Here is a 95,921-nt window from a genome sequence, read left to right as displayed (position 1 = left end):
CATGCAGCGAGGGTCGCAAGCCCAATGAAACAAGGGACATCAGTTCAACGATGGTTGAAAACAAAAGCTCACGTGGGTACTGCCGCTGACGGTGTTCTTCGAACACCTGATCGACCCATTCAGCAGGAACAGCCTGCTCCAATATCACTCTGGTCATGACACTGGCCGGTGCTTTTTTCTCAAACCGTGCTAGAACCTCTGCCCACATCGCTTTCGTCCACCCTGACTGGAGTTTTGCGGGATTTTATCAAAGACCTTGAAAGGGCTGGCCGTAAGGGCGAAACCCTAAGTCGCCGTTACCGCAGCAATGGATATACACACCGCCCACAAAACAAAAGCAGGCTACCAGACCGCCATCGCGAGCAGGCTCGCTCCCACAATGGATCGGTGTACGACCGGGAGAAATAGGTCGGCAATAAGACCGCCTTCGCGGGCAAGCCCGCTCCCACAGTTGGATCGGAGTACGACACAGGAGACAGGCCGGCTATAAGGCCGCCTCGCCAATGCTTTTGATTTTGGGGCCCCGTTAACCACGCTGGCCGAACGCAGGCATTGTGGAGTGGGCCCACGAAGCAATGCCGGAGTGAGGGCATGCCGAGCCCAGGCGAGGCACCAAGTGGTGGGGCAAGCCTTTTTTGCTTACTTTTTTTGGCGTCTGAAAAAAAAGTGAGTCGCCGTAAGGGCGAACCCCTAAGTCGCCGTTACCGCAGCAATGGATATACATACCGCCCACAGAACATAATCAGGCTACCAGACCGCCATCGCGAGCAGGCTCGCTTCCACAATGGATCGGTGTACGACCGGAAGAAATAGGTCGGCAATAAGACCGCCTTAGCGGGCAAGCCCGCTCCCACAGTTGGATCGGGGTAAAGCTGCGGAAATCAGGTTGGAGGTCAGGCCGCTTTCGCGAACAAGCCCGCACAATTGGATCGAAGCACAGCCTCGTAAAGCGGCCTATGCCCAAACCCAACGGTCCCCCTCACTTTTCGATATTTCCAACACCCCCACCCACAACGCTACTCTCCTGAAAACCTCACCACCCTCAAGGGATTTCATGGACCGGATCACCTTCAAACCTCTTCTACTTGCCATCGCCCTGATCAGCAGCGTCCCAACGGCCCAAGCCGCCACCACCTTGGTCTACTGCTCCGAAGCCAGCCCCGCCGGGTTCGACCCCAGCCAATACACCAGCGGCACCGACTTCGACGCCTCGGCCGAAACCGTCTTCAACCGCCTCACCCAATTCAAACGTGGCGGCACCGAAGTCGAACCGGGATTGGCCACGAGCTGGGACGTGTCCCCAGACGGCCTGGTCTACACCTTTCACCTGCGCGACGGCGTGAAATTCCACACCACCGACTACTTCACCCCAACCCGCGACTTCAACGCCGACGACGTGCTGTTCACTTTCCAGCGCCTGCTCGACCCGCAACACCCGTTCCGCCAGGCCTACCCCACCGAGTCGCCGTACTTCACCGACATGGGCCTGAACACCACGACCAAGAGCGTCGAAAAAGTCGACGAGCACACCGTGCGTTTCAACTTGAACAACGTCGACGCCGCCTTCGTGCAGAACCTGGCGATGAGTTTTGCCTCCGTGCAGTCCGCCGAATACGCGGCGCAGTTGCTGAAGGAAGGCAAGGCCGGCGACCTTAACCAGAAACCCATCGGCACCGGGCCGTTCGTGTTCAAGCGCTACCAGAAGGACTCGCAAATCCGCTACGCCGGCAACACCGCGTACTGGAAACCCGAGGACGTGAAGCTGGACAACCTGATTTTCTCCATCACCCCGGACGCCGCCGTGCGCCTGCAAAAGCTCAAGCGCGGTGAATGCCAGGTCAGCGGCTATCCGCGCCCGGTCGACATCGAATTGATCGAGCAGGACCCGAACCTGCAGGTGCTCAAGCAGCCCGGCTTCAACCTGGGCTTCCTCGCCTACAACGTGACGCACCCGCCGCTGGATCAGCTCAAGGTGCGCCAGGCGCTGGACATGGCCATCGACAAGCCGGCAATCATCAAGGCCGTGTACCAGAGCGCCGGGCAACTGGCGCAAAACGCCTTGCCGCCGGCGCAGTGGTCATTCGACCCGTCCATCCAGGACGCACCCCATGACGTGACCAAGGCCAAGGCGCTACTCACGGAGGCCGGGGTTGCGCCCGGTACCACCATCAATTTATGGGCGATGACGGTGCAGCGCGCGTCCAATCCCAATGCGCGAATGTCTGCGCAGATGATCCAGCAGGACTGGGCCAAGATCGGGATCAAGGCCAACATCGTCAGCTATGAATGGGGCGAGTACATCAAGCGCGCAAAAAATGGCGAGCACGACGCAATGATTTACGGCTGGACCGGCGACAACGGCGATCCGGACAACTGGCTGGGGGTGTTGTACAGCTGCGCGGCGGTCAAGGGCAGCAACTACGCCAAGTGGTGCGATCCGGCGTATGACCAGTTGATCCAGCAGGCCAAGGTCTCGACCGACCGCCAGCAACGGATCGATTTGTATCGACAAGCGCAGAAAATCCTCAAGCAACAGGTGCCCATCACCCCCATCGCCAACTCCACGGTCTTCCAACCGATAAACAGGCAAGTGGTGGATTTCAAACTCAGCCCGTTTGGCCTTACACCCTTCTACGGCGTGGGTTTGACGAAGTAACACCCGCGCCAAACCGGTGCGCCACCATTTTACGGCGCACCGGCAGAGGGCGCTTTTGACGCCAAAAAAACACCCGCAAACGATCAAATGCGTCAGAAGTTACACAGATGCGACATTAAGGTACGTTCGTGCCACTGTTTCGGACTTGTGACCGCTCTGGATCTTGCATTGGGTATGGGGCCTGCATAAGTATCCGCAGGACGACTCACGAGGTCGCCCTCAAATCCAAAAATGACAACAAATCATGAGGCCAACATGCTTAAACAAGCGGTCATTCCGTTTTTAGTCGGCGCGAGCTTATTAGCCAGCGCACCTTTCGCCCAAGCCGCGACTAACCTGGTGTTCTGCTCCGAAGGGAGCCCAGCCGGTTTTGACCCTGGTCAGTACACCACCGGAACCGACTTCGACGCCTCTGCAGAGACCATGTTCAACCGTCTGACCCAGTTCGAGCGCGGCGGCACCGCCGTGATTCCTGGCCTGGCGACCAAGTGGGATATTTCCGACGACGGCCTGACCTACACCTTCCATCTGCGCGAAGGCGTCAAGTTCCACACCACCCCGTATTTCAAGCCGACCCGCGAATTCAACGCCGACGATGTGCTGTTCACCTTCAATCGCATGATCAGCAAGGATGACCCGTTCCGTAAAGCGTACCCGACCGAATTCCCGTACTTCACCGACATGGGGATGGACACCAACATCACCAAGATCGATAAAGTCGACGACCACACCGTCAAGTTCACCCTCAAGGATGTCGACGCCGCGTTCATCCAGAACATGGCCATGAGCTTCGCCTCGATCCAGTCCGCCGAGTACGCCGCCCAGTTGCTCAAGGAAGGCAAGGCCGCCGACATCAACCAGAAACCGGTAGGCACCGGTCCGTTCGTGTTCAAGAGCTACCAGAAAGACTCCAACATCCGCTACGTCGCCAACCAGCAGTACTGGGCGCCGGAACGGGTCAAGTTGAAGAACCTGATCTTCTCCATCAACACCGACGCCTCGGTACGGGTACAGAAGCTCAAGGCCAACGAATGCCAGGTCACCCTGCATCCGCGTCCGGCCGACGTGCCGGCCTTGAAGAACGACCCCAAGCTGCAACTGATCGAGAAGCCTGGATTCAACCTCGGCTACATCGCCTATAACACCCGTCACAAACCGTTCGATCAGGTCGAAGTGCGCCGGGCGCTGGACATGGCGGTGAACAAGCAAGGCATCCTCAACGCCGTGTACCAGGGTGCCGGGCAACTGGCGGTCAACGCCATGCCGCCGACCCAATGGTCCTACGACGACACGATCAAGGAGACCGCCTACAACCCGGAAAAGGCCAAGGAGTTGCTCAAGGCCGCCGGAGTCAAGGAAGGCACCGAAATCACCCTCTGGGCCATGCCCGTGCAACGCCCCTACAACCCCAACGCCAAGCTGATGGCCGAGATGCTCCAGGCCGACTGGGCGAAGATCGGCCTGAAGGTGCAGATCGTCAGCTACGAATGGGGCGAGTACATCAAGCGCACCAAGAACGGCGAGCACGACGTCAGCCTGATTGGCTGGACCGGCGACAACGGTGACCCGGACAACTGGCTGGGCACGCTGTACAGCTGCGACGCCATTGGTGGCAACAACTACTCCATGTGGTGCGACCAGGATTACGACAAGCTGATCAAGCAGGCCAAGGTCGTCACCGACCGCGACCAGCGCACCGTGCTCTACAAACAGGCGCAGCAGTTGCTCAAGCAGCAAGTGCCGATCACCCCTGTTGCCCACTCGACGGTCAACCAGCCGCTGAGTGCCAAAGTCGAGGGGTTCAAAGTCAGCCCCTTCGGTCGCAACGTATTCTCGGGCGTCAGCCTGAACCCATAACCGCTTAGCCGCGCAGCGAGGGCTCCCTTGGAGCCCTGACGCAGACGTCTTGCCGTAATTCGCCGATCAGGCTTTATGCAAACGTTTGCGATCTTTAAATGAGTTGTAAAAACCAATAGCCGTATCACCAAAAAAGACCGGCACTAAAAGAAAGAAAAGGAGCGTTACCCATGAAACTGAGCAGCACCGCGTTATTGGCCCTGGCCATCAGCAGCGTCACCGCGACGGCGTACGCAGAATCCCAGAGCCAGGCGGTCACCCCCGTGACCCTCAAGACCAGCAGTGAGCAAAGCGAAGCCAAGGGCTTTATCGAAGGTCAGTCCATCAGTGGCACCACTCGCAACTGGTACGCCAACGAACAATTCAAGCGTGGTGCGAAACTCACCTACCGCAAGAACGGCGAAGCACGCGAGACCGACCGCCGGATCAACTGGCTGCAAGGCACCATCATCAAGTACAACTCGGGCTTCACTGAAGGCACCGTCGGTTTCAGCACCGAACTGGCCGCCTACAACGCCATCGCCCTGGACCAGGACCGCAAGGACCTGGCATCCAACAACGGCGGCGCACCGACCACCCGTCCTGGCGCCGGTAACAACCGCACCCTGACCCGCGAAGGCGGCGACGCCGTTGGCCAGTGGAGCAAACTGGGCCTGGCGAACGTCAAGGCCCGCGTTTCGAACACCACCCTGACCGCCGGCCGCCAGAACTACAGCAGCCCGATGGTCGACGTCATCGGCAACCGTGCCCTGCCCTCCAGCTTCCAGGGTGTGAGCCTGCACAGCGAAGAGTTCGAGAACCTTGGCCTGGACATCGCCACGTTCGACCGCAACTCGCCACGTACCGAAGAAAGCCTGCGCAAGTTCCGCTCCGAATACGGCGACAGCAGCGTTGAAACCGATCACGTCAACACTGCGGGTATCACATACCAGCCTCTGGCCAGCCTGAAGACCAGCCTCTGGGCAACCCAGGCTGAAGACCTCTGGAACCAGTACTACTTCGGCGCCACCCACGAATTGGGCGACAGCTCGGTGCTGAGCCTGACCACCGGCCTGAACTACTACAAGACCGTGGACTCGGGCAAAAGCAAGCTGGGCGAGATCGACAACGACACCTACTCCCTGTCGTTCGGCCTGACCCACCAGGCCCACAGCCTGACGTTCTCGTACCAGGAAGTGAACGGTAACGAGTACTTCGACTACCTGCACGAAACCAACGGCATCTACCTGGCCAACTCCCTGCTGTCGGACTTCAACGGCCCGAACGAGAAATCCTTCCAGATCGCCTACGGCCTGAACATGGCCGAATACGGCGTGCCAGGCCTGAAGTTCAACATCTACCAAGCTCGCGGCTGGGGCATCGACGGTACTCACTACAACAGCACCGGCTACAGCGATGTGAAGGCCATGGACGGTGAGCACCATTACGAATACGGCATTGGCGCATCTTATGCGGTACAGAGCGGCCCACTGAAAGCCACCGCGATCCGTGCGACCTACACCGCACACCGCGCGAGCGAAAACCAGGCCGACGGCAGCCTCAACGAGTTCCGCCTGGTCACCACCATCCCGTTCAACATTCTCTAAACCTTCCACCGAACGGTCGACTCACAAGGTTGGCCGTTCGGTTTTTGCCATTTAACCGATTGCAGAGGATTGACGATGAACATGATCCCCCTACGCGCCGCCATCGCCGCTGCGCTGCTGAGTGTCGCCGTTGGCGCCACCGCCAAACCCCTGGTGGTTTGCACAGAAGCCAGCCCGGAAGGCTTCGACATGGTCCAGTACACGACTGCAGTCACAGGCGACGCGGTGTCCGAAACCATCTTCAATCGTCTGGTGGGCTTCAAGCCCGGCACTACCGAAGTGATTCCCTCGCTGGCAGATACCTGGGAAATCAGTGACGATGGCCTGACGTACACCTTCCACCTGCGCAAAGGCGTCAAGTTCCACACAACTGAATACTTCAAGCCGACCCGCGACATGAACGCCGACGACGTGGTCTGGAGTTTCCAGCGCCAACTGGACCCGAACCACCCGTGGCACAAACTGTCGAGCGTGGGCTTCCCGTACTTTGAAAGCATGGGTTTCAAGGAGCTGCTGAAGAATGTCGAGAAGGTCGACGAGTACACGGTCAAGTTCACTCTGACCCGCCGCGAAGCACCGTTCCTGGCCGACATCGCCATGGCCTTCTCTTCGATCTACCCGGCCGAATACGCCGACCAGTTGCTCAAGGCAGGCAAGGCCGGCGACCTCAACAGCAAGCCAGTCGGCACCGGCCCGTTCGTCTTCCAGCGCTACAACAAGGACGCCCAGGTGCGCTTCAAGGCCAACCCGGATTACTTCCGTGGCAAGCCGCCAGCCGATGCCTTGGTATTGGCCATCGCCACCGACAACAACGTGCGCATGCAAAAACTCAAGACCAACGAGTGCCAAATTGCGCTGTATCCGAAACCGGATGACATCCCCAGCATCAAGAAAGACCCGAACCTGAAGGTCGCCGAGCTGGATGCGATGACCGTTTCCTACACCGCCCTGAACACCAGCCACAAATACATGAGCGACGTGCGGGTGCGCAAAGCCATCGACCTGGCCTTCGACAAGGAAGCCTACGTCAACGCCCTGTTCGGCAAAGGCAACGCCACCGTGGCGGTCAACCCGTACCCACCGACCCTGCTGGGCTTCAATCACGAACTGAAGAACCCGACTCGCGATCTGGATAAAGCCCGCCAGTTGCTCAAGGAAGCCGGCGTACCGGAAGGCACCGTGTTCACCCTGTTCACCCGCAACGGCGGCGGCCCGACCAACCCCAACCCGATGCTCGGCGCACAAATGATGCAATCGGACCTGGCGAAAGTCGGGATCAAGGTCGATATACGCGTGATGGAATGGGGCGAAATGCTCAAGCGCGCGAAAAACGGCGAGCACGATATGGTGTCTGCCGGATGGGCGGGCGATAACGGCGACCCGGATAACTTCCTGACGCCTATGCTCAGTTGCGAAGCGGCCAAGAACGGCGAAAACTACGCGCGCTGGTGCAACGAGAAGTTCCAGGCGCTGATCGACCAGGCTCGCGCCACAGTGAACCCCGAGGAGCGCACCAAGCTCTATGAGCAAGCCCAGGTCATTTTCAACCAGGACCAACCGTGGATCAGCATGGCCCACACCCGCATGTTCACGGCAATGCGCAACAACGTAGAGGGCTACGTGATTAGCCCGCTCACCACCAACAACTTCGCCACTACCCAGGTGAAGTAGATAAGAAAACGCCCGGTCGCTCTTGACGCCAAGAGTGGCCGGGCACGCCTAACCGGCTGATGAGGTACACCTGAAGATGTTTAGTTTTATTGCCCGCCGATTGGGATTGTTGATCCCTACGTTCTTCGGCATCACCCTGCTGACCTTCGCGTTGATTCGCATGATCCCCGGCGACCCCGTGGAAGTGATGATGGGCGAACGTCGGGTCGATCCCGAAATGCATGCTCAGGCAATGGAACGCCTTGGCCTCAATAAACCGCTGTATGCCCAGTACTTGGACTACATCGGCAAACTGGCCCACGGTGATCTCGGCGAATCGCTGCGTACCCGTGAAAGTGTATGGAGCGAGTTCAGCTCCCTGTTTCCCGCGACCCTGGAACTGTCCATGGCCGCCCTGTTGTTCGCCGGTATCCTGGGACTGCTGGCCGGGGTGATCGCGGCACTCAAGCGAGGGTCCCTGTTCGACCATGGGGTGATGGGCATCTCCCTGGCGGGGTATTCGATGCCGATCTTCTGGTGGGGCCTGATCCTGATCATGTTCTTCTCGGTGTCCCTGGGCTGGACCCCGGTATCGGGGCGGATCGACCTGCTCTACGACATCGAGCCGAAAACCGGCTTCATGCTGATCGACACGCTGCTGGCCGATGAACCGGGCGCGTTCCTCGATGCCCTGCATCACCTGATCCTGCCGGCCATCGTACTGGGCACCATTCCGCTGGCGGTGATCGCCCGCATGACCCGCTCCTCGATGCTCGAAGTGCTGCGCGAGGACTATATCCGCACCGCCAAGGCCAAGGGCCTGTCGCCGTCGCGCGTGGTGTTCGTGCATGGCCTGCGCAACGCGCTGATCCCGGTGCTGACCGTGGTCGGCCTGCAAGTCGGCACCTTGCTGGCCGGTGCGGTCCTGACCGAAACGATCTTCTCCTGGCCAGGCATCGGCAAGTGGCTGATCGAAGCCATCGGCGCCCGGGATTATCCCGTGGTGCAGAACGGCATCCTGTTAATCGCCTGCCTGGTGATTCTGGTCAACTTCGTCGTGGACATCCTCTACGGCTTTGCCAACCCACGCATCCGTCATCAGCGCTGAGATCAAGACCATGAGTACTCCAACTACCGCGGTAGCAGTCGATCAAAGCCTGCTGTACCCGTCCCCGTACAAAGAATTCTGGCAGGCGTTTTCCCGCAACAAGGGCGCCGTGGCCGGGCTGTTGTTTATGATGCTGGTGGTGTTCTGCGCGCTCTTCGCGCCGTGGGTCGCACCCCATGACCCGAGCGAGCAATACCGCGACTTCCTGCTGACGCCGCCGGCCTGGCTCGAAGGCGGGCAGATGCAATTTTTGCTGGGCACCGACGAACTGGGCCGCGATCTGCTGTCGCGCCTGATCCAAGGCTCGCGCCTGTCGCTGCTGATCGGCTTGTCGTCGGTGGTGATGTCGCTGATCCCGGGCATCCTGCTGGGGCTGTTCGCCGGGTTCTTCCCGCGCATCCTCGGGCCGACCATCATGCGCCTGATGGACATCATGCTCGCCCTGCCTTCGCTGCTGCTGGCCGTGGCGATTGTCGCCATCCTCGGCCCTGGCCTGATCAACACCGTGATCGCCATCGCCATCGTCTCGCTGCCGTCCTACGTGCGCCTGACCCGCGCCGCCGTGATGGGCGAGCTGAACCGCGACTACGTGACCGCCGCGCGCCTGGCCGGTGCCGGCCTGCCGCGCCTGATGTTCATCACCGTGCTGCCCAACTGCATGGCGCCGCTGATCGTCCAGGCGACCCTGAGCTTTTCCTCGGCCATCCTCGACGCCGCCGCCCTGGGCTTCCTCGGCCTCGGCGTGCAGCCGCCCACCCCGGAGTGGGGCACCATGCTGGCCTCGGCCCGCGACTACATCGAACGCGCCTGGTGGGTAGTGAGCCTGCCTGGCCTGACCATTTTGCTCAGCGTGCTGGCAATCAACCTGATGGGCGACGGGCTGCGCGATGCGCTGGACCCGAAACTCAAGAATGCCGCCTGAGGAGATTCCCATGTCACTGCTAGAAATCAAGAATCTCAACGTCCGCTTCGGCGATGCCACCGCTGTGCCGGTGGTCGACGGCCTCGACCTGACCGTGGAAAAAGGCGAAGTCCTGGCCATTGTCGGCGAATCGGGCTCGGGTAAATCCGTGACCATGATGGCGCTGATGGGGCTGATCGAGCACCCCGGCATCGTCACCGCCGACGCGCTGAACTTCGACGGCAAGAACATGCTCAAGCTGAGCAATCGCCAGCGTCGGCAGATCGTCGGCAAGGACCTGGCGATGGTGTTCCAGGACCCGATGACCGCGCTCAACCCCAGCTACACCGTGGGTTTCCAGATAGAAGAAGTGCTGCGCCTGCATTTGAAGTTGTCCGGCAAGGCCGCCCGCAAGCGCGCCATCGAATTGCTGGAAAAAGTCGAGATCCCCGGCGCTTCCAGTCGCATGGACGCTTACCCGCATCAACTGTCCGGCGGCATGAGCCAGCGTGTGGCGATTGCCATGGCGATTGCCGGCGAGCCGAAGCTGCTGATCGCCGACGAACCGACCACCGCCCTGGACGTGACCATCCAGGCGCAGATCATGGACCTGCTGTTGGCCCTGCAAAAAGAGCAGGACATGGGCCTCGTGCTGATCACCCATGACCTGGCCGTGGTGGCTGAAACCGCCCAGCGCGTGTGCGTGATGTATGCCGGTCAAGCGGTCGAAGTGGGTCAGGTGCCCGAGCTGTTCGACATTCCGGCCCACCCGTACAGCGAAGCGTTGCTGGCGGCGATTCCGGAACACAGCATGGGCGCCGAGCGCCTGGCGACGTTGCCGGGCATCGTGCCCGGTCGCTATGACCGTCCACAGGGCTGCCTGCTGTCGCCGCGTTGCCCGTACGTGCGCGATAACTGCCGACAGGAGCGTCCTGCCCTCGATCCAAAATCCAACAGCCTCGCCCGCTGCTTCTACCCGTTGAACCAGGAGGTGGCGTGATGGCCGTCGTACTTACCGCCCGTGACCTGACCCGTCATTACGAAGTGTCCCGTGGCATGTTCAAGGGTCACGCGACCGTGCGCGCCCTCAATGGTGTGTCGTTCGAACTCGAAGCTGGCAAGACCCTGGCCGTGGTCGGTGAATCCGGTTGTGGCAAATCCACCCTGGCCCGAGCTCTGACGCTGATTGAAGAGCCGTCCTCCGGCTCCTTGAAAATCGCCGGCCAGGAAGTCGCCGGCGCCAACAAGGCCGAACGCAAGCAATTGCGCAAAGACGTGCAGATGGTCTTCCAGAGCCCTTACGCGTCCCTCAATCCACGGCAGAAAATCGGTGATCAACTGGGCGAGCCGTTGCTGATCAACACCAGCCTGTCGGCCACCGAGCGGCGCGAGAAAGTCCAGGCAATGATGAAGCAGGTGGGGTTGCGCCCCGAGCACTACCAGCGCTACCCGCACATGTTCTCCGGCGGCCAGCGCCAGCGCATCGCCCTGGCTCGGGCCATGATGCTGCAACCCAAGGTGCTGGTGGCGGACGAACCGACATCGGCGCTGGACGTGTCGATTCAGGCCCAGGTGCTGAACCTGTTCATGGATTTGCAGCAGGAGTTCAACACCGCCTACGTATTCATTTCCCACAACCTGGCGGTGGTGCAACACGTCGCTGACGACGTGATGGTCATGTACCTCGGTCGCCCGGTGGAAATGGGCCCCAACGAGTCCATCTACAGCCGCCCGCTGCACCCGTACACCCAGGCGCTGCTGTCGGCGACCCCGACCATCCACCCGGACCCGAACAAGCCGAAGATCAAGATCGTCGGCGAACTGCCCAACCCGCTCAACCCACCGTCCGGCTGCGCCTTCCACAAGCGCTGCCCGTACGCGACCGAGCGCTGCAAGACCGAAGAACCGGCCCTGCGCCCGCTCGATAACCGCCTGGTGGCGTGCCACTACGCCGAGCGGTTCCTCGACGGCGCGGCGTAAGACATAAGGCAAAAAGTCAGATAGAGCTCTTTGTGGTGAGGGGATTTATCCCCGTTGGGCTGCGAAGCAGCCCCTCTTTTGGGCCTGCTACGCAGTCCAGCGGGAGCAAGCTCCCTCGCCACTGGGTCATGTGTCAATTCCATTCCTGCGAACCAGCAGCCAAAAACTCGATCAGGTCTGGCTATCGCCTTCTTCATCCTCATCGCCATCCGGTGGGTCTACCGGTGAACCGTCGTCATCCTCGCCATCGTCTGGATCGCCCGCGTCTGCATCGGACGCAGCCAGCATCAATTCTCCGTGCGCCCCCGCCGCATTCGACGCGTGCGCCTCATGCTTATCACATTCGGCCCAGGCCGCCGTGGAACCGAGGGATAACACCACCAACACTTTCAGCAAAAACAGCATGCGCAAGAATATCTTCATAGCCGATTCCTTCTATCGCGGATGGAGCCAGGGACTCGCGGCGCTCAAGAGCCAATTCTTGAACAAACCGGCTCATCAAATAGGACGCTCCAATCCAGCCAGAAATGCCACTACCCGTCAGATCGGTTTTGAATAATGCTTATATCCAAACCCACTAGCCACCACATCCCTTGTTGAAGCTCTCCCCAAATGCAGTCCAACATAACACCCTGTGGGAGCGGGCTTGCGAAAACGGTATATCAGTCGACAACAATGTTGATTGACCGTCCGCTTTCGCGAGCAAGCCCGCTCCCACAAATTAAATCAAGGTGCTCACAAATGCAGCGCCAAACATAAGTCCCCTGTGGAGGTGCCCCCAAATGCAGCGCCCACATAACTCCCCCGTGGGAACGAGGTAGAAATAAAAAACCCCGCAGCTTTCGCAACGGGGTTTGGGGTGACACTCAACGCTTAATGATGCTCACGCGTCGCACGGAATTTCACATCCGGCCAGCGCTCTTCCATCAGCGCCAGGTTGACCCGGGTCGGGGCCAGGTAGGTCAGGTGACCGCCACCGTCCATCGCCAGGTTTTCCACGGCCTTGTTGGAAAATTCCTCGAGTTTCTTCTTGTCGCCGCAATCGACCCAACGGGCGGAGTACACGGTGATCGGCTCGTAGGAGCACTCGACCTTGTATTCCTCTTTCAAGCGGCTGGCGACCACGTCGAACTGCAGCACACCGACGGCACCGAGGATGATGTCGTTGCTGCGGGTCGGGAAGAACACCTGGGTGGCGCCCTCTTCGGCCAATTGCTGCAAACCTTGGCGCAGTTGTTTGGATTTGAGCGGATCTTTCAAGCGCACGCGACGGAACAGTTCCGGGGCGAAGTGCGGGATGCCGGTAAAGCCCAGGGCTTCGCCTTCGGTGAAGGTGTCGCCGATCTGGATAGTGCCGTGGTTGTGCAGGCCGATGATGTCACCGGCGAAGGCTTCTTCCAGTTGCTCGCGTTCCGAGGAGAAGAAGGTCAGGGCGTCGCCGATGCGCACGTCCTTGCCGGTGCGCACGTGGCGCATCTTCATGCCTTTTTCGTATTTGCCGGAGCAGATGCGCATGAAGGCGATACGGTCGCGGTGCTTGGGGTCCATGTTCGCCTGGATCTTGAAGACAAAACCCGAGAACTTTTCTTCCACCGGCTCCACGGTACGTTCGTTGGCAACACGAGCCAACGGGCGCGGGGCCCAATCGACCACGGCGTCGAGCACATGGTCCACGCCGAAGTTGCCCAACGCGGTACCGAAGAACACCGGAGTCAGTTGGCCGTCGAGGAACTCCTGCTGGTTGAACTCATGGCAGGCGCCCTGCACCAGCTCCAATTGGTCGACAAAGCGGTCGTACTCGTCACCCAGATGGGCGCGGGCCTCATCGGAATCGAGCTTCTCGATGATCTTGACTTCGGTGCGCTCATGCCCGTGACCGGCGGTATAGACAATGATGTAGTCGTCGGCCAGGTGGTACACGCCCTTGAAGTCGCGGTAGCAGCCGATCGGCCAGGTGATCGGCGCGGCCTTGATCTTCAGGACCGCTTCGATCTCGTCAAGCAGTTCGATCGGGTCGCGGATGTCGCGGTCGAGTTTGTTGATGAAGCTGACAATCGGCGTGTCCCGCAAACGGCAGACGTCCATCAGCGCGATGGTCCGTGGCTCGACGCCCTTACCACCGTCGAGAACCATCAATGCCGAGTCCACCGCGGTCAGGGTGCGGTAAGTGTCTTCGGAGAAGTCTTCGTGGCCCGGGGTGTCGAGCAGGTTGATCATGTGATCGCGATACGGGAACTGCATGACCGACGTGGTAATCGAGATACCCCGTTGTTTTTCCATTTCCATCCAGTCGGAGGTGGCATGGCGGTCGGACTTGCGAGATTTCACCGTGCCGGCGACCGCAATCGCCTTGCCCATCAGCAAGAGCTTCTCGGTGATGGTGGTCTTACCGGCATCGGGGTGGGAAATAATGGCGAAAGTGCGGCGTTTCGCGACTTCGGCGGCCTGTTTGGTCATGGGAAATCGCCTGGCAGGTGATTCAAAAAAGGGCGGCGATTATAGCCCAACTTGTGCCAGGAACCGAACCGTTGAGCACATCCAGGGTGGCCAAATGCTGCCTGATAGGGGAACCTTTTACGACGTGGAGGCGTCCACCCCCCTGATGCGAATACCTGTCAGGGTCTGGAAAATCAGCAAGTTAGCCTGACGGGGCTGCGCTCATGGCTCGATCTGCGTGCCGTTTAACGGCATTGAAAAGAGCTGCTTCTCGCGAACGTTTTCCCGGCAACCCGTGATGGTTTGCCGCCCGGGAAAGCGTGCGCCGACTAAAAAGACAAAGGAGTCCGCCTGTGGCTATCCGCTATGGCAAAGGGCTTATCGGGGGTGCGGTCGTCGTCGCCCTCCTGGCCCTGTTGGTCCACTGGATCGGCATCGATACGATCCAACGTTACCGCGACGACCTGCTGTTTTACCTGCAAGCGCACCTGATGCTTGTCATCGTTTCCATGCTCGCAGCCCTGATCGTGGGCATCCCGGCCGGCATCGCCCTCAGCCGCCCCGGCATGGTCGGGCGCGCCGAACGCTTCATGCAAGTGTTCAACATCGGCAATACCGTGCCGCCTCTGGCCGTATTGGCCATCGCCCTGGGCATCCTCGGCATCGGCAGCGGGCCGGCCATCTTTGCCCTGTTCCTCGCCTCGCTGTTGCCCATCGTGCGCAACACCTACGAAGGTTTGAAAAACGTCCAGGGCTCTCTCAAGGAAGCCGCCGTCGGCATTGGCATGACCCCGCGCCAGGTGCTGTGGAAAGTCGAGCTGCCCAACGCCGTTCCCATCATTGTCGGTGGCGTGCGCGTGGCCTTGGCGATCAACGTCGGAACCGCGCCGTTGGCCTTTTTGATCGGTGCCAACAGCCTCGGCAGCCTGATCTTCCCCGGCATTGCCTTGAACAACCAGCCGCAGCTGCTGCTCGGCGCAGCCTGCACCGCGCTGCTGGCATTGCTGCTCGACGGCCTGGTGACACTGGCCAGCCGCCTCTGGCTGGAACGCGGTCTGCGACCGTCATAAGCCAGGCTGGATAAAGGAATCGTTATGAAGAAGTTGAGTTTGATACTGGGCTGCGTCCTGCTGTTCGCTGGGTTCGCCCAAGCCGCTGAAAACCCCCTGATCCGCCTTGGCGCCCGGGTGTTCACCGAACAGACCTTGCTGGCGGAAATCACCGCGCAATACCTGCGCAGCAAGGGCTACGACGCGCAGATCACTGGCGGCCTGGGCAGCAACCTGGCCCGCAGTGCCCATGAAACCGGGCAACTGGACCTGCTCTGGGAATACACCGGCGTGTCGCTGGTGTCCTATAACCATGTCACCGAGAAACTCGACAGCGCCCAGTCCTACGCCCGGGTGAAAGAACTAGACGCGAAAAAAGGCCTGGTCTGGCTGACGCCGTCGAAATTCAGCAACACCTACGCCCTGGCCCTGCCGGAGAAAGTCGCGCAGAAATATCCGCAGATCAATTCCATCAGCCAGTTGAACGCGGTGCTGCAAGCCGAAGCCGATGACAATCACCTGGTGGCCCTGGACACCGAATTCGCCAACCGCTCCGACGGCCTGGCGGGCATGGTCAAGCAGTACGGCATGAACCTGACCCGCAAGAATATCCGGCAAATGGACGCCGGCCTGGTCTACACGGCCCTGCGCAACGCCCAGGTATTCGCCGGTCTGGTGTACACCACTGACGGCCGGCTGAACGCTTTCAAGTTGAAACTGCTGGAAGACGACAAGCATTACTTCCCCGACTACACCGCCGCGCCGGTGGTGCGCCAGGCGTTCCTCGACGCGCACCCGCAACTGGCCGCGCAGCTCAAGCCCCTGGCCGAGCTGTTCGATGACGAAACCATGCGTCAGCTCAATGCCCGCGTGGACGTCAATCATGAAAGCCCTTCCACCGTTGCCGCCGATTTCCTGCGCCAGCACTCCCTGCTCTCAACCCAATGACCTGGAGGAAAAGCCATGGATTTTCTTGACGCCTTTTCCCATCTGGACTGGCCGCTGGTGCTCCACCTGACCTGGCAGCACATCACCCTGGTGGGCATCGCCGTGACGCTGGCGATCGTGGCCGGCGTACCACTGGGTATCTTCATGACCCGTTTTCCAGCGCTTGCCGGCCCGCTGCAGGCCAGCGCCACGGTGCTGCTGACGATTCCGTCGATAGCACTGTTCGGCCTGTTGTTGCCGTTCTATTCCAAGTTCGGCCAGGGCCTGGGCCCGATGCCGGCGATTACCGCCGTGTTCCTTTATTCCCTGCTGCCGATCATGCGAAACACCTACCTGGCCCTGACCGGCGTCGAGCCGGGCATCCGTGAAGCCGCACGCGGCATCGGCATGACCTTCGGCCAGCGCCTGCGCATGGTCGAGCTGCCTATCGCCGTGCCGGTGATCCTGGCCGGCGTGCGCACCGCCGTGGTCATGAACATCGGCGTCATGACCATCGCTGCCACCATCGGTGCCGGTGGCCTGGGCGTGCTCATCCTCGCTTCCATCAGCCGCAGCGACATGTCGATGCTGATCGTCGGCGCCGTGCTGGTCAGCCTCCTGGCCATTGCCGCCGACCTGCTTCTGCAATGGCTGCAACGCTCGCTGACCCCAAAAGGACTCCTCAAATGATCGAACTTCAAAACCTCAGCAAAACCTTCAAGAGCAACGGCAAAGACGTCAAGGCCGTGGACTCGGTGAACCTGACCGTCAACGAAGGCGAAATCTGCGTGTTCCTCGGGCCGTCGGGCTGCGGCAAGAGCACCACGCTGAAGATGATCAATCGCCTGATCCCGCCGACCTCGGGCAAGGTCTTGATCAATGGCGAGGACACCACCGGCCTGGACGAAGTGACCCTGCGCCGCAACATTGGCTACGTGATCCAGCAGATCGGCCTGTTCCCGAACATGACCATCGAGGAGAACATCACCGTCGTGCCGCGCCTGCTGGGTTGGGACAAGCAGAAATGCCACGACCGCGCCCGCGAGCTGATGAGCATGATCAAGCTCGAACCCAAGCAGTATCTGCATCGCTACCCCCGTGAATTGTCGGGCGGCCAGCAGCAACGGATCGGCGTGATCCGTGCGTTGGCGGCCGATGCGCCGCTGTTGTTGATGGACGAACCCTTTGGTGCGGTGGACCCGATCAACCGCGAGATGATCCAGAACGAGTTCTTCGAGATGCAACGGGCGCTGAACAAGACCGTGATCATGGTCAGCCATGACATCGACGAAGCCATCAAGTTGGGAGACAAGATTGCAATCTTCCGCGCCGGCAAGCTGATCCAGTGCGACCACCCGGACACGCTGCTGGCGCATCCGGCGGATGAGTTCGTCAGCAACTTCGTCGGCCAGGACAGCACGCTCAAGCGCTTGCTGCTGGTCAAGGCCGAAGACGCGGCAGACAACGCCCCGTCGGTCAGCCCCGAAACGCCGGTGGCCGAAGCACTGGAACTGATGGACGAACATGACCGTCGCTACGTGGTGGTCACCTGCGCCGAGAACAAGGCCCTGGGTTACGTGCGCCGTCGCGACCTGTACCGCCAGACCGGCACCTGCGCGCAATTCCTGCGTGAGTTCAACGCCACCGCGGCCTACGACGAACACCTGCGGATCCTGCTGTCGCGCATGTACGAATTCAACCGCTCGTGGCTGCCGGTGATGGACGCCGAGCGGGTGTTCCTCGGCGAGGTGACCCAGGAATCGATTGCCGAGTACCTGAGCTCCGGTAAGTCTCGGGGCGGCAAGACCAGTATTGTCTCGCCGGCCGACGCAGCCTCTGCCTGACTTCTGATAGCTCCCGCACTCTGGAAGGTAGCCTGGGACCTGTGGCCAGGGAGCTTGCTCCCGCTGAGGCGCGAAGCGGCCCCAAAAAGCGATGAGCGCTTCGCACTCAAGCGGGAGCAAGCTCCCTCGCCACAAAGGCAAAAGCCACATTGAGCAGCCTGAAAAACCGATCCAATTGAACATCAACCTGTCACACCGGTCGGTTACATCATGAGCTGTCGCGGGCCGCACGACGGAAGTGTGCAAAAACGCGACATTTTTAGTTGATCTCAGGCCCCTCACGCCCTACAGTTCGCGCCGAACGTCCATGCTGGAAACGATCCATCCGGCTCAAGTACTGACGACGAGACAGCAAGGCCAAGGGAATCACGCATCCCGTGGCCTTTTTGCTTTCGGCGACATGCCTTGGGAAGTAGGCGAACCAAAGTGGGGATACGGAGGACGTTCACGGGGGCTGCTTGCCCTCACACCCATTGATCCTGATGTTTGCCAGTAGGAGTCCCAAGTATGTCGATCCAGGTCGAAGATTATTTCGCGCGCGAAACCTTCCAGAAAATGAAAGCGTTCGCCGACAAGCAGGAAACCCCGTTCGTGGTGATCGACACCGCGATGATCTCCCAGGCCTACGACGACCTGCGCGCCGGTTTCGAATTCGCCAAGGTCTACTACGCAGTCAAGGCCAACCCGGCGGTGGAAATCATCGACCTGCTCAAGGACAAAGGCTCGAACTTCGACATCGCCTCGATCTATGAGCTGGACAAGGTCATGAGCCGCGGCGTGGGCCCGGACCAGATCAGCTATGGCAACACCATCAAGAAATCCCGGGACATCCGCTACTTCTACGAAAAAGGCGTGCGCCTGTACGCCACCGACTCCGAAGCCGACCTGCGCAACATCGCCAAGGCCGCGCCGGGCTCGAAAGTCTACGTGCGCATCCTCACCGAAGGCTCGACCACGGCTGACTGGCCGTTGTCGCGCAAGTTCGGCTGCCAGACCGACATGGCCATGGACCTGCTGATCCTGGCCCGCGACCTGGGCCTGGTGCCGTACGGCATTTCCTTCCACGTCGGTTCGCAACAGCGCGATATCAGCGTCTGGGATGCGGCGATCGCCAAGGTCAAGGTCATCTTCGAGCGCCTGAAAGAAGAAGACGGCATCGTCTTGAAGCTGATCAACATGGGGGGCGGCTTCCCGGCCAACTACATCACCCGCACCAACAGCCTGGAAACCTACGCCGAGGAAATCATCCGTTTCCTCAAGGAAGACTTCGGCGATGACTTGCCGGAAATCATCCTGGAGCCGGGCCGTTCGTTGATCGCCAACGCCGGCATCCTGGTCAGCGAAGTGGTACTGGTGGCACGCAAGTCCCGCACCGCCGTCGAGCGTTGGGTGTACACGGATGTGGGCAAGTTCTCCGGCCTGATCGAAACCATGGACGAAGCCATCAAATTCCCGATCTGGACCGAGAAGAAAGGCGAGATGGAAGAAGTGGTCATCGCCGGCCCTACCTGCGATAGCGCCGATATCATGTACGAAAACTACAAGTACGGTTTGCCGCTGAACCTGGCCATCGGTGACCGTCTGTACTGGTTGTCGACCGGTGCCTACACCACCAGCTACAGCGCGGTGGAGTTCAACGGTTTCCCGCCCCTGAAGTCTTACTACGTGTAATTCGCCACAGTGTGAAACCCGAAAGCCCGTGACCGATGTCACGGGCTTTTTTCATGGTTCCAATCGGTAAGACAGGGCGACCAGGGCACGCGCCATTCCGTCCAGTTCCCGCAGCGGATGAGCCAACTGCGCGAACGAAGTCTGCGCCCGCCGCAGGCTCTGCTGCCGGTCATTGACTTGGAGCTCGACCTTCATTTGCTCCAGGAAATAGCCCATGCGATGGCACACGTCGGCGATGTTGTTTCCCGCTGACGTTGCCCTCACATAAAGCGTGCGCAGCATCTCAAGATGCTCGCGGGCTTTTGCCCTGCGTTGCTGCTGCGAGTAATACGCGTCTGGATCGAATTGCATATTCGGCAGGCAGACCCGCCCCAGGGCGTAGTAAATCTCGATCTTCGAATCCGGCCCGTGACAGCTGCACAGCCTCAGCGTCAATGTGTCGATGAAGCGCACAAAAATGCTGTGGATCGTCTGGGAAACGTCCACGACCAGGGCCTTGAGCCGCGCCACCGCCGTCGCACATTCCTCCAGCCGCAGCACGAGGTTGCCGAGCAATTGCATCAGGTCTGACGTGCGATTGCTCCCCATCGGGCCAAAATTGACCGGCGTGAAACGCGAGGGATCAAGGTTGCCGAGGGATTGGCGAGTCGGCGTTTCCCGGGCCACCTGCTCGAACTCGCGGACAAAAATGGAGGTTTGCCCGACCAACTGGCGGCCCATCGCCCCCAGTGACGGCACGACTGCGACGATGGCCCGCCAGTTGTTTTTATTGGCTATCGCCGTCCGGGTCAGTGCCTGCCCATCCGGAGGTGCCAGCAGTAAGTGTCCGGAACGGCGGAAAACATCCGAGAACTGCTCGATCTCCTTCAAGGCATCCGGCAGACCGCTCAAAAAATCGATGTACTCTTTCAACGAAGAAAAATTCTTCTCGTCCAGCAAGAAGTCGAACATGTTCGATGCCTCATAACGGGCGACTGTCGGTCATTACGATGACAGCCCGACAGTCGCGTACTCCATGGTCAACAGCCCGACCGGCTATCCTTGCCCGGTGAAGCTCAAGCGATTGCCAATGGCAGGGACAGTGGCGTCAGGAATCCAATGAACTGCCGGGCCTGCTGGATGAAGTCGGCGCTGCGCTCGCTCTCTTCGAGGTACGCGTTGGCGTCCATCTGCCTGGCAAAGGCTCGATAGGCCGAGACCACGCCCTGGTATTCGCCCACATAACGGCGGCGCTCATCGTCGATGCCGTGGATGACCCGGATGAACTCGGCCTTGCCCTTGAGCGCCATGATCTCGTTGTTTTTCCCATCGATATCGCCATTCAGCGCCTCGATCTTCCCAACCAGCCTGTCTCGCTCGCGCACCAGATCGACGAACCGGACGCCTTCGCCGACTTGTACCAACGTTTTCTTGAGCTGCTCGATGGCTTGCATGACCAGTTGCACTTCAGGCGGGGCTACGCCGAGCTTCATCACCTGCTCCAGGTTCAGCACCAGATCGTTGCCAATCGCTTCGATGCCGACCTTGCTGAGCGACCCGATGGCCTCAGTGACTTGGCCACGCTCCTTCTGGCGTTCGACCCGTTCATCGTGCAATTGTCCGAGGCTGGCCTCGACGGCTTGACGCTGCTTATCGAGGTCGTCAATGAAGCCCAGGCTCAAGCGTCGATCGAACACATCGTGAATGACCGTCAACTGATCGCTTAGCCGGCGGGTGGCCTGTTGCGCCCATCGGCTTATGCCCGCCAGGACTTCAGCACGGTCAACCTTGATTTCCTCGATATTCTTTTCATCGAACGCGCTCGCCAGCTCTTTCTCCAATCCCTGTAGCTGACGAATCCGCCTATCGAGGACCATGCTCGCGCTTAACGCGGACTCGCTCAGCACATCGCAACTCTTGCCCACGCTGAGCACCAAGTCATCGAACCGCGCCCGCAGCTGCGGCAGGTAATTCCATTGAATGGACAGCGCACGGGCCTGGACTGCGCCGTCTCGCATCTGCCGGTTACTGTCGGCCATGACCTGGAGATCGACCTTGGGATAGTCGCTACGCAATGCGTAGGGTGCGAGGGTGAGCGCAGCGCGAGGTTGGATGCCATAAATACGCTCGTAGTCCCGGTCCGCGTCCTTGAATACCGCGATCAAGGCGTCTGCATCCTGTTCGATCTGCTTCCACGGTTGGGCGACTTGTCTGAAGGCCAGGATGAATCGCCTCAAAGTCAGGGCGTCATGAATGCCGGCAATCGCTTCCTGGGAGGTCGTGATGTAGAGATGCATGACGTTCCACACGTGCATCAGGTTCTGCGTCGCGATGTCGGCGTCGATGGCCACCAGCTCAAGCCCCTGCAAGTCGTGCTTGACGCGACTCAAGGAACCGAGGGTCTGGTTTCTGCTCCGGAGCGCTTCAATCGCTGCTTCCTGCTCCTGGTACAGTCGGTTTCTTTCGGCCCGGATGCTCTCGGCTTCCACCCCCAGGTAAATCGCCAGCGCCAGGCCGATCAGATTCAATCCGGCCGCAGCGCCGAGGGATTTTTCCACTGCCTTGGCGTACTCGTCGTTTTTTTCCTCGATGCGTAACGCCCGCTCTTCGACCTCACGCTTGAGCATCTCGACTTCGATGGGCAGCGCCGTATTGCCAATCAGGCTCAGGCGCAGCTTTATATCGGGAAGAATGTATTGACGAAGGTCATAACCAAAAAGATCGAGGCTGTCCTTGATGGATTTTACCCGCCGAAAGTTATCCTCGACCCTTTCGAAAATCCGGCCCAGATAATAACCCACCTCTTCGACAATGCCCGGCTCCAGCTCAATACCAGGAAATTTTATACCCAACTCCATTTCCAACTTTCTTAACTGCTCCAATGTCTGGATATTATATCGATCAAGTTCCCTGGTAGGCTGGACTTCGATATAGATCTCATCCATCGCCTTGCCGTAAAGGGTCATGTTCGCGGCGAAAAGTTTCAGCTGGCTACCGGTCAACATGATCGATTCGCGCAGGGGCGACCAGCGTTGCGCATGGTTGCGGGTGGCGCGGAAGGTCCTCAGGAAATCTTCATGGCGCAGGCCCGGGCCACCGCCGGCATCGTCACCGAAACTGAGGTAATCCCTAACGTCTCCAGGCGTATAAGGCAGGGCCAGGGCGGCGGCTTCATATTTTCTCAAATCGATGATCTGTTTCTTGGTCAGCAACAACCCTGTCCCACGGGACTCGCCTTCCTGCGCCGACGTCGAAGCGTTGGATAACGTCTTGGGCGCCAGTTGTGCAAAGCGGATGATGTCTTCAGTCGAGGCGCCTTCCAGTGCCTCATTCCAGACGGCTTGAGTATTCATAATTAATCCTTTAATTATTTAATTGCCAAACAGCGAGCCTCGTTGGCTCATTGGCATTTGAAAGTACGGTCAATGTACAGCTGAGCGAACACTAGACGATGAAGTTGGAGGAAGTCAAAGACCGAAAACAAAGCAAACATTAGCGGATAATACAAAGTTGGCGGGTAACTTAGTTTGACCCACGATAAATGTTTCGCCGAAGAATCATGTCGTCTCTCATTGACAGCGGCAATTTTGCGCACCGGGAAAGACCGAAAAACAGCGCCAGCGTCTGGACTGCAAGCCTTGCTTCTTCACCACGGAGGTATCCGTTAGCCAACTGGCACCGGGCAAAAGCCCCGCTCGCGCAACTGATCGGGATTTTTGTGTGTGTTTATGAATGCTTCTCGATAACACACGGCATAATGTGCGCCGTGATAAACAGCGAAGAATGAACAAGGCGAGCGACGTGTTGAAGAAAACCCTGTTCCAGTTGCACTGGTTCTTCGGCATCAGTGCCGGGTTGGTCCTGGCGTTGATGGGCATTACCGGGGCTGCGGTATCGTTCCAGGACGAGGTTCTACGAGCCTTGAACCCACAAGTGCTGACGGTTGAAAAACAACCGGCCGGCGTCCTGCCGCCCGCCGAGCTGGTGGAACAGATCGAGGCCGCTTCCGGTAAAACCGTCGCCATGCTCTGGGTCGAGACCGACAGCGGCAATGCCGCGCGGGTGATTTTCAGCGCGCCGCCCGGGGAAAAGCGTGGGGCCATGCGCTATTTCAATCCCTACAACGCCCAGTTCATGGGCGAGGTGGTGGGCCAGGACTTCTTCGGCCTGATGCTCAGGCTGCACCGGGTCCTGACCTTGGATGAAGTGGGTCGGCAGATCACCGGCGCGTGCACGCTGATCCTGGTGTTCTTCTGCCTGTCCGGGTTGTACCTGCGCTGGCCGCGCCAGTGGAAAAGCTGGCGCGCCTGGCTGACGCTCGACTGGGCGAAAAAAGGCCGCAGTTTCAATTGGGACCTGCACTCGGTGGCCGGGACCTGGTGCCTGGTGTTCTACCTGTTGGCGGCCCTGACCGGCCTGACTTGGTCCTATGAGTGGTACAACAAGGGCGTGACCCGCCTCTTGTCCGATTCGCCCAAGGAAGAACGCGTACGCAACCGCGGCCCCGCACCGCAAGGCCCGGCTCCGGTGGCTGATTATCGGGCCATGTGGAGCAGCATCTACAGCGCCGCCGGCCCGGACCTGTCCGCTTACAACGTGCGCATGCCGCCGGTGGCCGGGCAGCCGGCAACGGTGTTTTACCTGCTGAAAACCTCACCCCACGACCGAGCGCTGAACCAGATCAACCTCGACCCGGCCACGGGGGTCGTCAGCCGCCACAGCCGCTACAGTGACAAGAGCCTCAAGGCGCAATTGCTGACCAGCGTGTATGCCCTCCACGTCGGCAGCTTCTTCGGCCTGGTCGGGCGGATCCTGGTCACGGTTGCTGCATTGACCATGCCCCTGTTCTTCATCACCGGCTGGTTATTGTATTTGGACCGCCGTCGCAAAAAGCGCCAAGTGAAACAGGCACGCCAGCAACTCGCCGACAACCCGAGCGACGCCCCGACCTGGCTGATCGGCTTCGCCAGCCAGAGCGGTTTCGCCGAGCAACTGGCCTGGCAGACCGCCGGCCAGCTCCAGGCCGCCGGCTTGTCGGTGAACGTCCAGCCACTGGCTGGCGTCAGCGAACAAGACCTGTGCAACGCTACCCGCGCCCTGTTCGTCGTCAGTACGTTTGGCGACGGTGACGGGCCGGACAGCGCTCGCGGCTTCGAACGCAAGCTGCTGGGCCGCGCCGTGGGCCTGGAGCGTTTGCAGTATGCGGTGCTGGGCCTGGGCGACCGGCAGTATGAACATTTCTGCGGCTTCGCCCGGCGCCTGCATGCCTGGCTGACGGAACATGGCGGCAAGACCTTGTTCGCCCCGGTAGAAGTCGACAGCGGCGACCCTTACGCCTTGCGTCACTGGCAACAACAACTGGCCGAACTGACCGGCCAAGCGCCGATGGACACCTGGCAGGCGCCCAGCTTCGAGCACTGGACCCTGAGCCAGCGCACCCTGCTCAACCCTGAGAGCAGCGGCTCGGGCGTCTACCTGTTGGGCCTCACGGCTCCGGGCCCGAGCAGTTGGCTGGCCGGGGACCTGGTGGAAGTCCTGCCGCGTAATGACCTGTGGGCCATCGAGCATTTCCTCGACGGGCTCGGTCTCTCCGGCCACGCTCGCGTGCAAATCGATGGCCTGCCACAGAGTCTCGATCAGGCCCTGGCGACCCGCCAGTTGCCGGCAAACCGCGCCCATCTGGTCGGCCTGCATGCCCAGGCGCTGGTGGATGCGCTGGCACCGCTGGCGATACGCGAATATTCCATCGCCTCGATCCCGGCGGACGGCGTGCTGGAGCTGATCGTGCGCCAGGAACGCCATGCCGACGGCAGCCTGGGCACCGGTTCCGGCTGGCTCACCGAACATGCGCCACTGGGCAGCGCCATTACCCTGCGGGTGCGCCGCAACAGCAGTTTCCACCTGCCACCCCAGGGCGTGCCGATGATCCTTTTGGGCAACGGCACTGGCCTGGCCGGCCTGCGCAGCCTGCTCAAGGCGCGCGTCACCGAGGGCATGCAGCGCAACTGGCTGCTGTTTGGCGAGCGCAACCGTGAACACGATTTCCATTGCCGCGACGAACTGCAGGAATGGGTGACTTCAGGCGACCTGGAACGCCTGGACCTGGCCTTCTCCCGGGATCAGAAGCAGAAAGTCTACGTTCAAGACCGCCTGCTGCAATCGGCAGCGCTACTCAAGCAGTGGGTGGCCGACGGCGCGGTGATCTATGTCTGCGGCAGCTTGCAGGGCATGGCCTCAGGGGTAGATCACGTACTCAACAGCGTGCTGGGGCGTGAGGAAGTGGAGCGGCTGATCGAGCAGGGGCGGTATCGGCGGGATGTCTACTGACTACCTCAAATAATGCACAACACCCTGTGGGAGCGGGCTTGCCCGCGAAGACGTCCTGTCAGTCATACATTTATCAACTGACACACCGCTTTCGCGGGCAAGCCCGCTCCCACAGAAAATTTTCTGTGCTCCTTGGATCAAACCGGCTGTAACTTCTTCTCGAACACCGCCACGCCTTCCAGATCCCGCAGCACCACGCTCATCTCCCCGCTCGGCCCGTCGATATTCACCTCACCAAAGAACTGATACCCCGCAAACGGCGAGGTGTTCTGGGCCGGCGGCGCTTTCTGGAACACCACTTCGGGACCAAAGGTCTTGTCCAAGGCATTGGGGCCGAAGCTGCCAGCGTTCAACGGCCCGGCGACAAACTCCCAGAACGGTTCGAAGTCCTGGAACGCGGCCTGTTCTGGGTGATAGTGATGGGCCGCGCAATAATGCACATCGGCGGTGAGCCAGACGTAATTGCGCACCTGATGTTTGCGCAGGTAACCGAGCAATTCGGCGATTTCCATTTCACGGCCCTGGGCCGGGCCGGGATCACCGTTGGCGACCGCCTCCCAGCGCGGCACACCGGGGCTGACTTCACCATCGGGCACACCCAGGCCGATGGGCATGTCGGCGGCGATGACTTTCCACTGGGCGCGGGACTGCTTCAATTCGCGCTTGAGCCAATTCAACTGTTCACGCCCGAGGAAGGGTTTGGCCGCCCCCAGGTTGGCGTCGTTGGCTTCGCGATAGCTGCGCATGTCCAACACGAACACATCCAGCATCGGCCCGTAACTGAGCTTGCGATAGATCCGCCCGCCGCCATCGGCCTTCTGCAAACGCATCGGCGCATATTCCAGCCAGGCCTGCCGCGCACGCCCCACCAAGGTGTGGATATCCCGGGTCTGGTAGCGCTCGTCCAGTTGCTTGCCCGGCGACCAGTTGTTAACCACCTCATGGTCATCCCACTGCCAGATCTGCGGCACTTCGGCGTTGAAGCGCCGCAGGTTTTCGTCCATCAGGTTGTAGCGATAGTTGCCGCGATACTCGTCCAGGGTTTCGGCCACCTTGCTCTTGGCTTCGGTGGTGAGATTGCGCCAGATACGCCCGCCCTCGGTGGTGAGCTGCGCCGGCACCGGGCCGTCGGCATAGATGGTGTCACCGCTGTGGATGAAGAAGTCCGGCAGGCGCAAACGCATGGCTTCGTAGATGCGCATGCCGCCGATGTCCGGGTTGATACCAAAACCCTGGCCAACGGTATCGCCACTCCAGACGAAACGGATGTTGCGCTTGAACTGCGGCACACTGCGCAGATGGCCTAGCCAGGGTTCGCTGGCAACGCCGCTTTGGGCGTCTTCGAAATGCACACGGTAGAAAATCGCCTGGTCAGGCGGCAACCCGGTGAGTTCGACCCGGGCGGTGAAATCGCTACGGGTGTCGGCCACAGGCGAGACAAAGCGGCGGGGATTGCTGAATTGGCTACGGGTGTCCCACTCCACCACCATCCGCGCCGGGCGGTCGCTGCGGCTCCAGATCATCGCCCGGTCGCCCTGCAGGTCGCCGGACTGCACACCATCGGTGAGCACCGGTCGGTCCTTGACCGAGGCCATCACCGCCGGCGCCAGCCCCGGCAACAACAACCCCGCCCCCACGGCTTGCATCACACGACGACGGCCCAGGTCGAATTCGCTCATGGTGTTTCCCCCAAATGGAAAAACTTAAGCATGGCTGTGTGAAATGGGTGTGACAGGAATTTTATGAACACCAATAAACCAATGTGGGAGCGGGCTTGCTCGCGAAAGCAGTGTGTCAGGCGATTTTTTATCGACTGAAGCACCGCTTTCGAGCAAGCCCGCTCCCACAGGGGACCTTCATTGCTTCAACAAAGTGGTCAGGCTTTTGCTGGCTCCAACGCCATTTCTACCACCTCAGGACGCTTGAGCACTGCATAGGCCACCGCCGTTACCAGGCTGCCCGCGACGATTGCCAGCAAGTACAACAGCGCATGGTTGATCGCATTCGGAATCAGCATCACGAACAACCCGCCGTGGGGCGCCATGAGCTTGCAGCCGAAGTACATCGACAGCGCGCCGGTCAACGCACCGCCGGCGATGCTGGCCGGGATCACCCGCAATGGGTCCTTGGCGGCGAACGGGATCGCCCCTTCGGAGATGAAGCACAAGCCCAGCACCAGCGCCGCCTTACCGGCCTCGCGCTCGGTCTGGGCGAATTTGCGGCGGGCGATGAAGGTGGCGATGCCCAGGCCAATCGGCGGCACCATCCCGGCGGCCATGGTCGCGGCCATCGGTGCGTAACTCTGTGAAGCCAGCAGCCCCACCGAAAACGCATAGGCGGCCTTGTTGATCGGTCCGCCGAGGTCGACGCACATCATCGCCCCCAGCAGCACGCCCAACAGGATCGCATTGGTGGTACCCATGCTGTCGAGGAAGTGGGTCAGCGCTTCGAGCATGCCCGCCACCGGTTTGCCGACGATGTAGATCATCACCAGGCCAGTGACCAGGCTCGCCAACAGCGGGATGATCAGGATCGGCTTGAGCGCTTCCAGGCTCTGGGGCAAACGCGCGTAGCGATTGATCGCCTTGGCGACGTAACCGGCCAGGAAACCGGCGATGATCCCGCCGATAAACCCGGCGCCGAGGGTGCTCGCCAACATCCCGCCGATCATCCCCGGTGCCAGGCCCGGACGGTCGGCGATGGAGTAAGCGATGTAGCCAGCCAGCAGCGGCACCATCAATTTGAATGCCGTGTCGCCGCCAATCTGCATCAGCGCCGCCGCCAGCGTGCCGGGCTCCTTGAACGCGGTGATGCCGAACACGAACGACAAGGCGATCAACAAACCACCGGCCACCACCATCGGCAGCATGAACGACACGCCCGTCAGCAGGTGTTTGTAGACGCCGGTCTTTTCCGCCTTGGCCGGGCCGCTGGCGCCGCTCGATGCGCTTTCCTGCCGGCCTTCGACCAACGCCTTGTTCAGCGTGGCTTCGGCCTGTTTCAAGGCGATGCCCGTGCCGCAGCGGTAGATTTTCTTGCCGGCGAAGCGCTCGGTGGCGACTTCGATGTCGGTGGCAAGCAACACCACGTCAGCCTCGGCGATAGCCTCGGGGCTCAACGGATCCCGAGCCCCTACCGAGCCCTGGGTTTCCACTTGCAGGTGGTAGCCCAGTTTTTTCGCCGCCTGCTGCAACGCCTCGGCCGCCATGAACGTATGGGCAACGCCCGTGGGGCAGGCGGTGATGGCAACCAGGCGCGGCGCGCGCTCAGCCGCCGCAGGCACCGGCTCCAGTACATCCGCCTCGGCAAGCACCGTGGCTTCTACAGCGCCGCGACGCAGCAATGAATCAACGTCTTGCAGGGCCTGGGCCGGGGTGCTGCGAAACACACGCTTGCCGACAAACCGCGACAAGTCCAATGGGCCGCTGGCAACCAGCAGGATCCACTCGGCCGCGTCGAGGGTCGCCGCCGACAACTGACGTTCCGGATGGGCCGGGTCATGCACTTCGACACTGGTGCTCCAACCTTGGCGCTGGGCTGCCGCGTCCAGCAGGCGGGCGCACAACACACTGGTGACCATGCCATTCGGGCAGGCCGTCACAATGGCTAATTTCATTTTGCGAACCCTCTTATTGTTCTGTCAGGGGGCGCACGCGCACGCCCTGTTCAAGCGACGCCAGCAGTGCCGTGTCGTGGATGCCAAAGCCGATCTGCGTGACCGCCATGGCGGCGATGGCCGTGGCCGTGCGCAGGGTCTGCTCCGGAGTGTCGGCGCTGAGCAGGCCATGCAGCATGCCCGCCAACAGTGAATCCCCGGCACCCACGGTGCTGGCGACGCTGACCTTGGGCGGCGAGGCATGCAGCGCCGCACCGACGCTGAACCAGTTCACGCCATCGGCGCCGTGAGAAATCACCACATGCTCGATGCCTTGGGCGTGCAGGCGCTGCGCCGCTTGCGCCTGGGCCAACCCACTCACCACCTCGCAACCCAGCGCATCGGCCAGTTCCTCGGTGTTCGGCTTGATCAGCCAGGGCCCCGCCGCCAAGGCGACGCGCAAGGCTTCGCCACTGGTGTCGAGGGCCACGTTCAGGCCGAGCTGTTTCAAGCGCACGATCAACGCCTGCAACCACTGCGGGCTGACGCCCCGGGGCAAGCTGCCCGCCACCACTACCACGTCGTGGCCGGGGGCGATGTGTTCCAGTCGCTCCAGCAACGCGTGCTGCGCGGCTTCGTCGACGACCGGGCCCGGCCCGTTGAGGTCAGTTATACGTCCGTCCTGCTCGGCCAGCTTGATGTTGCTGCGGGTTTCCCCGGGCACACGGATAAAGGCGTCGATAAAACCACGCTGGGTAAACAGCGTCTCGAACGCCTGGGCATTGTCTTCCCCCAGGAAACCACTGACCGTCAACGTATGACCGAGGTCGGCCAGCACTTGGGCCACGTTCACGCCTTTGCCGGCGGCGTGGGTGTGCATGGCATCGCTGCGGTTGACCTGTCCCGGCTCCAGGCGCGCCAGTTCAACCGTGAGGTCGAGCGCCGGGTTGAGGGTCAGGGTAAGAATCTTCGCCATTACAGCGCCTCCACTAATGCGCGCACATCATCGGCGCTGCCCACGGCCAACGCCTCTTGGGCCAGGGTCTGTACTTGCGCCAGGCTCAGCTCGCGAACCCGCGCCTTGACTTCGGCAATGCTGCGCGCCGAAACGCTCAACTCGTCCACGCCCAGGCCCACCAGCACCGGCACCGCCAGTGGATCAGCCGCTAGCTCGCCGCATACGCCGACCCACTTGCCATGGGCATGGGCGGCACGCACGGTGATATCGATCAGTTGCAGCACCGCCGGATGCAAGCCATCGGCCTGGGCCGACAAGGTCGGGTGACCACGATCGATGGCCAGGGTGTATTGCGTCAGGTCGTTGGTGCCGACACTGAAGAAGTCGACTTCCTTGGCCAGCACCGGCGCGAGCAAGGCAGCGGACGGCACTTCGATCATGATCCCCAGTTGCAGGTCCGCCACAGGAATCTCCAGGCGCAGGCGTTCGGTCATGTCCCGGGCCTGACGCCACTCGTCAACGCTGCCGACCATGGGGAACATGATCCGCAGCGGACGGTTGTCCGCCGAGCGCAACAAGGCGCGCAACTGCGCTTCCATGACCTGCGGACGCTGCAAGGTCAGGCGAATGCCGCGCACGCCGAGGAACGGGTTCTCTTCTTTCGCGATCGGCCAGTACGGCAGCGGTTTGTCACCGCCGACATCGAGGGTGCGCACCACCAGCGGCCGGCCAGCCAGGCCATCGAGCACCTTGCGATATTCGGCTTCCTGGGTCGCTTCGTCCGGTGCCTGGGTGTGGGCCATGAAAATCAGCTCGGTGCGCAACAGACCGATGCCTTCGGCGCCCTGCTCCACCGCGCTGCCGACACCGGCGCTCTCGCCGATGTTGGCAAACACTTCCACGGCGTGACCGTCGCGGGTCAGCGCCGGCTGGTGGCGCTGTTCGGCAGCAACCTTGAGGCGCTGCTCGCGGGTGTCGCGTTCTTCCCTGGCCCGTTGCAGGGTAGCCGCGTCGGGGTCCACGTGCAGGCGACCGCGCTGGCCGTCCAGCAGCAAGGACGTGCCCGGCGCCAGCAACAGCACCGCTGGCCCAGCGCCCACCAGTGCCGGAATGCCCAAGGCTCGGGCAACGATCGCGCTGTGGGCAGTCGCGCCGCCGCGAGCGGTCAGGATACCCGCGACACGGGCCGGGTCCAGACGGGCGACGTCGGACGGGCCGACTTCGTCCATCACCAGGATGTAGGGTTGATCGGGTTCGTTCGGGGTTTCGACGCCGCACAATTGCGCCAGCACACGACGGCCCACGTCTCGCAGGTCGGCGGCACGTTCGGCGAGCAGTGCGTCCTGCAAGGCCTCCTGTTCTTTCGCGGCGGCTTCGATCACCCCCATCCAGGCCGCTTGCGCACTCTCTCCCAGCTTCAAGCGGGTGTCGACTTCGTCGGTCAGCTCCGGGTCGTCGAGCATTTCCTGGTGGGTGATGAAGATCTCGCGGATGGCCTTGGCCTTGGCGCGCTCGACCAGCCCTTCGATATCGCGGCGCACCTGGTTCAAAGCGTTTTGCAGGCGCTCGCGCTCGATGGCCGCCGACTCGCCGCGCAGCGGATAATCGATGGCTTGCAGCACCTGGATATGGGCCGGGCCGATGGCAATGCCCGGCGCCGCAGCGACGGCCTGGATCAGGCTGCCGGATTCGGGCGCCAGCATCACGGCAGCCACTTCGGCTATCGCGGGTTCTCGCGGCGTGCTCGGTGGCGGCAGCGGTTCGACTTCTTCGCCAAGGCCTTCTTCGATGGCTGCCAGCAATGCCGGCAGCGCGTCGTTGGCAATGCTCGGTTCGGCAATGAATTCCAGCACCTGGCCGCGCCGGGCGCCCAGGCTCAACAGTTTGCTCAAGCTCTTGACCGACACGGCGCTGTCCTGGCCGTCGACGATACGCACGCGGATCTCGCCATCGAAACTTTTCGCCAGCTGCGCGAGGATCTTCGCCGGCCGCGCGTGCAAGCCATGGGCATTGGCCAGGCCGATGCGGGCGCTGGGCCAGTCGGCGGGCAACTCACCACCGAGCACTTCCAACACCTTGCGGCTGCTGGTGGCGCGGCCCAGTTCGTGGCCACGACCTTCGATCAGCAGCGCGCAGAGCCTTTCCAGCAAGCTTTGGTGAGCCTCGCCAAGGCTGGCAAGGCAGAACAGGCCGCTCAGGGGTTGGCCCAAGTAGCGGATGGGTTTGTCCGGTGTGACGAACGCCAGTCCCGGACGCTTGACCGTCTGCTCGCTGTGCAGCCACCACAGGCCATCACCCAGGGGCAGCGCCTCGACTTGCTGCAAGACACCGGCAAAACCATTACTCACGCAATCGGCCTGGCGCAGCAGACGGGCGCCGCGCCAGACCAACTCTTCGAAGTCGTCAGCCGACACGCCAAGGCCAATCATCTGCGCATCCAGCGCCAGTTCCTGCGGCGCGCCTTGCAGCAGTTTCAACAGCGCTTCGGCGGAGCTGGCACGGCGCAGGGCCTGGCCCAGGTCAGTCTCGCCGAGGGCGCGGGTCAGCAATTGCAACAGGCGCAGGTGTTCGTCGGATTTGGCCGCGATGCCAATGGCCAGGTAAACGATCTGGCCATCGCCCCAATCCACACCTTCGGGAAATTGCAGCAGGCGTACGCCGGTTGAATACACCAGGTCGCGGGTTTGCGGGGTGCCGTGGGGGATGGCAATACCTTGGCCAAGAAAGGTCGAGCCCTGGGCTTCGCGGGCCTGCAAGCCGGCGAGATATCCCTCAGCTACCAAGCCATCGGCCACCAGTCTGTCAGCGAGCAATTGCAGCGCAGCGTCTTTATCCACAGCGGTTTGAGCCATGGATATCTGCTCTAGAGTGAGCTCGAGCATGCTTTCTCCTTCTTGGCGTCCGATTGGCGCCAGGTATTGTTTTGAATGAATCAGCTTAGCGTTGCAGGACAGCTTTTGGCGCTATCGCGGCAGAGAAGCCAAAAACCCTGCTAACCTTGAAAATACGCTTGCTGAAACGTTTAATCTAGAAAGAATGGCACGTTACTCGATAATCTCTCATCCTTGAAGTGCAACTTGTCGCCGGTGCTGGGCAGTGACGATCATCTTGAATCGGGTAGGATGGCCCTTATTGGCGGGACAGCCTCGAAAAAACAAGGAAAACCGGGTTGAAACTCAGTGATATTGCCCAACTGGCCGGTGTGTCGGTGACCACCGCCAGCTATGTCATCAACGGCAAGGCCGAACAGCAACGCATCAGCAGCGCCACCGTCGAACGGGTGCGAGCGGTGGTTGAGGAGCATGGCTTCACGCCCAATCCCCAGGCCGCCGGTTTGCGTAGCCGACACACGCGCACGCTGGGCTTCATTCTGCCGGACCTGGAAAACCCCAGCTACGCACGCATCGCCAAGCTGCTGGAGCAAGGGGCGCGGGCGCGGGGTTATCAGTTGCTGATCGCCAGCTCCGACGATGCACCCGACAGTGAGCGGCAATTGCTGCAATTGTTCCGTGCCCGGCGCTGCGATGCGTTGATCGTCGCCAGTTGCCTGCCGGCCGGGGACGACAGTTATCGCCAGTTGCAAGCCAAAGGCATCCCCATCATCGCCATCGACCGGGTGATGGAACCTGCGCATTTCTGTTCGGTGATCAGCGACGACCGCCAAGCCAGCCTGCAACTGACGCGCAGCCTGCTTGAGACGAACCCTCGGCAAATCGCCCTGATCAGCGCCCGCCCCGAGCTGAGCATCAGCCAGGAACGGACCGCAGGGTTTAACGAGGCGCTGGCCGGGTTCGACGGTCAGGTGCTGATCGAGCATGGTGAGTCGTTCAGTCGCGAATGCGGCCGCCAGTTGATGGATGAACTGCTTGCGCGCCTGGGGCACCTGCCCGATGCGCTGATCACGACCTCCTACGTTCTGCTGCAAGGGGTGTTCGACGCCCTCCACGATTTCCCGCTCAAGGCACGCCCGCTGCGCCTGGGCACGTTTGGTGACACGCAGTTGCTGGATTTCCTGCCGCTGCCGGTCAATGCCATGTCCCAGCAACATCAACTGATTGCCGATAAGGCCTTGGAACTGGCATTGGCGGCCATCGAAAACGATGTTTACCAACCTGGCGTGCAGGCCATCGAGCGGACCTTCAAGCAGCGCATTCATCAGGGCTGATTCAAGCATGGAGCTGATCGACACCCACACCCACCTGGACTTTCCCGACTTCGACGCAGACCGCCCGGCGCTGCTGGCTGAAAGCCGCGCCTCGGGCGTGCGGGAAATGGTGGTGCTTGGGGTGTATCGGGACAATTGGCAGCGGGTCTGGGAGCTGGTGCAAAGCGACCCCGACCTGTACGCCGCGCTGGGCCTGCACCCGGTGTATCTGGACCAGCATCGCCGCGAAGACATCGTGCAATTGCGCGAATGGCTGGCCCGCCTGGCCGGGCACCGGCAGCTGTGCGCGGTGGGGGAAATCGGCCTGGATTACTACATCGAAACCCTCGACCGTGAGCGCCAGCAGGCGCTGTTCGAGGCGCAATTAAATCTGGCTGCGGAGTTCGAACTGCCGGCGCTGATCCACGTGCGCCGCAGTCATGCGGCCGTAATCGCAACCCTCAAGCGCATTGGCCTGAAACGCACGGGCATCATCCACGCCTTCGCCGGCAGCTTTGAAGAGGCCCGCGAATACATCAAGCTCGGTTTCAAGCTCGGCCTGGGCGGCGCCGCGACCTGGCCCCAGGCCCTGCGCATGCACCGAGTGCTGGCAAAACTGCCATTGGACGCGGTGGTGTTGGAAACCGATTCGCCGGACATGGCACCGGCGATGTTCCCAGGGCAACGCAACAGTCCGGCGCACCTGCCGGCGATCTGCGAAGCACTGGCCCAGATCATGGCAGTGAGCCCTGGGCAATTGGCCGAGGCCAGCACCGCCAACGCCCGCGATTTGTTCAACTGGTGAAAAACCTGTGGGAGCGGGCTTGCTCGCGAAAGCGTTGTATCGGTCAACAAGAAGGTTGCCTGGCACTCCGCCTTCGCGAGCAAGCCCGCTCCCACATTCTGCTTTGCAGGGGCTAGATTAATCACACCCGAAACGCATTGATCAACTGCTTGAGCTGCACCACCTGGGCGGACAGTTCACGGCTGGCGTCTTCGGTCTGGTGCGCGCCTTCGGCGGTGCGTTCACCGGCGCGGTTGATCTCGACGATGTTCTGGTCGATGTCATGGGCCACGGCCGTCTGTTGTTCGACTGCGGCGGCGATCTGCTGATTCTGATCGACGATCATGCCGACCGCGCCGAGGATGTTGTCCAATGCCTGCTGAACCTTTTCCGATTGACTGACCGTGCCGCTGGCCATCTCATGGCTGGTGCCCATCGCCTTGACCGCAGCACCCACGCCGCCGTGCAGGCGGGAGATCATCGCTTCGATTTCCTCGGTCGATTGCTGGGTTCGCTTGGCCAGGGTCCGCACTTCATCGGCCACCACCGCAAAACCGCGCCCCTGTTCACCGGCCCGTGCTGCCTCGATGGCGGCATTCAGGGCCAGCAAGTTGGTCTGCTCGGCGATGCTCTTGATCACGTCCAATACACGGCTGATGGCCTGGCTGTCGGTCGCCAGTTGGTTGATCACCTGCACCGACTGATCGATCTCACTGGCCAAGCGGGCGATGCTGCCCTGCTGCGACTCCACCAGCCCACGCCCACTCAGGGTTTCATCGTTCACGCTGTGGGCGCTGCTGACCGCTGCGGCGGCACTGCGAGCAACCTCTTGGGCCGTGGCCGACATCTGGTTCATCGCCGTGGCCACCAGTTCGATCTGGCTGCGCTGCCCGGCGACGGCTTGGTTGCTCTGGGCCGATACCGTTTCCACCTGCCCGGCCTGGCGTTCGACTTCAGCGACAGTGCGGCCGACCTGTTCGATCAGGTCATGGATTTTCGCCACCGTGCCATTGAACACCTCGCCCAACTCGCCCAGTTCGTCCTTGCTGCGGGCCACGAAATTGACCGTCATGTCCCCGGCGGCCACTTTGTCCATCATCTCGCCCAAGTGTTGGAGCGTGGTGCGGGTCGAGGCGTAGAAACCGGCGTACAGGTAGAAAATCAGCAGGAACACCAACGCCAGCGCCACGGCCTGCAACACCATGTGGCTACGGTTCTGCTCCAGGCGATGCTGCAACTGCACGCCAAGAAACCCCTGTGTTGCCTCGTTCAGCCGATAGGTCTGTTCCATCAGGCCACTGACCTGCTCAAAGAATGCCGGCCAGGGCGCATCGAGCGTGTCGGCCATGACCACCTGTTCCTCGATCAGCTCAGAGGCTTTCTTCAAGGTGCTCTTGCTGCCGCCGGCGGGCTCGGCCAAGGCTTGTCCGGCCGCCTTGCTCGAGCCCAGGGCGTCTTGCAGCTTCAGGTCATATTCACCCTGGAGTTTCTCGATCTGCGCCAGTAGCTCATCGAACCGGGTACTCGACGCCGAATTGAGAAAACCCAGCCCCAAGGAAGAAGCCCCCAAGGCACGGCCTTCACCGAGGATCTGGGTGACCTTGGGGGTCATGCCGATAATCAGTTCGCTGAGCTGGCGGATATCGCTCTGATTGTCGCGGCTGAGCCCCGCCTGGCTGGCGATGATCTGGCTGAACATCTGTGCGCTGTTGAGCAGCTTGCCAATCAACGCGCTTTTGCTTTGCAAGGAGCTTTCGGCCTGCTGGGCCTTGAAGGCCGCGATCATCTCATCGCGCTTGGCATCGAAGGCGCTGGCCTGCTCAGGCTCGACCGCCACTGCGTTCATGCCTTGCAGGCGCGCCAGTACCTGCTGCTCGAGGGTGCCGATCTTCGCCTCTACGTCACCGGCCTTGCCCGACTGACCCAGGCTGGCGTTGATCTGCACCAGGTTGTTCAGGGTTTCCAGGTCTCGGCGCAAGGTCAGGCTGCTGCCCAGCAGGTCGAGACTCTGCAACTCCACTTGCGTGCCCTGGAATTCCCGATAGGAGTCGCGCACCAGAAAAAAATTGGTCACCAGCATCGGCAGCAGGAACAACACGCTGATCAGGCTGAACTTCATGCCGAAGCTCAGGCGATTCATCAGCGCGACGGCGGGCCAGAGCAAACTCTTCACAAGGAAGTCTCCCGGTAATGTTTTTATTGTTTTATGGGCGCGCAAAGACAGCACAAAGCCACTATTGGGGCGCTGTCCTTGTATAGCCTAAATTGGCCGGGAGATTTGTAACTTAAGGTTAACGAGAAGCGCGTTAATCGTTTTTTAGGCCAGCACCGTCCACAACGCAAACCCGGCATACCAGAGCACCGCCGCACGCAGCAGCAATTCCCAAAGTCGATCCAGGCTGTTGATGCCGTCCGGTCCCGCGACGGGCTTGGGAATCTCGCCAGCCACCAGGCCGACTTTGTCGATGAGGTCGGCGGCGCTGATGTTCCAGTTCAGCAGTTCATGCAGCATGACCCGGCTGACTGCCACGAAGTTGCCCACCAGGGCGAAGCTCGCCGCCAGCAACCGCACCGGCACCCAGTCGAAGGCATGGCGCAGTTGCGCGGCCCGCTCGGCAACGCCGGGGTTGTGGCTGTGCTCGGCGGCCAGTGCCAGCAATCGATAGCTCAAAGCCGCTACCGGCCCCAAGAGGAAGTACCAGAAGATAACCGCGAAAAAGCTCTGGTAGGCCTGCCACAGCAAATGCCCCTGGACCTCCTCCAATAACTGCTCACCGTCATCGGTTTCGATGTCGAGGTCGCGCTTGGCCACATGGGCAGCCGCTTGCAGGTCCTCTCGACGCCAGGCATCGCGAAACGGTCCCAGGTCGGCCAGCAGGTCGCCGCGTCCCAAACTGTAGATGACCACCACCAAGTGCACTGGCAATGCCAGCAGACCATACGCCACCGGCTCCAGCACCCAGAGCAGCAATGCCAAAAGTGCCACTGGCAGCAAGACCAGTACCACCAGCACCAGCCATGGACGGTTGACCCAACGCGGGCTCGCTTCAAGCTTGTTCAGTTCGCGCAGCCAACCACCGTCGCGCTGTACGCGCTGGCGCAGGGCCGAGAACTTCTCGATCCAGACCGCCAGGAGCAACACCAGAAAACTCATTGTCCTTCCTCTTCTGTCAGGGCCGCACGATAGCGCGCCCAGTCGAATGCCGGTCCCGGATCGGTCTTGCGCCCCGGTGCGATGTCGCTGTGCCCGCAAATACGCTCGACGGTGATCGCCTTGAACGCGGCTCGCAACTGCCGGGTCAGTGCCACCAGCGCGGTGTACTGCGCCTCGGTGAAGGGCAAATCATCGGTGCCCTCGAGTTCGATGCCTATGGAAAAATCATTACAGGTTTCCCGCCCCTCGAAACACGAGACGCCCGCGTGCCAGGCACGATCCAGACAGGAGACAAACTGGGTGACGGTGCCGTCACGCTCGATCAGAAAATGCGCAGAGACGCGCAGGTCGGCGATACCGGCAAAATAGGGATGTTCCGTGACATCCAGGCGATTCTGGAAAAATTCCTGCACCTTGCCCGTGGCGAATTGCGCCGGTGGCAGGCTGATGTTGTGGATCACCAGCAGGGAAATCTCGCCCTCGGGGCGCGCATTGAAGTTGGGTGACGGGCAATGACGCACGTTTTCGCACCAACCGCTCGCGGAGTCCAACTGCATACAGGTTCCTTCGATGACAACGCTGATGTCATCAGTATGCCGTGATCGGCCCGGGCTGCGCGATCACTTGCCGCGATTGAGTTGCCGCAGATTACCCAGTACTGACTCCAGCGCCCGATCGAACAACAGGGTGTCGTCCAGCAAACGCGCCGCGCCGCGACGAAACTCCAGGGCCAGGCTGGTGCGGCTGTGTTCCAGCACCTTGAGGCCGGTGCGGTTGACGAAGACGTATTTGCCGGTGGTCTCGATGATCGCCGCCAGCTTGCAACGCAGGTTGTTGTCCTCGTCTTCCTGGAATTCGACCCAGCTCCCCAGGCGCAGCTGGTCAACCTGAAGCAGGCCCACGTCATCGGCGGGCAATCGAACCGCGACGTTGTCCACCGGTGCCTTGTGGGGGGCGCGCAGGACGATTCGTTCCAGCACTTCGATCATGACCGGCGAATCGGACGATTGCGTTTGTTCCGGCGCCTGTCCCGTGCGCTCCAGCGACTGCACATGCAGGAGTTCCAGCTCGCTGAAGAATTCGCTGGTGGCAAACGGGTCGAACGCCGAACGGCTAAGCCCCTCACGCAGGGCCTTGAGCAGTTCCGGCACCATTGCCAGCAAACGCAGGCCCGCGTCGGGCTCATCGTGGGGCTGGACGCTCCAGATCAGTTGCTCCAGGGTCAGGACGTCGGCTTTCCACTCAGCCGAATCCTCGCCGTGCTTGAAGCAAGTCAGCAGCAGCACCTGGCTCCAGGCCTGCTGCACGAACTCCACGACCGCCTGCGGCAGTATTTTGCCCAGCATCAGTTGGTTCAGCGCCCCCTCGACCCGCTGACGCGCCAGCTCGGCCTTGGCCCGTCCTTCTTCGGCGTCACGGATGCGCTGTTCGAGCAGCTCACTGCGGCGGCGCTCGTCACTGGTGAACGCCAGGAAGTCGGCCAGCAGTTCGGAAAAAATGGCCGGGTCATCGACAAAGTCATTCAACAGACGCTGCACCACCTGTTCGATGCGCAAATAAAGACTGTCGCGCTGGTGATCGTCGCAATCGCCCCAGCCCATGGCCGCCGCGGCAATTTCATTGAGCAGTCGACGGGCCGGATGATTAGTGCGGCTGAAAAAGCTTTTGTCCTGCACAGCCACTTTGAGCATCGGGATCTGCAGGCGGCCAATCAAGGCCTTGAAGGAATCCGGCAGGTTATGGTCGTCGAGGATGAACTCGAACATCATCGAGATCAGGTTGATCACATCCTCATCGGCGTCCTCGACCACCCTAGACTTGCCGCTCCTGACGCTGACCCGGGTCAGCAATTGCTCAAGCTGGCCGCGCAGGTCGAATTCGTCGTGGACGGTTGGCGCCGGGACGTATTGCTGCAAATGGGAGAGCAGGCGAAGCAGGTCTCGCGTGGAGATCGGCTGGGCCGGTGCGCTGGGTTCCAGGGTCGGCGCCACGCTGCCACGCACGTGCATCAACAGTTTCTGCAACGCAGCAAACACCTCCTGCACGCTGTCATCGACCTCAGCAGCTCTGGGCTTGGCGACGATATCGGCTGGCGGTCTGGGGTTCTCTTCGGGACGGTCCGAGGCGCGCCGCGACGGTGAAAGCCTGAGTTCCGGCAAAATCCCGGTAGCGGCCAGCAACTGGTTGGCCTCGGCATAGAGCTGGTCGCACTCGCTGAGTACATAGCGCTCGAACAATTTGAGCAGGATCAGCTTGACCTTGATCCCTACCCCCAGGTTGCGCCCGGCCTGCAGGAATTTCTCACACAGCAGTGCCGGGCTCAGGGGATTGTGCTGGCTCGCCAATGGCCGTCCCAGCAACACCGTGAGCCGCGCCGTCAGTTGCTCCAGGGACGTGCCATCGCGCCTGAGCACGCGAGCGACCATGGCATCCACCGCCAGATGACGCTCCAGCTCGTCTTGAGTGGGTTGGGAGGGGATACCGGGAGACAGGACAGGCGCGAGGGTCGCCTGGGTGAGATCGTACTGGGCAAGGCTGACGAACGCCTCGAAAAACTGCTCGATGAACTCGCGCTCGATGCTCTTTCGCTTCAGGCGCAGGTCCCGCATGGCTTCGAAGAACAGGTTCTGTTCGACATCGTCGCGCGCCCGGTCGGCCATTTCGAACAAGGTGTCGTCGGCGTTATCGAACAACCCCTGCAAGCCCACGCGCAACTGCTGCGCGGCCTTGTCGCGAACCTGAAGCAGAATCACAGGCAGGCGGGCGAGCGGCGAACGATTCGCCTGATCGGTAGAAACCTTATGCAAAGGCACTACATTCCCGTCGTTGTGCATCCTGGCCTCCTGAAACGGTATTCTTCGGCTCGCGACGTCAAAGCTATGACGTCAATCGAAAGGCGGATTATCAAGTAAAAGAACCCTGTCGTGCCAGCAGACTCTGTGATCCAGCTCCAAATACGGCGCAATAAGTGACCGGGAAAAAGGAGAAATGTTGCGAGGATGCGACCAAATGCAGGTATCTGTTTATGCAGGCGAGCGTCAGCGCCTTGGGTTCGCTCGTGGCCTGGCCCTATAATCGGGCCACTTTGTTTGTGGAGCCCGTTATGCCGAATCTACGTCTCGCCGATCTGACCGCCGAAATCGAAGCCAACGTGCGCCGTGCGTTGCTGGAAGACATCGGCAGCGGCGACATCACCGCGCAACTGATCCCTGCCGAACGCCTGGCAAAGGCCACCATCATTACCCGCGATGCCGCGATCATCAGCGGCACGGCGTGGGTCGATGCCGTGTTCCGGCAACTGGATCCGCGCGTCGCGGTGCATTGGCAAGTGCGTGACGGCGAGCGGGTGAGCCCCGACCAGGCGTTATTCCACCTGGAAGGCCCGGCTCGCTCGCTGCTGACCGGCGAACGCAGTGCGCTGAATTTCCTGCAGATGCTCTCGGGCGTGGCCACGCGGGCCCGCTACCTGGCGGACTTTGTCGCCGGCACCCAGGTCAAGCTGCTGGACACCCGCAAGACCCTGCCTGGGTTGCGCCTGGCCCAGAAATACGCCGTCACCTGCGGCGGCTGCCATAACCACCGCATCGGCTTGTACGATGCGTTCCTGATCAAGGAAAACCATATCGCAGCCTGCGGCGGGATCGCCCAGGCCATCGCCGCCGCCCACAAGATCGCCCCCGGCAAGCCGGTGGAAGTCGAAGTGGAAAGCCTGGCGGAATTGAAAGAAGCGCTGGCAGCCAACGCCGACATCATCATGCTCGACGAACTGAGCCTGGACGATATGCGCGAAGCCGTGCGCCTGAATAGCGGCAAGGCGAAGCTGGAGGCCAGCGGCGGCATCAACGAAAGCACGTTGCGGCCAATAGCCGAGACCGGAGTGGACTACATCTCGATCGGTGCGATGACCAAGGATGTGAAGGCGGTGGACCTGTCGATGCGACTCAGTCTCTGAGCAGCGTCAAGCCCCAAGCTGCAAGCTTCAAGCCGCTCCGTGCTTGTCTTGCAGCTTGTAGCTTGTAGCTGCTCTTAAACTACAAGATTGTTCATCTCGCAGTACTCATCCCATTCCACACCCAACACCTCGGCCGCCTCTTTGTGCAACGCAAGGCGCTGCGCCTCGAATTCTTCAGGCGTGCTGGTGTACTTGAGCGTCAATTCCCAAGGCTGCAGCCCCTGGGCTTCGGCCTCATCTTCGAATGCCCATTGGATCTGGTCTTTTTGATCGTCGGCGGGCAAGTCCTTGATCTCTTCCAGCAACTGGGGTGCATCCAGTACGTATTTTTTCAGCGCTTCTTCGTGCCTGGCTTCTTGGGTCAATGCTTTAACGGTCATGGCGTTCTCGCTGATCTGGGGAATGGAAGATGGATCTGGATCATCAAGGATCTCTCTGACGCAGAAAACCGTGTGAAGCCCGGTTTACCTGGCCTTCAGAACCATTCGGGGATCATCTGAAAACTGCTGGGCGATGCACATGCAGGCACTGAATATAGGATGTTTTGCTGACGATTTACACGGCTCTTTACATCTATCCCACAAAAAAACATACGTAAAAGAAGCCGAGGCCCCGGGAACAACTGTCAGAACAACCAGTCATAGCGATGTGCCATATCAGCACTTCACAAGGAACCCAGTGATGCGCAGCTTTTCGAAACGTTCGTCGACCCGGCTTGCTACCGTGACCTTCCTTCTAGGCAACCTGACTTTGATCGGCGCTGCTCAAGCAGCTGTCGAAGTCATCTCCGACTTTCCGCTCTTTTCCGACACCATTCCTGCCCTTCGCTACTCAAATGACAAGTACACACTCGTCAACACCAACGTCAGTGTCACAGCGTTGGAAAAACTGCCAAAGGCCGTGGAGGATAATGCCTCCGAACTGGAAAACCAGAAGCGCACACTCAGCGATCAGGCACGCCTAATTGAGGAGTTCAAGCGCAATAGTGGTTCCAGCTCCTCCTCCAGCAGCAAGGAGATTGAGGATCTCAAGCGCACTGTCAAGGAACAGGAACGCGATCTGAACGACCTGGGCAAACAAGTGGAAGAACTCAAGCGCAACAGCGGCTCCAGTTCAAGCTCGAACAACAACGAGATTTCTTCCCTGAAACGGGAGCTCAGCGATCAGGATCGCGAGATGGATCAGCTCAAGCGTACGGTCGAAGAACTGAGCAGGAAGGTGAAATAACGAGGGAGATGGTGCCCGAGACAGGAATCGAACCTGCGACCTTCGCGTTACGAGTGCGCTGCTCTACCGGCTGAGCTACACGGGCGGTGGGCTAAACCTAGCACTGACCTTGGGGGCAGGCAACCTGCGGCACGGTGATTTCGTGCACACAGCAAAACGCCCCGAACCAGTCGGGGCGTTTGCTTGTACAACAGCTAAGCGAGGGGGTAATTAAACGCCCGATGCCTTGGCTGCTGCGACGTCCTTGATGGACAGCTTGATACGGCCGCGGTTGTCCACGTCCAGTACCAACACTTCCACTTCCTGGCCTTCCTTCAGGATGTCGGTCACTTTCTCGACACGAGCATCGCTCAGCATGGAGATGTGAACCAGACCATCCTTGCCTGGCAGGATGTTGACGAACGCACCGAAGTCGACGATGCGTTCAACCTTGCCGACGTAGATCTTGCCGATTTCGGCTTCTGCGGTGATGCCCAGGACGCGCTGGCGTGCTGCTTCTGCCGCTTCCTTGGTTTCGCCGAAGATCTTGATCGAACCGTCGTCTTCGATGTCGATCGAAGCCTTGGTTTCTTCGCAGATCGCACGGATGGTCGCGCCGCCTTTACCGATGACATCACGGATTTTGTCGGTGTCGATCTTCATCGCGATCATGGTCGGAGCGTTTTCCGACAGTTCGGTGCGAGACTGACCAATGATCTGGTTCATCTGGCCGAGGATGTTCAGGCGCGCTTCCAGGGCTTGGCCCAGGGCGATCTCCATGATTTCTTCGGTGATGCCCTTGATCTTGATGTCCATCTGCAGTGCGGTGACGCCTTTGGCGGTACCGGCCACTTTGAAGTCCATGTCGCCCAGGTGGTCTTCGTCACCCAGGATGTCGGTCAGGACGGCGAATTTCTCGCCTTCTTTCACCAGGCCCATGGCGATACCGGCAACCGGCGCCTTCATCGGCACACCGGCGTCCATCAGGGCCAGGGAAGCGCCGCAGACCGAAGCCATCGAGCTCGAACCGTTGGACTCGGTGATTTCCGATACCACGCGAATGGTGTATGGGAACACGTCAGCGGCCGGCAGCATGGCCTGGACCGAACGACGGGCCAGACGGCCGTGGCCGATTTCGCGGCGACCGGCGCCACCCATGCGGCCACACTCGCCCACCGAGAACGGAGGGAAGTTGTAGTGCAGCATGAACGGGTCTTTCTTTTCGCCTTCCAGGGTGTCCAGCAGTTGCGCGTCACGGGCGGTGCCCAGTGTTGCAACGACCAGCGCCTGGGTTTCGCCACGGGTGAACAAAGCCGAACCGTGGGTCTTTGGCAGGACGCCGACTTCGATGTTCAGCGGACGTACGGTGCGGGTGTCGCGACCGTCGATACGTGGCTTGCCGTTGACGATGTTTTCGCGAACGGTGCGGTATTCGATCTCGCCGAAAGCAGCTTTGACTTCAGCGGCAGATGGCTGGCCTTCTTCACCGGACAGCTTGGCAACGACCTGGTCTTTCAACTCACCCAGGCGTGCATAACGGTCGGCCTTGATGGTGATGGTGTAGGCCTGGGAGATCGCTTCGCCGAACTCGGCACGGATCGCGCCCAGCAGTGCGGTGGCTTCTGGCTGTGGAGCCCAGGTCCAGGTTGGCTTGGCAGCTTCGGCAGCCAGTTCTTTGACAGCGTTGATCACGACCTGGAACTCGTCGTGAGCAAACAGGACGGCGCCCAGCATCTGGTCTTCGGTCAGCTCTTTGGCTTCCGATTCAACCATCAATACGGCTTCCGAGGTACCGGCAACGACCATGTCCAGGCTCGAAGCTTTCAGTTGCTCGTAGGTCGGGTTCAGCAGGTAGCCGGTGCTTTCGTGGAACGCGACGCGGGCAGCGCCGATCGGGCCATCGAAAGGAATACCGGAGATTGCCAGCGCAGCCGAGGTACCGATCATCGCAGCGATGTCCGGATCGGTTTTCTTGCTGGTGGAAACGACGGTGCAGACAACCTGCACTTCGTTCATGAAACCTTCTGGAAACAGCGGACGGATCGGACGGTCGATCAGTCGGGAAGTCAGGGTTTCTTTCTCGGAAGGACGGCCTTCGCGCTTGAAGAAACCGCCAGGGATCTTACCGGCAGCGTAAGTCTTTTCCTGGTAGTGAACAGACAGAGGGAAGAAGCCCTTGCCTGGATCGGCTTGCTTGGCACCAACAACGGTCACCAATACGCTGACGTCGTCGTCAACGGTGACCAGCACTGCGCCGGAAGCCTGACGGGCGATACGGCCTGTCTCGAGGGTAACGGTCGATTGACCGAACTGGAATTTTTTAATGACCGGGTTCACGGTGTCCTACCTTCTTTGTGGCTCTTGGGGAACTTGTCTTCTTGCGAAATTCTTGGGCAATGTCGGGAATCGGCCCAACCCTTGTCCAGGGCAAAACGTGTATCCAGATAAAACTTGAGGCTGGGAGCCTGCCATGGGCCGGCGGGAATCCCACCGGCACACGGCAAACAACCAACCTCTAGCGCAATCGCTTATTAGCGACGCAGACCCAGGCGACCGATCAGAGTCTGATAACGACCCAGATCCTTGCCTTTCAGGTAGTCCAGCAGCTTACGGCGCTGGTTTACCATGCGGATCAGACCACGACGGGAGTGGTGATCTTTACCGTTGGCCTTGAAGTGACCTTGCAGCTTGTTGATGTTGTGGGTCAGCAGTGCAACTTGCACTTCTGGCGAACCAGTGTCACCAACAGCTTGCTGGTAGTCAGCTACGATTTGTGCTTTTTCTTGAACGTCGAGAGCCATGAGGCAATCCTTCTATCAGGAAACCACCCAGGGGCGGTTTCAACAGGCCAGGGACAAATCCCTGTATCTAAAAATGAGTAGTGACCATGCCTGTTAACAGCCACACTCGCCAACCTGCTGTTACGCAGGCTGGTTCCGGTCATTCTGACCGAATCAGTCGACGCGGCGCGATCCGCCCGTCTTCGCTCACTTCACCGATACCGATGAAGCGACCATTGTGATCCTGCACCCGTACCATGCCGAACTTCGGCGCATCCGGGGCGCGTACCGGCTGGCCGTTGAGCCAGTAGAACGCGCTGTGTTCCGAGAATTGCAGCAACGGCCAATCCAGCAATCCGCTGTCCGACGGCATCAGGAAACGGTCGACCGCTTCGTTGCCGCCTTCGGCGTGTACCGCTTCGAGTTCTTCCAGCGTGACCGTCTGGGCCAACGTGAAAGGCCCGGCCTGGGTCCGTCGCAATTGAGCCACGTACGCGCCACAGCCGAGCTGCTCGCCGATATCCTCCACCAGGGTCCGGATATAGGTGCCCTTGCTGCAATCTACGGCGAGCCGTGCAGTATTACCGTCAAAGGCCAGTAATTCCAAGCGCGCAATAGTAACAGAACGCGGTTCACGCTCCACTACTTCGCCTGCACGAGCCAACTTGTACAAGGGCTGGCCATCACGCTTGAGGGCAGAGTACATCGGCGGTATCTGGCTGATTTGCCCACGAAAACGCGGCAATACAGCCTCGACATCCGCCTGACCAACGGTCACCGGACGCTCCAGCAAAACCTCACCCTCGGCGTCCGCCGTGGTGGTGGTCTTGCCCAGTTGCGCCAGGGTTTCATAACCCTTGTCGGAATCGAGCAGGTATTGCGAGAACTTGGTCGCTTCGCCGAAGCACAACGGCAACACACCGGTGGCCAGCGGATCGAGGCTGCCGGTGTGACCGGCCTTTTCAGCGTTGAGCAGCCAGCGAACCTTCTGCAACGCCGCGTTGGAGGTGAATCCCAACGGTTTGTCGAGCAGGATGATACCGCTGACGTTACGACGGATACGTTTGACCTGAGCCACCGATTTACTCCTTGGTGTCTTCGGGTTCAGCCGCAACCGGGTGCTGGCTGTCTTCAGCCACGGCGCGCTCGATCAACGCCGACAGATGCGCTCCTCGCACGACGCTTTCGTCGTAATGGAAGTGCAGCTGTGGAACGCTGCGCAGCTTCATCTCACGGGCCAGCTGCATGCGCAGGAAGCCGGCAGCCGAATTGAGCACCTTGATGCTCTGGGCGATTTCCTCGGCGCTGTCCTGGCCCATCACGGTGATGAAGATCTTGGCGTGACCGACGTCACGACTGACTTCCACTGCGGTGATGGTGACCAAGCCGACGCGCGGGTCTTTGACTTCGCGACGGATCAGTTGGGCCAGCTCGCGCTGCATCTGATCGCCGATTCGTTGGGTACGGCTATATTCTTTTGCCATGTCTTGTTACCTGTTACTGCCCCACGGCGAAACCCGCAAGGTCTGAAAGCGGCAAACGCCCGGCCTGGCAAAAGCCAGACCGGGCGCTGCGTTTAGAGTCCGCCAGCCAGGCAGCGCATGTTCATGCAACTTCCCGACGCGGCTCTTGAAGTGCGCGAGTTAGAGGCTGCGAGCAACCTGAACCTTCTCGAAGACTTCGATCTTGTCGCCGACCTTGACGTCGTTGTAGCTCTTGACGCCAATACCGCATTCCATGCCGGCACGAACTTCGGAAGCGTCATCCTTGAAGCGACGCAGCGATTCCAGCTCGCCTTCGAAGATAACGATGTCTTCGCGCAGTACACGGATCGGACGGTTACGGTGAACAACACCTTCGATCACCATGCAACCGGCGATGGCACCGAACTTCGGCGAACGGAACACGTCGCGAACTTCGGCCACGCCCAGGATGTTCTCCCGCACGTCGCTGCCCAACATACCGGTCAAAGCTTTCTTGACGTCTTCGATGATGTCGTAGATCACGTTGTAGTAACGCATGTCCAGGCCTTCCTGCTCGACGATCTTGCGAGCGCCGGCATCGGCACGCACGTTGAAGCCGAACAGTACAGCGTTGGAAGCCAGTGCCAGGTTGGCGTCGGATTCGGTGATACCACCGACACCGCCACCGACCACGCGCACTTGCACTTCGTCGTTACCCAGGCCGTTCAAGGCGCCGTTCAACGCTTCGAGCGAACCACGGACGTCGGATTTGAGGACGATGTTGAGCGTCTTCTTCTCTTCCTGGCCCATGTTCTCGAAGATGTTTTCCAGCTTGCCGGCGTGAGCGCGAGCCAGTTTGACTTCGCGGAACTTGCCTTGACGGAACAGAGCCACTTCACGGGCTTTCTTCTCGTCAGCCACAACGCTCATCTCGTCGCCAGCGTCCGGGGTACCGTCCAGGCCGAGGATCTCGACCGGGATAGCCGGACCGGCTTCCTTGATTGGCTTGCCGTTCTCGTCGAGCATGGCACGCACACGGCCGTAGTTCGAACCGACCAGCACCATGTCGCCTTGACGCAGGGTACCGTCTTGAACCAGGACCGTTGCAACCGGGCCACGGCCTTTGTCGAGACGGGACTCAACAACCACACCACGGCCAGGAGCCGAAGGTGTAGCGGTCAACTCCAGAACCTCGGCTTGCAGCAGAACGGCTTCGAGCAGTTCGTCGACGCCGGTACCCATTTTCGCGGAGACCGGAACGAATGGAGTGTCGCCGCCCCACTCTTCGGAAGTCACGCCGTGAACCGACAATTCGCTACGGATGCGATCGAGGTCGGCACCCGGCTTGTCGATCTTGTTCACCGCAACCACCAGCGGCACGCCAGCTGCCTTGGCATGCTGGACCGCTTCGATGGTTTGCGGCATCACGCCGTCGTCCGCTGCGACCACCAGGATCACAATGTCGGTCGCCTTGGCACCACGGGCACGCATCGCGGTAAACGCGGCGTGACCCGGGGTGTCGAGGAACGTCACCATGCCGCGGTCGGTTTCAACGTGGTAGGCGCCGATGTGCTGGGTAATACCGCCAGCCTCACCTGCCGCAACCTTGGCACGACGGATATAATCGAGCAGGGAAGTTTTACCGTGGTCAACGTGGCCCATTACGGTCACGACCGGCGCACGGGAAACCGCCTCGCCTTCAAACTTCAGGGACTCGGCCAGGGAATCTTCCAGGGCCGTGTCGCTGACCAGGGTCACTTTGTGGCCCAGCTCTTCAGCAACCAGTTGGGCAGTTTCCTGATCCAGTACCTGGTTGATGGTGGCTGGCGTGCCCAGCTTGAACATGAACTTGATGATTTCAGCAGCCTTGACCGACATCTGCTGGGCCAGATCGCCCACAGTGATGGTCTCGCCGATCTTCACTTCACGCACGACCGGGCCGGTTGGGCTCTGGAAACCGTGAGCGTTGCGTTTCTTCAGCTTGGCCTTGCCACGACCGCCGCGACGGAAGCCATCGCTCTCTTCATCGGTAGTACGTGGCGCAACACGTGGTGCCGGCGCCTTTTCCTTGACCGAAGCACGATGAGGAGCGTTTTTGCGCTCGCCATCGCTGCTGCCACGACGGTTGTCGTCGGCACGTGGCTTATCGGGACGACGCTGTTCATCGCGTTTACGGGCATCAGCCACAGGTGCAGGCGCTGGCGCCTGGACCGGAGCGCTTTCGCGAACAGGCTCGGCCGCCGCGGCAGGTGCCGCAACAGCTTCGGCCGGAGCGGATGGCGCAGCAGCAGGCTGGCGACGCGCTTCTTCTTCGGCGCGACGCTTGGCTTCTTCTTCAGCCTTCTGACGTGCAGCATTTTCTACTGCGCGACGTTCTTCCAGTTCACGTTTGCGCTCGGCTTCGATTTCTTCCGGGCTGCGCTGTACGAAGACTTTCTTCTTGCGGACTTCAACGCTGATGCTCTTGCTACCGGCAACACGCAGGGTGCTGGTGGTTTTACGCTGCAGAGTGATCTTGCGTGGTTCTTCCACTTTCGCCTTGTGACTGCTCTTCAAGTGAGTCAGCAGGGACTGCTTCTCACTGTCGGTCACATGTTCCTCGGCGGCGGTGTGCGGCAGACCTGCCTCACGCATCTGCTGCAACAGGCGCTCTACCGGTGTTTTGACCTCATCGGCCAGTTGTTTCACCGTGACTTGCGTCATGCACTTCTCTCCTCAGGCCGCGCCTAATTACTCGAACCAGTGGGCTCGGGCGGCCATGATCAACTTGCCGGCACGATCATCGTCAATGCCGTCGATGTCGAGCAGGTCGTCAATAGACTGCTCGGCCAGGTCTTCGCGGGTAATTACGCCGCGCACCGCCAGTTCCATCGCCAAATCCTTGTCCATGCCCTCAAGCGAGAGCAGGTCTTCGGCCGGATGGGCGTCTGCCAGCTTTTCCTCAGTAGCGATGGCTTTGGTCAACAAACGATCCTTGGCCCGAGCGCGAAGCTCGTTGACGATTTCCTCGTCAAAGCCGTCGATGTTGAGCATTTCCTCCACCGGTACGTAGGCAATCTCTTCCAGGCTGGTAAAGCCTTCATCCACCAGCACCTGCGCCAGTTCTTCATCGACTTCAAGCTCTTCGATGAAGTTGCGCAGGATGTCGCCGGTTTCAGCTTGCTGCTTAGCCTGGATGTCCGATTCGGTCATCACGTTCAAGGTCCAACCAGTCAATTGGCTGGCCAGACGCACGTTCTGACCACCGCGACCAATGGCCTGAGCGAGATTGTCTGCGCCTACGGCGATGTCCATGGCATGGGCATCTTCGTCGACGATAATTGCCGCCACTTCAGCAGGCGACATGGCATTGATCACGAACTGAGCCGGGTTGTCGTCCCACAGGACGATGTCCACGCGCTCGCCGCCCAACTCGCCGGATACGGCCTGGACACGCGAACCACGCATGCCGATGCAGGCACCTTGCGGGTCGATGCGTTTGTCCTTGGAGCGGACCGCGATCTTGGCACGCGAACCCGGATCACGGGAGGCGGCCATTACTTCGATCAGGCCTTCAGCAATTTCCGGCACTTCGATGCGGAACAACTCGATCAGCATTTCCGGCGCGGTACGCGACAGGATCAGCTGCGGGCCGCGGTTCTCGGTGCGGATTTCCTTGAGCAGCGCACGCAGGCGCACGCCGACCCGGAAAGTTTCGCGGGAAATGATGTCTTCACGAGCCAGCAACGCTTCGGCGTTGTTGCCCAAGTCGACGATCACGTTGTCGCGGGTGACTTTTTTCACGGTGCCGGAGATGATTTCGCCCAGGCGCTCGCGATATGCGTCGACCACCTGTGCACGCTCGGCCTCTCGAACTTTCTGCACAATGACCTGCTTGGCAGTCTGTGCAGCGATGCGACCGAATTCGATGGACTCGATTTTCTCTTCGACTACGTCTCCAACCTTGGCGCCAGGATGCGTCTCTGCAACCTTGCTCGGCCAGGTTTCGATAGCCGGATCGTCCAGGTCGGCTTCCTCGACCACCGTCCAGCGACGGAAAGTCTCATAGGCACCCGTGTGACGATTGATTTCCACACGCAAATCAACTTCGTCTTCGAACCGCTTCTTGGTAGCAGTGGCCAGGGCCAGCTCCAGCGCTTCAAAAATAACGTTAGCCGGTACGCCCTTTTCATTGGATACCGACTCAACAACCAGCAGTACTTCTTTGCTCATCGTACGCCTCGCCTTTCGCAAGCCATTGGATCCGCGGGATCCGCAGTATCTGGCACGTATCAGTCAAAACTGGGAATAATGTTGGCCTTGTCGATCATATCGATCGGCAACAGGAACTCATGGTCATCTACCTGCACCACGACGTCCTGCTCTTCTACACCGCGCAGAAGGCCTTGAAAGTTGCGTCGACCTTCGAAGGGCGAGCGCAGCTTGATCTTCACTTGTTCACCGGCAAACGAAGCGAACTGTTCAAGGGTGAACAGAGGGCGTTCCATGCCAGGCGAGGAAACTTCAAGGGTGTATTCGGAGGTGATTGGATCTTCAACATCCAACACACCGCTGATCTGACGGCTGACGATGGCGCAATCGTCCACCAACACGCCGCCTTCCTTATCGATATAAACGCGCAACAGTGAGTGGCGACCTTGAGCCGAAAACTCAATACCCCAGCATTCATAGCCAAGGGCCACGACCACCGGGGCCAACAAGGCCTGCAACTGTTCTAGCTTGCTCGACACCTGAACCCCCTCGTGCATGTTTGTGCATGCTGTGCAAATAAAAAAAAATGGGCGAATCGCCCATCCCTGAAACGCCGTCGAACAGCGGCGTTATAAAGTGTCCAGCTAACAAAAAGCCCCTTGGAAGGGGCCCCTGAAACTGGTTGCGGGAGCCGGATTTGAACCGACGACCTTCGGGTTATGAGCCCGACGAGCTACCAGACTGCTCCATCCCGCGACAAAGCTGGGGCGGAAGTATACGACCGATCCATTACAGGGTCAATGTAACCCTTCCACCTACAAGAAAGCCCGCAATTGCGGGCTCTCCTGATAATTGGTACCGAGAAGGGGACTCGAACCCCTACACCCTATGGGCACAACCACCTCAAGGTTGCGTGTCTACCAATTCCACCACCTCGGCAATACAGCGTTTGAAACCTTCTTACTTCTGCTCTTGAGCTGGAGGCACGTCAGTCGCCGGGTTGGCCGACTTTTGCTCTTGAAGCACCGGGACATCATCAGAAGCCGGTTGTTGTTGCTTGGGCGCTTCCAGTACCGCTGGGTTTGGCAAACCTACTTGAGTCAGCTCATGAGCTTTCTCTTTAGCAAAGTAACCTAACCCTAAGCTGGTCATGAAGAAACCGGCGGCAAGTATAGCAGTAAACTTACTAAGAAAGGTAGAGGAACCTTGGCTTCCGAATACAGTATTTGAAGCACCTGCACCGAAAGACGCGCCAGCATCCGCACCTTTACCCTGCTGCAGCAATACGAGAGCAACTACGCCCAGTGCACCCAGCAGATGAAAAACGACTACGACTGTTTCCAGCATTTTTTCAGTTTCCCGCGGCGCGACAGATCGCACCGAACTCATCTGCATTCAGGGACGCTCCACCAATGAGCCCCCCATCGATATCCGGCATGCCGAACAGTTCGACCGCATTGGCCGCCTTCACGCTGCCGCCGTATAGAAGCCGCACACCTCGTGCCACTTCAGAATTCTCTGCCGCCAACTGTGCGCGAATGGCTGCGTGCACATCCTGCGCCTGTTGCGGCGAAGCAGTCAGCCCGGTGCCAATAGCCCAGACTGGCTCGTAAGCAATGACTGCCTTTGCAAAAGCACCGACACCCAGATTTTCAATGATGCTGCCCAACTGAGATCCGACAACCTCAAGGGTCTTTCCGGCTTCACGCTGCTCGAGGGTCTCCCCTACGCACAACACCGGAATCAGACCGCAGGCCTGAGCCGCGGCAAATTTGCGAACCCAGGCACTATCCTGCTCACGCATGATCAGGCGACGCTCGGAGTGCCCAACCAAAACCAGTGAACAACCTGCATCCACCAACTGACTCGGCGCAATCTCACCGGTCAATGCGCCTTGCATGGATTCCACCGCAGAGTTCTGCGCGCCGACCGAAATCGACTTGCCCTTCAAGCCATCAACCACTTGGTTGATATACAGGCAAGGCGGGAATACCGCGACATCAACACCGCTAGACAAGGCCAGATGACGAAGGCCTTTGATCAGCTCAGCGACGCTGGCGCGGGTACCGTGCATCTTCCAGTTACCAGCTACCATAGGGCGACGCATGCTGTACCTCGTCGGTCAAAGTGGGCGCAGATGTTACCCAACCGATTCATGACTGGCAAGCCGAATTCAGGCAGAAACTTCAGTAACAAGTTTTGCCAGCTCTTCGGCATAACCGCGAACTTGCACTTCATCCTCGCCTTCGACCATGACACGCACCAATGGCTCTGTGCCGGACTTGCGCAACAACACGCGCCCACGCCCCGCCATTGCCTGGGTCACACGTTCGCTGGCCTGCTTGACCGAGGCATGTTCGATCGGATTCGCACCGCCACCGAAACGCACATTGATCAGTACCTGCGGGCATTTGCGCAACGCTTGGCGAGACTGGGCGAGCCCTTCGTCGCGCGCCTTGAGCGCCATCAACACCTGCAAGGCGGCGATGATCGCATCTCCCGTGGTGGTATGGTCGAAGCACACGATGTGGCCGGAGTTCTCCCCGCCGACCACCCAGTTACGCTCCAGCAATTCCGAAATCACGTAGCGGTCACCGACGTTGGCCCGCACGAACGGGATATCCAGGTCCGCCAAGGCCAGCTCGAGCCCCAGATTACTCATCAACGTACCGACCACGCCACCCTGCAACTTGCCGCGTCCATGCAGGTCACGAGCAATGATGAAGAGCAATTCGTCACCATCGACGACCGTACCGGTGTGATCGACCATCAAAACCCGGTCGCCGTCGCCATCGAACGCGATCCCGAGATCGGCTTGCTCGGCCAATACCGCAGCCTGCAAAGCCTCAGTATGAGTGGAGCCACAATTGTGGTTGATGTTCAGGCCGTTAGGCTGGGCGGAAAGCACCACCACCTCAGCCCCCAATTCCCGAAACACGCTCGGCGCAACTTTATAGGTGGCCCCGTGGGCGCAATCGACGACGATCTTCAGGCCGGAGAAACTCGTGCCGGTCGGCACGCTGCCTTTGCAAAATTCAATGTAGCGACCCGACGCATCGTTGATCCGCGACACTTTACCGATCTTGCTCGACTCAACCACAGTCATCGGCGTATCCAGCAGCTCTTCAATCATCAGCTCGATGTCATCCGGCAGCTTGGTGCCCTGGCCGGAGAAGAACTTGATGCCGTTGTCATCATGGGGGTTGTGCGAGGCACTGATCACGATACCCGCCTGCCCCTGGAACGTACGCGTCAGGTAGGCGATAGCCGGCGTAGGCATCGGACCCAGCAACATCACATCGGCGCCCGCCGATGTCAGGCCGGCCTCAAGAGCCGATTCGAACATGTAGCCGGAAATTCGTGTGTCCTTACCGACCAGCACTTTGCAGGCGCCCATTTTGCGGAACGCCATGCCCGCCGCCCAGCCGAGCTTGAGCATGAAATCAGGTGTAATAGGGTATTCGCCGACCCGACCACGAATACCGTCGGTGCCAAAGTATTTCTTGCTCATAAGTGCTCCGTCATTCTTATTCGGCTGAATCCACAGCTGCGATCATCCGCACGACATCCATCGTTTCGGCTACATCATGCACGCGCAATATGCGCGCGCCTTTGGTAATGGCCAAGGCCGCGAGTGCAAGACCGCCGTACAGGCGCTCTCCCACCGGACGACCCAAGGCATTGCCTATCATGCTCTTTCGCGAGACCCCAACCAACAGGGGCCGCCCCAGTGCATGCAAGGCTTCCATATGTTTGAACAGGCTCAGATTATGGCCCAGCGTCTTGGCAAAGCCGAACCCGGGATCAAGGATGATCCGCTCGGCAGGGATACCCACGGCCGCACACTCGTCCAGACGCGCCACCAGGAACTCGCCGACTTCCCGAGTTACATCATGATAATGCGGATCGTCCTGCATGGTCCCGGGCTCGCCGAGCATATGCATCAGGCATACCGGCAAACCGGTGGCCGCGGCGGCGTCCAGCGCGCCGTCGCGCTGCAGGGAACGTACATCATTGATCAGCCCCGCCCCCAGTCGCGCGGTCTCGCGCATGACTGCCGGGGTAGAGGTATCGACCGAGATGATGACATCCAGCTCGCGATGGATACGCTCGACAATCGGCGCAACCCGCTCCAGCTCTTCGGTGGGCGAGACCGCACGCGCACCCGGCCGGGTCGATTCGCCACCCACGTCGATCAGCGTGGCACCGGCGATCACCATCGCTTCGGCATGCCGCAGCGCAGCGTCGAGCTGGCTGAATCGGCCACCGTCGGAAAAGGAGTCGGGGGTGACATTGAGAATGCCCATGACATGAGTATGGGCCAAATCAAGAACCCGGTTGCCGCAAGGCAACCGGGTCGAGGACTGAGCAGAAGTCATTTCAAGCCTTAAACGTCAGCAGCCGGACCGCCAATCGGTGTTTCCGGGCGCTCGCCCTGTACAGCCGGAGGCGTGCCGGAAGTGCCAGTGCCACCGGACCAGTCACGAGGCTCGCGAGGCTCACGGCCCGCCATGATGTCATCGATCTGCTCGGCATCGATGGTCTCATATTTCATCAAGGCATCAGCCATGGCATCCAGCTTGTCACGATTGTCCGTCAGAATCTGCCGGGCGGTGCCGTAGCAGTGGTCAATGATACTGCGCACTTCGGAGTCGATCAGCTTGGCCGTCTCGCCAGAAAAACTTGCATGCTGACCACCGCCACCACGACCGAGGAACACTTCGCCCTCTTCTTCGGCATACATCAATGGCCCCAGCTTCTCGGACAGACCCCACTTGGTCACCATGTTCCGGGCGATCTGGCTGGCACGCATGATGTCGTTGGACGCGCCGGTGGTTACACCGTCAAAGCCCAGCGTCATTTCTTCAGCGATACGGCCGCCATACAGCGAACAGATCTGGCTGATCAATGCGCGCTTGGACAGGCTGTAGCGATCTTCCTCCGGCAGGAACATGGTCACACCCAGGGCGCGACCGCGCGGGATGATCGATACCTTGTAGACCGGATCATGCTCAGGCACCACACGACCGACGATAGCGTGACCCGCTTCGTGGTAGGCAGTGTTCTGCTTTTCTTTCTCGGACATGACCATCGATTTGCGCTCGGCGCCCATCATGATCTTGTCCTTGGCCAGCTCGAACTCCTTCATCTCCACGACGCGCTTACCAGTACGCGCGGCGAACAGCGACGCTTCGTTGACCAGGTTCGCCAGATCGGCACCGGAAAAGCCCGGTGTACCGCGAGCGATGACGGCCGGAGCAACGTCGTCACCCATAGGCACCTTGCGCATGTGGACCTTGAGGATCTGCTCCCGACCGCGAATGTCCGGCAGGCCTACGACGACCTGGCGGTCGAAACGACCTGGACGCAACAGTGCAGGGTCAAGGACGTCAGGACGGTTGGTGGCGGCAATCACGATGATGCCGTCATTCATTTCGAAACCATCCATCTCGACCAGCAACTGGTTGAGGGTCTGTTCGCGCTCGTCGTGACCGCCGCCCATGCCGGCGCCACGATGGCGACCGACGGCGTCGATTTCATCAATGAAGATGATGCACGGCGCGTGCTTCTTGGCCTGTTCAAACATATCGCGAACACGGCTGGCACCCACGCCGACGAACATTTCCACGAAGTCGGAACCGGAAATCGTGAAGAACGGCACCTTGGCTTCACCAGCAATCGCCTTGGCCAGCAGGGTCTTACCGGTACCCGGTGGGCCTACCATCAGCACGCCACGAGGAATGCGGCCACCCAGGCGCTGGAACTTGCCCGGATCACGGAGGAATTCAACCAGCTCGCCGACTTCTTCCTTGGCTTCGTCGCAGCCTGCGACGTCGGCCAGGGTAGTCTTCACCTGATCTTCCGATAGTAGCCGCGCCTTGCTCTTGCCGAAGCTCATCGGCCCACCCTTGCCTCCGCCGCCGCCCTGCATCTGGCGCATGAAGAACATGAACACGGCAATGATGACGAGGATCGGGAAGCTGGCGACCAGGAGCTGGGTCCAGATGCTTTGCTGTTCGGGTTGCTTGCCTTCGACCACGACGTGGTTGTCCACCAGGTCACCGATCAGGCCATTGTCCTGGATTGCCGGACGAATGGTCTTGAAGTTGTCGCCATCGGTGCGCTTGCCGGTGATCACATAGCCATCAACGGCTACGCGCTCGACCTTGCCATCCTTGACCTGCTGGATGAAGTCGGAATAGTTGAGGGTCTGCGGCTCGTTAGGGCTGGAGAAGTTGTTCATCACGGTCACAAGGACAGCGGCGATGATCAACCACAGGATCAGATTCTTTGCCATATCGTTCAATTAACTACCCTCTGAAGCAAGCTCCGCTACTGGCGCGCGCTTCGCATGATATTCACCGGCCTAACTTACTACATTACCTACGACTCTGGCAGGCGCCGTCTGTAACCCTTTGTGAAACACTTTCTACACAATATTCGCTAATGCTCACGGGACGAAATACGAAAAACCTATCGCTCCGGTCGAAAAACCTCTTATTCCTCACTGCGACCACGGAAACCACGGCCCAGCAGGTACTGCTCACGGGAGCGATCACGCGATGATTTCGGCTTGCGTGTCGTGACCTTCTCGAACTGCTTGCGCACGCTCTTGTGGTATTCGTCGAAGCCTTCACCCTGGAAGACCTTGATCAAAAAATCACCACCTGGCTTCAACACCCGAGTCGCAAGATCCAGTGCCAACTCGCACAGGAACATTGATCGCGGCATATCAACAGATGCCAGTCCACTCATATTGGGGGCCATATCGGAAATCACAAGGTCCACCTCGTTTTTTCCAACCGCTTCAAGGATCTGCGCCAGTACGGCGTCCTCGGTAAAGTCGCCCTGAATGAAGGTCACATCCGGGATGCTGTCCATTTCCAAGATATCGGAAGCGATCAGTGTGCCTTGCCCACCAATCAGACGACTGGTCACTTGGGACCAGCCACCCGGGGCGGCGCCCAAGTCGATCACGCTCATGCCTGGACGGATCAAACGGTCTCTTTCCTGAATCTCCAGCAGCTTGTAGCTGGCACGGGAACGATACCCGTCTTTTTGCGCCATTTTCACGAATGGGTCGTTGAAATGCTCTTGCAGCCATTTAAGACTTGTCTTGGAACGGGCCACGGGCCACCTCAAAAATAAAACGAGTCATGATTAAGTGGGCGGTCCCGTACTCGCTCGGGTAAACTGGCCGCCGCTTTTTACAAGATCAGACGCAGGGGTCAGATTATGCCGCTCACTCAAGAGCAGAAGAAACAATACAAATCCATTGGCCACCATCTGAAACCGGTTTTGACTGTGGCTGACAACGGTTTGACTGAAGGTGTTCTCGCCGAACTGGAACGCGCCTTGGGCGATCATGAGCTGATCAAGATCAAGCTCAACATCCTCGACCGCGAAGCCCGCCTGGCTGCCGTTGCCGAACTGTGCAAGACCGGCAAGGCAGACCTCGTGCAGGTCATCGGCAAGATGGCGCTGATTTATCGCAAGAATTTCAGCGTCAACAAGCAACTGTCGAACGTTCACCGCTTCAAGTGATACCAAGGGTCAAGGGTGTGCGCTGCACACCCTGCCGCTCCATCCAGGAACCGGTTGCAATACCAGCACCAACCCGGAAAAACCCAGCACCAGGTAACTGAATGCCTGCCACTGGCTTGCATCTGGCCAACCGAAACGTACTACAAAGTACATCCCGCACGCGTACAACGACATGAGCAGCAACTGCCCACGAATGTCACGCCATAGACTGGCTGGGCCCTCGGCCTGAACCAGCACCAAAGCCTGAAACATCACGCACGCTGCCGAGAACCCCACCAGCAATGCCGTCAGCATGCTCGCGATTTCGTCGATAAGCAGCGGTGCCAGGCCGACTTGACCCAATACCGGCAGCAAACCGATGTGCAGCAACCAGACGCCGCCCACCCACAACATCTGGGTGAGCTGCCAGATCATGGCGCCGGCTCGCAGCGGGCGCCTTCGCTCAGATGTGACGGACTTCGACAATCTCATACTCGATGACACCGCTGGGCGTCTTCACAGCCACCACATCACCCTCTTCCTTGGCAATCAAGGCGCGAGCAATGGGCGAACCGACGGAAATCTTGCCAAGCTTGATGTCTGCCTCGTCCTCGCCAACGATCTGGTAAGTGACGCTTTCATCGGTCTCGACGTTGGCGATTTCCACAGTAGTGCCAAATATCACCTTGCCGGTGTGCGGGATAGTCGTGACATCGATGACGACCGCATTCTGCATGCGGCCCTCGATATCCCGGATACGCGCCTCGACCATACCCTGCTGCTCGCGAGCAGCATGGTATTCGGCGTTTTCCTTCAGATCGCCCAATTCCCGGGCCGTGCCGATGTCCTGGCTGAGCTTCGGACGAACGACCTTGGTCAGGTGGGCGTGTTCCTCTTCCAGGGCCTTTGCGCCCTGAACAGTCATCGGGTACTTGGTTATGCTCATGCCTTCAATCCTGCATGTAGATCCTGCAAGCGACGGACGGTCTTCTCTGGGCCGAACTTGAGCGCTTCGCAGATCGCTTCGCCCGCAGCAATGGTCGTGGTGCAGTAGATCTTGTGCTGCAGCGCATTGCGACGAATGGAGTAGGAATCGGCGATCGACTGACGACCTTCGGTGGTGTTGATGATCAAGGTGACTTCGTCATTCTTGATCATGTCGACCACGTGCGGACGCCCCTCGGTCACCTTGTTCACGCGGCGCACTTTCAGGCCTGCCGCTTCGATCAGCTTGGCAGTCCCGGCCGTAGCGACCACTTCGAAGCCCAAGTTGATCAGATCACGGGCCACGCCTGCAACCAGTGGCTTGTCGTCATCACGCACGCTGATGAACGCGGTGCCGCCGGTCGGCAGCACTTCGCTGGCGCCCATCTGGGCTTTCGCGAAGGCTTCGCCGAAGGTATCGCCCACGCCCATCACTTCGCCGGTGGATTTCATTTCCGGGCCGAGGATCGGGTCCACCCCAGGGAACTTGGCGAATGGGAACACTGCCTCTTTCACACTGTAGAAATTCGGAATGATTTCCTTGGTGAAATTCAGCTCTTTCAAGGTTTTGCCAGCCATGACGCGCGCCGCGATCATCGCCAGGGAAACACCGATGCACTTGGAGACGAACGGCACGGTCCGGGAAGCGCGCGGGTTGACCTCGATGACGTAGATGTCTTCGCCCTGCAAGGCCAGCTGCACGTTCATCAGGCCGATAACGCCCAGTTCCAGGGCCATTTTCTTGACCTGCTCACGCATCTCGTCCTGGATGTGCGCTGGCAACGAATAAGGCGGCAGCGAGCAGGCGGAGTCACCGGAGTGCACACCGGCTTGTTCGATATGCTGCATGATCGCGCCGATCACCACGTCCTTGCCGTCGCAAACCGCATCCACGTCCATTTCGATGGCGCAGTTGAGGAAGTGATCCAGCAGCACCGGGCTGTCGTTGGAAACTTGAACGGCTTCGCGCAGGTAACGCTTGAGCTCGTCTTCCTGGTAGACGATTTCCATCGCACGACCGCCCAGCACGTAGGACGGACGCACCACCAGCGGGTAACCGATCTTGGCGGCAGCACGAATCGCTTCATCTTCGCTGCGCACTGTGGCGTTTGGCGGCTGACGCAGGTTCAGGCGCTCGACCATCTGCTGGAAGCGCTCACGGTCTTCGGCACGGTCGATCGAATCCGGACTGGTACCGATGATCGGTACGCCGGCGGCTTCAAGGGCCCGAGCCAGTTTCAGAGGGGTCTGGCCGCCATACTGGACGATCACGCCTTTGGGCTTCTCGACGCGGACGATTTCCAGCACGTCTTCCAGGGTCACCGGCTCGAAGTACAGGCGGTCGGAAGTATCGTAGTCGGTGGACACGGTTTCCGGGTTGCAGTTGACCATGATGGTCTCGTACCCGTCGTCGCGCAGCGCCAGCGCAGCGTGAACGCAGCAGTAATCGAACTCGATACCTTGGCCGATCCGGTTAGGACCGCCGCCCAGGATCATGATCTTGTCGCGAGTCGATGGCGCGGCTTCGCACTCTTCTTCGTACGTGGAGTACAGGTAAGCCGTGTCGGTGGCGAACTCGGCCGCACAGGTATCGACGCGCTTGTAGACCGGGAACACTTCCAGCTTGTGACGATGAGTGCGCAGGCTCTTCTCGGTCACACCCAGCAGCTTGGCCAGGCGCATGTCGGAGAAGCCCTTGCGCTTGAGGCGGAACATCATGTCGTGGTCGATGCTGGACATGCCCAGGGTCTTGACCTTCTCTTCTTCCTTGATCAGATCTTCGATCTGCACCAGGAACCAAGGGTCGATCATGTTCATGCTGAATATCTGCTCGACGGTCATGCCGGCACGGAAAGCGTCAGCCACGTACCAGATGCGCTCGGCGCCCGGCACAGTCAGCTCGCGCTTGAGCACGCTCATGCTTTCAGGATCGTTCAGGTCAAGCTTCGGATCGAGGCCGCAGACACCCACTTCCAGACCGCGAAGGGCCTTCTGCAGGGACTCCTGGAAGGTCCGGCCGATAGCCATGACTTCACCCACCGATTTCATCTGGGTAGTCAGGCGTGCGTCGGCCTTGGCGAATTTCTCGAAGGCGAAACGTGGCAGCTTGGTAACGACGTAGTCGATGGACGGTTCGAAGGACGCCGGGGTCTTGCCGCCGGTGATGTCGTTCGACAGCTCGTCCAGGGTGTAGCCCACGGCCAGCTTGGCGGCGACCTTGGCAATCGGGAAGCCGGTGGCCTTGGATGCCAGGGCCGACGAGCGGGATACCCGCGGGTTCATCTCGATGACCACCATGCGGCCAGTGTTCGGGCAGATGCCGAACTGGACGTTGGAGCCGCCGGTTTCCACGCCGATCTCACGCAGTACCGCCAGGGAGGCGTTGCGCAGGATCTGGTATTCCTTGTCCGTCAGGGTCTGGGCCGGTGCGACCGTGATCGAGTCGCCGGTGTGTACGCCCATCGGGTCGAAGTTTTCGATGGAGCAGACGATGATGCAGTTGTCCTTTTTGTCGCGGACAACTTCCATTTCGTATTCTTTCCAGCCGATCAGCGATTCGTCGATCAGCAGCTCCTTGGTCGGCGACAAGTCGAGACCGCGGGCGCAGATTTCTTCGAATTCTTCACGGTTGTAGGCGATGCCACCGCCGGTTCCGCCCATGGTGAAGGACGGACGGATGATGCATGGGAAGCCGAGGCGTTCCAGGACGGCGTTGGCTTCTTCCATGCTATGGGCGATGCCCGAGCGCGGGCAGTCCAGGCCGATGGATTTCATCGCCTTGTCGAAACGCGAACGGTCTTCGGCCTTGTCGATGGTGTCGGCATTGGCGCCGATCATTTCCACACCGAACTTCTCCAGGACGCCTTCGCGCTCCAGGTCCAGGGCACAGTTCAGCGCGGTCTGGCCACCCATGGTCGGCAGCAGCGCGTCCGGACGCTCCTTCTCGATGATCTTGGCAACGGTCTGCCACTTGATCGGCTCGATGTAGGTGGCGTCGGCCATGGCCGGGTCGGTCATGATGGTGGCCGGATTGGAGTTCACCAGGATGACGCGGTAGCCCTCTTCGCGCAGGGCTTTGCAGGCCTGGGCGCCGGAGTAGTCGAATTCGCAGGCCTGGCCGATCACGATCGGGCCAGCGCCGAGAATCAGGATGCTTTTTATGTCTGTACGTTTTGGCATGGGTTTGTCACTCAAATCCGCAGGTCAGTCGGCTAGGCCGTCGAACAATCTTTGAAGCGCCTGAGGGGGCCGCCGAATTCGGGGCCGCCCTCAGGCTTCACGCGGTCAGCGTCGCTTGGCCATCTCGTTGATGAAGCGATCGAACAGCGGCGCCACATCGTTCGGGCCCGGGCTGGCTTCAGGGTGGCCCTGGAAGCTGAACGCGCTCTTGTCGGTACGCTCGATGCCTTGCAGCGTGCCGTCGAACAGCGATTTGTGGATCGCACGCACGTTGGCCGGCAAGGTCGCTTCATCCACGGCGAAACCGTGGTTCTGGCTGGTGATCATCACCACGCCTGTGTCAAGGTCCTGCACCGGGTGGTTGGCACCATGGTGACCATGCCCCATTTTCAGGGTCTTGGCGCCCGAAGCGAGGGCCAGCAACTGGTGGCCGAGGCAGATGCCGAATACCGGGATCTCGGTTTCCAGCACGTCCTTGATCGCCTGGATCGCGTAGTCGCAAGGCTCCGGGTCGCCCGGGCCGTTGGACAGGAACACGCCGTCGGGCTTGAGGGCCAGGACATCAACGGCTGGGGTTTGGGCCGGCACCACGGTCACGCGGCAACCGCGCTCGACCAGCATGCGCAGGATGTTCAGCTTGACGCCGTAGTCATAGGCAACCACGTGGTACGGCAGCTCGGAAGCTTCGATGGTCGCGTGACTGTCGGTTTTCAGATCCCAGACCGTGGAGCGCCACTCGTACTGTTTCTTGGTGCTGACGACTTTCGCCAGGTCCATGCCCTTGAGGCCTGGGAAGCCTTGCGCCGCAGCGATGGCCGCTTCTTCGGAAATATTGTCGCCGGCCATGATGCAGCCGTTTTGCGCGCCTTTTTCCCGCAGGATGCGAGTCAGGCGACGGGTGTCGATACCGGCGATCGCCACGACGTTGTTGGCTTTCAGGTAATCGGACAGGGACATCGTGTTACGCCAGTTGCTCGCTACCAGCGGCAGGTCACGGATGACCAGGCCGGCGGACCAGACACGATCAGACTCGGCGTCTTCCGGCGTGGTACCGGTGTTGCCGATGTGCGGATAAGTCAGGGTAACGATTTGTTGGGCGTAGGAAGGATCGGTAAGAATTTCCTGATAGCCGGTCATTGCGGTGTTAAACACCACCTCACCAACGGTCTGACCGTCGGCTCCAATGGCTTCGCCGCGAAAAATGCTGCCATCAGCAAGGGCGAGTATGGCTGGCTTAGTCAAGAAGACCTCCCGTAAATAAAGCCTGAAAGGGCGATCGCAGGTTGTAAAAAAGCGGAGTGACGTATGGACACGTCACCCCGCTTCTTCACTGAATTATTCTGCGCGCTTTTAGTGGACACACTAAAGCTGTAGCTTACAGAAAAAGGCTTTTTTGGTCCACCGCTAATGAGCCTTAAAGGCAGGGGAATGCGACAGGCCGTCGCGAAGCGGTTTAAAACGGGGCGCAGTATAACCTGAACCCCATTCCAAAGGAGCATTAACGCAGGTCGAGCACGTCCTGCATGTCGTACAAACCAGGCTCGCGGCCGTCCAGCCACAGCGCGGCACGTACAGCGCCCTTGGCAAAGGTCATCCGGCTGGAAGCCTTATGGGTGATCTCCAGTCGCTCGCCTTCAGTGGCGAACAGCACGGTGTGATCGCCCACCACGTCGCCACCGCGCACGGTCGCAAAACCGATGGTGTCGCGCTCACGGGCACCGGTGTGCCCTTGACGTCCGTAGACGGCCACTTCTTGCAAGTCGCGCCCCAGCGCATCGGCAATCACTTCACCCATGCGCAGGGCCGTTCCCGAAGGCGCGTCGATCTTGTGCCGGTGATGTGCCTCGATGATTTCGATGTCCGCATCGTCGCCCAGGACTCGGGCCGCCATGTCCAGCAACTTCAGCGACAGGTTCACACCCACGCTGAAGTTCGCCGCGAACACGATCGGAATGTCTTTGCCAGCCTCGGCCAACAACTGCTTTTGCGCAGCGTCCAGTCCCGTGGTGCCGATCACCATGGCCTTGCCGTTCTTGCGGCAGATGGCGAGGTTCTTCAGCATCACTTCCGGCAGAGTGAAATCGATCAGGACATCAAACTCATCGAGCACTTTGTCCAGGCCACCGGACATCGGCACGCCGATACGACCGAGCGAGGCCAGCTCGCCGGCATCAGCGCCCACCAGCGTACTGTCGGGCCGAACGATGGCCGCCGTCAGGCCGGAGAGCGGCGAACGCTGCTGCACCGCCTCGACCAACGCCTTGCCCATGCGCCCCGCAGCGCCCATCACAGCTATACGTCGCATGTGAGCTCCTTACAGATCGCCGAAGAAGCGCTTCACGCCTTCGAACCAACCGGTGGTTTTCGGAGAATGACTGTTGTCATCCGCCAACGAACTACGGAACTCCTCCAGCAATTCACGCTGGCGTCGGCTCAGATTCACCGGAGTCTCCACCGCCACGCGGCACATCAGGTCGCCCGCACCGCCGCCGCGCACTGGCGCAACGCCTTTGCCACGAATCCGGAACTGCTTGCCGGTTTGCGTACCCTCGGGGATCTTCAGCTTGACGCGACCATCGAGAGTCGGAATCTCAAGCTCGCCACCCAAGGCTGCGTCGACAAAACTGATCGGCACTTCGCAGAACAGATGCTTGCCGTCGCGCTGGAAAATCGCGTGCTCACGCACGTTGATAACCACGTACAGATCACCGGTCGGGCCGCCCTGAGCGCCCGCCTCGCCTTCGCCGGACAGGCGGATACGATCACCGGTATCGACACCGGCCGGCACTTTCACCGACAGGGTCTTGTACTCTTCGACACGCCCTTCGCCGTGGCAGGAGTCGCACGGGTCGGAAATGATCTTGCCCTGGCCATGGCAACGCGGGCAGGTCTGCTGCACCGAGAAGAAGCCCTGCTGCATGCGCACCTGACCGATGCCGCCGCAGGTTGGGCATGTCACAGGCGAGGAGCCTTTCTTGGCGCCCGAGCCGTCGCACGGCTTGCAGTTGACCAGCGTCGGAACACGGATATTGACGGTGGTACCGCGCACCGCTTCTTCCAGATTCAGCTCCAACGTATAGCGCAAGTCGCTGCCACGCTGGGCACCGCCACGGGCGCCGCCGCGACCGCCACCGAAGAAATCGCTGAACACGTCGCCGAAAATATCGGAGAAATTCTGGCCACCGAAACCGGCACCACCGCCACCCATGCTTGGGTCGACGCCGGCGTGACCATACTGGTCGTAAGCCGCACGCTTGCTCGAATCAGAGAGCACTTCGTAGGCCTCGTTGGCCTCCTTGAACATCTCTTCCGACGCTTTATCGCCGGGATTACGGTCCGGGTGGTGCTTCATCGCCAAGCGACGATAGGCCTTTTTCAGGTCTGCCTCGCTGGCCCCCCGCTCGACACCCAACACTTCGTAAAAATCACGCTTTGCCATTAGTCTTTGCACTCTTATAGGACGTCCGGCAAACCTCTCCTGAACCTTGCCAAACTCGTTGAGCCCCAATACAGGCCCGGACCCAACTCACGTCAATTCAACGATCCTGGTCTTTAATTTTTCAGCCAGGGCCCCGGCCAAAACGCGGTGCCTGTCGCCGGAAAGCAGGAGCATTCCCGATCACACCGCCAGCATCCGAACACTGTCGCATGCTGTAAAAATTCTCTGGCTCCAGACACGCCAACGCGGGAGCAAGCTCCCGCGCGGCGACATCCTACCAGCCACCGCACAAATGCAGTCAACCGGCCGACCAACAAGCGTTACTTGTGGTCTTTCACTTCTTCGAACTCAGCGTCAACGACGTCGTCGGCTTTTTCGGCCGATTCGCCCTGGGCAGCTGCGCCTTCAGCGGGCTGCGCCTGCTCGGCATACATCTTCTGAGCCACTGGCGCGGAGACCTTGGACAGCTCTTCGATCTTCGCTTCGATGGCAGCCTTGTCGTCGCCCTTGACGGCAGCTTCCAGGGCAACCACGGCGGCTTCGATGGCAGTCTTCTCTTCCGCAGTCACTTTTTCGCCAGCATCGGCGACCATCTTGCGGGTCGAGTGCACCAGGGCATCGCCTTGGTTGCGGGCGCTGGCCAGCTCTTCGAACTTGCGGTCTTCTTCGGCGTTGACTTCAGCATCGCGAACCATCTGCTGAATTTCTTCCTCGGACAGGCCGGAGTTGGCCTTGATCACAATCGACTGGGTCTTGCCAGTGGCCTTGTCTTTCGCGCCGACGTGCAGGATGCCGTTGGCGTCGATGTCGAAGGTCACTTCGATCTGTGGCACACCACGTGGGGCTGGTGGAATCTCGGCCAGGTCGAACTTGCCCAGGGATTTGTTCTGGGCAGCCTGCTTGCGCTCGCCTTGCAGCACGTGAATGGTCACGGCGCCCTGGTTGTCGTCGGCAGTCGAGAACACCTGGGATTTCTTGGTAGGAATCGTGGTGTTTTTCTCGATCAGCGCGGTCATCACGCCCCCCATGGTTTCGATACCCAGGGTCAGCGGGCTGACGTCGAGCAGCAGAACGTCCTTCACGTCACCGGCCAGGACGGCGCCCTGGATGGCAGCACCCATGGCAACGGCTTCGTCCGGGTTCACGTCCTTACGGGCTTCTTTACCGAAGAAATCAGTGACCAACTTCTGAACCAGCGGCATACGGGTCTGGCCGCCGACCAGGATCACGTCGTTGATCGAGCCAACGTCGATACCGGCGTCCTTCATCGCGATACGGCAAGGTTCGATGGTGCGTTGAACCAGGTCTTCCACCAGCGCTTCGAGCTTGGCGCGGGAGATTTTCACGTTCAAATGCTTAGGACCGGTGGCGTCCGCGGTGATGTACGGCAGATTCACGTCGGTCGACTGGCTCGAGGACAGTTCGATCTTGGCTTTTTCAGCGGCTTCTTTCAGGCGCTGCATGGCCAGCGGATCGCCCTTGAGGTTCATGCCGCTTTCTTTCTTGAATTCGTCGACGAGGTAGTCGATCAGGCGGATGTCGAAGTCTTCACCGCCGAGGAACGTGTCGCCGTTGGTCGCCAACACTTCGAACTGGTGCTCGCCATCGACTTCAGCGATTTCGATCACGGAGACGTCGAAGGTACCGCCACCCAAGTCGTAAACGATCACGGTGTGATCGCCCTTGGCCTTGTCCATACCGTAGGCCAGAGCGGCTGCGGTTGGTTCGTTGATGATACGTTTTACGTCCAGGCCCGCGATGCGGCCGGCGTCTTTGGTCGCCTGGCGCTGGCTGTCGTTGAAGTAGGCTGGAACAGTAATGACCGCTTCAGTCACCGCTTCGCCGAGGTAATCTTCGGCGGTCTTCTTCATTTTCTTGAGGATTTCGGCCGAAATCTGTGGCGGAGCCATTTTCTGGCCGTTCACTTCAACCCAAGCGTCGCCGTTGTCAGCCTTGGCGATCTTGTAAGGCACCATCTTGATGTCTTTCTGCACGACTTCTTCGTCGAACTTGCGACCGATCAGACGCTTCACCGCGTACAGGGTGTTATGCGGATTGGTCACTGCCTGACGCTTGGCCGACTGGCCAACCAGAATTTCGCCATCGTTGGCGTACGCGATGATCGACGGCGTGGTGCGCGCGCCTTCAGCGTTTTCAATCACTTTGGCCTTGCCGTTTTCCAGCACGGAGACGCACGAGTTGGTGGTCCCCAGGTCGATGCCGATAATCTTGCCCATGTTAACTCTCCCGGAACTTGGATTTTGTTGCCGCAGCAGTGGTGGCTAACTGCGGTAGCACTTAAACGCTTGACATATAGATGGGGTCGCTACGACCGATTTCAAGCCTGCTCGTCAATAGAAGGCGAAACGGGTGCCGGCGCCTTGCTGACCACAACCATGGCCGGGCGCAGCAGGCGGCCGTTGAGCAGATAGCCCTTCTGGAAAACCTTCAGGACGCTGTTTGGCTCGACATCGGCGCTTTCTTGCATCGCCATGGCCTGGTGGTGCTCGGCATTGAAGGGTTCGCCGTGTGGATCAATGGCTTCGAGCTGATAACGCTTGAGCGTGTCCTGGAACATTTTCAGGGTCAGCTCGATGCCTTCACGCATTGGGCGAATGTTTTCGTCGTCCGGATTGGACAATTCCAAGCCGCGCTCCAAACTGTCGATGATCGGCAGCAGGTCGCCTGCGAAACGCTCAAGAGCAAACTTATGGGCTTTTTCCACATCCTGCTCGGCGCGGCGGCGGACATTCTGCAGGTCGGCGGCTACACGCAACGCCTGATCCTGTGCACCGGCCAGCTGCTCTTCGAGCACTTGTACACGTGCCGTCAGATCTTCACCCGAATCCTGGGAAGCCTGATTGGCGTCTAGATTTTGCGTGTCCTGCGTCTGTTCGTCAGCCATAGAGATTTCTCCTTTCAACTTCGTCCGCGAGCTCGACTCGCGCTTCTGCCCCGGTATATGGGGCCAGGTTTTCGAGCTTCAAGGGCCGTCCGACGAATTAACCCTACAAAAGACAGTTACAAAGCCATTCCTTCCAGCGCTAAGAAAGTCGCCCAGCCAAGCAAATCGAGCTAAGCCCAGGCATTGTCAGCCGGAAACAAAACACTGTATAAATAACCAGACCTAACATCTGGGAGCGGCCTCATGCTGGTGCACCTGTCCGTACACAACTACGCCATCGTCGAGCATCTCGACCTCGAGCTCGATCGGGGCATGAGCGTGATTACCGGCGAAACCGGTGCTGGTAAATCCATCATGCTGGATGCCCTGGGCCTGACGCTGGGCGATCGCGCAGACAGTGGCGTGGTGCGCCCCGGAGCGGACAAGGCCGACATCCTGGCGACGTTCGACCTGGTCGACATTCCCGAAGCCAGCACCTGGCTCGCCGAGCGCGACCTGGACACCGACGGCCTGTGCATCCTGCGCCGGGTCATCACCGCCGAAGGCCGCTCGCGGGGCTACATCAACGGTACGCCTTGCCCATTGGGCGACCTCAAGGCCCTCGGCGAACTGTTGATCGACATCCACAGCCAGCACGAGCATCAATCCCTGCTCAAGACCGATACCCACCGCCGCCTGCTCGATGAATACGCCGCAGCCACCGACCTGGCCCGCCAGGTTCAACTGGCCGCCCAGCGCTGGCGCCAGACACGACAGGAGCTGGACCGACTCTCCAATTCAGGCGACGAGCAGCGCGCCCGCCATCAATTGCTGAGCTATCAGCTCGAAGAGTTGGAGAACCTGGCCCTGGGTGAAAATGAACTGGAGGAGCTGGAGCAGGAACACAAGAACCTGACCAATGCCGAAACCCTGCTGGGCATTTGCCGCCAGGTGGTCGAGCAATGCAGCGAGAACGATTCAGGGAACGTGCTCAACGCGCTGACGGCGAGCTTGAACCGGCTTTCCAGCGTGAACAATTCGGTGGGCGCACTGAGCGAAGCCACGAACCTGCTGACAAGCGCACAGATCCAGGTCGAAGAAGCGGTGGGCGAACTGAACCGCTTTCTCGATCACTTCGATGCCGACCCGGCACGCCTGCAATACCTGGAAGAACGCCTGGACACTATCTATACGCTGGCGCGCAAGCACCGCGTCCAGCCAACCGAAGTGGCGGAACTCCAGCAGCGCTTGCTGGATGAACTGGAAACCCTGAACGCCAACGATGAATCCATCGAACGCCTGGGGGACGAATTGGCTTCCTATGCGCGTCATTATCAAGAAAAGGCCCAACAGCTCAGCGAACTGCGAAAGCAGGCCGCGACAGGGCTGGCCAATGCCGTGGAGCAGGAAATCCAGCGGCTGGGCATGCCAGGTGGCCGCTTCACCATCGAACTGCGCCCCAACAGTAGCGATGACCTTCAACCCAATGGGTTGGAGCAGGTGGAATTGCTGGTCAGTGCCAACCCCGGGCAACCACTCAAGGCACTGGCGAAAGTTGCGTCCGGCGGCGAACTGTCACGGATCAGCCTGGCCATCCAGGTCATCACGGCGCAGACCTCGCGCGTACCGACGCTGGTATTCGATGAAGTAGACGTGGGCATTGGGGGACCAACGGCGGAAATTGTCGGCCAATTGCTGCGCCGACTCGGGGAGCGCGGCCAGGTGCTGACGGTCACCCACCTGCCCCAGGTCGCGGCCCAGGGACACCAGCATCTATTTGTGCACAAGGTCCGCGGCGAGGATGCCACACGTACCGCAGTGTCCAAGCTCAATAAAAACGAGCGCGTGGAGGAAGTGGCGAGAATGCTGGGAGGCATCGACCTCACCAAGGAATCCCTGGCCCATGCCAGGAAAATGGTTGTCGCGGCGAAAGCCTGAGGAACGCCGTATGGCAAGAAGGCGACCCTGGGGTCGCCTTCTTTCGTTTTGAGAGCTTATGGCTCGCGCGGCGTGCTTACTTCTTCTTGCGTACATGCAAGACGAGATGGTGATCGATCAGCTCGAAACCATGCTCTTGAGCAATATCCTTTTGCAGCTTCTCGATTTCGGGACTGAAGAACTCGATAACCTCACGGCTTTCCACGTCCACCATGTGGTCGTGATGTTCCCCGTCCGCCAGTTCAAAGACCGCATGACCGCCATCGAAATTATGACGAGCCACAAGACCCGCAGCCTCGAACTGGGTCAGGACACGGTAAACCGTGGCCAGACCAACGTCCTCGCCAGCCTCCATAAGCGCCTTGTAGACGTCTTCGGCACTCATGTGACGCTGCTCTGCCGAATCGAGCATTTGTAGAATCTTGACCCGTGGCAGGGTCACTTTGAGGCCGGCTTTGCGTAGTTCGCTATTTTCAACCATGGTCAGCTTTCTCGCGATGCTGCTTCGCAGCTTCTCTTATTGCGGGTATGATCGGCGTTTACGTTGTCCCAGCCAAGATAGTGGAAGTCGCCCACCGATGCAAAACACCAAGCTCTTGCTAACCAGTTTCACCTTTGTGGGACTGCTCGCACTCGCCGGTTGTTCATTCCCCGGGGTTTACAAAATCGACATCCAGCAGGGCAATGTCGTCACGCAGGACATGATAGACCAGTTACGCCCGGGAATGACCCGTCGGCAAGTACGGTTTATCATGGGCAATCCTCTGCTGACCGACACGTTCCATGCCGATCGCTGGGATTATCTGTACAGCTTGCAGCCTGGCGGCGGTGAGCGGCAACAGGAGCGCATCAGCGTTATCTTTAGCCCCAATGACCAACTCGTCAGCCTGTCGGGCGATTTCATGCCTGGCGTGAGCCGCGACGAGGCCATCATGGGCAAGGACAGTGGCACGACTGTCACCGATCCGACCCAGAACGCCGAGAAGCCCAAGCCGGAAAAACCGACCAAGCCAGGTTCGTTGCTGGACCAGATCCAGAAGGATGTGGACAAGGTCGAGACCGTACCTGTCCCAACTCCAGAACCCCTGGACACGTCACCGCAATAAATCGCGACATAAAAAAACCCGGCATGCCGGGTTTTTTATTGCCTGCGATTCGAAGCCAACTATTGGCGCGCTTGAGCCGCTTTGGCCGCGCGCAGACGACGAATTTCTTTCGGATCAGCCAGCAATGGCCGATAGATTTCCAGCCGATCAGCTGCCTGCACGACCTGACGATCCGGATCGGCTACCACCTTGCCAAAAATCCCGACCGGGCATGTCGCCAGATCCAGCTCGGGGAACGCTTCCGCAATCCCCGAAGCCAGCAGCGCTGCGCGAACAGTCGTGCCTTCCTGCACTGCAAACGCACGCAAGACCTGGCGCTCAACGCTGGCGTATACCACTTCGATTTCAATCAACGCTTGAGCTCGGCATTCTGTTTGGCGCGCTGGCAAAAGGCGTCGACCAGAGTATTGGCCGCCTGATTGAACAGCGGCCCCAGCGTGGCTCGCACCAGTGGGCCGGCATAATCAAACGACAGATCCAGGCTGATCTTGCAGGCTTTCTCACCCAGCGGCTTGAATACCCAGACGCCGTGGAGCTGATTGAAAGGCCCCTCTTCCAGATTCATTTCGATGGACTGCCCCGGCACCAGGGTATTACGCGTGACGAAGCGCTGACTCAACCCTCCCTTGGCAATATTGAGGCTGGCGCGCATATGGGTATCAGAGCTCTCCAGCACTTCGGCGGAGGAACACCAGGGCAAGAATTGCGGATAACTCGCCACATCGTTGACCAGGTCGTATAGCGCCTGCGCCGGATAAGGCAGCAAGGCCGAGCGTTGAATATGTGTCGTCATGTAAGCGTCACTTCCACAGCTGGGCGGCAAACACTACGAGAATGCCGATGGGCGCCACATAGCGCATCAAGAACAGGCTCAAGGCGAACAATACCGGGCTACGCAGCGACAATTCATCACGCACCGCCTCACGCCCCATGATCCACCCCGCAAACACCACGAAACACATACCTCCTAATGGCAGCATGATCCGTGATGTGAAGAAATCAATCACGCCGAAGAAATCCAGACCTCCGGTTGCGCCCCACTGGTAGAGACGGAACAGGCCGTCTTCGTTCACGAAAAACTTCGCCTGCTTCCATATATTGAAGGAAAACACCGTGCCTAGCCCCACAAACCAGCAGGTAAAGGCCAGCCAGAACGTCACCCAGGCGCGGCTGAGCCGGGTCCGCTCAACCAGATAAGCCACCATGGGCTCCAGCAGGGAGATGGCCGAACTCCAGGCCGCGATGGCCACCAGGACGAAAAACACAACGCCCATCACTTGGCCGAACGCCATGCTGCCAAAGGCAAAAGGCAGACTGACAAACATCAACCCGGGCCCTTCGCTGGGGTTCAGGCCGGCGGCAAACACAATCGGAAACAATGCCACGCCCGCCAGCAGCGACACGAACGTATCCAGCAGCGCGACACCGACCACGGTCCGCGTGAGGGACGCGTTCTTGGGCATGTAGGCGCCATAGATCATGATCGAGCCAACCCCGACGCTCAGTGAGAAAAACGCATGCCCCATCGCCGGCAACAGACCGTCCAGGACTTTTTCCGGCTGGAAATCGAACATGAAATGCACGCCTTCCATGAAATGCCCGGTGGTCATGCTGTATCCCAGCAGCACCAGGATCATCACGAACAGCAACGGCATCATGATCCGCAAGCTGCGTTCAAGCCCGGCGACGACGCCCCGGGCAATCACCACGGCGGAAAGCACCATGAAAATCGTATGCCAGAGGGTGAGCCGCCAAGGATCGGCGATCACATTACCGAAGTAGGCGCCCACCTGGTCCGGCGTGGCGCCCTGGAAATCCCCGCGCCCCATGTCGATGATGTAGTCCAGCGACCAACCGCCGACCACGCTATAGAAAGAAAGGATCAGCAGCGCCGTGATCATCCCGGCGAAGGCGCCCCACGACCACTTGGTTGAATGCCCCGCCTCCAGTGCCAGGACCTTCAGGGCATTGGCCGGGCTTTGTCGGGCGCGGCGACCGATCAGGGTTTCGGCCAGCATCACTGGCGCGCCGATGAGTGCGATGCAGGCCAGGAACATCAGTACGAAGGCGCCGCCACCGTAGACGCCGACCATGTACGGAAACTTCCAGATACTACCCAGCCCCACGGCCGAACCGGTCGCCGCGAGTATGAAGACCCAGCGGCTAGCCCAACTGCCGTGCACAGAAACCTTGTCTGTCGACATCGTGATCACGCCCAAGCGTTCAAAAAAGAGGCCGCATTGTCCGGGATTCACTCAACGTGCTCAAGCATGCAGCTTCACCGTAGCCGACACGCACGCAACTGCCTATAATGCCGCCCCTATGGCTAAACAGAAGAAACACCCCACAGGGACCATCGCGCAAAATAAAAAGGCGCGACACGATTACTTCATCGAACAGCGTTTCGAGGCTGGCATGGTCCTGGCCGGCTGGGAAGTAAAGAGTCTGCGTGCCGGCAAGGCGCAACTGGTCGACAGCTATGTGCTGCTCAAGGATGGCGAAGCTTGGCTGCTGGGCAGTCACATCACGCCGCTGACCACCGCCAGCACCCACGTGATTGCCGACCCGGTGCGCTCGCGCAAGCTGCTGCTCAACAAGCGCGAGCTGGAAAAGCTCTTCGCCTCTGTGCAGCAGAAGGGTTACACCTGCGTCTGTACGTCGTTGTACTGGAGCAAGCACTTGATCAAGTGCGAGATTGCGCTAGGCAAGGGCAAGAAGGAATACGACAAGCGCGATACCGAACGCGAACGCGACGCCGGTCGCGAACTGCAGCGTGCGGTGCGCAACAAGGGCAAGGAAGACTGAGTCTTTCGCCCTTGAGACCGCATTCGCGAGCAAGCCCGCTCCCACCTGGTCCTGCCGATCACACAATGATGATTGGGCATAAATCCCATGTGGGAGCGGGCTTGCTCGCGAATGCAATCGCCCAACCACAACAACACTAACTGGCTAGATCCCCTTGCGCCGCTCCGCCCGCGCAACCCGCTGCACTTCCTGACGCACCTCTTCCAACACTTCCTGTACATACAAAATATGCCGGCTGGACACTTCCCGCGCTTGCTCGGCGTGGCCGTCCATAATCGCCTGGTACAGTTCCCGATGCTGGCTGATCAACATGTCGCGGGTTTCACTGCGCTGTTTGTACATGCCGCCGATATTGGTCACCACGTTGCGCTTGAGCAGGTCGAATAATCCGCGGATGGTATGCAGCAAGACCGCGTTATGACTGGCCTCGGCGATTGCCAGATGGAACCGCGCATCCGCTGCCCCCTCCTCCGCCCGGCTCACTTCTTCGTGGCGCGAATAGCAATCCTGCAACGCTTCGAACGCCGCCGTCAGCCGCTCGCGATCTACTTCCGTGGCCCGCTGCGCCGCGTAATAAGCACAGGAAGCCTCCAGCGTGTGACGGAACTCCAACAGATCCCGTTGCGCCTCGGGGTTGCTCTCCAACAGCTGCAGCAGCGGATCGCTGAACGTCGAGCCCAGCGACTCCACCACGTAGTTACCGCCGCCCTGGCGACTGACTAGCAAACCCTTGGCCGCCAGCTTCTGGATCGCCTCGCGCAACGAAGGACGTGATACGCCGAACTGTTCGGCCAGGGTTCGTTCGGCCGGCAGCCGTTCGCCAGACTTCAACGTCCCCTCAAGGATCATTCCTTCAAGCCGCTCGACAATATCGTCAGACAAACGGCGCTGACGAATTAGATCAAACCCCATAACTCGACTCTCCACGATCCCGACGGCTCGCCGGGCTCTCTATTCTGGCCCATCCGGACCCAGTCCACACCCATCAAAAACGGTTTGCTCGAACGGATCAGATGCTATCTGCACCGCTTATTCGACGAAAGTTTCAGGGCGGCAAATTGACACACGACAACCAAGGCTTTTACCCTAGCGATCAGCGCTTGTAAATTGGTATTACCAATTACCCAATATCGCTGACCAGTGCCTGACCAACAACAATTAGGGGCCCACCCATTATGCAAACCTGGCAACAGCTCTACAGCCCGCTCGGCAGCCTCGGCTTGTCCGCACTCGCGGCCGTTATTCCCATCGTGTTTTTCTTCCTGGCCCTGGCAGTGTTTCGCCTCAAGGGACACGTGGCCGGTAGTATCACGTTGGCCCTGGCGATTGCCGTGGCGATTTTTGCGTTCGGCATGCCTGCGGACATGGCTTTTGCCGCTGCCGGCTATGGTTTTGCCTATGGCCTGTGGCCCATCGCCTGGATCATCGTCGCCGCCGTTTTCCTCTACAAACTGACGGTCAAGAGCGGCCAGTTCGAGGTAATCCGCAGTTCGGTACTGTCGATTACCGATGACCAGCGCCTCCAAGTGTTGTTGATCGGCTTTTGCTTCGGCGCATTCCTGGAAGGCGCCGCCGGCTTCGGAGCGCCAGTTGCCATTACTGCCGCGCTGCTGGTCGGCCTGGGCTTCAACCCCTTGTATGCCGCCGGCCTGTGCCTGATCGCGAACACCGCCCCGGTGGCGTTCGGCGCGCTGGGCATCCCGATCATCGTGGCCGGCCAAGTGACCGGGATCGATGCGTTCAAGATCGGCGCCATGACCGGTCGCCAACTGCCTTTGCTGTCGCTGTTCGTGCCGTTCTGGCTGGTGTTCATGATGGACGGCCTGCGCGGCGTGCGGGAAACCTGGCCGGCTGCGCTGGTGGCAGGCTTGAGCTTCGCCATTACTCAATACTTCACCTCCAACTTCATCGGCCCGGAACTGCCGGATATCACCTCGGCCTTGGCCAGCCTGATTTCCCTGACGCTGTTCCTGAAAGTCTGGCAACCCAAACGCACCGCAGGCGCACAGATTGCCGGCGCCACCTCCAGCGCAACCATCACCGCCAGCGCCGGTGGTTTCGGACTGCCTCGCAGCACCGTGGCATCGCCCTACAGCCTGGGGGAAATTCTCAAGGCCTGGTCCCCCTTCCTGATTCTCACCGTGCTGGTGACGATCTGGACCTTGAAGCCATTCAAGGCGATGTTCGCCGCTGGCGGCTCGATGTACAGCTGGGTGTTCAACTTCGCTATTCCACACCTGGACCAGATGGTGATCAAAGTCGCGCCAATCGTGATCAACCCCACCGCCATTCCGGCCGTGTTCAAGCTTGATCCGATTTCTGCCACCGGCACCGCGATTTTCTTCTCTGCGCTGATTTCCATGCTGGTGCTGAAAATCAATGTCAAGACTGGTATTACCACTTTCAAAGAGACCCTTTTTGAACTGCGCTGGCCGATCCTTTCCATCGGCATGGTCCTGGCGTTCGCCTTTGTTACCAACTATTCGGGCATGTCATCGACCATGGCCCTGGTATTGGCAGCCACCGGCGCGGCATTTCCATTTTTCTCGCCGTTCCTGGGTTGGCTGGGCGTATTCCTGACCGGCTCCGACACTTCGTCCAACGCGCTGTTCAGCTCGTTGCAAGCCACCACCGCGCACCAGATCGGCGTCAACGACACCTTGCTGGTGGCGGCCAACACCAGCGGCGGCGTGACCGGCAAGATGATCTCGCCACAATCGATCGCGGTGGCCTGCGCGGCGACCGGGCTGGTGGGCAAGGAATCGGATCTGTTCCGTTTCACGCTCAAACACAGCCTATTCTTTGCAACGATTGTCGGCTTGATCACGCTGGCCCAGGCCTATTGGTTCACCGGCATGCTGGTTCATTAAGTCCTACACGTAATACTGAAAAAACCGATGCCGAACCGTGATTCGGCATCTGCTATTCACAACCGGGTCTGCAAGGCTGCTGAAAGATTTCCTGTCTATATTTCAGCAGCCTCAGCGGACGGATAACCGGGACCACCCGGAGACACGCCTGATGAGCGAGCTTTTCTACAACGCTGTGCCGAATGCGACCCGTGTCGCCCCGCCATTGCCCGAGCCCCGGCAGTACCCCAGCGAAAAACCGCAACGGGTCTACCTGTTCGGAACGTGCGTGGTGGACCTGTTCTATCCCGAAGCCGGTATGGATGCGATTCACTTGCTGGAGCGCGAAGGGATTCGGGTGGAGTACCCGCAAGGGCAAAGTTGCTGCGGCCAACCGGCTTATACCTCCGGTTATACCGAGCAGGCGCGGACGGTGGCCCGGGCGCAACTGGCCTTGTTTGCCAATGACTATCCGGTGGTGGTGCCCTCGGGCTCCTGTGCCGGCATGCTGCGCGAGCATTACGCCGACCTGTTCAAGGACGAGCCCGATACGCTCAAGCAGGTCCAGGCCTTGGCTGCGCGGACCTACGAACTGGCGGAGTTCCTGCTGTTTGTCTGCAAGGTCCAGCTCAACGACAGTGGCGCGCCGGTGAAGGTTGCGCTGCACACGTCCTGCTCGGCACGGCGTGAAATGAACACCCACCTGCATGGCCGTGCCTTGTTGGCGCAGTTGCAGAATGTGGAGCGAGTCGAACACAGCCATGAAAGTGAATGCTGTGGTTTTGGTGGGACGTTCAGTGTTCGCATGCCGGACATTTCCGGCGCGATGGTGGCCGACAAGACCCGGGCATTGAAGGAATCCGGCGCCCATCAGGTCGTCAGTGCTGATTGCGGCTGCTTGATGAACATCAACGGCGCACTGGAAAAACAACGGGAGGCGCTGCGCGGTCAGCATCTGGCGAGCTTTCTCTGGCAGCGTACCGGAGGTGTCGCATGAGTACGCCGACGCTGATTCCGACGGTTGAAGTGCAAGAAGATTTTCGCGCCCGAGCCCACAAGGCACTGGGCGACACGCAACTGCGAAACAACTTTCGCAATGCGATGGATTCACTGATGACCAAGCGGGCAACGTCCTTCAGCGATGCCCACGAAAGGGAACACCTGCGAGTGCTGGGCAATGCTGTCCGCGCCCGTGCGTTATCCAAGTTGCCCGACCTGCTCGAGCAACTTGAAACCAACCTGACCCGCAACGGTGTGAATGTGCATTGGGCGGAGACGGTGGACGAAGCCAATGGCATCGTCCTCTCGATCATCCGTGCTCACGAGGCGCGGCAAGTGATCAAGGGCAAATCGATGGTCAGCGAAGAGATGGAGATGAACCATTTCCTCGAGGCCCGGGACATTGAATGTCTTGAGTCCGACATGGGGGAGTACATCGTCCAGCTCGACCACGAGAAGCCTTCCCACATCATTATGCCGGCGATCCACAAGAATGCCGGTCAGGTCGCGTCCTTGTTCCACGACAAACTCGGCGTGGAGTACACCAAGGACGTTGACCAACTCATTCAGATCGGTCGCAAGGTGTTGCGGCAGAAATTCTTCGAGGCCGACATCGGCGTCTCGGGCGTCAACTTCGCCGTCGCCGAGACCGGCACGCTGCTGCTGGTGGAAAACGAAGGCAACGGGCGGATGTCCACCACCGTGCCGCCAGTCCACATCGCCGTGACTGGCATCGAAAAAGTCGTGGAGAACCTGCGCGATGTCGTGCCGCTGCTCTCCTTGCTCACACGCTCCGCCCTCGGTCAGCCGATCACCACCTACGTCAACATGATCTCCGGTCCGCGCAAGGCCGATGAATTGGACGGCCCCCAGGAAGTCCACCTGGTGCTGCTGGACAACGGTCGCAGCCAGGCGTTTGCCGACAGTGAACTGCGCCAGACATTGAACTGCATCCGCTGCGGCGCTTGTATGAATCACTGCCCGGTCTATACCCGAATCGGTGGCCACGCCTACGGCGAGGTGTACCCGGGGCCTATCGGAAAAATCATCACGCCGCACATGGTCGGCCTGGCCAAGGTGCCGGACCACCCGAGTGCATCTTCGTTGTGCGGCGCTTGCGGTGAAGTGTGCCCGGTGAAAATCCCGATTCCGGCCTTGCTGCGACGGCTGCGAGAAGAAAACGTCAAGGCGCCGGACAGCGCTCATCCCGTGATGCGCGGTCAGGGCAGCAAGTACTCGCCCAAGGAGCGCTTCATCTGGAATGCCTGGGCCTGGCTCAACAGCTCGCCGCGCCTGTACCGGTTGTTCGGTTTCCTTGCCACGCGCCTGCGCGCCCTGACACCGAGTAATGTCGGGCCATGGACCCAGAACCACAGCGCTCCAAAACCCGCTGCCCGCTCATTGCATGACCTGGCCCGCGAACACCTGAACCAGCAGGGAGACCGTCGATGAGTGCCAAGGAAAATATCCTAGCCAAGCTGCGCAAAAGTCTGACGGGCGCCACGCCCGTTGCCGATAATTTCGATGTCGAACTGGTGACACAGACCTACCGCTACGCACCCGAAGAACGTATCCCGCAGCTGCGCAAGCTGATGGAAGCGGTACACACGGAGATCCATCTGACGTCCGGCGAAGATTGGCCGGCGCTGCTGGCTCAGCTGTTGCGCGACCGGCAACTGCCCAGCCTGCTTATCGCTCCGACCACGCCACATGGGCAAAAAATCACACAGTTCTGGGCGAACAATCCGGACCTGCCGGCCCTCAAGGCCTACAACCGCCCCGTGGAAGAATGGAAAGCCGAACTGTTCAACGACACGCCCGCCAGCCTGACCGGCACCCTTGGCGCCATCGCCGCGACCGGTAGCCTGATTCTCTGGCCGACGCGGGAAGAACCGCGATTGATGAGCCTCGTGCCGCCGGTGCATTTCGCCCTGCTCAAGGCCAGCGAGATCCGCGACAACTTCTATGAAGTGCAACAGGAATTCGAATGGGCCCAAGGCATGCCGACCAACGCCCTGCTGGTGTCGGGCCCGTCGAAGACTGCCGACATCGAGCAAGTACTGGCCTATGGCGCCCACGGCCCGAAAGATCTGGTGGTTTTGATCCTGGAGGACCAATGACCCTCCCGGCCTCTTTCCTACGCGACGTACAACAGCTCATCCCACAAAAACGCCGTTTCGACGATCCGTTGTCAACCTTGGCCTTCGGCACCGACGCCAGTTTCTATAGGCTGATTCCGAAGCTGGTGGTACGGGTCGAAACAGAAGATGAAGTGGTCGCATTGTTACAGCTCGCCCAGCGCGACCAGGTGCCCGTCACCTTCCGCGCCGCCGGCACCAGTTTGTCTGGGCAAGCCATCAGCGACTCGGTGCTGATTGTGCTGGGTGATAATTGGAACGGCCGCGAAGTCCGCGGGCAAGGCGCGCAGATTCGTTTGCAACCCGGCGTAATCGGCGCCCAGGCCAACGCTTGGCTGGCACCGTTCGGGCGCAAGATCGGTCCTGATCCAGCCTCAATCAATGCCTGCAAGATTGGCGGTATCGTCGCCAACAACGCCAGCGGCATGTGCTGCGGCACGGCGCAGAACACTTACCACACCTTGGCCGGCATGCGTCTGGTACTGGCGGACGGCACACGTCTCGATACCGAAGACGACGCCAGCGTGGCGGCTTTTCGTACAAGCCATGACGAACTGCTGGAACGCCTGGCGACACTGGGCCGCGAAACCCGCGCCAACACCGAACTGGCTGCGCGAATCCGGCACAAATACCGTCTGAAAAATACCACCGGTTTGTCACTCAATGCCCTGGTGGATTTCGACGAGCCTGTGGATATCTTGAGTCATCTGCTGGTGGGCTCCGAAGGCACCCTCGGCTTTATCAGTGCGGTAACCTACAACACGGTCGTCGACCACCCGAACAAGGCTTCGGCACTGATCGTCTTTCCCGATGTGGAAACCTGCTGCAACGCGGTCACTGTGCTGAAAAGCCAACCGGTATCGGCCGTGGAACTGTTGGATCGCCGCAGCCTGCGTTCGGTACAGGACAAGCCGGGCATGCCGGATTTCGTACAGCACCTGTCGACAAATGCCTGCGCCCTGCTGATCGAATCCCGCGCCGCTTCTTCGTCGCTGCTCCAAGAACAACTGAGCCTGATCATGGCTTCGCTGGCGGGCTTCCCGGTGGAAAAACAGGTCGACTTCACTGAAGACCCACGGGAGAACGCCCGCCTCTGGGCCATCCGCAAAGACACCTTCCCGGCGGTGGGCGCGGTGCGCAAAACCGGAACCACGGTGATCATCGAAGATGTGACCTTCCCGGTGGAACAACTGGCCATCGGGGTGAATCGCCTGATCGAACTGTTCGACAAACATCACTACGACGAAGCGATCCTTTTCGGACACGCACTGGAAGGCAATCTGCACTTCGTCTTCACCCAAGGCTTCAACAACCCCGAAGAAATCGCACGCTACCAGGCGTTCATGGAGGACGTCGCGCAATTGGTGGCAGTGGAATTCGGCGGCTCGTTGAAAGCCGAACACGGCACCGGACGCAACATGGCGCCGTTCGTCGAGCTGGAATGGGGCAGCGATGCCTATCAATTGATGTGGCAACTCAAGCGCCTGCTCGATCCCAACGGCATCCTCAACCCGGACGTGGTGCTCAGCGAGGATTCGCAGATCCACCTCAAGCACCTCAAGCCGTTGCCGGCCGCCGATGAGATTGTGGATAAGTGCATCGAATGTGGTTTCTGCGAGCCGGTGTGTCCGTCTAAAGACCTGACGTTGAGCCCACGCCAGCGCATCGTGATATGGCGGGACATCCAGGCGAAAAAGCGCGCCGGCATCGATACTTCGGAACTGGAACACGCCTACCAATACCAAGGCATCGATACCTGCGCCGCGACGGGCCTGTGCGCGCAACGTTGTCCGGTGGGCATCAATACCGGCGAGCTGATGAAAAAGCTTCGCAGCCGTGAGGCAACGAAGACGAAAACCGCCAACTGGATCGAAGGAAATTTCGCCACCACGCTGCAAGGCGCACGCTTCGCCCTTCACGTCGCCAACGGTGCGCGAATGCTGCTAGGGGCGCCTCGCCTGGCAAAACTTTCGGCCTCATTGACGCGGCTGTCCAAGGGCCAGGTACCGCAATGGAGCAACGCCATGCCCCAGCCGGAAAAGGCCATCCGCTTCAGCCCCGCCGTGTCGGACGAGCGTCCGAGAGTGGTGTACCTGGCGGCCTGCGTATCGCGAGTCATGGGCCCGGCAGCAGGGGATAAAGAGCAGATGTCTCTGTACGAAAAGACTCAACGCCTGCTGGAAAAAGCCGGCTACCAAGTAGTCTTTCCCGATAATGTCGACAGCCTTTGCTGCGGCCAGCCTTTTGCGTCCAAAGGCTATGTCGAACAAGCCGAACACAAACGCCAGGAACTGATCGGCGCCCTGTTGCACGCCAGTCGCGGCGGACTTGATCCGATCTATTGCGACACCAGCCCCTGCACGTTGCGATTGGTCCAGGACCTGGGCGATGTGCGTCTGGACCTGTACGACCCAGTGCGTTTCATCCGCACCCATTTAACGGACCGTCTCGATTTCATCCCACAGGAGGCGCCCATCGCCGTTCACGTTACGTGTAGCACGCAGCACCTTGGCGAAAGCCAGGCGTTGATCGATCTGGCGCGCAAATGCAGCAAAAACGTGGTCATCCCAGAAGGCATCCACTGCTGTGGTTTTGCTGGCGACAAAGGCTTCACCACGCCGCAATTGAACGCCCATTCGCTACGCACCTTGAAGGACGCGGTCCAGCATTGCAGCGAAGGGATTTCCACCAGCCGCACCTGCGAGATTGGTCTTACGCAACACGGCGCAATCGACTACCACGGGCTGGTCTACCTAGTGGATCGAGTGACCCAGGCCAGGGCAACCTGAAGAAAAATAGAACCCTGGCGAACGACCGCAGTCCATTGAGCAGGTCCTGCAAATGCAGGGCTTCCTCAATAGGTAGCCGTCCTGATGGCCAGCAAATGCGGCCCTTGGGTCAAGGAGAGACACATGAAACGCTCTGTACTGTTAGGTCTGTTTGTCACTGCCTCGATGCTGGCGTCGTCCTCGTTCGCTGCCGGCGGCTCGAGTGATCTCTGCGATACCAACCTGAAAACCATTGAGAACGCCAAGACCCAGATCCAGGGCTCCCCGGAACTGCAAGCGCGCGTCGAGGCGAGCGTCCAGCAAGCCAAGGCCCATCAGGCTTTGAACACCAAGGAAGGCACCGAAAAATGCATTTCCGAAACCACCCAGACCATCCAGGAAATCCGGAAGGTCAGCAAAGACGGCAAGAACTCATAGCAGGTTGAGGCCAGCCTTCGGGTTGGCCTCAGACGCGAATTGGCGTACACTGCGAATGCCTGCCGCTTCACAGCTTTACGAAGCGTCAGGTTCGGGGCCGTTTAGGATTCGACGCCGGTTGCGAAACTCTAGGTGCATGCCGAGTTGGTAACAGAACTCGTAAATCCACTGTTGCAACTTCTATAGTTGCCAATGACGAAACCTACGGCCAGGACTACGCTATCGCTGCGTAAGCAGCCTTAACGCCTGAGCTTCTGGTACCTTCGGGTCCAGCAATCACAAGGGGATGTCCGTAAACCCAAAGTGATTGTCATATAGAACGGAATCGCCGTGCAGTACGTTGTGGACGAAGCGGCTAAAACTTACACAACTCGCCCAAAGCACCCTGCCCGTCGGGTCGCTGAGGGTTAACTTAATAGACACGGCTACGCATGTAGTACCGACAGCGGAGTACTGGCGGACGGGGGTTCAAATCCCCCCGGCTCCACCAACTCAACATCTAAAGACGTCCACGGACGTCTTTTTTTGTGCCTGAAATTCAGTACATTCGGTGTTTCAGCGCTGCAAGGGGCTTTCCAGTTTTTTGTGCCCCAGGGCTGTTTGGTATTGCAGATGGCATCCCCGGCTACCCCAGGCTGATCTTGGGAGCACATCTCATGTGCGCCCAAACCGAAAGACCAGGAATACGTCCTCACAAATGGCGACGGGCCTATTACAGCCGCACAAACCAGGCGCTTAGCGAATCTCGCCAGTGCCTTTTTCATGCCCGAACAAATCATCCCGGCGCCATAACCGAAGCCCCCTTCCCAAACTCAACACTCCTCTAACGCATCACGCTTTTGCACAGCGGAAAACCCTGCGACAATCACTAATGATTCTCAACAACACCTTACTTATCATTAGAGCCTCAGGAGCCTTCAATGTCGCGCGCCACACCCCTGTGTTATTTCAACGCGTCACGTGATCTGTTAGCCATGGCCATTTGCATGGCAGCCCTTTCACCGGCCCTTGCCGATGACAGCAGCGCTGCTCAGGAAAAATCCAAGCCCGCCACCCTGGAGCTGGGTGCGACCGAAATTTCCAGCGGCCCGCTGGGCAGCATCACGGAAGGCTCCGACTCCTACACCACGGGCATCATGTCGACGGCCACCAAGCTGCCGCTGACGATGCGTGAAACGCCACAAGCCACCACTGTCATTACGCGTCAGCGCATGGATGACCAGGCCATGACTAGCATCAACGACGTGGTGAAGTTCACCCCTGGGTTGTTCCTCGACTTTTCAAGCGGCCCCGGTCGGCAGACGTACTCGGCGCGCGGTTTCGAGATTGATAACCTCATGTACGACGGCATACCGAGCGGCTACGACGGCGTCAACGTCGGGGCTCAGCCGAACCTTGCGATGTTCGACCGAGTCGAGGTCGTGCGCGGCGCCACCGGCCTGGTGACCGGTGCAGGCAATCCTTCGGCGGCCATCAACATGGTACGCAAGCGGCCGCTCGCCGAGCAGCGAGTCACGCTGACAGGCGCCGCCGGCAGTTGGGACGATTACCGTGGCGAGATCGATGCGTCCAGCCCGCTCAATGACAGCGGCAACCTGCGTGGTCGGGTCGTCGCGTCTTACCGCGATGCCAACAGTTTCATCGACGATGTCGAGGAGGATCACGGCTTATTCTATGCAATCACCGAAGCAGACCTGAGCGAAGACACCACCCTGACCCTCGGCTTTTCGCACCAGAAGGACAAAACCAATTACTTCTGGGGCTCGTCGATGATCGGCCAGGATGGCCATCACCTGGATTTGCCGCGGTCGTACAACCCTGGCACCGGTTGGGAGAACAAGGATCAGGAGATCAACACGCTTTTCGCCGAAGTCCGCCATCGCCTGGCCAATGAATGGAGTCTTCAGTTCAACGCCAACTACGCTGAGCAGAACGCGTTGTTCTCTGGCTCGTACCAGTCACGCTGGGTCAATAACACACTGGCTCGGACTGTCTACCAGTCCGCCCATGATGAAAACCAGGCCGGCCTGGACGCTTTCGCCAATGGCCCCTTCGAAGCGTTCGGACGTACCCACGAACTGGTGGTGGGCGCCAGCAAGCGCATCTATGACATGACCACTCACAACTATTCTCCGTATGACATGAACTGGCCGATCAACGCCGGCAAACCGGACTTCGTCCACACGGATAATGGCCGCGAAGTCACTACCCAGGATGGCCTGTACGCAACCACCCGCCTGAGCTTGGCCGATCCATTGAAGCTGATTCTTGGCGGGCGGCTGGACTGGTACGACTACGACAATCGGGATGGCGAAGGGGATTACAAGGTCACTCGAAACGTTACCCGTTACGCAGGCTTGATATACGACCTGGACGACCACCATTCAGTCTATGTCAGCTACAGCGACATCTTCACGCCGCAGAGTTCCAAGGACACCTCCGGCACACCGGTCAAGCCGATCGTCGGCAAGAACTACGAGGCCGGCATCAAGGGTGAATATTTTGACGGCGCGCTGAATGCGAGCATGGCCCTGTTCCGCGTCGACCAGGAAAATCGCGCCGTGCAAGTGTTCGTGCCGAACTGTCCACAGTCCTCTTGCTACGAGGCCTCCGGCGAGCTTCGCAGCCAGGGTGTCGACTTCGAATTGCAAGGCGCATTGACCGAAAATTGGCAGGTCGGTGGCGGCTATACCTACGCTCGCGTGCATACCATCAAGGACAGCGCCAATCCGCAGAAGGTGAATCAGCGCTTCGACACCGACACGCCAGAGCACCTGTTCAAGCTGACCACCCGCTACCAATTCCAAGGTTCGCTGGAAAAACTGCGCGTCGGCGGCAACGTCTCCTGGCAGAGCCGCATCTACAACGACGTCGCGTTGCTCGATGGTAGTAACTACCGGCTCAAGCAGGGCGCCTATGCGGTCACAGACTTGATGGCCGGATACAGGGTCAACCAGCATCTGGACCTGCAGCTCAATGCCAATAACATCTTCGACCGCAAGTACTACTCATCCGTCGCCAATTCCATCAGCTACGGCGGCGACGCTTATGGCACCCCACGCAACCTGATGATGACCGCCAAGTACAGCTTCTAGGTTGACCAGGCGCAGGGATGCAGCCCTGCGCCACCCCAAAAACCTGTGTCCGCGCGCCAGTGTCCGACGACACCCTCTACGACATCCCGGGGGTAACGCCCCCCATCATAGGTCCGGATGTTCTGCCGCAACGCCGCCAGGAATGAAAACGCGTTCTCCACCCGCTCGCCCTCGAACCCGTGGTAATAATTTTGCGCAGTCACCACCGTGCCGGCGCCCCGTTTGTTATCGGGTTGAAGGCAATAAGGGATCGACAGGAAACCTGGCTATCAGCCAACTCAAGAACGGCTGCATGAACTGGAAGGGAGCGCATCGGGTTACGTATCATCCCCTATATCCTCTACGGTGTTGCACCATGCGAAAAACCTTAAACTGGCCTCTGATCATTTCGAATAGAAATAGATGAGGATCGATTTTCCATTCTTGGGTATGACATTTAAGTGAACTGGGATGATCTGAAGGTTTTCATCGTCGTCGCCAAGTCGAACAACGTGACCGAGGCCGGTAACTCGCTCAAGGTTTCGGCCTCGACGGTGTCGCGCAAGATTGCCGCACTCGAGGACTCGCTCAGCACCGTGTTGTTCTTGAAAAAGACCAATGGGTATTTCCTGACCGAAGCTGGCAGGGCATTACTACCGCTGGCGATGGAAACCGAAGAGCGCTTCAAACTCATCGAGCGGCAGATGTCGCAGCCAAGCGATCGAATGGCCGGGCAGGTGCGCATCGATTGCCCGGAGTTGATGGGCACGCACCTGATCATCCCCGGGCTGGCCCAGTTTCATGAGCTATACCCCGAGATCAGTTTCGACTTCATCAACTCGGCGGTGTCGTCGAAACTGACCCAAAGCCACAGCGACATCATTATCCGACTGCGCAGGCCCGATAACGGCAACTTCACCATGCGCCGGGTCGGGACATTGGTGCAGGGCCTGTTCTGCTCCGAAGGTTATGCCGCTTCCAATAGCCTGCCGGCGGAGCCCGCCGACTTGAAGCACCATCACTTGATTGGCTGGACCGAGGAAATGTCTTACATGCCGCTGGCGCAGTGGCTGAGCGAACTGAGCGACGATCAGAAGCTGTGGATCCGCGTATCCAACCTCAACGCCCAACTCAAGGCCGTGGAAGCCAATCTTGGCATTGCCGCGCTACCGGCCTACGTTGCACACCAGTCGGGCCTGCGTCAGGTGCTGGCCGACAGTTCCCAACACCGTTCCCATATCTGGCTGCTGCGCAATCAAGCGACCCAAGGTGTGGGCCGCGTCGACCGAGTGGTGGATTACCTGACGCAGCTGTTCCACGACAAAACGGCAGACATGCAATAGCGTTCGGCGTCCTGGCTGTTGCTCCTTTAAAGCGGACCAGTCCGCAGGAATATCCAGACCGCTACCGCGATCAACATCAGCCCAAACACCGCATTTTGAAGTACCAATAATCTTGGTCGCGCCCGGATCAGCTTCTGCACGCTCGACCCCATGGACACCCAGATGACGTGAGAGAAAAAATTCAGCGAGATCAGCGCCGCGCTCAAGATCAACACGACACTGCTGCTCGTCTCGCCAGAAGGTGTGAAGGTGGAGAACATCACCAGCAGCATCACGATTCCTTGCACGTTGCTCAGCTGCACGACGATGCCGTCTCGAAATTGCAAGTGCATGGCTTTTTCACCGGGCGCTTTCAAGGGACGTCGCAGCAGGCGCACACCCAGCCACAAGATGTAGAAACTGCCCACCACTTGCAGCACCCAAACCAACTTGGGGCTGTTCATCAACGTGTGATAAAGCCCGAGCCCGACCAGCACCGCGAGCAGAAAGTAAGTGATGTCCAGCCCGACGATAAACCGCACCGAACGGCGCACGCCGCTCTGTGCGCCGGAAGTGGCGACCATCAAGTTGCCAGGGCCCGCACTGAGGGTCAGCGGTACCATGGTCGAGAGCCAAAGCAGCCAGTTAATGCTGAGTACTTCTTGCACGTTGTTTTCCTTGATCGCCGCGCGGACTGCACTCCCTCAAGTCTAATTCGCAGAGGCTTATAAGGTTATAGCGAAGAGCGCAAAGCGATATCCCATAAATGTGGGAAACCGTTCTGCCGCTCTTATTGAGACCTTCGCCGACGCTGACAAGGAATCAGATACCCGGGCCCATTACGCGAGCCGGCAACCTGGCCAGGCGATCCCAGCCTTCAGCATTGATGGCAGTGCAATTGAACAGCGCCAATGTGCGCAGCGGCAGTTGCTCTAAAACCGCTACGGCGCCTGAGGTAATCCGCGACGTTCCGGGATCCGCCGCAATCGTCAGGTCACGCAACGGCATCCGGGCGAGATGGGCCACTCCCGCGTCGGTGAGCCAAGGGCTGTCATACAAACCGAGGCGTTGCAGCGGCAAGTTTCGCAGGCAAGCCAAGTCCGCATCACGCAGATCCAGGCCGCTGATTTCAAGCTGCTCCAACGGCAAGCCCAACTCGACAAGCTTGCGCAAAACCTTGCCATCGACGCCGCGACAAAAGCTGAGTTTCAGCCGTTTCAGTGGCAGGCCGGCGAGTTGCTTCAACTCTTTCCAAGTGACGTCGTTCAATGACAGGTCCAGGGATTCCAATTCCAAACCGCGCAGATCCCTCAACGTATCTGCATTGATGCCTTGCACATCAGAGAGCCCAAGACGCTTTAGTGGAAACTCGTGCAGCACATCGAGCCGCTCGATTATCTGGCGTGACGCCTTGAGATCCAGATCGGCGAGCGGCATGCCTACCAGTACTTCAAGATCGTCTTCGCAAACATAAGAGGACTGCAGCGAAAGCCGTTCGATGGGCAAACCGGAAATGGCATTCAGCGTGGCGTCCGTTGCGTAACAATAATCCAGGCTCAGGGAACGCAAAGCTGTCAGACCGCAAAGCCATGAAGGGTCCTTCAGGATCGCGCCACTCCAACCGAGGGACAGTTGCTCAAGTGGGTGACCGCATAACTGCGCCATCCCACGGGAAGTCAACTCGCCCACGCGCTCCAGCGTGAGTGATCGCAACTTGAGGTTTGAAAGCCCGAGAAGGCCTGCGTCGGTCACGTCATCGCAACGGTCCAAGGACAATTCCTCCAGCGCGCTATTGCCGAGTTGCTCGAAGAAGTTATCGTCGAAGTCTTCGCCGTAAGTGCTTAACTTCAGCCGGCGCAGCCGTTCGATGAAAGGAAGGCTGGCCGCGTTATCGTCGCGGGAGAATCCGCTGATTTCCAGGCCTTCGAGGGCAAGGTCTGGCAAGCGCTGCCATAGACTTTGATCGCAACTGAATCGCGGGCTGTTGAGCACCAGCGTGCGCAAAGGCAACCCAGCCAAGGCGTCGCACCACGCCGGCTCGGCGTTGTTCAACGCCACATGATCAACCGGCAGATTGCCAAGCTGCGCCAGCAACGGCCCGGGGCGATTGACGTGTGCCGTGGCATTCAACTGAGCAATCACGACATTGGCCGCCGGATCGCCCAGCCCTGCCGCGACGCGGATACCGTCCAATGAAACCTCAGCGGCGTCGAGTAGATCGCGGTAAAGCGCGGCACGTGTAGCGATGTCATCGGGGTGGGTGGCGAGTTGGGTGACCAGCGCATTGCGGGTGGGGGTTTGCACGGTTTATAAATCCGAAGTGGGCGAGCGCTGGGCAGGCTGCGGAAGAAAAGTGGCGGTAAGGGAAACACAAAAGCGAGCCTTGCTGAAGAGGCAGCCGGGACGGGAAACGCGCGCCCTCGGCCTTCGTTCCCCATTCCAAATTTTCGTCAAATCATGAGTGACGGCGTCGTTCCTGCAACTCACCCATGGAAAGGCTGTCGGACTCCCCCGTGGCGAGGGAGCTTGCTCCCGCTGGGCTGCGCAGCAGCCCCACACCAACGTAGCAAAATACCGCCGCTAACAAGCTAAACGTCCTACATCAAACTCGGAAAGCGGCATCTTGTAGCTCACGGATAACGCAGCCTATATTCCGTCGTCGCCCTAATGGCGACTCGGGTTTGGCGACCCGATTAACGAGGTAGCTCCTTTCAATTAAATGAGGTACTACCGATGAAACGATACATGCCCATCACTGGCATCAACTGCATCCCCGCCACCCTGCTCATCGACACCGAAGCCCCGCTCGACGTCCTCTTCGAAACCGCCGATTACCGCATCCGCACCGTAACCCAGCTGCTGGAGAACATCGCGTTCCGCTCGGAAATCAGCTCCGACACACTGGCGCTCTCCGGGAAGTCTGACGGCTAATAAGCATTCCTTCAGGCTCGGCTATTTCTACTTGTTGGGAATAAACGCCTGTGTCGTCGAGAAGGGCGCTGAGAGTCCAGCCCAGAGACCGTGAACCTGGAAGTTTGCAGTCGTGGCGCGTGACCTCGTCCTGAGGACCGGTCCTTCTAAAAAATGCCAAAGGACGTGTCATTCGTGCCTGTTCCCTGTCAGAAATTGAAACGATCTTCGAAGACTGTCTGAGCGCCTACTTTGACCGTACACTGCCGTGCAGTTTCGACGGTTACTACCTTGCCTAATAATGGCATCAAGGCTTTGTAGAAAACCTTATGGCACGCGGCATCCTTGCTAAAGGGTCGGGAACGACCTTCAGCGTCCGCGGTAATGTGGCAGCCTTCCACTAAATCAGCGGGTAACTCTTTCAAGGCGACAGGCTTTTGAGTACTGCCCAACTGCGCTTCGACTACTTCATCACAACCACCACTTACAGCTCCTTCCTTAACGGTTTTTACGAAAGCAACGCGCTCGTAATCGGTGCCACTGAAAACCGTCTGGTCGTTGACACTAACGCGATACTGCGAAGGCTGGAGCATGATGGATTTGATGCAGAACTGTGTTGTGACCGGCTGACTATTCACCGAGACCGTTGCCGACTTGCAACCCGGGACTGCGTTGGCGAAGCCACCGTTTTGGGCGCTACTTTCAACAGGGATACGCTCCTGAGGCTGCGTGATGTCATAGGCGTGCAGTTCACAGCCCCCACCCACAAACTGGAGCTCCGCCAGATAAACCTTGCCCTTCTGCGGCGTGAAAATGGTGCTGATCGGACCGCAACGATAACCGCGGTTGATACTTTCGCCAGTGGCGTAACCTGATACCTCGAATGGCTGATCGGGATCAGCTTGCACTTCCAGCTGAGGGAAATGCTTCAAGGTCGCGCTGTGCGCCGTTTCGTTAAGCTTGGCAATCCAGCCGAACACTTTGCCGCGACCGGAATCCACTACTGTTCCCTGCACATCCATACGCTGGTCTGGGTCCGTCGCTCGCCTGATTGCAAATTCCACCGGGACGACATTGCCCGTCGCCTTCATGATGACCTTGGCGTGCTGCGCATCGACGGCAACCTTTTTCTGCTGGAATTGGATACCGTCGCGAAGCAGGTCAGGAGAAGAGTCCCGGACGTTGGATTTGCAGCCGGATAACGTCAGAGTCAGGCCAAATATTAGCAGCGTTGTTTTCTTCATGAATGCTCCAAGCACATCATTGATAGTTAAAAAAGAAAAATAGAAAAAATTTTATGCGTTAGCAAGATAAATAAACTCAGCTTATTGGATCAGGGCAGTACTGACCCAGCCGACTCAGAAGACATAAAATTTGATGACCGATCCTAAAACTTTTACAAAGTATCAGGCCTCAACGCCCCACCCTTCGCGACTTGCAAACAAAAAAACGCCAAATGTACGCATAATCAGCAAAGCAACAAGTCCGCCGAGATTTTTACCGCCTTCTAATAACATACTACGACCTACCCTCACCATACCGCTCTACCAAACCTAGCAAATACTCTTCCATCACGTCAAAACGAATCGCGGTCGCATATGAGCGCTTCGGGTCTTGCCGGGAGGACTCCCGAATTAAAGTTGGGACATCGTCACTCAACCACAATTCCTTGCGAGGATAGATTGCATATAAATCCCCCTCAATATCCTCCACAACCATATGCCCATGCCAAGGATCCTCATACAACTCTCCAGAAATCGATTTAACAAACAAAAGAGCCTGCTCATCAACTTTAAGGGCTACATCCCCCCACGTGCCACCCGATCGAATGAACTCAACTTCCGAATTAAGAACGCTGCGAACAATTCCCGCCCCTGTAGAATATATACGCCCAATTTTCGCGCGCAAGACCTGCGGGCGTGGAGCGCCAGTCACATGAACCAAAACAAGATCATGCCTCAACACTTTATCAAGTAAAAAATCTGACCGCTTGTTCATTTCATTGGTCTCCACGGCGCTCCAAGCTATTCAAGACGAATAAAGCAATAAAGAGCAATAAAGGGGACAGATTTATTTAAGCCGCGATAAATAAATCTGTCCCCATTTCGGTCGGTCCCCTTTTCGGTCGCTTTTCGGCTCCCTTTTTTCCTTTACGCCGTACCTGGCAACTTAATTATTCCTGCCCGCTTCAATATCTTCCACCCACACAGCTATCCGAGGTAGCGCCATACCACATTTCGGGCAATTACAACGAGGAAGCGATAATGCCTTATAAGAAACTCCTAAGCCATCATCAACGCCAAAATACAAAGTCGGATCTGAAGGATTAGCAATTTTCCCACCCCATTTGCATTGATCGCAAGCCACCCTTTCGATGAGCACTCGCTGCCATCGTTCATCCATACGATATAAACATAATGGCACCCAAGGCTTCAACGACTTAGTCAAATGTAGCCCCAAACGGAATTGACCTTCGCGCCCAGATACAAAATCAAGCATATTGCGCACAACAATTTCAAGTTTGTCATTGAAAATAGTTCCATCTTGATACGTGCCTGCATTCAAGCTCTCCTCCCACTCGCTGACACTGGGAGCAACTACAAGCTGGCCATCAATCACTAACTCTGTATATTTTTCCAGATAGACCTCTTCAGAAATTTATTTTTGGAAAAAAGGGGACAGATTTATTTTAGAAAACTGGGCAAGCCAATAAGCCCGCTCCCTCTGCATTTCATAAAATAAATCTGTCCCCTTTTCGCTGTCCCTTTTCGCTGAATGCTTTCATTGTGACCTTACCGTGCGGGAGTAGCCTGCCCCGCTCTCTAGCATTAGGTCAAGGCGGGCTGTCCCCGAGTCCTCACTATTCATTAACCAATCCCAATGCTTCCCCAAGACTCTCAACGAAATCGGCCTGCTCATCAGAATACTCAGTAGCGATCTCAGAAAATTGCAGACATAGGGCGTTTTTCGTTTTTAAATCGGCCATTTGAAGAGTCGCCGCCAACTGCTCAAGTGCCTGGACAGACGCATCCGGAGCAACTACATCCTCTCCAGAAAATTCAAGAAATATTGCAATTTCGGCGATGGCACGCGCAACACACTTATTGATTTCCTGACTCATGGACCATCTTCACTGAAATATTTCTAATTTTTAGTCAAACTTTTTTTTGAAAAAAAGGGGACAAAAAGAAAAAAAGGGGACAGATTTATTTTAGAACACCGAGCAAGCCAATGAATCGACTCTTTCCGTACCTTATAAAATAAATCTGCCCCCTTTTTGTTCTTCCCCTTTTTGTTCTTTGCAAGAGCATCTGCCGCGCCTGCGCCTTTTGCCCCGTAGCAATTAAGGCTAACTTTTTAAATTA

At 59.4% G+C, this 95,921-nt stretch carries 75 protein-coding genes, 3 tRNA genes, 1 other RNA gene and 2 pseudogenes; 32 read left to right on the top strand and 49 right to left on the bottom strand.

The annotated features are described in order from the left end of the window. Positions 1–157: pseudogene (locus AD663_RS28860) on the bottom strand (IS4 family transposase); the annotation flags it as partial. 897 nt (positions 158–1,054) lie between these two features. Between AD663_RS28860 and AD663_RS03615 the strand changes: the two are divergent. The 8 genes from AD663_RS03615 (at position 1,055) to AD663_RS03580 (ending at position 11,738) form a co-directional block, all read left to right on the top strand. Then, a complete protein-coding gene (locus tag AD663_RS03615) occupies positions 1,055–2,656 on the top strand; it encodes an ABC transporter substrate-binding protein (RefSeq protein ID WP_053213299.1) in 1,602 nt (533 codons plus the stop codon). A 255-nt stretch (positions 2,657–2,911) separates the two neighbouring features. After that, positions 2,912–4,513: an ABC transporter substrate-binding protein gene (locus tag AD663_RS03610; protein ID WP_053213298.1), complete on the top strand. Its 1,602-nt coding sequence runs from the start codon at positions 2,912–2,914 to the stop codon at positions 4,511–4,513. Positions 4,514–4,683: 170 nt separating this feature from the next. After that, complete coding sequence (locus tag AD663_RS03605; protein WP_003177944.1) at positions 4,684–6,099, top strand: OprD family porin; 1,416 nt, start codon at positions 4,684–4,686, stop codon at positions 6,097–6,099. Positions 6,100–6,174: 75 nt separating this feature from the next. After that, positions 6,175–7,770: an ABC transporter substrate-binding protein gene (locus AD663_RS03600; protein WP_003177942.1), complete on the top strand. Its 1,596-nt coding sequence runs from the start codon at positions 6,175–6,177 to the stop codon at positions 7,768–7,770. A 76-nt stretch (positions 7,771–7,846) separates the two neighbouring features. Next, a complete protein-coding gene (locus AD663_RS03595) occupies positions 7,847–8,857 on the top strand; it encodes an ABC transporter permease subunit (RefSeq protein ID WP_003177940.1) in 1,011 nt (336 codons plus the stop codon). Between the two features lie 10 nt (positions 8,858–8,867). Beyond that, a complete protein-coding gene (locus tag AD663_RS03590) occupies positions 8,868–9,779 on the top strand; it encodes an ABC transporter permease subunit (RefSeq protein WP_003177939.1) in 912 nt (303 codons plus the stop codon). A 10-nt stretch (positions 9,780–9,789) separates the two neighbouring features. Continuing rightward, the gene (locus tag AD663_RS03585) at positions 9,790–10,758 is read left to right on the top strand and encodes an ABC transporter ATP-binding protein (protein ID WP_003177938.1); all 969 of its coding nucleotides are present in this window, start codon (positions 9,790–9,792) and stop codon (positions 10,756–10,758) included. Further along, complete coding sequence (locus AD663_RS03580; protein ID WP_003177937.1) at positions 10,758–11,738, top strand: peptide ABC transporter ATP-binding protein; 981 nt, start codon at positions 10,758–10,760, stop codon at positions 11,736–11,738. Before AD663_RS03585 ends, AD663_RS03580 begins: the two co-directional genes overlap by 1 nt. A gap of 171 nt (positions 11,739–11,909) precedes the next feature. Here AD663_RS03580 and AD663_RS03575 read toward each other — a convergent pair whose 3' ends face one another. After that, a complete protein-coding gene (locus AD663_RS03575) occupies positions 11,910–12,161 on the bottom strand; it encodes a hypothetical protein (protein WP_053213297.1) in 252 nt (83 codons plus the stop codon). A gap of 450 nt (positions 12,162–12,611) precedes the next feature. Further along, a complete protein-coding gene (locus AD663_RS03570) occupies positions 12,612–14,195 on the bottom strand; it encodes a peptide chain release factor 3 (protein WP_003177920.1) in 1,584 nt (527 codons plus the stop codon). A 332-nt stretch (positions 14,196–14,527) separates the two neighbouring features. On the opposite strand from AD663_RS03570, the gene AD663_RS03565 reads away from it, so the two are divergent. The 5 genes from AD663_RS03565 to AD663_RS03545 all read left to right on the top strand — a co-directional run bounded on the left by AD663_RS03565 (position 14,528) and on the right by AD663_RS03545 (position 19,665). Then, a complete protein-coding gene (locus tag AD663_RS03565) occupies positions 14,528–15,244 on the top strand; it encodes an ABC transporter permease (RefSeq protein ID WP_003177918.1) in 717 nt (238 codons plus the stop codon). A 24-nt stretch (positions 15,245–15,268) separates the two neighbouring features. Beyond that, positions 15,269–16,171: a glycine betaine ABC transporter substrate-binding protein gene (locus tag AD663_RS03560; protein WP_053213296.1), complete on the top strand. Its 903-nt coding sequence runs from the start codon at positions 15,269–15,271 to the stop codon at positions 16,169–16,171. A 15-nt stretch (positions 16,172–16,186) separates the two neighbouring features. After that, positions 16,187–16,840 carry an ABC transporter permease gene (locus tag AD663_RS03555; protein WP_053213295.1) on the top strand — a complete coding sequence of 218 codons (654 nt, stop codon included), beginning with the start codon at positions 16,187–16,189 and terminating at the stop codon, positions 16,838–16,840. Next, entirely contained in the window at positions 16,837–17,994 is a 1,158-nt protein-coding gene (locus AD663_RS03550) for a betaine/proline/choline family ABC transporter ATP-binding protein (protein ID WP_053213294.1), read from the top strand. The genes AD663_RS03555 and AD663_RS03550 overlap by 4 nt, the downstream gene beginning before the upstream one ends. A 507-nt stretch (positions 17,995–18,501) precedes the next feature. After that, on the top strand, positions 18,502–19,665 hold the full coding sequence (locus AD663_RS03545; RefSeq protein WP_003177910.1) for a type III PLP-dependent enzyme: 1,164 nt from the start codon (positions 18,502–18,504) through the stop codon (positions 19,663–19,665). A gap of 51 nt (positions 19,666–19,716) precedes the next feature. Here AD663_RS03545 and AD663_RS03540 read toward each other — a convergent pair whose 3' ends face one another. Next, on the bottom strand, positions 19,717–20,616 hold the full coding sequence (locus AD663_RS03540; RefSeq protein WP_003177909.1) for a hypothetical protein: 900 nt from the start codon (positions 20,614–20,616) through the stop codon (positions 19,717–19,719). A 104-nt stretch (positions 20,617–20,720) separates the two neighbouring features. Then, a complete protein-coding gene (locus tag AD663_RS03535; protein ID WP_053213293.1) occupies positions 20,721–22,997 on the bottom strand; it encodes an alpha-xenorhabdolysin family binary toxin subunit A in 2,277 nt (758 codons plus the stop codon). A gap of 448 nt (positions 22,998–23,445) precedes the next feature. Between AD663_RS03535 and AD663_RS03530 the strand changes: the two genes are divergently transcribed. Continuing rightward, the gene (locus AD663_RS03530) at positions 23,446–25,971 is read left to right on the top strand and encodes a sulfite reductase flavoprotein subunit alpha (RefSeq protein WP_177330204.1); all 2,526 of its coding nucleotides are present in this window, start codon (positions 23,446–23,448) and stop codon (positions 25,969–25,971) included. Between the two features lie 137 nt (positions 25,972–26,108). Here AD663_RS03530 and AD663_RS03525 read toward each other — a convergent pair whose 3' ends face one another. From AD663_RS03525 to ptsP, 4 genes are all read right to left on the bottom strand, one after another. Continuing rightward, on the bottom strand, positions 26,109–27,650 hold the full coding sequence (locus AD663_RS03525) for an alkaline phosphatase (protein WP_053213291.1): 1,542 nt from the start codon (positions 27,648–27,650) through the stop codon (positions 26,109–26,111). A gap of 197 nt (positions 27,651–27,847) precedes the next feature. After that, on the bottom strand, positions 27,848–29,587 hold the full coding sequence (locus AD663_RS03520; protein ID WP_053213290.1) for a PTS fructose-like transporter subunit IIB: 1,740 nt from the start codon (positions 29,585–29,587) through the stop codon (positions 27,848–27,850). Between the two features lie 13 nt (positions 29,588–29,600). Beyond that, a complete protein-coding gene (pfkB, locus tag AD663_RS03515) occupies positions 29,601–30,542 on the bottom strand; it encodes a 1-phosphofructokinase (protein WP_003177898.1) in 942 nt (313 codons plus the stop codon). Further along, positions 30,542–33,406 (bottom strand): phosphoenolpyruvate--protein phosphotransferase, encoded by a 2,865-nt coding sequence (gene ptsP / locus AD663_RS03510; RefSeq protein WP_003177896.1) that lies wholly within the window; start codon positions 33,404–33,406, stop codon positions 30,542–30,544. Before ptsP ends, pfkB begins: the two co-directional genes overlap by 1 nt. Positions 33,407–33,693: 287 nt before the next feature. On the opposite strand from ptsP, the gene cra reads away from it, so the two are divergent. Continuing rightward, positions 33,694–34,689: a catabolite repressor/activator gene (gene cra, locus AD663_RS03505; protein WP_003177894.1), complete on the top strand. Its 996-nt coding sequence runs from the start codon at positions 33,694–33,696 to the stop codon at positions 34,687–34,689. A 7-nt stretch (positions 34,690–34,696) separates the two neighbouring features. After that, positions 34,697–35,473: a TatD family hydrolase gene (locus tag AD663_RS03500; RefSeq protein ID WP_003177892.1), complete on the top strand. Its 777-nt coding sequence runs from the start codon at positions 34,697–34,699 to the stop codon at positions 35,471–35,473. Between the two features lie 121 nt (positions 35,474–35,594). Here the strand turns inward: AD663_RS03500 and AD663_RS29545 are convergent, their stop codons facing one another. The 4 genes from AD663_RS29545 to AD663_RS03480 all read right to left on the bottom strand — a co-directional run bounded on the left by AD663_RS29545 (position 35,595) and on the right by AD663_RS03480 (position 41,440). After that, entirely contained in the window at positions 35,595–36,299 is a 705-nt protein-coding gene (locus AD663_RS29545; RefSeq protein ID WP_371261150.1) for a methyl-accepting chemotaxis protein, read from the bottom strand. Between the two features lie 1,470 nt (positions 36,300–37,769). After that, positions 37,770–38,606: a regulatory signaling modulator protein AmpE gene (ampE, locus tag AD663_RS03490; protein ID WP_053213289.1), complete on the bottom strand. Its 837-nt coding sequence runs from the start codon at positions 38,604–38,606 to the stop codon at positions 37,770–37,772. Then, positions 38,603–39,163 carry a 1,6-anhydro-N-acetylmuramyl-L-alanine amidase AmpD gene (gene ampD / locus AD663_RS03485; protein ID WP_053213288.1) on the bottom strand — a complete coding sequence of 187 codons (561 nt, stop codon included), beginning with the start codon at positions 39,161–39,163 and terminating at the stop codon, positions 38,603–38,605. The genes ampE and ampD overlap by 4 nt, the downstream gene beginning before the upstream one ends. 63 nt (positions 39,164–39,226) lie before the next feature. Further along, positions 39,227–41,440, bottom strand: coding sequence for a DUF1631 domain-containing protein (locus tag AD663_RS03480; protein ID WP_053213287.1), 2,214 nt, complete (start codon positions 41,438–41,440; stop codon positions 39,227–39,229). Between the two features lie 269 nt (positions 41,441–41,709). Between AD663_RS03480 and nadC the strand changes: the two genes are divergently transcribed. Continuing rightward, positions 41,710–42,558 carry a carboxylating nicotinate-nucleotide diphosphorylase gene (gene nadC, locus AD663_RS03475; protein WP_003177883.1) on the top strand — a complete coding sequence of 283 codons (849 nt, stop codon included), beginning with the start codon at positions 41,710–41,712 and terminating at the stop codon, positions 42,556–42,558. Between the two features lie 74 nt (positions 42,559–42,632). On the opposite strand, the gene AD663_RS03470 is transcribed toward nadC, so the two are convergent. Then, a complete protein-coding gene (locus AD663_RS03470; protein WP_053213286.1) occupies positions 42,633–42,938 on the bottom strand; it encodes a DUF6388 family protein in 306 nt (101 codons plus the stop codon). Positions 42,939–43,239: 301 nt separating this feature from the next. On the opposite strand from AD663_RS03470, the gene AD663_RS03465 reads away from it, so the two are divergent. Continuing rightward, positions 43,240–43,785 carry a hypothetical protein gene (locus AD663_RS03465; protein WP_053213285.1) on the top strand — a complete coding sequence of 182 codons (546 nt, stop codon included), beginning with the start codon at positions 43,240–43,242 and terminating at the stop codon, positions 43,783–43,785. 9 nt (positions 43,786–43,794) lie between these two features. Here AD663_RS03465 and AD663_RS03460 read toward each other — a convergent pair. From AD663_RS03460 to rlmE, 16 genes are all read right to left on the bottom strand, one after another. Further along, positions 43,795–43,870, bottom strand: a tRNA-Thr gene (locus AD663_RS03460). 125 nt (positions 43,871–43,995) lie between these two features. Beyond that, on the bottom strand, positions 43,996–46,101 hold the full coding sequence (gene pnp / locus AD663_RS03455) for a polyribonucleotide nucleotidyltransferase (protein WP_003177877.1): 2,106 nt from the start codon (positions 46,099–46,101) through the stop codon (positions 43,996–43,998). A 194-nt stretch (positions 46,102–46,295) separates the two neighbouring features. Beyond that, positions 46,296–46,565 (bottom strand): 30S ribosomal protein S15, encoded by a 270-nt coding sequence (rpsO, locus tag AD663_RS03450; RefSeq protein WP_003177875.1) that lies wholly within the window; start codon positions 46,563–46,565, stop codon positions 46,296–46,298. Between the two features lie 139 nt (positions 46,566–46,704). Beyond that, a complete protein-coding gene (gene truB / locus AD663_RS03445; RefSeq protein ID WP_003177873.1) occupies positions 46,705–47,622 on the bottom strand; it encodes a tRNA pseudouridine(55) synthase TruB in 918 nt (305 codons plus the stop codon). 4 nt (positions 47,623–47,626) lie between these two features. Beyond that, entirely contained in the window at positions 47,627–48,028 is a 402-nt protein-coding gene (gene rbfA / locus AD663_RS03440; protein ID WP_003177871.1) for a 30S ribosome-binding factor RbfA, read from the bottom strand. A 159-nt stretch (positions 48,029–48,187) separates the two neighbouring features. After that, complete coding sequence (gene infB / locus AD663_RS03435; RefSeq protein WP_003177870.1) at positions 48,188–50,710, bottom strand: translation initiation factor IF-2; 2,523 nt, start codon at positions 50,708–50,710, stop codon at positions 48,188–48,190. A 27-nt stretch (positions 50,711–50,737) separates the two neighbouring features. Next, positions 50,738–52,219, bottom strand: coding sequence for a transcription termination factor NusA (gene nusA, locus AD663_RS03430; protein ID WP_003177868.1), 1,482 nt, complete (start codon positions 52,217–52,219; stop codon positions 50,738–50,740). A 59-nt stretch (positions 52,220–52,278) separates the two neighbouring features. Beyond that, entirely contained in the window at positions 52,279–52,737 is a 459-nt protein-coding gene (gene rimP, locus AD663_RS03425) for a ribosome maturation factor RimP (protein WP_013692254.1), read from the bottom strand. A 140-nt stretch (positions 52,738–52,877) separates the two neighbouring features. Next, positions 52,878–52,954: transfer RNA gene (locus AD663_RS03420), tRNA-Met, on the bottom strand. Between the two features lie 97 nt (positions 52,955–53,051). Further along, positions 53,052–53,137, bottom strand: a tRNA-Leu gene (locus AD663_RS03415). A gap of 21 nt (positions 53,138–53,158) precedes the next feature. Further along, the gene (secG, locus tag AD663_RS28130; RefSeq protein ID WP_003177862.1) at positions 53,159–53,545 is read right to left on the bottom strand and encodes a preprotein translocase subunit SecG; all 387 of its coding nucleotides are present in this window, start codon (positions 53,543–53,545) and stop codon (positions 53,159–53,161) included. A gap of 4 nt (positions 53,546–53,549) precedes the next feature. Continuing rightward, positions 53,550–54,305: a triose-phosphate isomerase gene (gene tpiA / locus AD663_RS03405; RefSeq protein WP_003177861.1), complete on the bottom strand. Its 756-nt coding sequence runs from the start codon at positions 54,303–54,305 to the stop codon at positions 53,550–53,552. A gap of 66 nt (positions 54,306–54,371) precedes the next feature. Beyond that, positions 54,372–55,709: a phosphoglucosamine mutase gene (gene glmM / locus AD663_RS03400; RefSeq protein WP_003177858.1), complete on the bottom strand. Its 1,338-nt coding sequence runs from the start codon at positions 55,707–55,709 to the stop codon at positions 54,372–54,374. A 16-nt stretch (positions 55,710–55,725) separates the two neighbouring features. Beyond that, positions 55,726–56,577: a dihydropteroate synthase gene (gene folP, locus AD663_RS03395; RefSeq protein ID WP_003177857.1), complete on the bottom strand. Its 852-nt coding sequence runs from the start codon at positions 56,575–56,577 to the stop codon at positions 55,726–55,728. Between the two features lie 8 nt (positions 56,578–56,585). Next, positions 56,586–58,496 (bottom strand): ATP-dependent zinc metalloprotease FtsH, encoded by a 1,911-nt coding sequence (gene ftsH, locus AD663_RS03390; protein WP_053213284.1) that lies wholly within the window; start codon positions 58,494–58,496, stop codon positions 56,586–56,588. A gap of 200 nt (positions 58,497–58,696) precedes the next feature. Next, positions 58,697–59,329 (bottom strand): 23S rRNA (uridine(2552)-2'-O)-methyltransferase RlmE, encoded by a 633-nt coding sequence (rlmE, locus tag AD663_RS03385; protein WP_003177853.1) that lies wholly within the window; start codon positions 59,327–59,329, stop codon positions 58,697–58,699. Between the two features lie 105 nt (positions 59,330–59,434). Here rlmE and AD663_RS03380 point away from each other — a divergent pair, with 105 nt between their 5' ends. Continuing rightward, positions 59,435–59,743, top strand: coding sequence for a YhbY family RNA-binding protein (locus tag AD663_RS03380; protein ID WP_003177852.1), 309 nt, complete (start codon positions 59,435–59,437; stop codon positions 59,741–59,743). A gap of 9 nt (positions 59,744–59,752) precedes the next feature. On the opposite strand, the gene AD663_RS03375 is transcribed toward AD663_RS03380, so the two are convergent. From AD663_RS03375 to grpE, 8 genes are all read right to left on the bottom strand, one after another. Next, the gene (locus AD663_RS03375) at positions 59,753–60,157 is read right to left on the bottom strand and encodes a hypothetical protein (RefSeq protein ID WP_003177851.1); all 405 of its coding nucleotides are present in this window, start codon (positions 60,155–60,157) and stop codon (positions 59,753–59,755) included. A gap of 28 nt (positions 60,158–60,185) precedes the next feature. Further along, positions 60,186–60,662, bottom strand: a complete 477-nt coding sequence (greA, locus tag AD663_RS03370; protein WP_033046390.1) for a transcription elongation factor GreA — start codon at positions 60,660–60,662, stop codon at positions 60,186–60,188. Positions 60,663–60,664: 2 nt separating this feature from the next. Continuing rightward, on the bottom strand, positions 60,665–63,886 hold the full coding sequence (carB, locus tag AD663_RS03365) for a carbamoyl-phosphate synthase large subunit (protein WP_003177848.1): 3,222 nt from the start codon (positions 63,884–63,886) through the stop codon (positions 60,665–60,667). 105 nt (positions 63,887–63,991) lie between these two features. Further along, positions 63,992–65,128: a glutamine-hydrolyzing carbamoyl-phosphate synthase small subunit gene (gene carA, locus AD663_RS03360; protein ID WP_053213283.1), complete on the bottom strand. Its 1,137-nt coding sequence runs from the start codon at positions 65,126–65,128 to the stop codon at positions 63,992–63,994. Positions 65,129–65,384: 256 nt separating this feature from the next. Beyond that, positions 65,385–66,191: a 4-hydroxy-tetrahydrodipicolinate reductase gene (dapB, locus tag AD663_RS03355; RefSeq protein ID WP_003177844.1), complete on the bottom strand. Its 807-nt coding sequence runs from the start codon at positions 66,189–66,191 to the stop codon at positions 65,385–65,387. A 9-nt stretch (positions 66,192–66,200) separates the two neighbouring features. Further along, on the bottom strand, positions 66,201–67,325 hold the full coding sequence (gene dnaJ / locus AD663_RS03350; protein WP_003177841.1) for a molecular chaperone DnaJ: 1,125 nt from the start codon (positions 67,323–67,325) through the stop codon (positions 66,201–66,203). A gap of 320 nt (positions 67,326–67,645) precedes the next feature. Next, on the bottom strand, positions 67,646–69,562 hold the full coding sequence (gene dnaK, locus AD663_RS03345; protein ID WP_003177839.1) for a molecular chaperone DnaK: 1,917 nt from the start codon (positions 69,560–69,562) through the stop codon (positions 67,646–67,648). A gap of 101 nt (positions 69,563–69,663) precedes the next feature. After that, positions 69,664–70,230, bottom strand: a complete 567-nt coding sequence (grpE, locus tag AD663_RS03340; protein ID WP_033045904.1) for a nucleotide exchange factor GrpE — start codon at positions 70,228–70,230, stop codon at positions 69,664–69,666. 243 nt (positions 70,231–70,473) lie between these two features. Here grpE and recN point away from each other — a divergent pair, with 243 nt between their 5' ends. Then, on the top strand, positions 70,474–72,147 hold the full coding sequence (recN, locus tag AD663_RS03335; RefSeq protein WP_003177836.1) for a DNA repair protein RecN: 1,674 nt from the start codon (positions 70,474–70,476) through the stop codon (positions 72,145–72,147). Positions 72,148–72,223: 76 nt separating this feature from the next. On the opposite strand, the gene fur is transcribed toward recN, so the two are convergent. Next, positions 72,224–72,628: a ferric iron uptake transcriptional regulator gene (gene fur / locus AD663_RS03330; protein WP_003177834.1), complete on the bottom strand. Its 405-nt coding sequence runs from the start codon at positions 72,626–72,628 to the stop codon at positions 72,224–72,226. A gap of 97 nt (positions 72,629–72,725) precedes the next feature. Between fur and AD663_RS03325 the strand changes: the two genes are divergently transcribed. After that, positions 72,726–73,253, top strand: coding sequence for an outer membrane protein assembly factor BamE (locus AD663_RS03325; protein WP_003177832.1), 528 nt, complete (start codon positions 72,726–72,728; stop codon positions 73,251–73,253). 59 nt (positions 73,254–73,312) lie between these two features. Here the strand turns inward: AD663_RS03325 and AD663_RS03320 are convergent, their stop codons facing one another. The 3 genes from AD663_RS03320 to AD663_RS03310 are packed head-to-tail and all read right to left on the bottom strand — an operon-like array spanning position 73,313 to position 75,457. Beyond that, on the bottom strand, positions 73,313–73,606 hold the full coding sequence (locus AD663_RS03320; RefSeq protein ID WP_003177830.1) for an RnfH family protein: 294 nt from the start codon (positions 73,604–73,606) through the stop codon (positions 73,313–73,315). Next, complete coding sequence (locus tag AD663_RS03315; RefSeq protein ID WP_003177828.1) at positions 73,603–74,046, bottom strand: type II toxin-antitoxin system RatA family toxin; 444 nt, start codon at positions 74,044–74,046, stop codon at positions 73,603–73,605. Before AD663_RS03315 ends, AD663_RS03320 begins: the two co-directional genes overlap by 4 nt. Before the next feature lie 7 nt (positions 74,047–74,053). Continuing rightward, positions 74,054–75,457, bottom strand: coding sequence for a sodium-dependent transporter (locus AD663_RS03310; RefSeq protein ID WP_053213300.1), 1,404 nt, complete (start codon positions 75,455–75,457; stop codon positions 74,054–74,056). Between the two features lie 118 nt (positions 75,458–75,575). On the opposite strand from AD663_RS03310, the gene smpB reads away from it, so the two are divergent. After that, positions 75,576–76,058, top strand: coding sequence for an SsrA-binding protein SmpB (gene smpB, locus AD663_RS03305; RefSeq protein WP_042730880.1), 483 nt, complete (start codon positions 75,576–75,578; stop codon positions 76,056–76,058). 144 nt (positions 76,059–76,202) lie between these two features. Here smpB and AD663_RS03300 read toward each other — a convergent pair whose 3' ends face one another. Further along, entirely contained in the window at positions 76,203–76,970 is a 768-nt protein-coding gene (locus AD663_RS03300) for an FCD domain-containing protein (protein ID WP_053213282.1), read from the bottom strand. 263 nt (positions 76,971–77,233) lie between these two features. On the opposite strand from AD663_RS03300, the gene AD663_RS03295 reads away from it, so the two are divergent. The 9 genes from AD663_RS03295 (at position 77,234) to AD663_RS03260 (ending at position 89,667) form a co-directional block, all read left to right on the top strand. After that, positions 77,234–78,928 (top strand): lactate permease LctP family transporter, encoded by a 1,695-nt coding sequence (locus AD663_RS03295; RefSeq protein WP_003177821.1) that lies wholly within the window; start codon positions 77,234–77,236, stop codon positions 78,926–78,928. A gap of 151 nt (positions 78,929–79,079) precedes the next feature. Beyond that, on the top strand, positions 79,080–79,904 hold the full coding sequence (locus AD663_RS03290) for a (Fe-S)-binding protein (RefSeq protein ID WP_003177819.1): 825 nt from the start codon (positions 79,080–79,082) through the stop codon (positions 79,902–79,904). Then, positions 79,901–81,358, top strand: a complete 1,458-nt coding sequence (locus tag AD663_RS03285) for a LutB/LldF family L-lactate oxidation iron-sulfur protein (protein WP_053213281.1) — start codon at positions 79,901–79,903, stop codon at positions 81,356–81,358. Before AD663_RS03290 ends, AD663_RS03285 begins: the two co-directional genes overlap by 4 nt. Then, positions 81,355–82,026: a lactate utilization protein gene (locus AD663_RS03280; RefSeq protein WP_003177816.1), complete on the top strand. Its 672-nt coding sequence runs from the start codon at positions 81,355–81,357 to the stop codon at positions 82,024–82,026. Before AD663_RS03285 ends, AD663_RS03280 begins: the two co-directional genes overlap by 4 nt. Then, positions 82,023–84,833, top strand: a complete 2,811-nt coding sequence (locus AD663_RS03275) for an FAD-binding and (Fe-S)-binding domain-containing protein (protein ID WP_053213280.1) — start codon at positions 82,023–82,025, stop codon at positions 84,831–84,833. Before AD663_RS03280 ends, AD663_RS03275 begins: the two co-directional genes overlap by 4 nt. Before the next feature lie 123 nt (positions 84,834–84,956). Further along, on the top strand, positions 84,957–85,250 hold the full coding sequence (locus AD663_RS03270; RefSeq protein WP_003177813.1) for a hypothetical protein: 294 nt from the start codon (positions 84,957–84,959) through the stop codon (positions 85,248–85,250). 93 nt (positions 85,251–85,343) lie between these two features. Continuing rightward, positions 85,344–85,740, top strand: a transfer-messenger RNA (tmRNA) gene (ssrA, locus tag AD663_RS28125). Positions 85,741–86,170: 430 nt separating this feature from the next. Further along, positions 86,171–88,345: a TonB-dependent siderophore receptor gene (locus AD663_RS03265; protein WP_053213279.1), complete on the top strand. Its 2,175-nt coding sequence runs from the start codon at positions 86,171–86,173 to the stop codon at positions 88,343–88,345. Between the two features lie 440 nt (positions 88,346–88,785). After that, positions 88,786–89,667 (top strand): LysR family transcriptional regulator, encoded by an 882-nt coding sequence (locus tag AD663_RS03260; protein WP_003177809.1) that lies wholly within the window; start codon positions 88,786–88,788, stop codon positions 89,665–89,667. Positions 89,668–89,693: 26 nt separating this feature from the next. Here the strand turns inward: AD663_RS03260 and AD663_RS03255 are convergent, their stop codons facing one another. Together AD663_RS03255 and AD663_RS03250 are read right to left on the bottom strand one after the other, a co-directional pair. Continuing rightward, entirely contained in the window at positions 89,694–90,314 is a 621-nt protein-coding gene (locus AD663_RS03255; RefSeq protein WP_003177806.1) for a LysE family translocator, read from the bottom strand. A 154-nt stretch (positions 90,315–90,468) separates the two neighbouring features. Further along, positions 90,469–91,950: a hypothetical protein gene (locus AD663_RS03250; protein WP_053213278.1), complete on the bottom strand. Its 1,482-nt coding sequence runs from the start codon at positions 91,948–91,950 to the stop codon at positions 90,469–90,471. 429 nt (positions 91,951–92,379) lie between these two features. On the opposite strand from AD663_RS03250, the pseudogene AD663_RS03245 reads away from it, so the two are divergent. Further along, positions 92,380–92,559 (top strand): annotated as a pseudogene (locus tag AD663_RS03245) (hypothetical protein); the annotation flags it as partial. A 206-nt stretch (positions 92,560–92,765) separates the two neighbouring features. Here the strand turns inward: AD663_RS03245 and AD663_RS03240 are convergent. From AD663_RS03240 to AD663_RS03230, 4 genes are all read right to left on the bottom strand, one after another. Then, positions 92,766–93,800, bottom strand: coding sequence for a hypothetical protein (locus AD663_RS03240; RefSeq protein ID WP_053213277.1), 1,035 nt, complete (start codon positions 93,798–93,800; stop codon positions 92,766–92,768). Between the two features lie 274 nt (positions 93,801–94,074). After that, positions 94,075–94,569 (bottom strand): hypothetical protein, encoded by a 495-nt coding sequence (locus AD663_RS03235; protein ID WP_157062701.1) that lies wholly within the window; start codon positions 94,567–94,569, stop codon positions 94,075–94,077. 156 nt (positions 94,570–94,725) lie between these two features. Continuing rightward, positions 94,726–95,121, bottom strand: coding sequence for a hypothetical protein (locus tag AD663_RS28855; RefSeq protein WP_152632661.1), 396 nt, complete (start codon positions 95,119–95,121; stop codon positions 94,726–94,728). Between the two features lie 295 nt (positions 95,122–95,416). After that, on the bottom strand, positions 95,417–95,677 hold the full coding sequence (locus AD663_RS03230) for a hypothetical protein (protein WP_003177784.1): 261 nt from the start codon (positions 95,675–95,677) through the stop codon (positions 95,417–95,419). Positions 95,678–95,921 lie beyond the last annotated feature (244 nt).

The organism is Pseudomonas sp. Q12-87, from assembly GCF_001269755.1.
Lineage (GTDB): Bacteria > Pseudomonadota > Gammaproteobacteria > Pseudomonadales > Pseudomonadaceae > Aquipseudomonas > Aquipseudomonas fluorescens_S.
The sequence above is the reverse complement of the archived record's forward strand: the minus strand, read 5'-3'. Positions and strand labels throughout refer to the sequence as shown.

Bases quoted from the DNA above. Each gene is read 5' to 3' on its own strand.
- AD663_RS03315 (WP_003177828.1), bottom strand. From the start codon at position 74,046: ATGACGACACATATTCAACGCTCGGCCTTGCTGCCTTATCCGGCGCAG.
- glmM (WP_003177858.1), bottom strand. From the start codon at position 55,709: ATGAGCAAGAAATACTTTGGCACCGACGGTATTCGTGGTCGGGTCGGC.
- ampD (WP_053213288.1), bottom strand. From the start codon at position 39,163: ATGCAGTTGGACTCCGCGAGCGGTTGGTGCGAAAACGTGCGTCATTGC.
- smpB (WP_042730880.1), top strand. From the start codon at position 75,576: ATGGCTAAACAGAAGAAACACCCCACAGGGACCATCGCGCAAAATAAA.
- AD663_RS03300 (WP_053213282.1), bottom strand. From the start codon at position 76,970: ATGGGGTTTGATCTAATTCGTCAGCGCCGTTTGTCTGACGATATTGTC.
- infB (WP_003177870.1), bottom strand. From the start codon at position 50,710: ATGACGCAAGTCACGGTGAAACAACTGGCCGATGAGGTCAAAACACCG.
- AD663_RS03280 (WP_003177816.1), top strand. From the start codon at position 81,355: ATGAGTGCCAAGGAAAATATCCTAGCCAAGCTGCGCAAAAGTCTGACG.
- AD663_RS03525 (WP_053213291.1), bottom strand. From the start codon at position 27,650: ATGAGCGAATTCGACCTGGGCCGTCGTCGTGTGATGCAAGCCGTGGGG.
- AD663_RS03540 (WP_003177909.1), bottom strand. From the start codon at position 20,616: ATGTTCGACTTCTTGCTGGACGAGAAGAATTTTTCTTCGTTGAAAGAG.
- AD663_RS03535 (WP_053213293.1), bottom strand. From the start codon at position 22,997: ATGAATACTCAAGCCGTCTGGAATGAGGCACTGGAAGGCGCCTCGACT.
- AD663_RS03310 (WP_053213300.1), bottom strand. From the start codon at position 75,457: ATGTCGACAGACAAGGTTTCTGTGCACGGCAGTTGGGCTAGCCGCTGG.
- AD663_RS03600 (WP_003177942.1), top strand. From the start codon at position 6,175: ATGAACATGATCCCCCTACGCGCCGCCATCGCCGCTGCGCTGCTGAGT.
- AD663_RS03290 (WP_003177819.1), top strand. From the start codon at position 79,080: ATGAGCGAGCTTTTCTACAACGCTGTGCCGAATGCGACCCGTGTCGCC.
- AD663_RS03605 (WP_003177944.1), top strand. From the start codon at position 4,684: ATGAAACTGAGCAGCACCGCGTTATTGGCCCTGGCCATCAGCAGCGTC.
- AD663_RS29545 (WP_371261150.1), bottom strand. From the start codon at position 36,299: ATGTCGGCCACGGCCCAAGAGGTTGCTCGCAGTGCCGCCGCAGCGGTC.
- AD663_RS03575 (WP_053213297.1), bottom strand. From the start codon at position 12,161: ATGAAGATATTCTTGCGCATGCTGTTTTTGCTGAAAGTGTTGGTGGTG.
- AD663_RS03555 (WP_053213295.1), top strand. From the start codon at position 16,187: ATGGATTTTCTTGACGCCTTTTCCCATCTGGACTGGCCGCTGGTGCTC.
- carB (WP_003177848.1), bottom strand. From the start codon at position 63,886: ATGCCAAAACGTACAGACATAAAAAGCATCCTGATTCTCGGCGCTGGC.
- AD663_RS03560 (WP_053213296.1), top strand. From the start codon at position 15,269: ATGAAGAAGTTGAGTTTGATACTGGGCTGCGTCCTGCTGTTCGCTGGG.
- AD663_RS03265 (WP_053213279.1), top strand. From the start codon at position 86,171: ATGTCGCGCGCCACACCCCTGTGTTATTTCAACGCGTCACGTGATCTG.
- AD663_RS03480 (WP_053213287.1), bottom strand. From the start codon at position 41,440: ATGCACAACGACGGGAATGTAGTGCCTTTGCATAAGGTTTCTACCGAT.
- secG (WP_003177862.1), bottom strand. From the start codon at position 53,545: ATGCTGGAAACAGTCGTAGTCGTTTTTCATCTGCTGGGTGCACTGGGC.
- AD663_RS03285 (WP_053213281.1), top strand. From the start codon at position 79,901: ATGAGTACGCCGACGCTGATTCCGACGGTTGAAGTGCAAGAAGATTTT.
- grpE (WP_033045904.1), bottom strand. From the start codon at position 70,230: ATGGCTGACGAACAGACGCAGGACACGCAAAATCTAGACGCCAATCAG.
- AD663_RS03520 (WP_053213290.1), bottom strand. From the start codon at position 29,587: ATGAAATTAGCCATTGTGACGGCCTGCCCGAATGGCATGGTCACCAGT.
- AD663_RS03295 (WP_003177821.1), top strand. From the start codon at position 77,234: ATGCAAACCTGGCAACAGCTCTACAGCCCGCTCGGCAGCCTCGGCTTG.
- AD663_RS03610 (WP_053213298.1), top strand. From the start codon at position 2,912: ATGCTTAAACAAGCGGTCATTCCGTTTTTAGTCGGCGCGAGCTTATTA.
- pfkB (WP_003177898.1), bottom strand. From the start codon at position 30,542: ATGGCGAAGATTCTTACCCTGACCCTCAACCCGGCGCTCGACCTCACG.
- dapB (WP_003177844.1), bottom strand. From the start codon at position 66,191: ATGCGACGTATAGCTGTGATGGGCGCTGCGGGGCGCATGGGCAAGGCG.
- AD663_RS03500 (WP_003177892.1), top strand. From the start codon at position 34,697: ATGGAGCTGATCGACACCCACACCCACCTGGACTTTCCCGACTTCGAC.
- ampE (WP_053213289.1), bottom strand. From the start codon at position 38,606: ATGAGTTTTCTGGTGTTGCTCCTGGCGGTCTGGATCGAGAAGTTCTCG.
- AD663_RS03375 (WP_003177851.1), bottom strand. From the start codon at position 60,157: ATGATCTGGCAGCTCACCCAGATGTTGTGGGTGGGCGGCGTCTGGTTG.
- fur (WP_003177834.1), bottom strand. From the start codon at position 72,628: ATGGTTGAAAATAGCGAACTACGCAAAGCCGGCCTCAAAGTGACCCTG.
- AD663_RS03585 (WP_003177938.1), top strand. From the start codon at position 9,790: ATGTCACTGCTAGAAATCAAGAATCTCAACGTCCGCTTCGGCGATGCC.
- rpsO (WP_003177875.1), bottom strand. From the start codon at position 46,565: ATGGCTCTCGACGTTCAAGAAAAAGCACAAATCGTAGCTGACTACCAG.
- AD663_RS03230 (WP_003177784.1), bottom strand. From the start codon at position 95,677: ATGAGTCAGGAAATCAATAAGTGTGTTGCGCGTGCCATCGCCGAAATT.
- AD663_RS03570 (WP_003177920.1), bottom strand. From the start codon at position 14,195: ATGACCAAACAGGCCGCCGAAGTCGCGAAACGCCGCACTTTCGCCATT.
- AD663_RS03275 (WP_053213280.1), top strand. From the start codon at position 82,023: ATGACCCTCCCGGCCTCTTTCCTACGCGACGTACAACAGCTCATCCCA.
- AD663_RS03550 (WP_053213294.1), top strand. From the start codon at position 16,837: ATGATCGAACTTCAAAACCTCAGCAAAACCTTCAAGAGCAACGGCAAA.
- AD663_RS03615 (WP_053213299.1), top strand. From the start codon at position 1,055: ATGGACCGGATCACCTTCAAACCTCTTCTACTTGCCATCGCCCTGATC.
- ptsP (WP_003177896.1), bottom strand. From the start codon at position 33,406: ATGCTCGAGCTCACTCTAGAGCAGATATCCATGGCTCAAACCGCTGTG.
- tpiA (WP_003177861.1), bottom strand. From the start codon at position 54,305: ATGCGTCGCCCTATGGTAGCTGGTAACTGGAAGATGCACGGTACCCGC.
- rbfA (WP_003177871.1), bottom strand. From the start codon at position 48,028: ATGGCAAAAGAATATAGCCGTACCCAACGAATCGGCGATCAGATGCAG.
- dnaK (WP_003177839.1), bottom strand. From the start codon at position 69,562: ATGGGCAAGATTATCGGCATCGACCTGGGGACCACCAACTCGTGCGTC.
- AD663_RS03580 (WP_003177937.1), top strand. From the start codon at position 10,758: ATGGCCGTCGTACTTACCGCCCGTGACCTGACCCGTCATTACGAAGTG.
- nadC (WP_003177883.1), top strand. From the start codon at position 41,710: ATGCCGAATCTACGTCTCGCCGATCTGACCGCCGAAATCGAAGCCAAC.
- recN (WP_003177836.1), top strand. From the start codon at position 70,474: ATGCTGGTGCACCTGTCCGTACACAACTACGCCATCGTCGAGCATCTC.
- dnaJ (WP_003177841.1), bottom strand. From the start codon at position 67,325: ATGGCAAAGCGTGATTTTTACGAAGTGTTGGGTGTCGAGCGGGGGGCC.
- nusA (WP_003177868.1), bottom strand. From the start codon at position 52,219: ATGAGCAAAGAAGTACTGCTGGTTGTTGAGTCGGTATCCAATGAAAAG.
- AD663_RS03545 (WP_003177910.1), top strand. From the start codon at position 18,502: ATGTCGATCCAGGTCGAAGATTATTTCGCGCGCGAAACCTTCCAGAAA.
- folP (WP_003177857.1), bottom strand. From the start codon at position 56,577: ATGACTTCTGCTCAGTCCTCGACCCGGTTGCCTTGCGGCAACCGGGTT.
- AD663_RS03590 (WP_003177939.1), top strand. From the start codon at position 8,868: ATGAGTACTCCAACTACCGCGGTAGCAGTCGATCAAAGCCTGCTGTAC.
- AD663_RS03470 (WP_053213286.1), bottom strand. From the start codon at position 42,938: ATGACCGTTAAAGCATTGACCCAAGAAGCCAGGCACGAAGAAGCGCTG.
- AD663_RS03380 (WP_003177852.1), top strand. From the start codon at position 59,435: ATGCCGCTCACTCAAGAGCAGAAGAAACAATACAAATCCATTGGCCAC.
- ftsH (WP_053213284.1), bottom strand. From the start codon at position 58,496: ATGGCAAAGAATCTGATCCTGTGGTTGATCATCGCCGCTGTCCTTGTG.
- AD663_RS03595 (WP_003177940.1), top strand. From the start codon at position 7,847: ATGTTTAGTTTTATTGCCCGCCGATTGGGATTGTTGATCCCTACGTTC.
- AD663_RS03240 (WP_053213277.1), bottom strand. From the start codon at position 93,800: ATGAAGAAAACAACGCTGCTAATATTTGGCCTGACTCTGACGTTATCC.
- AD663_RS03325 (WP_003177832.1), top strand. From the start codon at position 72,726: ATGCAAAACACCAAGCTCTTGCTAACCAGTTTCACCTTTGTGGGACTG.
- AD663_RS03465 (WP_053213285.1), top strand. From the start codon at position 43,240: ATGCGCAGCTTTTCGAAACGTTCGTCGACCCGGCTTGCTACCGTGACC.
- AD663_RS03270 (WP_003177813.1), top strand. From the start codon at position 84,957: ATGAAACGCTCTGTACTGTTAGGTCTGTTTGTCACTGCCTCGATGCTG.